101 protein-coding genes and 1 pseudogene (2 of these 102 cut by a window edge) are annotated in these 114,555 nt (G+C 70.5%); 40 read left to right on the top strand and 62 right to left on the bottom strand.

Features of this window, described 5'->3' with window-relative positions:
- Positions 1-328: the 5' portion of a hypothetical protein gene (locus WMF39_RS07985; RefSeq protein ID WP_437744954.1), read on the bottom strand. The gene continues 35 nt to the left of window position 1, outside the view; only the first 328 of its 363 coding nucleotides appear in the window; its start codon is at positions 326-328; its stop codon lies off the left edge, out of view.
- Here WMF39_RS07985 and WMF39_RS07980 point away from each other — a divergent pair.
- A complete protein-coding gene (locus WMF39_RS07980) occupies positions 321-1,223 on the top strand; it encodes a glycoside hydrolase family 5 protein (RefSeq protein ID WP_437744953.1) in 903 nt (300 codons plus the stop codon). The two genes, WMF39_RS07985 and WMF39_RS07980, sit on opposite strands and share 8 nt — an antisense overlap.
- A gap of 59 nt (positions 1,224-1,282) precedes the next feature.
- Here the strand turns inward: WMF39_RS07980 and WMF39_RS07975 are convergent, their stop codons facing one another.
- The 9 genes from WMF39_RS07975 to WMF39_RS07935 all read right to left on the bottom strand — a co-directional run bounded on the left by WMF39_RS07975 (position 1,283) and on the right by WMF39_RS07935 (position 10,151).
- On the bottom strand, positions 1,283-1,468 hold the full coding sequence (locus WMF39_RS07975) for a hypothetical protein (protein WP_437744952.1): 186 nt from the start codon (positions 1,466-1,468) through the stop codon (positions 1,283-1,285).
- Between the two features lie 341 nt (positions 1,469-1,809).
- Positions 1,810-3,483: an AMP-binding protein gene (locus tag WMF39_RS07970; protein WP_437744951.1), complete on the bottom strand. Its 1,674-nt coding sequence runs from the start codon at positions 3,481-3,483 to the stop codon at positions 1,810-1,812.
- On the bottom strand, positions 3,480-4,424 hold the full coding sequence (locus WMF39_RS07965; protein ID WP_437744950.1) for an SAM-dependent methyltransferase: 945 nt from the start codon (positions 4,422-4,424) through the stop codon (positions 3,480-3,482). Before WMF39_RS07965 ends, WMF39_RS07970 begins: the two co-directional genes overlap by 4 nt.
- Positions 4,421-4,747, bottom strand: a complete 327-nt coding sequence (locus tag WMF39_RS07960) for an acyl carrier protein (RefSeq protein ID WP_049876196.1) — start codon at positions 4,745-4,747, stop codon at positions 4,421-4,423. Before WMF39_RS07960 ends, WMF39_RS07965 begins: the two co-directional genes overlap by 4 nt.
- Positions 4,748-4,994: 247 nt before the next feature.
- On the bottom strand, positions 4,995-6,026 hold the full coding sequence (locus tag WMF39_RS07955) for a hypothetical protein (RefSeq protein WP_437744949.1): 1,032 nt from the start codon (positions 6,024-6,026) through the stop codon (positions 4,995-4,997).
- 156 nt (positions 6,027-6,182) lie between these two features.
- The gene (locus tag WMF39_RS07950; RefSeq protein WP_437744948.1) at positions 6,183-7,238 is read right to left on the bottom strand and encodes a polysaccharide deacetylase family protein; all 1,056 of its coding nucleotides are present in this window, start codon (positions 7,236-7,238) and stop codon (positions 6,183-6,185) included.
- Positions 7,231-8,079 carry a methyltransferase domain-containing protein gene (locus tag WMF39_RS07945; RefSeq protein ID WP_437744947.1) on the bottom strand — a complete coding sequence of 283 codons (849 nt, stop codon included), beginning with the start codon at positions 8,077-8,079 and terminating at the stop codon, positions 7,231-7,233. The genes WMF39_RS07950 and WMF39_RS07945 overlap by 8 nt, the downstream gene beginning before the upstream one ends.
- Positions 8,080-8,090: 11 nt before the next feature.
- Entirely contained in the window at positions 8,091-8,855 is a 765-nt protein-coding gene (locus WMF39_RS07940; protein WP_437744946.1) for a class I SAM-dependent methyltransferase, read from the bottom strand.
- Between the two features lie 306 nt (positions 8,856-9,161).
- On the bottom strand, positions 9,162-10,151 hold the full coding sequence (locus WMF39_RS07935) for a transaldolase (RefSeq protein ID WP_437744945.1): 990 nt from the start codon (positions 10,149-10,151) through the stop codon (positions 9,162-9,164).
- 113 nt (positions 10,152-10,264) lie between these two features.
- Here WMF39_RS07935 and WMF39_RS07930 point away from each other — a divergent pair, with 113 nt between their 5' ends.
- Together WMF39_RS07930 and blaOXA are read left to right on the top strand one after the other, a co-directional pair.
- Complete coding sequence (locus WMF39_RS07930; RefSeq protein WP_437744944.1) at positions 10,265-12,214, top strand: MutS family DNA mismatch repair protein; 1,950 nt, start codon at positions 10,265-10,267, stop codon at positions 12,212-12,214.
- Positions 12,215-12,279: 65 nt separating this feature from the next.
- Complete coding sequence (blaOXA, locus tag WMF39_RS07925; protein WP_437744943.1) at positions 12,280-13,242, top strand: class D beta-lactamase; 963 nt, start codon at positions 12,280-12,282, stop codon at positions 13,240-13,242.
- 33 nt (positions 13,243-13,275) lie between these two features.
- Here the strand turns inward: blaOXA and WMF39_RS07920 are convergent, their stop codons facing one another.
- On the bottom strand, positions 13,276-14,181 hold the full coding sequence (locus tag WMF39_RS07920; protein ID WP_437744942.1) for an alpha/beta fold hydrolase: 906 nt from the start codon (positions 14,179-14,181) through the stop codon (positions 13,276-13,278).
- A gap of 156 nt (positions 14,182-14,337) precedes the next feature.
- Here WMF39_RS07920 and WMF39_RS07915 point away from each other — a divergent pair, with 156 nt between their 5' ends.
- Positions 14,338-14,829: an LEA type 2 family protein gene (locus WMF39_RS07915; protein ID WP_437744941.1), complete on the top strand. Its 492-nt coding sequence runs from the start codon at positions 14,338-14,340 to the stop codon at positions 14,827-14,829.
- A gap of 84 nt (positions 14,830-14,913) precedes the next feature.
- Here the strand turns inward: WMF39_RS07915 and WMF39_RS07910 are convergent, their stop codons facing one another.
- Positions 14,914-15,681 carry a Uma2 family endonuclease gene (locus WMF39_RS07910; RefSeq protein ID WP_437744940.1) on the bottom strand — a complete coding sequence of 256 codons (768 nt, stop codon included), beginning with the start codon at positions 15,679-15,681 and terminating at the stop codon, positions 14,914-14,916.
- Between the two features lie 353 nt (positions 15,682-16,034).
- Between WMF39_RS07910 and WMF39_RS07905 the strand changes: the two genes are divergently transcribed.
- The 6 genes from WMF39_RS07905 to WMF39_RS07880 all read left to right on the top strand — a co-directional run bounded on the left by WMF39_RS07905 (position 16,035) and on the right by WMF39_RS07880 (position 20,926).
- Positions 16,035-16,325, top strand: coding sequence for a hypothetical protein (locus tag WMF39_RS07905; RefSeq protein WP_437744939.1), 291 nt, complete (start codon positions 16,035-16,037; stop codon positions 16,323-16,325).
- A gap of 16 nt (positions 16,326-16,341) precedes the next feature.
- Positions 16,342-17,223, top strand: coding sequence for a galactose mutarotase (locus WMF39_RS07900; protein ID WP_437744938.1), 882 nt, complete (start codon positions 16,342-16,344; stop codon positions 17,221-17,223).
- A 126-nt stretch (positions 17,224-17,349) separates the two neighbouring features.
- Positions 17,350-18,522 (top strand): polysaccharide lyase, encoded by a 1,173-nt coding sequence (locus tag WMF39_RS07895; protein ID WP_437744937.1) that lies wholly within the window; start codon positions 17,350-17,352, stop codon positions 18,520-18,522.
- A 157-nt stretch (positions 18,523-18,679) separates the two neighbouring features.
- Positions 18,680-19,045: a DUF2089 domain-containing protein gene (locus WMF39_RS07890; RefSeq protein ID WP_272101125.1), complete on the top strand. Its 366-nt coding sequence runs from the start codon at positions 18,680-18,682 to the stop codon at positions 19,043-19,045.
- 2 nt (positions 19,046-19,047) lie between these two features.
- Positions 19,048-19,695 (top strand): YIP1 family protein, encoded by a 648-nt coding sequence (locus WMF39_RS07885; protein ID WP_437744936.1) that lies wholly within the window; start codon positions 19,048-19,050, stop codon positions 19,693-19,695.
- A gap of 127 nt (positions 19,696-19,822) precedes the next feature.
- Positions 19,823-20,926, top strand: coding sequence for an alpha/beta hydrolase (locus WMF39_RS07880; protein WP_437744935.1), 1,104 nt, complete (start codon positions 19,823-19,825; stop codon positions 20,924-20,926).
- 53 nt (positions 20,927-20,979) lie between these two features.
- On the opposite strand, the gene WMF39_RS07875 is transcribed toward WMF39_RS07880, so the two are convergent.
- The 4 genes from WMF39_RS07875 to WMF39_RS07860 form a co-directional block, all read right to left on the bottom strand.
- A complete protein-coding gene (locus WMF39_RS07875) occupies positions 20,980-21,576 on the bottom strand; it encodes a carbonic anhydrase (RefSeq protein WP_437744934.1) in 597 nt (198 codons plus the stop codon).
- A gap of 196 nt (positions 21,577-21,772) precedes the next feature.
- Positions 21,773-22,240, bottom strand: a complete 468-nt coding sequence (locus WMF39_RS07870; protein WP_437744933.1) for a hypothetical protein — start codon at positions 22,238-22,240, stop codon at positions 21,773-21,775.
- Between the two features lie 7 nt (positions 22,241-22,247).
- On the bottom strand, positions 22,248-23,048 hold the full coding sequence (locus WMF39_RS07865) for a hypothetical protein (RefSeq protein WP_437744932.1): 801 nt from the start codon (positions 23,046-23,048) through the stop codon (positions 22,248-22,250).
- A 10-nt stretch (positions 23,049-23,058) separates the two neighbouring features.
- The gene (locus WMF39_RS07860) at positions 23,059-23,805 is read right to left on the bottom strand and encodes a hypothetical protein (RefSeq protein ID WP_437744931.1); all 747 of its coding nucleotides are present in this window, start codon (positions 23,803-23,805) and stop codon (positions 23,059-23,061) included.
- A gap of 515 nt (positions 23,806-24,320) precedes the next feature.
- On the opposite strand from WMF39_RS07860, the gene WMF39_RS07855 reads away from it, so the two are divergent.
- Complete coding sequence (locus tag WMF39_RS07855) at positions 24,321-24,848, top strand: hypothetical protein (RefSeq protein WP_437744930.1); 528 nt, start codon at positions 24,321-24,323, stop codon at positions 24,846-24,848.
- 3 nt (positions 24,849-24,851) lie between these two features.
- Here WMF39_RS07855 and WMF39_RS07850 read toward each other — a convergent pair whose 3' ends face one another.
- The 9 genes from WMF39_RS07850 to WMF39_RS07810 form a co-directional block, all read right to left on the bottom strand.
- Positions 24,852-26,084, bottom strand: a complete 1,233-nt coding sequence (locus WMF39_RS07850) for a styrene monooxygenase/indole monooxygenase family protein (RefSeq protein ID WP_437744929.1) — start codon at positions 26,082-26,084, stop codon at positions 24,852-24,854.
- 336 nt (positions 26,085-26,420) lie between these two features.
- Positions 26,421-27,431, bottom strand: a complete 1,011-nt coding sequence (locus WMF39_RS07845) for a P1 family peptidase (RefSeq protein ID WP_437744928.1) — start codon at positions 27,429-27,431, stop codon at positions 26,421-26,423.
- A gap of 133 nt (positions 27,432-27,564) precedes the next feature.
- On the bottom strand, positions 27,565-30,129 hold the full coding sequence (locus WMF39_RS07840) for a M1 family aminopeptidase (RefSeq protein WP_437744927.1): 2,565 nt from the start codon (positions 30,127-30,129) through the stop codon (positions 27,565-27,567).
- A gap of 155 nt (positions 30,130-30,284) precedes the next feature.
- Positions 30,285-31,970 (bottom strand): mechanosensitive ion channel family protein, encoded by a 1,686-nt coding sequence (locus WMF39_RS07835; protein ID WP_437744926.1) that lies wholly within the window; start codon positions 31,968-31,970, stop codon positions 30,285-30,287.
- 14 nt (positions 31,971-31,984) lie between these two features.
- The gene (locus WMF39_RS07830; RefSeq protein ID WP_437744925.1) at positions 31,985-33,385 is read right to left on the bottom strand and encodes a family 2B encapsulin nanocompartment shell protein; all 1,401 of its coding nucleotides are present in this window, start codon (positions 33,383-33,385) and stop codon (positions 31,985-31,987) included.
- A gap of 96 nt (positions 33,386-33,481) precedes the next feature.
- Positions 33,482-34,888 carry a family 2B encapsulin nanocompartment shell protein gene (locus WMF39_RS07825; protein ID WP_437744924.1) on the bottom strand — a complete coding sequence of 469 codons (1,407 nt, stop codon included), beginning with the start codon at positions 34,886-34,888 and terminating at the stop codon, positions 33,482-33,484.
- Between the two features lie 21 nt (positions 34,889-34,909).
- Positions 34,910-37,225 (bottom strand): family 2 encapsulin nanocompartment cargo protein terpene cyclase, encoded by a 2,316-nt coding sequence (locus WMF39_RS07820; protein ID WP_437744923.1) that lies wholly within the window; start codon positions 37,223-37,225, stop codon positions 34,910-34,912.
- A 529-nt stretch (positions 37,226-37,754) separates the two neighbouring features.
- Positions 37,755-38,999 (bottom strand): MFS transporter, encoded by a 1,245-nt coding sequence (locus WMF39_RS07815; protein WP_437744922.1) that lies wholly within the window; start codon positions 38,997-38,999, stop codon positions 37,755-37,757.
- Positions 39,000-39,055: 56 nt separating this feature from the next.
- Positions 39,056-39,934, bottom strand: a complete 879-nt coding sequence (locus tag WMF39_RS07810; RefSeq protein WP_437744921.1) for a phytanoyl-CoA dioxygenase family protein — start codon at positions 39,932-39,934, stop codon at positions 39,056-39,058.
- A 293-nt stretch (positions 39,935-40,227) separates the two neighbouring features.
- Between WMF39_RS07810 and nrfH the strand changes: the two genes are divergently transcribed.
- From nrfH to WMF39_RS07795, 3 genes are all read left to right on the top strand, one after another.
- The gene (gene nrfH, locus WMF39_RS07805; protein ID WP_437744920.1) at positions 40,228-40,746 is read left to right on the top strand and encodes a cytochrome c nitrite reductase small subunit; all 519 of its coding nucleotides are present in this window, start codon (positions 40,228-40,230) and stop codon (positions 40,744-40,746) included.
- A gap of 30 nt (positions 40,747-40,776) precedes the next feature.
- A complete protein-coding gene (locus WMF39_RS07800) occupies positions 40,777-42,204 on the top strand; it encodes an ammonia-forming cytochrome c nitrite reductase subunit c552 (RefSeq protein ID WP_437744919.1) in 1,428 nt (475 codons plus the stop codon).
- A 313-nt stretch (positions 42,205-42,517) separates the two neighbouring features.
- Positions 42,518-43,843 (top strand): M28 family metallopeptidase, encoded by a 1,326-nt coding sequence (locus WMF39_RS07795; RefSeq protein ID WP_437744918.1) that lies wholly within the window; start codon positions 42,518-42,520, stop codon positions 43,841-43,843.
- Positions 43,844-43,872: 29 nt separating this feature from the next.
- On the opposite strand, the gene WMF39_RS07790 is transcribed toward WMF39_RS07795, so the two are convergent.
- The 3 genes from WMF39_RS07790 to WMF39_RS07780 form a co-directional block, all read right to left on the bottom strand.
- Positions 43,873-46,023, bottom strand: coding sequence for a substrate-binding domain-containing protein (locus WMF39_RS07790; RefSeq protein ID WP_437744917.1), 2,151 nt, complete (start codon positions 46,021-46,023; stop codon positions 43,873-43,875).
- A gap of 229 nt (positions 46,024-46,252) precedes the next feature.
- Positions 46,253-46,945 (bottom strand): hypothetical protein, encoded by a 693-nt coding sequence (locus tag WMF39_RS07785; protein WP_437744916.1) that lies wholly within the window; start codon positions 46,943-46,945, stop codon positions 46,253-46,255.
- Positions 46,946-47,041: 96 nt separating this feature from the next.
- Positions 47,042-47,743 (bottom strand): hypothetical protein, encoded by a 702-nt coding sequence (locus WMF39_RS07780; protein ID WP_437744915.1) that lies wholly within the window; start codon positions 47,741-47,743, stop codon positions 47,042-47,044.
- A gap of 98 nt (positions 47,744-47,841) precedes the next feature.
- Between WMF39_RS07780 and WMF39_RS07775 the strand changes: the two genes are divergently transcribed.
- A complete protein-coding gene (locus WMF39_RS07775) occupies positions 47,842-52,869 on the top strand; it encodes a sigma 54-interacting transcriptional regulator (protein WP_437744914.1) in 5,028 nt (1,675 codons plus the stop codon).
- A 3-nt stretch (positions 52,870-52,872) separates the two neighbouring features.
- On the opposite strand, the gene WMF39_RS07770 is transcribed toward WMF39_RS07775, so the two are convergent.
- From WMF39_RS07770 to WMF39_RS07755, 4 genes are all read right to left on the bottom strand, one after another.
- Positions 52,873-53,667 (bottom strand): hypothetical protein, encoded by a 795-nt coding sequence (locus tag WMF39_RS07770; protein WP_437744913.1) that lies wholly within the window; start codon positions 53,665-53,667, stop codon positions 52,873-52,875.
- Positions 53,664-55,061, bottom strand: coding sequence for an AAA family ATPase (locus tag WMF39_RS07765; protein ID WP_437744912.1), 1,398 nt, complete (start codon positions 55,059-55,061; stop codon positions 53,664-53,666). The genes WMF39_RS07770 and WMF39_RS07765 overlap by 4 nt, the downstream gene beginning before the upstream one ends.
- Before the next feature lie 191 nt (positions 55,062-55,252).
- A complete protein-coding gene (locus WMF39_RS07760; RefSeq protein ID WP_437744911.1) occupies positions 55,253-56,938 on the bottom strand; it encodes a hypothetical protein in 1,686 nt (561 codons plus the stop codon).
- A 58-nt stretch (positions 56,939-56,996) separates the two neighbouring features.
- A complete protein-coding gene (locus WMF39_RS07755; RefSeq protein ID WP_437744910.1) occupies positions 56,997-58,475 on the bottom strand; it encodes a tetratricopeptide repeat protein in 1,479 nt (492 codons plus the stop codon).
- 150 nt (positions 58,476-58,625) lie between these two features.
- Here WMF39_RS07755 and WMF39_RS07750 point away from each other — a divergent pair, with 150 nt between their 5' ends.
- The 6 genes and pseudogenes from WMF39_RS07750 to WMF39_RS07725 all read left to right on the top strand — a co-directional run bounded on the left by WMF39_RS07750 (position 58,626) and on the right by WMF39_RS07725 (position 66,831).
- Positions 58,626-59,225 carry a hypothetical protein gene (locus tag WMF39_RS07750; RefSeq protein WP_437744909.1) on the top strand — a complete coding sequence of 200 codons (600 nt, stop codon included), beginning with the start codon at positions 58,626-58,628 and terminating at the stop codon, positions 59,223-59,225.
- A 515-nt stretch (positions 59,226-59,740) separates the two neighbouring features.
- The gene (locus WMF39_RS07745) at positions 59,741-61,909 is read left to right on the top strand and encodes a substrate-binding domain-containing protein (protein ID WP_437744908.1); all 2,169 of its coding nucleotides are present in this window, start codon (positions 59,741-59,743) and stop codon (positions 61,907-61,909) included.
- Positions 61,897-62,820 (top strand): annotated as a pseudogene (locus tag WMF39_RS07740) (efflux RND transporter permease subunit); the annotation flags it as partial. The gene WMF39_RS07745 and the pseudogene WMF39_RS07740, both read left to right, overlap by 13 nt.
- Positions 62,817-64,124 carry an efflux RND transporter periplasmic adaptor subunit gene (locus WMF39_RS07735; RefSeq protein WP_437744907.1) on the top strand — a complete coding sequence of 436 codons (1,308 nt, stop codon included), beginning with the start codon at positions 62,817-62,819 and terminating at the stop codon, positions 64,122-64,124. The pseudogene WMF39_RS07740 and the gene WMF39_RS07735, both read left to right, overlap by 4 nt.
- Before the next feature lie 584 nt (positions 64,125-64,708).
- On the top strand, positions 64,709-66,130 hold the full coding sequence (locus WMF39_RS07730; RefSeq protein WP_437744906.1) for a serine hydrolase domain-containing protein: 1,422 nt from the start codon (positions 64,709-64,711) through the stop codon (positions 66,128-66,130).
- 299 nt (positions 66,131-66,429) lie between these two features.
- Positions 66,430-66,831, top strand: coding sequence for a hypothetical protein (locus tag WMF39_RS07725; RefSeq protein ID WP_437744905.1), 402 nt, complete (start codon positions 66,430-66,432; stop codon positions 66,829-66,831).
- Positions 66,832-66,933: 102 nt separating this feature from the next.
- Here the strand turns inward: WMF39_RS07725 and WMF39_RS07720 are convergent, their stop codons facing one another.
- A complete protein-coding gene (locus WMF39_RS07720) occupies positions 66,934-68,973 on the bottom strand; it encodes a membrane dipeptidase (RefSeq protein WP_437744904.1) in 2,040 nt (679 codons plus the stop codon).
- Positions 68,974-69,112: 139 nt separating this feature from the next.
- Positions 69,113-70,471 (bottom strand): ATP-binding protein, encoded by a 1,359-nt coding sequence (locus WMF39_RS07715; protein WP_437744903.1) that lies wholly within the window; start codon positions 70,469-70,471, stop codon positions 69,113-69,115.
- A gap of 24 nt (positions 70,472-70,495) precedes the next feature.
- On the opposite strand from WMF39_RS07715, the gene WMF39_RS07710 reads away from it, so the two are divergent.
- Complete coding sequence (locus tag WMF39_RS07710; protein WP_437744902.1) at positions 70,496-71,041, top strand: response regulator; 546 nt, start codon at positions 70,496-70,498, stop codon at positions 71,039-71,041.
- Between the two features lie 95 nt (positions 71,042-71,136).
- Here WMF39_RS07710 and WMF39_RS07705 read toward each other — a convergent pair whose 3' ends face one another.
- From WMF39_RS07705 to WMF39_RS07695, 3 genes are all read right to left on the bottom strand, one after another.
- Positions 71,137-71,370: a hypothetical protein gene (locus WMF39_RS07705; RefSeq protein ID WP_437744901.1), complete on the bottom strand. Its 234-nt coding sequence runs from the start codon at positions 71,368-71,370 to the stop codon at positions 71,137-71,139.
- Between the two features lie 99 nt (positions 71,371-71,469).
- Positions 71,470-71,712, bottom strand: a complete 243-nt coding sequence (locus tag WMF39_RS07700; protein ID WP_437744900.1) for a hypothetical protein — start codon at positions 71,710-71,712, stop codon at positions 71,470-71,472.
- A gap of 22 nt (positions 71,713-71,734) precedes the next feature.
- Positions 71,735-72,919 carry an MFS transporter gene (locus WMF39_RS07695; RefSeq protein ID WP_437744899.1) on the bottom strand — a complete coding sequence of 395 codons (1,185 nt, stop codon included), beginning with the start codon at positions 72,917-72,919 and terminating at the stop codon, positions 71,735-71,737.
- A gap of 393 nt (positions 72,920-73,312) precedes the next feature.
- On the opposite strand from WMF39_RS07695, the gene WMF39_RS07690 reads away from it, so the two are divergent.
- The 3 genes from WMF39_RS07690 to WMF39_RS07680 all read left to right on the top strand — a co-directional run bounded on the left by WMF39_RS07690 (position 73,313) and on the right by WMF39_RS07680 (position 75,817).
- Entirely contained in the window at positions 73,313-73,789 is a 477-nt protein-coding gene (locus tag WMF39_RS07690; protein WP_437744898.1) for a hypothetical protein, read from the top strand.
- A 124-nt stretch (positions 73,790-73,913) separates the two neighbouring features.
- Positions 73,914-74,720 carry a trehalose-phosphatase gene (gene otsB / locus WMF39_RS07685; RefSeq protein ID WP_437744897.1) on the top strand — a complete coding sequence of 269 codons (807 nt, stop codon included), beginning with the start codon at positions 73,914-73,916 and terminating at the stop codon, positions 74,718-74,720.
- Positions 74,721-74,983: 263 nt separating this feature from the next.
- On the top strand, positions 74,984-75,817 hold the full coding sequence (locus WMF39_RS07680) for a hypothetical protein (RefSeq protein ID WP_437744896.1): 834 nt from the start codon (positions 74,984-74,986) through the stop codon (positions 75,815-75,817).
- Positions 75,818-75,854: 37 nt separating this feature from the next.
- Here the strand turns inward: WMF39_RS07680 and WMF39_RS07675 are convergent, their stop codons facing one another.
- A complete protein-coding gene (locus WMF39_RS07675; RefSeq protein WP_437744895.1) occupies positions 75,855-76,598 on the bottom strand; it encodes an SDR family oxidoreductase in 744 nt (247 codons plus the stop codon).
- Between the two features lie 73 nt (positions 76,599-76,671).
- On the opposite strand from WMF39_RS07675, the gene WMF39_RS07670 reads away from it, so the two are divergent.
- From WMF39_RS07670 to WMF39_RS07645, 6 genes are all read left to right on the top strand, one after another.
- Entirely contained in the window at positions 76,672-77,568 is an 897-nt protein-coding gene (locus WMF39_RS07670; protein ID WP_437744894.1) for a cupin domain-containing protein, read from the top strand.
- Positions 77,569-77,802: 234 nt separating this feature from the next.
- Positions 77,803-79,296 carry a serine/threonine protein kinase gene (locus WMF39_RS07665; RefSeq protein ID WP_437744893.1) on the top strand — a complete coding sequence of 498 codons (1,494 nt, stop codon included), beginning with the start codon at positions 77,803-77,805 and terminating at the stop codon, positions 79,294-79,296.
- Between the two features lie 58 nt (positions 79,297-79,354).
- Positions 79,355-80,374 (top strand): hypothetical protein, encoded by a 1,020-nt coding sequence (locus tag WMF39_RS07660; RefSeq protein WP_437744892.1) that lies wholly within the window; start codon positions 79,355-79,357, stop codon positions 80,372-80,374.
- A 1-nt stretch (position 80,375) separates the two neighbouring features.
- Positions 80,376-81,716, top strand: coding sequence for a hypothetical protein (locus WMF39_RS07655; protein WP_437744891.1), 1,341 nt, complete (start codon positions 80,376-80,378; stop codon positions 81,714-81,716).
- 442 nt (positions 81,717-82,158) lie between these two features.
- Complete coding sequence (locus WMF39_RS07650) at positions 82,159-82,443, top strand: hypothetical protein (protein WP_437744890.1); 285 nt, start codon at positions 82,159-82,161, stop codon at positions 82,441-82,443.
- Positions 82,444-82,695: 252 nt separating this feature from the next.
- Complete coding sequence (locus WMF39_RS07645; protein ID WP_437744889.1) at positions 82,696-83,646, top strand: acetyl-CoA carboxylase carboxyltransferase subunit alpha; 951 nt, start codon at positions 82,696-82,698, stop codon at positions 83,644-83,646.
- Positions 83,647-83,787: 141 nt separating this feature from the next.
- Here WMF39_RS07645 and WMF39_RS07640 read toward each other — a convergent pair whose 3' ends face one another.
- The 5 genes from WMF39_RS07640 to WMF39_RS07620 all read right to left on the bottom strand — a co-directional run bounded on the left by WMF39_RS07640 (position 83,788) and on the right by WMF39_RS07620 (position 87,157).
- A complete protein-coding gene (locus WMF39_RS07640) occupies positions 83,788-84,507 on the bottom strand; it encodes an SDR family NAD(P)-dependent oxidoreductase (RefSeq protein WP_437744888.1) in 720 nt (239 codons plus the stop codon).
- A gap of 135 nt (positions 84,508-84,642) precedes the next feature.
- Entirely contained in the window at positions 84,643-85,248 is a 606-nt protein-coding gene (locus WMF39_RS07635) for an antibiotic biosynthesis monooxygenase family protein (protein ID WP_437744887.1), read from the bottom strand.
- A 9-nt stretch (positions 85,249-85,257) separates the two neighbouring features.
- Positions 85,258-85,884, bottom strand: a complete 627-nt coding sequence (locus tag WMF39_RS07630) for a hypothetical protein (RefSeq protein WP_437744886.1) — start codon at positions 85,882-85,884, stop codon at positions 85,258-85,260.
- A 44-nt stretch (positions 85,885-85,928) separates the two neighbouring features.
- Complete coding sequence (locus WMF39_RS07625; RefSeq protein ID WP_437744885.1) at positions 85,929-86,534, bottom strand: antibiotic biosynthesis monooxygenase family protein; 606 nt, start codon at positions 86,532-86,534, stop codon at positions 85,929-85,931.
- Positions 86,531-87,157 (bottom strand): antibiotic biosynthesis monooxygenase family protein, encoded by a 627-nt coding sequence (locus WMF39_RS07620; RefSeq protein WP_437744884.1) that lies wholly within the window; start codon positions 87,155-87,157, stop codon positions 86,531-86,533. The genes WMF39_RS07625 and WMF39_RS07620 overlap by 4 nt, the downstream gene beginning before the upstream one ends.
- A gap of 354 nt (positions 87,158-87,511) precedes the next feature.
- Here WMF39_RS07620 and WMF39_RS07615 point away from each other — a divergent pair, with 354 nt between their 5' ends.
- Positions 87,512-87,970: a hypothetical protein gene (locus tag WMF39_RS07615; protein ID WP_437744883.1), complete on the top strand. Its 459-nt coding sequence runs from the start codon at positions 87,512-87,514 to the stop codon at positions 87,968-87,970.
- A 17-nt stretch (positions 87,971-87,987) separates the two neighbouring features.
- On the opposite strand, the gene WMF39_RS07610 is transcribed toward WMF39_RS07615, so the two are convergent.
- The 19 genes from WMF39_RS07610 to WMF39_RS07520 form a co-directional block, all read right to left on the bottom strand.
- Entirely contained in the window at positions 87,988-88,728 is a 741-nt protein-coding gene (locus WMF39_RS07610; protein WP_437744882.1) for a glucose 1-dehydrogenase, read from the bottom strand.
- A gap of 90 nt (positions 88,729-88,818) precedes the next feature.
- Complete coding sequence (locus WMF39_RS07605) at positions 88,819-89,289, bottom strand: hypothetical protein (RefSeq protein WP_437744881.1); 471 nt, start codon at positions 89,287-89,289, stop codon at positions 88,819-88,821.
- 46 nt (positions 89,290-89,335) lie between these two features.
- Positions 89,336-89,707, bottom strand: coding sequence for a holo-ACP synthase (locus WMF39_RS07600; RefSeq protein ID WP_437744880.1), 372 nt, complete (start codon positions 89,705-89,707; stop codon positions 89,336-89,338).
- A gap of 26 nt (positions 89,708-89,733) precedes the next feature.
- Positions 89,734-89,982, bottom strand: coding sequence for a phosphopantetheine-binding protein (locus WMF39_RS07595; RefSeq protein ID WP_437744879.1), 249 nt, complete (start codon positions 89,980-89,982; stop codon positions 89,734-89,736).
- A 59-nt stretch (positions 89,983-90,041) separates the two neighbouring features.
- Entirely contained in the window at positions 90,042-91,286 is a 1,245-nt protein-coding gene (locus WMF39_RS07590; protein WP_437744878.1) for a beta-ketoacyl-[acyl-carrier-protein] synthase family protein, read from the bottom strand.
- Positions 91,287-91,300: 14 nt separating this feature from the next.
- Positions 91,301-92,581: a beta-ketoacyl-[acyl-carrier-protein] synthase family protein gene (locus tag WMF39_RS07585; protein WP_437744877.1), complete on the bottom strand. Its 1,281-nt coding sequence runs from the start codon at positions 92,579-92,581 to the stop codon at positions 91,301-91,303.
- 49 nt (positions 92,582-92,630) lie between these two features.
- Positions 92,631-93,410 (bottom strand): SDR family NAD(P)-dependent oxidoreductase, encoded by a 780-nt coding sequence (locus WMF39_RS07580; RefSeq protein WP_437744876.1) that lies wholly within the window; start codon positions 93,408-93,410, stop codon positions 92,631-92,633.
- Positions 93,407-94,408 carry an aromatase/cyclase gene (locus tag WMF39_RS07575; RefSeq protein ID WP_437744875.1) on the bottom strand — a complete coding sequence of 334 codons (1,002 nt, stop codon included), beginning with the start codon at positions 94,406-94,408 and terminating at the stop codon, positions 93,407-93,409. The genes WMF39_RS07580 and WMF39_RS07575 overlap by 4 nt, the downstream gene beginning before the upstream one ends.
- 24 nt (positions 94,409-94,432) lie before the next feature.
- Entirely contained in the window at positions 94,433-94,894 is a 462-nt protein-coding gene (locus tag WMF39_RS07570; protein ID WP_437744874.1) for a hypothetical protein, read from the bottom strand.
- Positions 94,895-95,722: 828 nt separating this feature from the next.
- Positions 95,723-96,121 (bottom strand): SRPBCC family protein, encoded by a 399-nt coding sequence (locus WMF39_RS07565; protein WP_437744873.1) that lies wholly within the window; start codon positions 96,119-96,121, stop codon positions 95,723-95,725.
- Entirely contained in the window at positions 96,118-96,435 is a 318-nt protein-coding gene (locus WMF39_RS07560; protein WP_437744872.1) for an ArsR/SmtB family transcription factor, read from the bottom strand. The genes WMF39_RS07565 and WMF39_RS07560 overlap by 4 nt, the downstream gene beginning before the upstream one ends.
- Before the next feature lie 59 nt (positions 96,436-96,494).
- Positions 96,495-97,703, bottom strand: a complete 1,209-nt coding sequence (locus WMF39_RS07555) for a PAS domain S-box protein (RefSeq protein ID WP_437744871.1) — start codon at positions 97,701-97,703, stop codon at positions 96,495-96,497.
- A 238-nt stretch (positions 97,704-97,941) separates the two neighbouring features.
- Positions 97,942-99,048 (bottom strand): substrate-binding domain-containing protein, encoded by a 1,107-nt coding sequence (locus WMF39_RS07550; protein ID WP_437744870.1) that lies wholly within the window; start codon positions 99,046-99,048, stop codon positions 97,942-97,944.
- A gap of 124 nt (positions 99,049-99,172) precedes the next feature.
- Complete coding sequence (locus WMF39_RS07545; RefSeq protein WP_437744869.1) at positions 99,173-100,447, bottom strand: PAS domain-containing protein; 1,275 nt, start codon at positions 100,445-100,447, stop codon at positions 99,173-99,175.
- A gap of 405 nt (positions 100,448-100,852) precedes the next feature.
- On the bottom strand, positions 100,853-101,179 hold the full coding sequence (locus tag WMF39_RS07540; protein ID WP_437744868.1) for a hypothetical protein: 327 nt from the start codon (positions 101,177-101,179) through the stop codon (positions 100,853-100,855).
- On the bottom strand, positions 101,176-103,605 hold the full coding sequence (locus WMF39_RS07535) for a TonB-dependent receptor plug domain-containing protein (protein WP_437744867.1): 2,430 nt from the start codon (positions 103,603-103,605) through the stop codon (positions 101,176-101,178). The genes WMF39_RS07540 and WMF39_RS07535 overlap by 4 nt, the downstream gene beginning before the upstream one ends.
- The gene (locus WMF39_RS07530; protein ID WP_437744866.1) at positions 103,606-104,181 is read right to left on the bottom strand and encodes a YfiR family protein; all 576 of its coding nucleotides are present in this window, start codon (positions 104,179-104,181) and stop codon (positions 103,606-103,608) included.
- A complete protein-coding gene (locus WMF39_RS07525) occupies positions 104,178-104,588 on the bottom strand; it encodes a response regulator (protein WP_437744865.1) in 411 nt (136 codons plus the stop codon). Before WMF39_RS07525 ends, WMF39_RS07530 begins: the two co-directional genes overlap by 4 nt.
- A 4-nt stretch (positions 104,589-104,592) precedes the next feature.
- Positions 104,593-106,818: a HAMP domain-containing protein gene (locus WMF39_RS07520; RefSeq protein ID WP_437744864.1), complete on the bottom strand. Its 2,226-nt coding sequence runs from the start codon at positions 106,816-106,818 to the stop codon at positions 104,593-104,595.
- Positions 106,819-107,173: 355 nt separating this feature from the next.
- On the opposite strand from WMF39_RS07520, the gene WMF39_RS07515 reads away from it, so the two are divergent.
- The 8 genes from WMF39_RS07515 to WMF39_RS07480 all read left to right on the top strand — a co-directional run.
- The gene (locus WMF39_RS07515; protein WP_437744863.1) at positions 107,174-108,019 is read left to right on the top strand and encodes a PPK2 family polyphosphate kinase; all 846 of its coding nucleotides are present in this window, start codon (positions 107,174-107,176) and stop codon (positions 108,017-108,019) included.
- Entirely contained in the window at positions 108,000-108,734 is a 735-nt protein-coding gene (locus WMF39_RS07510; RefSeq protein ID WP_437744862.1) for a hypothetical protein, read from the top strand. Before WMF39_RS07515 ends, WMF39_RS07510 begins: the two co-directional genes overlap by 20 nt.
- Before the next feature lie 351 nt (positions 108,735-109,085).
- On the top strand, positions 109,086-109,673 hold the full coding sequence (locus WMF39_RS07505) for an RDD family protein (protein ID WP_437744861.1): 588 nt from the start codon (positions 109,086-109,088) through the stop codon (positions 109,671-109,673).
- Between the two features lie 16 nt (positions 109,674-109,689).
- The gene (locus tag WMF39_RS07500) at positions 109,690-110,550 is read left to right on the top strand and encodes an RDD family protein (RefSeq protein ID WP_437744860.1); all 861 of its coding nucleotides are present in this window, start codon (positions 109,690-109,692) and stop codon (positions 110,548-110,550) included.
- Positions 110,547-111,527 (top strand): stage II sporulation protein M, encoded by a 981-nt coding sequence (locus tag WMF39_RS07495; RefSeq protein WP_437744859.1) that lies wholly within the window; start codon positions 110,547-110,549, stop codon positions 111,525-111,527. The genes WMF39_RS07500 and WMF39_RS07495 overlap by 4 nt, the downstream gene beginning before the upstream one ends.
- Positions 111,524-112,321: a hypothetical protein gene (locus WMF39_RS07490; protein WP_437744858.1), complete on the top strand. Its 798-nt coding sequence runs from the start codon at positions 111,524-111,526 to the stop codon at positions 112,319-112,321. Before WMF39_RS07495 ends, WMF39_RS07490 begins: the two co-directional genes overlap by 4 nt.
- Positions 112,318-114,393, top strand: coding sequence for a DUF4350 domain-containing protein (locus tag WMF39_RS07485; RefSeq protein WP_437744857.1), 2,076 nt, complete (start codon positions 112,318-112,320; stop codon positions 114,391-114,393). Before WMF39_RS07490 ends, WMF39_RS07485 begins: the two co-directional genes overlap by 4 nt.
- Positions 114,390-114,555: the 5' end (the start) of an AAA family ATPase gene (locus WMF39_RS07480; RefSeq protein ID WP_437298446.1), read on the top strand. The gene runs 800 nt beyond the window's last position; only the first 166 of its 966 coding nucleotides appear in the window; the start codon lies at positions 114,390-114,392; its stop codon lies off the right edge, out of view. The genes WMF39_RS07485 and WMF39_RS07480 overlap by 4 nt, the downstream gene beginning before the upstream one ends.

Below are 114,555 nucleotides of genomic sequence, written 5' to 3'. Positions count from 1 at the left end.
ACATGATGAAAAGTGTTTTGCTTCGCGGTGTGCTTGGCAGGTCGAAGTGGTCATTCGGCCTTGCGGTGGTTGCGTTGCAAGCCACCGTGCTGATCGGCTGCGGTGACGCGGGGACGGACGACGGCGCGGGCGGCGCGGGCGGCGCGGGCGGCGGCGGGGCGACCTCCGCGAGCGCGACGACCTCGAGCGCCTCGACGACCTCCGCGGGCGCGACGACCTCGAGCGCCTCGACGACCTCCGCGAGCGCGACGACCTCGAGCGCGTCGACGACCTCGGCGACGACATCGGCCTCGTCCACGACGAGCGCGAGCACCGGGGGGGTGCCCACGGACGGCACGCCGGTCGAGCGTCATGGCCGGCTCCGGGTCATGAACGGCAACATCGTCGGCGAGCACGGGTCCCCGGTCCAGCTCAAGGGCATGAGCCTGTTCTGGAGCCAGTGGAGCAACTACTACAACGGCAATGTCGTCAACTCGATCGCGGACAACTGGGAGTCGACCGTCGTCCGCGCCGCCATGGGCATCGAGGGCGAAGACGGGTACCTCCAGGACGCGGGCGCCCAGAAGGCCAAGGCGAAGACCATCGCCGACGCGGCGATCGCGAAGGGCATCTACGTCATCCTCGACTGGCACGATCACAACGCGCACCAGCACCTGGACCTGGCGAAGAGCTACTTCCGCGAGGTGGCGCAGGCCTACAAGAACACGCCCAACGTCATCTTCGAGGTCTTCAACGAGCCCCTCAACACGAACACCTGGCCCGCGGTGAAGTCCTACGCCGAGGCGGTGATCTCGGAGATCCGGGGCCAGGGCGCGAACAACCTGGTCATCGTCGGCTCGCCGAACTGGTCGCAGGACGTCGACATCGCCGCGGACAATCCCCTCAGCGATCAGAACGTGGCGTACACCCTCCACTTCTACGCCAACACGCACAAGGGGTCGCTGCGCGAGAAGGCCCAGAAAGCCATCAACAAGAAGCTGGCGCTGTTCGTGACCGAGTGGGGGACCTGCTCCGCCGACGGCAACGGCCAGCTCAACCTCGGCGAGTCGCAGACCTGGCTCGACTTCCTGGACGCGCACAACATCAGCTGGGCCAACTGGTCGCTGGGCGACAAGGCCGAGGCGTGCTCCGCGCTCAGGCCCAACGCAAACCAGATGGGCAACTGGACCGACAACGACCTCACCGAGTCGGGCAAGTGGGTGAAGGGGAAGATCGCAGAGTGATCCCCGCGCGGGTCACCGACCGCTCGCGCCGGTGACCCGGCCCCGACCGAGGGCGCCGCTCACCCGTGCGCTCGTTTGCTCTCCACGGACAGGGGCCGCCCGGCACAGAAGGGGCATTGATCGTCCGAGCACCAGTCGTCGTCCTCGAGGCCGAGCGCCCGGAGCTGCTCCAGCTCCCACGCGCGCGCCTCGGGCGAAAGCGGAGCGGGACAGGTGGACTCGTGGTCTCGCAGGCTGCTCAACATGGACGGTCCCGTTCGGTTGTGCTCCGGAGAGCGATTCCGGGATCTATCGCGCACAGCCCTGCAGCGCCCGCGAAATCGGCCGAGCCGCGCCGCGTCTGTCCATGGTTGAGACGAACGGAAAAGACCTCTGGACGACGGTCCCCTGGCAGATCGTTAACCAAGCTTCCCGCCGCGTCCTCCTACATCCGAACGTTTACGTGGTCGTCGTCGTGGTCGTGGTCGTGGTCGTCAACGATAGGCCGTGAACGACCACGACCACGACCACGACCACGTTCACGACCACGTTCACGTTCACGTTCACGTTGGTGACGGATGGTGGGGTGGCGGGGCCGGCGCGCTCTTCAGCGAAGCGCCCCCGCGCGCAGCCGCTCGGCGACCTCCCGGCGTCGCAGCTTGCCGCTCGTCGTCTTGGGCAGCTCGCCCGGCGGAACCAGGACGACCTGGTCCACCGTGACGCCGTTCGCCCGCAGCGCCTCTCGCACGCGCTCCGCGAGGCCGGCTTGCTCGGACGCCTCGGCGCGCGTCTCGGCCACCACGTAGACCGACTCGGTCTGGCGCTCCTCGACGAACAGCCCGACCGCGACCACGCACCCGGCCCGGATCCCGTCGACCCGGGAGGCGATCTCCTCGATCACGGCGGGGATCATCGTGTGACCGCCCTTGATGATCACCTCCTTCTTCCGGCCGGTGACGAACAGCGTCCCGCGATCGATGAACCCGAGATCGCCCGTGCGCAGCCACCCGCCCACGAGCGCCTCGGCGGTCGCCTCGGGCTCGTTGAAATAGCCCTCCATCACCGTCTCCGAGCGCACCTCGATCTCCCCCACCGTGCGCTCCGGGACGGGGCCGCGCTGGGCGTCCACGATCCGGATCTCCGTGTGCGGGATCGGCCTGCCGACGCCGGCGAGCTCCAGCGAGAGGGGGCCAGGCGCGGCCTCCTCGACGCGGCCCTCGCGCTCCAGCAGGCCGCGATCCACCGTGAGGGCGCGCGGCTCGGCGTAGAGGTCGGGGAAGGTCACGGCGACCGTCGCCTCGGCCAGCCCGTAGACGGGGAAGAACGCCTCGACGCGGAAGCCGCAGGGCGCGAACGCCTCCGCGAAGCGGCGGAGCAAGGCAGGGGAGATCGGCTCGGCGCCGATCATCGCGCACCGCCACGCGCCGAGATCGAGGCCCGCCTCGACGGCGCGGCGGGCGAGGCCGATGCAGATGGAATAGGCGCTCGGCGGCCCGAGCGAGATGACGCCCCGGATGCTCGACATCTCCGCGAGCCACGAGAACGGCCGCGTCCGGAACTCGAGCGGCGAGAGCATGTGAACGGGGAAATCGTTGAAGAGCGGGAAGAGCAGCCCGCCGACGAGGCCCATGTCGTGGTGGAGCGGCAGCCACGAGACGCCCCCCGCGCCCTCGCCGCGCACCGTGAGCCGCTGGCTCATCGCGTCGAGGTGCAGCATCAGCCGCTCGTGCGGGATCACCACGCCGCGCGGGTGCCCGGTGCTGCCGCTCGTGAGCTGGATGAGCGCGGGCCCGGGCGCGCGCTCCGGATCGGGCAGCGAGCCCGCGAGGGGCGCGTCGAGCAGCGGCTCGGCGGCGAGCTGGAGGAGGCCGTCCGCCCCCTCCTCGCCCTGCGCGAAGCCGAGCAGCGCGGACGAGACCACGAGCGCGCGCGCGCCGACGCGGGCGGCCGTCCTCCGGAGCTCGCCGAGGAACGCCGCCACGTCCGTGAGCCGATAGGGCACCCCGACCTGGATCGGCACCGCGCCGAGCACCCAGACGCCGAAGAGGCACGGCACCGCCACCTCCACGTCCGTCACGAGCAGGAGCACCCGATCGCCCGGGCGCACCCCCGCCGCGAGCAGGCCCGACGCCGCCGCGCACGCGCGGCGCCAGTACTCCGCCCACGACCACCCGACGAACTCGCCCTGCTGCTTGTGATAGAACCCGAATCGATCCGGCGTCGCCTCGGCCCGCGCCCTGAGCAGGCCCGCGACCGTCCGCGCGGAGAGCCCGCGGCTCACGGCGCGCGCCCCGGCTCGGGCGAGGGCGCGACGCCGAGGCGCTCGCGGCCGCCGCCCTTCGTCGCCACGATCATGTACTCGAGCGCGGTGCGGCGCGCGAAGGAGAGCCGGCCCACGGTCATGTACGTCTGGAGCAGCCGCGAGAAGCCGGGCGCGCGGGCGTCGATCCGGGCGCGGTTCGTGCGCACGTTGTCGATCCACCGGGCGACCGTGTGCACGTAGGAGCTCGTGAGATCCTCGACGCGCCGGACATCGAGGCCGGCCTGCTCGATCATCCCGAGCTCCTCGGCCAGCGAGATCAGGCGGCAATAGCCGAGCGCCTCGACGAAGATGTACTGCGTCGCAGAGCTCTCCCGGTCCCCGCGGGCGCGCGCCGGGAAATAGCAGTCGGAGATGAGCAGCCTGCCGCCCGGGCGCAGCGCGGCGGCGATCTTCTGGTGGATCCGCTCGCGGTTGTGCATGTGCACGATGCTGCCCACGAAGAGCACGGCGTCGAGCGACTCGGGCGCGAGGTCGATGTCCTCGATATGAGCGAGGTCGATGCGGACCCGCGAGGCGACGCCCGCCCGGTCGGCGCGGCGGAGCGCCTCCTGCCGCTGCTTGTCGCTCAGCGTGACGCCCTGAAAGCTCCCGCCGGTGTGCTCGGCGAGATAGATGAGGTTCGAGCCCCAGCCGCACCCCACGTCGAGGACGCGCTCTCCGGGGTGGATGTCGAGCTCGCGGCGGACCCAGTCGTACTTCCGCTCTTGCGCCTTCTCGAGGCTCTCGGCGGGATCGAGGAAGATGCCCGTCGCGTAGGCCAGGCGGCTGTCGAGGACCATGGAGAATATCTCCGGGTCGTTCTGGTAATGAGCGGCGACCTCGCGCCGCTCGTGCTCCCGCTGCTCCTCGGGCGTCCGGACGGCGGCCTCGCGCTCGGCGCGCGTGCGCGGGGCGATCAAGGCGCCCCTCCCCGGCCGCCCCGGGCCGCGATCTGCGCCTCGACGAAGGCGATGACGTCACCGACCGTGCTGATCTGCGCCTGATCGGGCGCCGCGAAATCGGGCGCCACGATCTGGAATCGCTCCTCGAGCGCGACATTGACCTCGATGAGCGCCAGTGAATCCACGCCGAGGCCGCTCTCGAGCGACAGGTCCGGAGTCACGGCATCGACGCTCATCCCACATCGCTCTGCAATGATGGTACGGACCTCTCTGGCGATCTCCGGATCGCCCCCGCCCGCCACCTGCGGCTGCTTCCGAAGCGCCGCCTCGCTCTTGTTCATCGCGCTCTCCAGTCCAGGGTTCGGCGCGCGCGACCATCAACACGCCAGCGCGATAGATGTTCATGCCAGCGCCGGTCACGGCCGTAGCGCGGCGTACCATGATCGCCAGTCGTCGTCCATGGCCGGACGAGCCCGCTCGACCGCGAGGTCAGCGCGTCGCGGGCTGCGCGCCGGAACCTACGCGCGACAGACGCGCGAGGCCCTGCCGCGGCGCCTCGCCGCGGCCCGGCGCGCCGGCGCGAGCGGCTCAATCGCCGAAATCGCCGTCGAACCCGCCGCCGTCATCGACCCCACCGCCATCATCGACCCCGCCGCCGTCATCACCCCACGGATCGCCGTCATCCGCCCTGTCCCCCTCGTCGCCCGCCGAGAGGTCGTCGCCGCCGCGATCCGCGCCGTTCAAGAGGTCAGGATTCTCGGCGGCCTCCTGCGCCGTGCCGAGCATCGTGCCCGCGGGGTTCACGAAGAGGACGTGTGGGGGCGTGAGCATGTGCATGAACGAGGTGATGAGCATCACGTCCAGCATCATCCCCAGCGGGCTGGGCGGGTAATAGACGACGAACGGGTCATAACCCGGGTGCGTGGGGCCCACGGGAGGCCGCTCGGCGCCCGCGCCGTCGCCCGCGCCGTCGCCCGCCGGCGCGTGCACGACGCGCGCGTCGGCGTGGTGATGCTCCACGCGCGCCTCCGGCATCGTGGCCTTGAGGGCGCCCTCGACCCGCCCGACGAAGGACTCGAACTGCAGCCGCGCCGCCTCGAACAGCGCCGGATCCTTCGCCAGGGGCTCGACGCGGCGGCGGTAGTCCTCCGCGGACTCGCCGGCTCGCGGCTCGAGATCCCGCAGGCGCCCGCCGATGGAGACGAGCCCCGCCGGCTCGTCGTCGGCGTGCTCGGTGCGCGCCCGTGTCTCGATGACCAGGTGCAGCCCTGCTTCCTCGTGCTCGGCGGCGAACCTGAGCTCGCTGAACCCGCGCCCGAACACGGCGGAATGCTCGGACAGCGCGAGCACGAGATCGGGAAGATCGTCCGGCTTCCCGTCGGTGTCCTGGAAGATGACCGTGTCGTCGATCACGAGCGAGAGGGCGTTCGTGACCCCGAGCTGGACGAGCGCCCCCCGCACCTGATCGACCACGGCGGTGGCCTCGAGCTCGACGCGCACGCGATCGGTGTCGAGATCCACCGTGGCGCCGAAGCTGCGCTTCAGCTTCTCCCAGACGGTGGGGTTGCGCTGGATGATGCTGCCCTTGAGCGAAACGTGGATCTGTCCGATGAGCCGCATACGCGCTACTTAGCACCGCGGCGGGGCGCCATCGTCGACGACGTTCGCGAGCGTGGAGGGCAGCAGGGGCGCGGGGGCCGGGTGAACGGCGCGGGGGTCGGGTGAGCGATCCGCCGCGCGGCGGAGCAGGAGCCCGGCCGCCCCTGGCCGACGGAGCTAGCCGAACGTGAACCGCTGCGCCACGCGCTTGTACGCCTGCTCGACGACGCGGCGGGCGTGGTGGATCGCGTTGGAGTGGGGGAACTGCAGCGAGGGCGGCGCGCCCTCGTCGACACCGCGCGTGGAAGACGCCGCGTCCGAGAGCCGGCCCGCGAGGGCGCCCACGGTGTCGACCTCGAAGTCCTTCGAGTTCTCGTCGAGGAAGCGGCAGAGCCCGCGGAGCCGCTCGACGTTGAGCCGGTTCGGGAAGCCGCGGCGCGCCTCCGCCGAGTCGAGGAAATAGAACTCGAACGAGTGGGTCACCAGCGTGACCTCCTTCACCCCGAGGGCGCGGTAGCGGAGGAGACAGTGCTTGATCTCGTCGAGCGTCACCGCCGTGATCTGAAGGTGCCTGAAGCGCTTCGTGGGCTCGATGAAGTTCGTGACCGGCAGCTCGTACACCCCCGGCTCGGGCGTCTCGAAGAGGCCGAGCCGCGCGCCCGGATACTGCATCTTGCAGTTCTTGCTGAAGTAGCAGGGGTTGTAGTTGCTGCTCAGCACGAGCCCCGCCCGCTTCATCGCCCGCCAGGTGTCGTTGCTCGCGCCGAAATTGCCGGCGCGGTAGCCGAGCAGCTCGCTCGCCGGGACGCCCGCGCGCACGAGCAGGTCGCGCCCCTCGAGGAGGAGCCGCGTCTGCTCCTCGACCGGGTAGTCGGCGATGTCGTCGGAGACGCGGGGCTCGCCCCGGGTGTGCCAGTCCGCGCGCCGCTGCACGGGGTGCACGTGCAGCTGCACGTCGTGGCCGCGGCTGTGGAGCGCCTGGCACACGCTCGTCAGCCCGTCCATCCCGAAGCTGTACGAGCCGATGGCCTCGACGAAGAACGTCCCGCGCTGGCCGTACGCCTCGAGCTCGCGCATGATGAGCTCGATGCCGAGGGGCTCGCGCTGGTTGACGAAGCGGCCCCAGATGCGGAGGTCGTAGCCCATCGCGGGAGACTTGGTATCGCCCAGGATGCGCTCCTCGGCGCACTCGACGTCCACGGTGATGTATACCCGCGTCCTCCCGTCAGCCATCGCCAGCTCCTCCCTCACCGCGCTTCTGAAGAACCATCGTGATCGTCGGGGACACGAAGCCCACGTGCATCCCGAGCGGGCCGAGCAGCCGGTTCGCCGCCGAGTAGGCCATGAGCCGCGGCCCGGACAGCCCCATCTTGGCCTTCAGGTCGACGATCAGCCGGCCCCGATCCTGCTGCGAGATGTCGACATAGTCGCCGAACCCGCGCCGGAGCTCCCAGGGGAATACGCTGTAGATCGACCTGCCCGGGAACAGCGGGCGCAGCAGCCGAGGCACGTAGTTCATCAGGATACGGCGGCTGTGGCACTCGACCGGCCAGAGGCGGTTGCTCGTGCCCAGGATGACGATGAACCCCCACGGCCCGAGCACCCGATCGATCTCGCGCTGGACGGCCGGCAGGCGCTCGGGCGGGACGTACTCGAGCACGCTGTTGCAGGAGACGAGCTCGAACTCCCGGTCGGCGAACGGCATCGCGGTCGTGTCGGGGACGTGATGAACGCGGATCCGGTCCGACAGCCCGTGGCGCTCGGCGTTCAGCTGCGCCAGCTCGACGTACATGGGGTCGACGTCGAGCGCGGTCACCTCGGCGCCCAGGGTCGCGAGCACGACCGCCGTCCCGCCGAAGTGGCAGCCGAACTCGAGCACCTTCTTGCCGCGGACCGACGTGAAGAGGTCGTCGTAGGCGTGGCGGCTGCGGCGCCACTCCCACGTGGCATACCCCCCGACCCACGGATCGTCGGGATCCCAGCCGTGGCGCCGCGCGCTCTCGCGGAAGCGGTGATCGGCGTCTGCGTCGCGGACAGCCGGCGGGGTGGCGGCGCTCTGGCTCGGCTCGCTCATCGGGGAAAGGCTCAAGCGTCGGCTGTCCCTGCGGGCAGTAGGGGCGCCCGGTAGATGGCGAACAGGAAGGGCGAGAACCAGGGGTTCGTCTCGCCGGGGACCACCCGGCGCGCGATCGCCTTGAGGGGCGGGACGACCTTCCAGACGACACGCCGCGCCAGGAGCGGCGCCTCGTCGTCCAGCCAGAAATCGAAATGGCCGCCCGTGTAGCGGGCCTGGACGATCTCGGCGCCGTTGCGGCGGGCAGCGGCCTCCAGGAACGGCAGGTTCATGATGCGGGTGTTGTGGCCTTTCAGGTTCTTGCGATCGAGCAGCCAGTGGAGCGCCTTCTGCCCGCCGGCGAAGTTCGGCATGCCCACGACCACGGTGCCCCCCGGCTTCACCAGCTCGAAGTGCCGATCCATCACCGCCCCGGCGTCATCGAAGTGCTCGATGAACCCGAAGGAAGCAACGATATCGAACTTCTGCTGGGGCTTCCAGTTGAAGAAATCCCCCTTCTCGATCTTGCCGACCTTGATGCCGCGCTTCCGGATCTCCTGCTCGACGACCTCCGGGTCGCAGGCGTAATCCAGGCCGTACGCCGTGAACCCCAGGCGCCCACAGAAGTCGACAAGGATACGGCCTGGTGCGCAGCCGATCTCGAAGAACGACAACCCCTCCCCGCGCGGCAGGAACGGAGCGACGTCGTCGTAGATCTCGCAGCCGCCACCCAGATCGTCGGTGCCGACGTAGCCCTTCCAGTGGTTCTCCCAGTACTCCTGTGACGTGAGCTTCAACGTCGCCTCCTCGATGCCATCGCGAAAAGGGCAGCTCCATGAGGAGCCTCCCGGAGAACCGCAGTCGACCACGCGCAGCGCGGGCGATCGAATGCTGCCCGAAATTCGTCCAGTTTGACGAATCCTAGAGGACGGGGAGGCTCACATGCAAGCCAGCCCTCCGCCTTCTTCCCGCGCCTCCGTTCCTCAACGCAGGCGCACGCAGGCGCCCCTACGCGGCGCGGGGTCGCCGCGTAGGGGCGGCGCGCGGGGCGCGCGGGCCCGCTCCCCGGAGCTCCGCTGCGCGCGCGTCGCGCGTCGCCAGCGCTAGGAGGCGGCCCCCTGCTGGAGGCGCTCGCGGAGCAGGACCTCGAGCGAGGCGAGCGCCTTCGCGAAGCCGTCGATGCCCTCGCTCAGCTTGTCGCTGGCCATCCGGTCGGCGGCGTGCATCGCGCGGAACGCCGGCTCATCCATCGGGATCTTCGCGATTTGCAGGGCGCGCGCCGCGTCGGGGTCGAGCTTCCTCGGCAGGTCGCCGCGCGCGGAGGCGAGCTCCGAGAGCAGCTTCGGCGAGATCGTCAGGAGGTCGCAGCCGGCGAGCTCCTTGATCTCGTCGATGTTGCGGAAGCTCGCGCCCATCACCTCGGTCTTGTAGCCGTGCTTCTTGTAGTAGTTGTAGATCTTCGTGACCGAGACGACGCCGGGGTCCTCGGCCGGCGCGTAGCTCGTGCGGCCGGTGTCCTTCAGGTACCAGTCGAGGATGCGCCCGACGAACGGCGAGATGAGCGTCACGCCTGCCTCGGCGCACGCGATCGCCTGGTGCAGCCCGAAGAGCAGCGTGAGGTTGCAGTGGATGCCCTCCTTCTCGAGGACCTCCGCCGCGCGGATGCCCTCCCACGTCGAGGCGATCTTGATGAGGACGCGCTTGCGCGAGACGCCTGCCTCCTCGTAGAGGCGCACGATGCTCCGGCCCTTCTCGATGGTCGCCTGGGTGTCGAAGGAAAGGCGCGCGTCGACCTCGGTCGAGACGCGGCCGGGGATGATCTTCAGGATGCGCAGGCCGAAGTCGACGGCGAGCCGGTCGAACGCGAGGCTCACGACGTCGCCCGGCTCCTTGCCCCGGCCCGCCTCCTTCTGGCCCCAGGCGAGCGCGCCGCTCACGATGTCGGCGTACTCGGGCATCTGGGCCGCCGCCGTGATGAGCGACGGGTTCGTCGTCGCGTCCTGGGGGCGGAATTTCTCGATCGAGTTGATGTCGCCGGTGTCCGCGACGACGACGGTGTACGCCTTGAGGCGCTCCAGCAGGTTCTGGTCCATGGGCGGCATTGTACGAGCAGCCAGCCAGGACGCTTCAAAGCTTTCGTGTCCTTCGTGTGAGGACCCCCCTCCGGCTGGATGCACGGCCGGCGGTGGCCTATGGAGAGGGCCCCGTGGAGCCGCCCCCCAACGCCGTCGCGCAGCGCGTCCTGTCCGCCTACGATGATCGCCTCTCGGTCCTGCGCGCCGAGGCCAGCGCGCTCGATCGCCGCTCGAAGACGTTCTCGCTGCTGCGCGGGGTCTCGTTCCTGGCGGCGGCCGTGGCCGGAGGGTACGCGCTCTTCGGCGACGTGCCGCGGTGGGTCACGTACGCCGCCGGGGCGGTGACCGCGGTGTTCCTCGGGTTGCTCGTCGCGCACGCGCGCCTCGTGACCCGGATGACGGAGCTCGAGCAGCGCATCGGCCTCTACGTGCGCGGCAAGCGGCGGGTCGCCGGCGATTTCGCCGATTTCCCGGAGCGTGGCGACCGGTTCGCCGCGCCGGACCACGATTACGCGGGCGATCTCGACGTGTTCGGGCAGGCGTCGCTGTTCCAGCTGCTCAACGTGGCGCAGACGGGCGAGGGCGAGGCCACGCTCGCGGCCTTCCTCGCGGAGCCCGCCCCGGCGACCGCCGTGGCGGCGCGGCAGGAGGCGGTACGCGAGCTCGCCGGCCTCGGGGCGTTCCGGGAGGATCTCGCGGTGGTGGGCGTGCAGGCGGGGGCGCGCGGGCGCGAGGCCGGCCCGCTCATCGCGTGGGCCGAGGCGCCCCCGGCGCTGCTCGGCCCGGAGGCCCGCGCCGGCGGCCTGCCGGTGAGCGCGCTCCTGACCGCGGCGAAGGTGCTCGTGCCGTTGACGCTGGCGCTGCTCGCGGCGCCGCGGTTCATCCCCGCGGAGCAGCTCGGGCTGCTCCGCCACGCTTACCTCCTGCCGCTGGCCGCCCAGATCCTCGTGCTGGTCCTGCTGCGGCCCGCGGTCGAGCCGATCGTCGCCGCGGCCTCGTCGCGCGAGGCGCCGTTCGCCCGGTACCGGCCGATCCTCGCCCGCGTCGAGGAGCAGGCGTTCTCGTCGGCGCTGCTCCGCGAGCTCAAGGCCGAGCTCGCGGGGCCCTCGGGCGTGCTCGCCTCGCGGGAGATGACGGCGCTCGAGAGCCGGGTCGGCTACTCGGACCTGCGCCACAGCGGGCTCGTCCACATCGTCGCCAACCTCTTCCTGCTCTGGGACGTGTGGTGCGCGCTCGCGCTGGAGCGGTGGAAGCTGCGCGCGGGCCGGCACGTGAAGGCGTGGATGCGGACGCTCGGGCACATGGAGGCGCTCGCGAGCCTCGCGACGTTCGCGCACGAGAACCCCGACTACGCGTACCCCGACGTGAAGGACGGCGAGCCGCGCTTCACGGCGGCGGGGCTCGGCCACCCGCTCCTCCCGCGCGACCGGCGGGTGACGAACGAGGTCTCGCTGGAGGGCGCGGGCGCCGCGCTGCTCGTGACGGGGTCCAACATGTCGGGCAAGAGCACGCTGCTGCGCGCCGTCGGGGTGAACGCCGCCCTCGCCCTCGCGGGCGCGCCGGTCTGCGCGTCGTCGCTGTCGCTCTCGCCGGTCCGCGTGCGGACGAGCATGCGGATCAAGGACTCGCTCGAGCACGGCGTCTCGCACTTCTACGCCGAGCTGACCCGCCTGAAGCGCGTCGTCGACGGCGCGAACGGCGGCGAGCGGGTGCTGTTCCTGCTCGACGAGATCCTCCACGGCACGAACGCGCGGGAGCGCCAGATCGGGGCGAGGGCGGTCGTGCGGCACCTCGTCGCGCGGGGGGCCATCGGCGCGGTCTCGTCGCACGACATGGGGCTCGCCGTGCTGGAGCAGGAGACCGCGGGACGGGTGCGCAACATGCACTTCGAGGAGCTCGTGGTCGAGGACAGGATGACCTTCGACTACAAGCTGAAGCCCGGCGTGGTGACGAGCGCGAACGCGCTGCGGCTCATGAAGATCATCGGGATCGACGTCGACTTCTCGGAGGGCGAGCGGACGGCGACGGCGGCGACCGCGGCGGCGATGGCAGCGACGACCGCGGCGGCGGCGCGGGAATGAGCGGCGGCGACGACCGCGGCGATGGCTCGGGAATGCGCGCGGCCCCCGGCCGCGTTGAGGGCGCCATGCTTTCTCCGCTCCCCGGGTGCCTCTCGCGCCGCGCCCTAGCCTCGGCGCGTCCCTTGCTCTCCTGCGCGCTCCTCGCGATCGTCACGACAGCGAGCGCCTGCGCCACGGCGCCGCCGCCGCCGTCAGCTCCCCCGGCGGCGAGCGGCGGGGCGGCCCCGCCGGCCGCGGCGCCGGGCGCGAGCGCGCCGGGCGCAAGCGCGCCGGCCGCGGCGCGGACCGAGATCGACGAGGGCGGGGCGGCGCTCCTCCGCGCGGAGGGCGTGGACGGCGCGTTCGTCCTGTTCGACGCCGCGCGAGGCGTCACCCGCGTCGTGAACCCCGACCGCGCGGCGGCGCGGTACGTGCCCGCCTCGACCTTCAAGATCCCGAACACGATCATCGGCCTGGAGACCGGGGTCATCCCGGACGAGCGCTTCACGCTGCGGTGGGACGGGGTGCAGCGCCGCGTGCCCGACTGGAACCGCGATCACGATCTCGCGTCGGCGATGAAGCACTCGGTCGTCTGGTTCTACCAGGAGGTCGCGCGCCGGATCGGGCCCGAGCGCATGCAGGCGCACCTCGACGGGCTCGGCTACGGCAACCGCGACATCTCGGGGGGCATCGACCAGTTCTGGCTGACCGGGGGGCTCCGCATCTCCCCGCACGAGCAGATCGATTTCCTGCGGCGGCTCCGCGCCGGCGCGCTGCCCTGCTCCGCGCGGAGCATGGACATCGTGAAGCGGATCCTCGTGCTGGAGCAGACGCCGGCCTACACGCTGCGCGGCAAGACGGGGATGGAGATGGACGAGCGATCGAGCACCGGCTGGCTGGTCGGCTACGTCGAGCGCGGGGCAGACACCTACTTCTTCGCGACCGTGCTCCTCGGCGCAGGCAGCGACGGCGAGCGCATCATGCCGCTGCGCCGCAGCCTGACCCGCGCCCTGCTCAAGCGGCATGGCGCGCTCCCCGAGGACGCCTGACGCCGGCGCCTCTCCCGGCGCCGGCGCCGCCCCCTACGCCGCCGGCGCCGCGCTCGAGGGCGACGGCGCCGCGCCCGGCGACGCCGTCGAGCGCGCCGCCCACGCGAACGCGGCGATCCGCTCGGCGAAGCGGCGCGGGTCGTCGACCTGCGGGCAGTGCCCGATGCCCTCGGGCTCCTCGATCTCCGCGTGCGGAGGGAGGTGCCGCCGGTAGTACTCGAGGTTGCCGCTCGGCATCAGGCGGTCCGAGCGGCCCCAGATCAGCAGGATCGGCATCGAGAGCGCGCCCAGCTGCTCGGGCGTGAACGCGTGGTCGCACCGGGCCGAGCGCCTGAAGGAGAGGATGGTCTCGCGCGAGAACGTCCGCACGACGTCGCCGGCGATGAGCGGGGTGAACCACGGGACGCGGTGGTAGAGGCGCGCGAAGAACGCGTGGGCGTCGGCCCGCGACCGCAGGTTGAACACCGCGAGCAGCTCGGCGAGCTCGGCCTGCTCCATGCCGGCGCCGGCCGGCGACGCGAGCACCAGCGCGCGCACGCGGTCCGGCGAGCTCAGCGCGTAGCTCACCGCGACCGCGCCGCCGAGGGAGTTGCCGACGACGATCGCCGGCTCGTCGAGCTCGCGGTCGAGCAGCTCGTGCATGGCGGCGGCGAGGCACTCCGGCGTGAACGACGACGCCGGCGCCGCGCTCCACCCGTGCCCCGGCGACTCCGCGGCGATGACGCGGCGGGCGCGCCGCCGGAGTCGCTGCAGCACCGGCGCGTACGGGAGCGCCGAGGAGCCGATGCCGTGGAGCAGGACCACCGTCGGGAGCGGCCCCGTGCCCGGAGCATCGTAGAGGTGCAGCCTGCAGACCGACGTGTCGACCCAGCGGCTCTGCACCCCGGACCTGTTCAGCGCCTTCTTGGCGAGGCGTTCGGCGAGCGGGAGGATGCCCATGCGCCGGGCATAGCAGATCGACAGGGTTCCCGCGGGGGCGGAAGCGCAGGCCCGAGCGCGGGGGCTGTCGAGCGATCGGCGGGACGCGGACGAGGCCCGGTGGCGCGCGCCTGATTTCCGTTGAGCTCCATGGAGATCCGCGCCACATCTCCCGCCGTGCGATCGCCTCTCCTCGCCGCCGCCGTCACCCTGGTCGCGTGCTCGCGCCCCGAGCCGCCGACGCTCAAGCCCGAGCTCGCGACGGTGACCGCCGTCACCGTCCAGGGCATCGATCTGCGGGTCCAGATCCAGGCGTACAACCCGAACAGCATCGATCTCTCGACGCGCTCGATGAAGGCGAGCGTGCTGCTCGACGGCAAGTACGACGTCGGCACGGTCACCGCGCTCACGCCGCTCGAGCTGCCCGCGAAGAAGTGGACCCGGATCGAGGCGCCGATCTCGGTGAAGTGGCAGGACCTCACGAGCATCGCGGCGCTGGCGGCGCAGAGCCGCGGTATCCCGTACCAGGTGAGCGGCACCGTCGCGATCGGCGGAGAGACGCTCAACGTGGATGTGCCGTTCCGCCTCGCGGGGACGATCACGCACGAGCAGCTCGTCACGGCGATCGGCAACTCGCTCCCGGCCCTGCCCCTCCCCGGCCTGCGCTGAGGAGGGCTGCCGCGGCCTGCCCTGAGCGAGGCCCCGCGTGAGCCCCGAAGCCGCCTGATCGGACCGACGTCGCGTGAGTGGACCTCACGTGAGCGGTCCGAAGCGCTTCTCGTAAGCTGCAAGCTTCTCCGCGAGCGCCTGGGATCGCTCCTCCGCCGCTCGGGCCTGCTCCTCCGCCGCTCGGGCCTGCTCCTCCGCCGCTCGGGCCTGCTCCTCCGCCGCTCGGGCCTGCTCCTCCGCCGTCGGAAGCACGCGTCCCTCGGCGTCGAGCCAGCGGAGCCATCTCCCTTTGCTGCCCAGGTACAAGCCATCCCGCACACCGAGGCGCAGGCCGAGCTGCTGGCTTGCCAGCTCGCCCTCCGCGTTCAAGGCCATCGGCTCGTAGGCGCGAGAGGCCATGTCGAGCAGATATCCTTCCAGGGTGTTCTTCATCGGATCGAACAGAAAGTACTCCGGCACGCGCAGCACCTTCGCATAGATGCGCATCTTCTCGCCGCGGTCGATCGACTCCGTGCTCTCCGAGAGGAGCTCGATCACCACATCCGGCGTCCTGCCGTTCTCTTGCCACACGACCCAGGACTTCCTGTCTCGGCGTACCGTGTCGAGCACCACGAAGACGTCCGGCCCGCGGAAGTCGTTCTTCATGGTCTGGAGCTCGCTGAAATAGATCGCCATGTTGCCGCTGACGTAAACGTCGTCGCGATCCTTCCAGAAGAGGTCCAGCGACTCGATCAGCAGCAGCATTTGTTTGCGGTGGCGATCGCTCTCCATGGGCTCACCGTCGTCGTGGGGGAGTTCGTCCTCTCCGGGCGGCGGGATCGGGACGAGCGAGGTCTCGCTGGCGTACGGCATGGGCTTCCTCGGCGCAATCTTACCAGGTTCCTGGGAGGCCGCAGCCGTGAAGGCGGACAGCGCGCTCGCGCGCGGCGGACCGCAGCAGAGGGGCGCGCTCGGCTTGCGCGGCTCGCTCCTCGCTCGGTTTACGCGGCTCGCTCCTCGCTCGGTTTACGCGGGACGACGCGCCGCCGTGCCGGGATCGTGACGAGGGCCCGGCCCGCCCTGCGGTCTCCAGCGTTGTCTCGAGCCCACAAAGCTTGCAGAATCGCGGCGGAGGAGACGTCCGTGCCCGTCCACGAGGAGCCCCCCGTTCGCGCGCGCCCGCGGTCATCGACGCGCTCGTCTCCGCCGCCGGAGGGCGCAGCCCCATGTCCGGCGGCCTGATCTTCCACGACGGCGGCGGCGGGGCCGTCGCGCGCTGCACGCGCTGCGGCGCCGAGGCGGCGGGGCCGTGCGCGCGCTGCGGCGCGCCCGTGTGCGGCGACTACTGCGTGCTCACGGAGGGCGGCGCGCGCGTCTGGGCGATCTGCCTCGCGTGCGAGGATCGCGGCGGCCGCTCCCTCCGCCGCGGCTGGGCGACGGTCCTCGGGTGGATCGCGCTGCCCATCGCGGCGCTCGCGCTGATCGTCGGGCTGCTCGCGTGGCTGCAAAGCAACTGAAGAGACCGGAGGAGTCATGTTCAGCGTGAAGGAAGTCGAAGGCGCGATTCCCACCATCGAGCTCGCCGACAGCGACGCCGCGAGCCGCGCGGTGCTGGCCCCGGCCCGCGGCGGCATCCTGACCGAGCTGACCGTCGGCGGCCGCGCGCTGCTCTACCTCGATCGCGGCACGTTCGACGATCGCACCGCCAACGTGCGCGGCGGCAACCCGGTGCTCTTCCCCTCGCCCGGCAAGCTCGCCGGCGACGCCTGGTCCGCCGCCGGCGCGGCGGGCCAGATGCGCCAGCACGGCTTCGCCCGCACCCTGCCGTGGTCGCTCGACGACCATGGCACCCTCGAGTCGGGCGGCGCGTACGCCCGCCTCGTCCTCCGGTCGAGCGAGGCGACGCGCGCGCAGTACCCCTGGGATTTCCGCGCCGAGTTCACCTACACGCTGCGCGGCAGGGCGCTCCGCATCGATATGCGCATCACCAACGAGACCGGCGACGGCGCGCCGCCGATGCCGTTCGGGGCCGGGTTTCACCCCTACTTCGCCGTCTCCCAGGCGGACAAGGCCCGCGCCTCGATCGAGACGCGGGCGACGCGCGCGTTCGACAACACAACGAAGCGGGAAGCGCCGTTCTCCGGCTTCGACCTGACCCGGCCCGAGGTCGACCTCCACCTGCTCGACCACGGCTCCACCGAGAGCGCGCTCTCGATCGAGGGCGCCCCGGGGGTGCGCATCGCCGTCCGCGGCTCGCCCGAGTTCACCCACTGGGTCGTGTGGACCTTGCAGGGCAAGGAATTCGTCTGCCTCGAGCCCTGGACCTGCCCCGGCAACGCCCTCAACACCGGAGAGCGCCTCATCCACCTCCGGTCGCGCGAGACTCGGGCGCTCTGGATCGAGCTCTCCGCCTGAAGCGATGACGGCCGCGCGCGCGACGCGCTGGAGGACGCGCCCGAGCGCCCGAGGAGCCGCGCCGCGCCGGCGGCGACGCGCGGCTTCCCGGTTGACTGCCGGCCGGAAAACGCGTCGAATCCCGCCATGACTTCTACCGATCTCCTTACCGCACATCGATCCCTGCTCACCCCCGCCCGAGCGCTCCTCGCGCGGCGACCTCGCCGCTCGCTCTCCACCCTGGCCGCAGCCGCGCTGGCGACGACGCTCACCGCGGGCGCCTCCGCGGCGCCGGTCTGGACCGGAGACTTCGAGACGGGCAATCTGAACCAGTGGAACACGACCCTGAACGGCGAGCACATCTCCGTGGTGACGTCGCCTGTCCTCCAGGGCACGAGGGCCGGGAGGGTCCAGCTCACCAACGACGCGAGGTGGTCGAACGGTATCAAGCGCGTCGAGCTGAACCACAAGCCGGCCGCCGGGCGCACGGCCGAGGGCGCCCAGACCTACTTCGCCTGGAGCTTCTATCTCCCCGAGGCGCTCGCGGCCGACCCGCCGACGCAGATCGGATACTGGGAGTCCGAAAATAGCTACAACCAGATGATGTCGTTCGAGGTCGTTGGACAGCACATCAGCTTCGCCACCCGCAAGCCCGACAACAAGGTGCACTGGGAGGCGGACGGCGCGGTGACGCCCGGCGTGTGGCACCGCATCGCGCTGCACATCCGGTGGTCGACGAACCCGAACCAGGGCTCCGTCGACGTGTGGTTCGACGGCAAGCAGGTCGTCACCGGCGGAAAGGCGCAGACGCTCGCCGACAACAACGCGCACTTCACGCAGATCGGCCTGCTGCGCAACCCGTCCGAGTTCACGGACAGCCCCGTCATCGTCCTCGATGACGCCGTGGAGGGGGACACCCTCGAGGACGTCCGCCCCGCGCTGCCCTCCTCCGGGGAAGGCGGCGCCGGTGGCGCGGGCGGCTCCGGCGGCGCAGGCGGCGCGGGCGGTGCAGGCGGCGCGGACGGCTCCGGCGGGAGCGGGAGCACCGGGACCGCCGGCGGCGGCGCCACGGGCGGCAGCGACGGCGCGGGCGGCGACGTGGCGCCCGGCCCCAGCGCTTCGAGCTCCTCGTCCGCCGCTTCCGGCGCCGGCTCCACCGGCGCGGGGACCGGCGGCACGGACGAGGTGGAGGTGGCCGAGGGCGACGACGGCTGCAGCTGCCGCACCGCCGGCTCGCCCGCGGCCCCCGCGCCCATGGCCCTCGCCGGCCTCGGCCTCATCGCGGCGCTCGCGTCCGCGCGGCGTCGCGAGCGGCGCTGAACCGTCGCGAGCGGCGCGCGCCGCAGCGCCCCGGGCGGGCCGAAGCCGCGCCGAACGCATGACGAGGGCGGTTCTTAAACAAAATTGATTTTCGGATCAATTTTCATCACATCGACATTGACAATATTGACCTCGGTGAGGACAATCCACTCATCCCGTGGCAAGATTTGTCGTCCGATGTCCTAGCTGTGATGGGGAGCTGCGCGCGACGCGGCTCGGCTGCCAGAGCTGCGGAACCAACCTGGATGGTCAGTTCGAGATCCCCGCGCTGCTCCAGCTGTCGCCGGACGATCTCGCCTTCGTGACCGCGTTCGTGCGCTCTTCAGGCAGCCTGAAGGCGATGGCTCAGGTCCTTCAGATCAGCTACCCGACGGTGCGAAATCGCCTCGACGAGATCATTGGCCGGCTCGACGCGCTGGAGCAGGGCGTCGCGCGGCGCCGGCACGAGATCCTGGATGCGCTCGAGAAGGGAAGGCTCTCCGCGAAGGAGGCCGAGGAGGCTCTGCGCAAGGTGGGATTATGATGATGACCACGCCCGACGAGAGAGTGCGCGCGCTCGTGCGCGACAACGTCATCAAGCCCGCGGAAGGCGAGCGGCTGCTCGCCACGATGTCGCCGCGGCCTCCCCTGCGCGGATGGCGGCTCGCGCTGAATCCATTCGAGCGCTTCGGCGGGGGGCTCGCCGCCGCGGCGGGGCTCGCCGTCGCCGCGCTGAGCGTCGCCGTCACGAGGCTCGGCGTTCGCTTCGACGGCTTCCTCGACCTGCACGCGGCGCCTGCCGTCATCCCGTACCGGACGGCGCTCCTCGAGCAGGTCGTCGCGTGGCCGTTGCCCGCCCTGCTCTTCTGGACGTATGCGCGGCTCCTGCGGCGCCGCGTGCGGCTCATCGACTTTCTCGGTGTGATCGGGCTGTCGCGCGCGCCGCTCGCGCTCGCCGCCGTCGCGCTCGGCCTGCTTGCCCCGCGGCTGCCGGCGGGCGCGCCCGCGTTCACCCCCGAGCTGGCCGTCATCGCCGTCCTCGGAACGGTGTGTCTCGTATGGTCCTTGACGCTCCTCGTTCGGGGCTTCAGGAACGCCTCTGGCCTGCGGGGCGCGCCGCTGATCGCGGGGCTCATCGGCCTCGTGCTCCTGTCGGAGATCCTCTCGAAGGTCGCGCTCGCGCACCTCGGCTGAGTCATCGATCTCCCCGGCGCGCCGCCCCGCTCGCGCGGCGCGCTCTGCGGTGCTCGCGCGACCGCGAGGGCGCACCGGTGCGCCCCGGGCGGCGCTGCACCTCTCTCTCATCCTCGGAGGGCTCGTCATGTCATTGCGATCGGTTCTCGTGGTCCCGGCGCGCCGCGCCGCGCTCGCCGTCTCGTGCGCCGCCGCGCTCGCCTCGTCGCCCCTCTGCGCGGGCTGCGGCGCCGGTGAGCGCGCGTCGTCCGCTGGCGGGAGCGGCGCGCTCCCTGACGACACGGACGTGCCTGACACGGAGACGCCGACAACGCCGGACGCGCCGGGGTGTCCGGCGGCGTCCAGCGCCAGGACCACGGTCGAGAACGCGCGAGGCACGCTGGTTGGCAGGCTCGTGGTGCCGGCCGGGTGCGGGCCGTTCCCTGCGGTCGTGATCATCCCCGGGTCGGGGCCGACCGACCGGGACGGCAATCACGTCGCCGCGGGCGTCGAGCCGGACACGTACAAGCTCCTCGCGGAAGGGCTCCGGGACAGGGGCATCGCGTCGATTCGCTACGACAAGGCCGGCATCGGCGCGAGCGTCTCCGCGGCCCCCCGGACGGAGCAGGAGATGCTCTTCGAGATGGGCGCCGACGACGCCGGCCTGTGGGTGAAGAAGCTCCGGGCGGACGGGCGCTTCGCGACGATCACGGTGGTGGGGCACAGCGAGGGCTCGCTGCTCGGTATGCTTGTCGCCCGGGAGACCGAGATCGACGGGTTCGTCTCGATCGCCGGCGCGGGCCGGCCCATCGGCGATGTCCTGCGCGATCAGCTCAAAGGCCTCCCGGACGAGGATCGCGAGAAGGCAAACGCGATCCTCGACCAGCTCGAGGCCGGGGAGCTCGTCACGGACATCCCGCAAAGTCAGGTGTTCATGAGCCTGTTTCGGCCGAGCGTGCAGCCGTTCGTCATCTCCTGGATGAAGCACGACCCCGCGGTGGAGCTCGCGGCCGTGACGGCGCCGATCCTCCTCCTGCAAGGGACGACCGATCTCCAGACCAAGGTCGAGGACGCGGAGCGGCTCGCCGGCGCGCGGCCGGACGCGACGCTCGTCATCGTCGAGGGAATGAGCCACACGCTGAAGGAGGCGACGCTGTCGAACGCGTCGCAGACCGACGCGTACACCGATCCGAGCCTGCCTGTCGTGCCGCGCGTCTTCGAGGCGATCGAGGCGCTGATTCGGGAGGAGTGACGCGGATCCGGAGGACGAAGGCGGCGTCGGGCGCGCCGACCAGCGTCACGACCTCAGGCAGCGTCCACGGCGCCCGTCGCGAGCGAGTACTCGGCGCCGATGACGACGGCGTCGCCGCGCACGACCATCTCGGCCAGCTGCCCGCTCTGGCTGAGCTCCCGAACCGAGGCGCGCACGTTGGCGCGCGTGGCCGCGGCGAGGATCGCCGCGCGGTCGAGGCCGGGCTGCCTTGCCTCCTCGACCGCCGGCCTGATCCGCGCGAGGATCTCGTGGACAGCCCCGGAGGGCGGGGCGCCGCGCTCCGTCATCCAGTCCAGCGTCGCGGCGAGCGCGCCGCAGTGCGTGTGCCCCATGACGACCACCAGCGCCGTGCCGAACGCGGCGACCGCATACTCGACGCTGCCGACCAGCGTCGGGGCGACGACGTTACCGGCAACGCGCACCACGAACAGGTCCCCGAGCCCCTGATCGAACACGAGCTCGGCCGGGACGCGCGCGTCCGAGCACGACAGGACGATCGCGATCGGCGCCTGGGCTGCGACCAGCGCATTGCGTGCGGCCTGGCTGAGCATTGTGTCGACGCTCCGCACGTTCTGGACGAAGCGGCGATTGCCGTCTCGCAGCCTGCGCAGTGCTTCGCCGGCCGGCATCGGCTCACCGCGTGAGAGACTCGACGGCACGCGCGGACGATCTGAGGGCGTCATGGGTACTGCCTCTAGTACAACAGCCGCACGTCGGTGAGCGCCAAACGAGCTGGGCTCCACCAGTGTGCGGACAAGCCAAGCGTCACGATCGCCCGCCCGCCCATCGAAATCCGCGGAGATTCCGCGACGTGCGGCTGTGGTACTAAGGGACCTGCGTCGCTGCGGCGATGATCGCCTTGACCTCTCGCAGCATCTCGGTCGTCTCGGCGCGCTGCGCCCCCTCGGCGAAATACGCCGAAAGCTTCTCCGAGCCCGCCCGGATCGCGTCGCTCTCCTCGCGCACCACGACGCGGAAGATCGGCCGCTCGGCGGTGCCCGCGAGGTCGACGCTGCCGTCGGCGGGCAGCGCGTCGCTCCGGTAGATCGCGAGCCGCTCGTCCCGGAACAGCTCTCGAAGAGCCGAGATCTGCTCGGCGCTGAGCTCTCCGCGGAGCGCCGTCGTCCCCTGGTGCCCCTCGAACCTGCCGCTCAGCTCGATCCAGACGACGGTCTCCTCGCCTGCGCCGCGGTTCACCTCGAGCTGCGCCCAGGGCGCCGGCGGGATGTCCGAGCCGGGGTGCCCGGCGCACCCTGCGAGGCACAGCGCGCCCCACAGGAAGCCGCCGAGCACCCCCCTCCTAGCAGGTAATGATCTTGCTACCATTGCTCGTGATGTTGAAGCAGGGATTGACGTCGAACATCGTGTTCAGGATCCGGTTCGCCTCGTCCCTCGCGAAGGCCTTCATCGTCGACGAGCTGTGCTGCGCGTCGGCCTCGAAAGCGTACCACCACAGCCACAGGACCTGATAGCCGTCCGCGCCCCGCCCGCTGGGCGACCCGATCCCGGAGCACCCATCCAGGTACTTCTCGTCGCACGACTCGCTCTTCGCAGGGCACTTGTTGCTGCCGTCGTTGCCGCTGTGGCCGCACCAGTCCGAGTGCCGCGACTCGTGGATCAACGTCCCGGCGCGCTCCACGACGTTCTCGTTGTAGAAGAACGGGATGTAGAGCTCCGTGTAGTCGTCGAACCCGCCCCAGGTCGTGTACGCCCGCTTCGACCCGTCCCCGCACCGCGCGTCGAGCTCGTCGAACTCACGAATCGTGTAGTTGCCGCCCCAGCGCAGGATGTTTCCGTTGAAGTCGTTCGTCTGGTGCGGCTCGTTCGGCGACGCGTAGTTGAGGAGCTGGATCGCCTGGAACGTGCGCGCCAGCGGCCGCCTCCGGTCGCACGCGGCCTCCCAGCCGAAGCCGTTGTCCCAGTCCCCCTTGTCGAAGTCGTACGCGTCCCAGAAGAAGTCGATCCACGGCTGCGTGCACCAGAAGCTCGTCATCACGCCGGGATCGGTCCCCCTCACGGTGTCGCAGGTGTCGGCGCGGGCCTCGGAGGCGACGCCGAGGAGCAAACAAGACGCAAGAATGGCGCTGATCGTGGTTTTCATGATCGATCCCTCAACGAGTGATGGCAGGCGTGTCGGTCCGAGGAGCCACCTTGAATACCCGCGATCCGGGCTTCTCCGGCTGCGCCGGCCGACCGTTGTTCGGGTTGTAGTCCTTGATGTCGGCGATATCGTCCGCGAGCGCTTTGGGCGCGTCGATCAGCTGGATCCCGCCGACGTCGATCCCGAGGGCGTAGAGGCTCGCCGCCGCCGGGTTGCGCAGGAGGTCGCCGGCGGAGTAGATGGCCTTCAGCTCCCCCGCGGCGCCGAGCGCCTCGAGCCCGGCGATCGCGCGCAGGCGAACGCGGTATTCATCCGCGAAGAGCTGCTCGTCGGCCTCGGGCTCGGGGAGCTTCGTCGTGGCGATCTCGTTCAGCGGCTTGATGCCGTCGCGCGCGCCGAGCAGGCCAAGGAGGTGAGCCGCCCGCCAGCGCATCTCGCCGGGCCTCGCCGATTCGGCCTTGTCCGGCGGGACCGACACCGACCACGCCTTGTAGACCTCGGCGACCACGGGGACGGCCGCCGGGCCGATGGCCACGAGCTCCCTGAGCGCCCGCGTGAACTCCTCCTCGTTCCCGAACTCGCCCATCAGCGAGAGCTGCCTGTTCACCATCGCCAGGATGCACTCCTTGCTGCACTCGACGGCCTGCGACTCGACCGCCGTTTCCTCCGGCGCGTCCTTCTCGGCGGGCACGGCGCAGCCCGCGGCCGCGCCGATGAGAATGAAGATCATCGCTTTTTTGATGGAGACCGACGACATGGTTCACCTCGGGTTCGGTTCGTGTTCGGGCGCTCTCGCCCCCTCGACGGCACGCGCGGCCGCAGCGCCTCCGCGCCGGCAGGCCTGCGCGCTGGTCTCACGCGAGCGCGACGATAGGGATGCCGGGCAGGCGCTCTTCCCGTCCCTCGACGTCATGGTGGGAATCGCCTGACCGACCGTGCGACCGACGGATGAACGTAATAGCAATCGTCAGGCCATGCGCTGAAGGCACGGCTGGGGGCCATGCGCGGCACCGCCGGAGGCCGCGCGCCGGGCGGCATATCCCCACGCTCGCAGCGCTTGGTCGTGGAGCGAGCGGCGGCTCCGCGTGATGCCCGGGTGCCTGTTGGAATGGTCCGGGCCCCGCTCGGAGGCCATGCCCTGGAGGCCGAGGCCTCCAGGTGTGGAGGCTGGCCCCTCCAGCGCGACGCGCCAGGGCGCATAAGGGCGCCGCCCTGGCGCGGCCCCGCCATTTCGGTCCTCCCGCCGCCGAGGCGTGCTAGAAGGCGACGATCATGAGCAGGCTCTCCGAACGCGCGTTTGCCGAGATGGTCGAGGCGGGGTGTCCCGCGTGCGGGGGACAGAAGCTCAACCTGCGCTCGTATGTCGACGGGCTCGTGCCGCTCATGGAGGGCGAGCCCGTCGGGCCGGTCAAGTGGGTCTACAAGGGCGAGATGTTCGTCGACGGGCTGTACGAGATCACGTGCGGCGCGTGCCAGCACCTCGTGTTCACGGACGACCGCTGCCCGAGGTGCCACGCCGAAGGCGGCCTCGCGCGCGGGCTCACGACGACCAACACGTACGCGGTGCCGGAGCGGTGCTCGCGGTGCGAGCACATCGAGGTGCGTTATATCGCGTTCGTGCCAATGCGCGTGAAATACGAGGGAAAGCGCGCGGACAGGGCACAGACGAGCGTCGAGCTGCACGACCCCGGCTTCCACGGCTATCGCGTCGACTGCAAGGACTGCGGCAAGATCGCCGAGCGCGCGGACGCGTGCCCGATCTGCGAGAGCCCTGCGCCGATCCGGGCGCGCTTCAGCTGATCGTCAGGCGTGGCTCGCGATGAAGCTGGCGGTCGCCTCGGGCGATGAGAGGATCGCCCACTGGCGGTCCGGGTACGAGAAGTTCGTGACGAACGCGTCGGCCACCGGCTGGCTGCGCGCGGCCGCGGCGAGGAGGGCCAGCGCGTGGTCCGGGGGCGGCAGGAGGAAGGCGTTCGTCCACTCCGTGGCCGCCCGGAGCCCGTTCCAGAGGCGATCCTCCAGGTCCGCGCAGAACGCCTCGTCGAACGCGGCGCCGGCGGCCGCCTGCCCGGCGATCTGCTCGGCGGCGAGCGACGCCGCGAGCGTGGCCATGTTCGCGCCCTGGCCCGTGATCGGATCGTGGGTGATGTGGAGATCGCCCAGCGCGAGCGCGAACCTCTCGCCGCCGAGGGGCGCGTACGCGCGGCGCACCACCGGAGTCACGGCGCCCGTCAGGTAGTCGCGCGGGCCGGCCACGCCGAAGCTCGCCCGATCGACGCGCTCGGCCGTGAGCGGCGCGTGCGCGAGCACCGCGTCGAGCAGCGCCGCGTCGAAGCGCGCCGGATCGTCCTCGTAGCGCATCCGCGTGATCGGCTCGAGCGCGCCGCCGGGGATCGCCTCGATGAGCAGCGAGGGAACGATCCCGCCGAGCGTGATGTACTGGTTCTCGAAGATCTCGCCGTGCCCCGGGGAGAGCTGGAACATGAACTCCATCGGCCCGGGCGGCATGCGGAGCCCGCGGACGATGCCCGCGAAGAGCCGCCGCATCGGCGCGGCGTGCGGGCTTCGCTCGGGGACCCTCGGGAAGAGGTCCGTGAGGCCCGCCCGCCCCGTGGCGACGACCACGAGGTCGTGCGCCGCGGCGAGGCCGCGGACGCCGGCCGCGTCGAGCGAGGCCCTCACCACGCGGCCGCCCCGCGCGACGAAGTCCTCGAGCAGCTGGGGCAGATAGACGCGCATGTCGATGAAGAGCGCTTGATCCGCGAGGCGACCGACGAAGTCGATCGGCGGCTCGGCCGCCACGCGGATCCGGATGGTCCTCGTGGCATGTTCGGGCCCCTCCCAGTGCGCGACGCCGAGCGCCCGCTGGCGCTCCCGGGTCAGCAGGGAGAGCCCGACGGTGCTCGGCAGTCGCCCCGTCCGGATCTCGTCCGGCGTGCGCTCCTCGTAGAGGCTCACGTCGAGGCCCTCCTTCTGGAGGTGCAGCGCGAGATGCAGGCCGGCCACGCCGGCGCCGACGATCGCAATGGTGGGCATCCTTGTCCTCATCTCCTCTCAGCTGTGCGTGCGAGCTTCACGGCATGTGAGGTCCGCCGGGCTCTCGGCGCCCCCGACCACGGCGACATCACGGGAGCGGATCGCGGCGGCGAAGGCCCCTCACGCGGCGGCTCCGTCCGGCGGATCCATTGTCGCTACCGTCACCCCTCCGTGGTTCTGACCAGCGTAGTGGAAGTACGAGGACGAGTCGCGGCTTCCGTAGCGGAGGTACGAGCACGAGTCGCGGCTTCCCTAGCGGAAGTACGGGGAAGTACGAGCACGAGTCGCGGCTTCGAGCGCAGCACCGTGACTGGCTTCAGCGCGCGTCGACAGGCTTCATCCCAGGTCCCCCGCCGCCGGCAGGTGCGCAGCGCCGAGCGTCACGCCCTGCGCCGCGCGGATGGCGCGCACCACGGCCAGCGTGCAGACCTCGGCCGCCATGACGCACAGAGTCATCATGCCGGGCGTCGCGCCGGACGCGCCCGTGCCCAGCGCGAAGAGGGCATCGCCGTCGGAGAGCGTGTGCAGCGGGTTGATCGCGCGCGCCAGGCCGTCGTGCCCCACGGTGGCGAGGCGGCAGGCCTGGCTCTTGGTGAGCACGGCGTCGGTGGCGATCACGCCGATGGTTGTGTTGCTGCCCGCGAGCATGGGCCTGGGCGTGTCGCCCCGCAGCAGCGCGCGCCGCGTGTCCAGCAGGTGCGTGCCGCGCTCCGTGCGCGCGCCGGCGAGCACCTGGCCCGTCTCCGGGTCGACGACGTCGCCCAGCGCGTTGCAGGCGACGATGGCGCCCACGGTCACGCCGCCGACGCAGACGGAGGCGCCGCCGATGCCGCCCTTCATCGCGCGGTGGAAGCCGAAGATCTTGCCGACCACGGCGCCGGCCCCGGCCCCCACGTTGCCTTCGGCGGGCGGCGTGTTCGACGCGGCCTCGCAGGCGGCGTAGCCAGCGGCGGCGTCGGGACGGATACGCTGGTCGCCCAGCGCCAGGTCGAACAGCACGGCGCCGGGCACGATGGGCACCCGGGCGGGGCCGACGGTCATGCCCACGCCGCGCTCGTCCAGCCAGCGCATCACGCCGCAGGCCGCGTCCAGGCCCCAGGCGCTGCCGCCGGCCAGCAGGACGCCGTGGACGCGCTCGACCACGTTGGACGGCGAGAGCACGTCGGTCTCGCGCGTGCCCGGCGCGGCGCCGCGCACGTCCGCGCCGGCGACGGCGCCCTCGCGCGCCAGCACCACGGTGCAGCCCGTGGGGCGGCGGCTGTCGGTGAAATGGCCGACCTGGATGCCGGCGACGTCGGTGATCGCGCCGGGGCGCGGGGAGGCGGACGCGGGAGCGCCGGGAGGCATGCGCTGATTGTCCATGGCCCCGGGCAGCCGCGCCATGCGGCCGCGGCCGTCGCGGGGCACACGGCCGCGCAGCGCCGGCGGGCCTCGGCGCCTGCACGTGACGGATCGGATGGATCGAGGCGCGGCGTCGTCCTCAGCAGCTGGACGGATCCGCGAGCATCGAGGCGGCCTCGGCGGAGAGCTCCACGCCGTCGAGGCCCCCGACGAACTCGCTCCACGCCGCGGCGTCGCCCTGGGTCAGCTCGTGGGCGACGCACACCACCAGACCGTCGAGGGGCGTCGTCGACGCCGCGCGCAGCTGCTGGCGCAGCGCGGCCAGGGCCTCCGCGTTCTCCGTCGCGGTGGGCGCCTTCGTGCGACTCAGCCCGTCGAGCGCCTGGTAGAGGAGGTCGAACACCTCCGTGGACGGGACGATCTCGGCGAAGAAGGCGCGGAGGGCGGGGACGTGCTCCGGCCGAGCGCGATCGATGTCGAGGCGGATCCTTGTCATGGCGAGCGAGCGCGCGCGCAGCGAGCTGGACTGCCTGGCGACGTTCGCCCACGCCGATACCACCGTCTCGAGCGGCAGCTCGAAGTTGTACAGGAACAGCAGGTGCGCGTCGGAGAGGTCACCGGCCGGAGGCCCCGCCGCGAGCGCCGACCACTCGTCCGCGTAGAGCGCCAGCGCGTCGACGACCTCGCCGCACGCCCCGTACTCCAGCCACGGCGTGAACTCGGTCCAGCGCGCGAAGGGCGGCCCCGCGAGCAGCGGCGCGAGCGCGCTCGACCACGCCGCGCGCAGCGCTGGATCCAGCGCCGGATCCGCGGCCCTGACGCACGCCGCCGCGACCGCCATGCCCTTGGCGTCCTCGGCGTCGAGACCGTCGAGGAAGGCCGCGAACGCGCCCGGGGCCAGGGTCTCCGGCAAGCCGACATGGAGGGCGGCCGTCTGGTGGACGCCGCCGGCCTCGAGGAGGTTCGCGACCTGCGAGGGGCTCGTGGGAAGGCGAAACGAGGAGAAGCGCGCCGCGTGGCCCTGCGGATCCAGGCTGGAGTCGTCGACCAGGTAGAACCAGGGGATGTGGCGGTCGAGCGGATCGAAGATCAGCAGCTCGCCCTCCTGCTGCGGGGCGACGTCCGCGCCCTGATCGAGCTCGAGCACCTGCGAGCGCGTCGTTCCGTCGTCCGCGATCCAGAGGAGCTCGAGCGGCGCGACGAGCGCGCCGTCCGGATCGCGCAGCGTCACGAGCACGCCGCCGGAGGGCGACCGCCCGAGATCGAGGTGCGGGAGCGCGCTGGCCCGGAGCGCCCGCCGCGCGCGGGCGGTCGCGTCGGGGCCGAGGTGCCGCGCGAAGGCGCCGAGGAACTCGTCCGTACCGATGGCGCCGAAGCGGTGGTCGTTGAGGACGTCGCGCAGCGTGCCCCAGAAAGACTCCTCCCCGATGAGGCTCCGGATCTGGGTGAGCAGCCACGCGGCGCGGTCGTAAGGTCCGCTCGTGTACTTGTCGTCGGGATCGCGGTCCGGATCCACGATGAGGGAGTCCACGACGGCCGCGAAGGAGTCGCCGTTCAGCGTCCCCTCGCCGCTCTCATCCAGGTAGAGGCGCGCGCCCTCCTCTGCGAGCAACGTCGCCATGCCCTCCTTGATCCACAGATCGTCCCAGGTCTTGACGGTCACGAGGTCTCCAAACCACTGGTGGCCGAGCTCGTGGATCGTGAGCCTCAGGTCGCCAGAGCTGGTCGGAGCGGTGCTCCGGGACTCCCCCTGGAAGGTGATGCCGAGGTTCTCGAGGCCGCCGCCGTACTCCGGTACGAGCACCAGCGCGTACTTCTCGAAGGGATACGGCACGAGCAGCTCCTCGAAGAGGCCGATCGAGCGGACCACCTCGTCGAGCAGACGGTCGTAATCGCCCGGGACGCCGCGCCGGTGCCAGACAGAGACGGGGAGGCTCCCCTTCATCGTGCCCTCGACCTCGAAGTCGCCGATCGCGAAGGCCATGAGGTAGATGGGCACCGTGTAGTCCGTCGCGTACTTCATGCGGCGGCCGGACGCGCCCTGCTCGTCGGAGACGAGGTTGCCGTTCGCGATCATCATCTCCTGCGCGCCCATCCCGAGGTCGATGGAGAAGACGGCGCGGTCCTCGGGCGTGTTGTGGCACGGCATCCAGAGCGCGGCGTTGAGCGGCTCCGAGAGCGTGTAGACAGCGCGCGACGCGGCGGGGTCCCCCCGGCGGGCGGGGATCGCGTGGAGGGCGTCGCTCTCGGCGGCCTCGTAGTCGATCTCCAGCGTGATCGCCTGGTCCGCCGCGATGTCAGGCACGCGCGAGACGTCGATGAGGAGCGCCCGGAGCTCGGCGTCGACCGTATAAGGCAGATCCGTGCCCCCGGCCAGCCGGACCGCCTTGACCTCGGCGACCGCGCTGTCGAGGCGCAGCGAGCGCAGGCCGTCGTCGCCTGGCAGGAACGTCACCGCGACCGTCGCGACCAGCCGCCCCCGGCTCCAGTCGAACTCTCCCGTCACCTCGTAGCGCTGGACGTCGATCGGCGCGCCTGGCGGCGGCTCGGGCTCGGTCGGAGGCTCTGGCTGCAGCTCCGTGTCGTCGGGCGGCGATTGCCCTGGAGCGGTGGGATCGGCGCCCGAGCACGCGGCCACGGACGACGCCAGGAAGACGGCAACGAGCCACGTTCCCGGGCGGACAAGAGATCTGGCAAGGTCCATTCGAACTCCTCGATGGACGAAGGGACGCCCTGGACCTCCGTTGATTGGCTCCTCTTCCCGCCGGTTTTGTGCTCCTGGCACGGAGGGACCTGATCGAGGACACGGCGCGCCTCGCGCTGTCGGGGCCTGAGCACGGCCGCGAGGCGAGCCGCTCGTCAGTCGTCGTTCGTGGGCGAGAAAGGCATGACGGGCGCGGATTCCTCGATCTCTCGCCTGGGCGGGTTCTTGACGGAGAGCTGGCTGTCGATGAGGACGGCTCGACGCGGGCGCGGCGCGCTGACCTGCGCTTTGCAAAGCTCCTCGACGACGCGGCCGCGCAGCGCATCGTTCACTTCCTTGTTCTTGCCGGGCGGCACGCGCGCGCTGATACGCAGGACGATCGAACCCTCGTTGAGCTCCTCCACGCCGACGTCCACCTGCCCCGGAGCGCCCGTCTGCAGCTCGACCTCTTTTTCGGCGACCCTCGCGAGGAGCTCACGCACCCGCTGCACGTCCTCCTCGTAAGGCACGTGCACGTCGACCACCGCGTTCACGTAGGATCGCGAATGGTTCGCGACCTTGCGCACCTCGCCATTCGGGATCGAATGGAGCACGCCGATCTCGTCGCGGATCTTCGTGATACGAACGCCGATCTCCTCCACGCGCCCCTGGATGCCGCCGATCTCCACGAGATCCCCGACGAGGAGCAGGTTCTCGAAGAGGATGAAGAAGCCGGCCACGATGTCCCCCACGAACGTCTGCGCGCCGAAGCCGATGGCCACGCCGATGACGCCGGCGCCGGCGAGCAGCGGCGTGGGATCGATGGAAGCCTCGCGCAGGCCCATCACGAGAGCCGAGAAGTAGATCGCGTACCGCACGAAGCCCATGGCCACGGGGACCAGGGTCTTTCGTTGCTGGAGCGTCTGGGGGTTCTCCTCCGCCACCTTCCCGAGGAAGAGGTCGTTGATGAGGAGCACGCAGATCTCGACGAGGACCCGGCTCGCATAGACGATCGCGATGATCCGGAGCCCGACCCGCCCCGCCTGCGAGAGCCACGTGTCGGGCGTGAGCGCGTCGGCGACCCACGTCGCCGCCGTGATGTACACGCAATAATCGACGACGCGCTTCGTGATCCCGAGCAGGTGCGACAGGTTCCCGAGGTACCTGAGAGGGCTCTCGAGACGGGCGAGCCTCGTGGAGTTGTCGAAGAGGACGTCGAGGAGGAGGTATCCGATCCCCGTCGCGAGGCGGCTCACGTAAAACGCGCCCAGCGTGTAGCTGGCGAGCAATACGGCGCGCTGGGTCCCCGGCGCGAGCGCGAGCTTCTCGGTGAGGAGGACCGCGGCGGCGCCGAGGACGACCACGCGGAGCGCCTTGCGCAGGCGTATCGTGACCTCTGCGACCGGCTCGCGCCGCTTCTCCAGCCAGTCCGAGCGCGCGACCGCCTTTCCCAGCGCGTCGGCGAGCCCCCGGGCGAGGGCGTCGACGAAGAGCGCGCCGACGGCGATCCCGAGCGCGCTCAGCAACCGCATCCTGGCGAGCGCGGGATCGTCTCCCGCGAGCCCGACGAGCGCGCTCTTCACCACGTCGAGGGCGCGAATTCCGCGAACCACGGCGAACGCCGCGCCGCCCATGAGCACGGCGCCGACGAGCGCGACCCACACGAGCACGCGGCGACGGACGCGACGCCGGAACGACTTGCGCTCGTCGGCCGTGACGTGCTCCAGCGCCGGCGAGCGCAAGGCGAAGGCGTAGCCCCGATGGATGAGCCTGACCACGAGCTCCGAGAGGAGGAGGAGCGCCACGATCGCGATGCACAGCGCGACGAGGTTGTGGAGGAGCAGGTCGAGATGCAGAGTCATCGGTGCCGTGGAGACTACCGCCCGATCTGGACGTTCTCAAGGACGCCGAGCGCGTCGGGCACCAGCACCGCGGCGGAGTAATAGGTGCTCACGAGGTACGAGGTAATGGCCTTTCCGTCGGTCTCCATCCTGCGGGCCGAGACACCGGGCTCGATCTCCTCGGGGAGGCCCGTGCGGCGGAGGCCGATGACGCCCTGATGCTCCTGCCCCGTGCGCATGACGAGGATGGAGCTCGTCTTGTCCTCGTTGATGGGGATCTTGTCGCAAGGCAGGATCGGGACGCCGCGCCACGCCGCGACCTGCGTGCCGGAGAGCTCGACGGTGGTCGGGTAGATGCCCCGGCGACTGCACTCCCGGTGGAAGGCGGCGATCGTGCGCGGGTGCGCCAGGAAGAACTGCGACTTGCGGCGCCGGCAGAGGATCTCGTCCATGTCGTCGGGCGTCGGGGGGCCGCTCCGGGGATGGAGGCGCTGCTTCAGGTCGGCGTTGTGCAGGAGGCCGAAGTCACGGTTGTTGATGAGCTCGTGCTCCTGCCGCTCGCGCAGGGCCTGGACGGTCAGGCGGAGCTGCTCCTGGAGCTGATCCATCGGATCATTGAAGAGATCCGAGACACGCGTGTGGAGCCGGAGGATCGCCTGCGCGACGCTGAGCTCGTATTCACGCGGCGCGGTCTCGTAATCGACGAACGTCCCCGGGAGCGCGCGCTCGCCCTTGTGACCGGCGGTGAGGGCGATCGCCGCCTGTCCGAGCTTGTCCTGCGGCTTCTTCAGCCGCTCCTTGAGCGACTCGACGTGCGCGTGGAGCGCCGGGGATCGCGAGATCAGCTCCTCGAAGACGCGCTGCGGGAGCTCGAGCACGATGCACGGCGTGACGGCCCTGACCGAATAGGTCCATACGTCGTTCGATTCGATGACGGACTGATCCCCGAAATGGTCCCCGTCCGCGAGGACGTCGAGGATCGTGTCGGCGCCGTACTTGCCTACGCCGAGCTTCTGGGCCTTTCCGTGCGCGAGCAGGAAGATCGTCTCCGCGGGTCTTCCGCGCTCGGCGATCAGCGCGCCGGGCTTGTACTCTCGCTGGATGAACCGGCTCGCCAGGGTGTCGAGCACGGCGTCGTCCGAGAAGCCTTGCAAGAGCGGTAATTCGCAGAGCTCCTGCGGGATCACCTGCACCTTCGCCCCGACGTTGCCGAAGCTCAACCGCCCGTCGCCGACGGCATAACTCAGGCGGCGGTTCACGCGATACGTGCCGCCCGTGACCTCGATCCAGGGCAAGACCCGCAAGAGCCACCGGGACGTGATCCCCTGCATCTGCGGATGCGACTTGGTCGTCGTCGCGAGCTTTCGCGCCCCCGGTGTCCCGAGGCTCGAACGCTCTACATCGTTCCCGATCCCAGGTATTTCGGCGTTTGCCATGATGTACCTTTCCTTCTGCGCGCTTCGGAGAGCAGAGCGCTCCGCGTATCCCCCGCGTTTGCACGGGGCACACGCGGAGCGCCTACCGCTCGCGGTTCATTCGTGGGCGCGTCCGATCTCGACGCTCTCCAGGACGCCGAGCGCGTCGGGGACCAGCACGGCCGTCGAGTAATAGAGGCTGACGAGGTACGACATGATGGCCTTGTCGTTGATCCCCATGAAGCGCACGTTGAGGCTCGGCTCGACCTCGTCCGGAATGCCGGCGTGGTGCAGGCCGATGACGCCCTGGTTCTTCTCGCCCGCGCGCACGAGCAGGATCGAGGTCGTCCGCGTCTCCGAGACCGGGATCTTGTTGCACGGGAAGATCGGCACTCCGCGCCACGCCGGGACGCGGTGGCCGTTCACCTCGATGCTCTGCGGATAGACGCCGACGCGGCTGCACTCCTGGCCGAACGCCGCGATGGCCCGCGGGGGCGCGAGGAAGAACGACGGCTCCCTCCAGACCGTGGCGAGGAGCTCGTCCATGTCGTCCGGCGTCGGAGGGCCGCTGTGGGTGTGGATGCGCTGCTTCAGGTCGGCGTTGTGCAGGAGGCCGAACTCGCGGTTGTTGATGAGCTCGTGCTCCTGGGTCTCCTTCAGGGCCTCGATGGTCAGGCGCAGCTGCTGCTCCGTCTGGTTCATCGGCTCGTTGAACAGATCCGCGACGCGCGTGTGGATGTGGAGCACGGTCTGCGCCACGCTGAGCTCGTACTCGCGGGGCGAGGTCTCGTAATCGACGAACGTGCCGGGGAGGACGGGCTCGCCGGAGTGGCCCGCCGCGATCTCGATCGCCGCCTCGCCCGTGTTGTCCTGCTTCTTCGCGGCGAGCGCCTTGAAGCTGTCGAGGTGCTTCTTCAGCGACGGGTGCTGGGCGACGAGCTCCTCGAAGGCGTTCTGCTGGAGCGTCAGCACCGTGACCGTCGTGACGGCCTTGGCCGTGAACGTCCAGTAATCCTGCGCCTCCAGGAGCGCCTGGTAGCTGTAATGGTCGCCGTCCGCGAGGACCGCGAGGACCGTCTCATCGCCGTACTTGCCCGCGCCGATCTTGTTGACCTTGCCGTGCGCGATGAGGCAGATGTGATCGGCCTCCTTGCCGCGCTCGGTGATGACGTCGCCGGGCTTGTATTCACGCTGCACGAAGCGGTTCGCCAGCGCGGTGAGGACCTCGACGTCATCGTAACCGCGGAGGAGCGGCAGCTCGCAGAGCTCCTGCGGGATGACCTGGATCTTCGCGCCGGTGTTCGTGAACGTCACCCGCCCGTCGCCCACCGCATAGCTCAGGCGGCGGTTCACGCGGTACACGCCGTTGACGTGCACCCACGGCAGGAGCTTGACCAGCCACCGCGACGAGATGCCCTGCATCTGCGGCGCCGACTTGGTCGTCGTCGCGAGCTGCCTCGCGGCCGCCGTCGCGAGGCTGGTCTGGTGCTGATCGATCGAACCCAGATTACCTGTGATAGACATGAGTCCCTCTTTCCCGGACGGCTAGGGCCGCCCCTGCTTCACCGGCACGGACCGCGCCGTACCCATTGAAAGATCCGCCTTCGCAGCAGGAGCCGCGGCGCCGGCTCTTCCGGCGCCGAAGAAGCTGCTGATACGCGCCGCAGAGGCGCCAAACCCACGCGCGCCATCGATCGCCCGTTCGATCGGCTGGCGCTCGAGCTCCGCGTCCACGTACCGGCTCGTCACGACGTGCCAGTTGAGGACGCCAGCCATGTACAATCGCTGCTTCTCGACGTATCCGAGCACGGCCTCGCGGGCCGCCTTGTCGAGGTCGAATTCGTCGAGGATGCGGGGCAGCTCGGTCGCGACGATGTGCTCGAACTCCAGCACGCGCGCCGTCATCAGGTCATTGACGACCTCCTTGGCCCGCTGCGCGTCGCATTCGAGGAACCGCTCGGCGACCAGCACGAGGTTGCTGAGCTCGCCCTCGAACTCGATCTCCTTGCGGTACGAGTAGAGATCGTTGATCCACCCGCCCACGTCGGCCGTTGTGTTGTCGAGCCCTCGCATCGTCCGCGTCCGGAAGACCGCGGCCGGGACCACATCGCCGAGCGTGAGCTTGGACAGGCTCATCGTGAGATCGGCGCCGAACGTCTTGCGGCGCATCTCGACGTAATCGACCGGATCCGGGATCCGGTTCTGGGTCTGGTTCAGGAGCTCCCAGAGCCAGCTCCCGGTCATGGTCTCGACGCTGCGGCGGAGCCATTGCCGCGAATTCATCGACATGGGGGAAGCCGTACGGATCCAGAGATCCAGCAGGCCGCTCTCCACCGGGTTCTCGGGCGCCGGGGCGCCCGCGCAGTCGAGGGGCATGAACATCGAGAGCCGGGCGTTGAACCGCTTCGCGCCCGCCATGTCCCGCGCCGCGCCGAACACGAGCGGGAAATAATCGTCGCCGTACGTCCCCCACGTCAGCCAGGCCGAGGTCAGGTCGAGCTCGTGCGGGGACGCGTCCGGGTGAATGCCCGCGGCGCAGATGGGGAAATCGAAGCCGATGAGCCTGCGCTCGTCCCAGATCCCGGACCCGAAGACGCCCGGCACCACGTCGAGCATCGCGAACTTTCGGGCCCACTCGACGGTGCTCCGGCGCGCTGCGGCCAGATGCGGGCTCAAGCGGAGCTTGAACGGCATGTAGATCTTCGGGAGCGGCGTCCTGCCCACAGGCCGGAACGGGGCGTGGGTGAGGGTCTTGATCCGCTGCAAACCCAGGGCGGCGGGCGTGAGCCTGATCCGGAACGCCGAGGTGCCGAGCCCCGTCGGCGTCCCGGGGAAATCGGGGACGCCCGCGGATTTGTCCGCGTTTTCGTTCATGTAGCGGCTCGACCGCATGTGCCATTCGTGGCCGCCAGACTGCCAATCCTGCAGCCCCTTCACGTACCTGGCGACGTCGACGGCTTGCGCCGGCGTCAGCCCGTGCTCCACGCAGAGCGCCGGCACCTCGACGAGCGCCGTGTTCTCGAATTGCTGGAGCCGCGACGTCAGGATCTCGTTCGTCAGATCGGCCGCCTTTTGCGTGGGGACGCCGAGGAAACGCTCGAGGACGAGCACGCAGTTGGCGTTCTCCCCTTCGTCCTCGACCTCCCGCTGGTACGAGAACAGGTCATTGCGCAGGTGGACGCCGTCCGCGAACGTGTCGCGCAGGACCTCGAGGGGGCGCGTCGCGGCGACGGCGGCCGGGACCTCGGCGCCCACGGCGATCTCGACGAGGCCCGCGGACCAGGGTGCGCCGCCGACCTTGCGGCGCATCTCGATGTATTCGACCGGGTTCGCGACGCGGTTCTCCTGGATATTGGCGAGCTCCCACATGCATTCGAGCATCAGGTTCTTCGTCGCCTCGAGGAAGCGCTCGCGCCAGTGCACCGAGGTGAGCGGGACGGTCCGCGCCCAGAGGTCCGCGAGCGCGCGCTCGACCACGTTCGTCGGCTCCGGCGGCGTCCCCGTGGGCACGACGGGCATGAAGAGCGGCAGGCGGTCGAGGTACGCCTTGGCGCCGCGCATGTCCTTGGTGCGCTTGAAAATCTCGAGGAAATGGTCGTCGAAGAAGAACACCCAGACATACCAATCCGTGATCAGATTGAGCTCGGGCGCGGGCGCGTCGGGGTGGGTGTACGCGCAGAGCAGCGCGTAGTCGTGCGCGTCGAGGTCGCGCTCGGTCCAGATGGGTTTTCCCTGCGGGTTCTCCTCCAGGATACCCATCTCGTAGGACCAGGCCTTGGTATGCGCGCGAGCACCTTCGAGGTGCGGATTGAGGCGCGCCGGATGCGGCATGTAGAAGTCGGGCAGCGTGAAAGGTTGCATATTCGCTGACTTCTCGCGCGCGACGTCGATAGGGGCGACGTGGCGACCTGAATGTCTTGGCGGTCTGCATTCCGGACGCACCTCGGCCGCTCGCACGCAGACGTGCGACGACGCGTTGATAGGGCTCTTCCGTACAGACCGATCGGGATCGTTCGGACGGGGCGGATCTAGACCAGCCCAGCGCTCCCACCAAATTAATTGATGACGAGCTCCAGACCGCAGGAACTCGACACCTGTTGCTTGGTGCGGAACCGCTCGGGCGCCGCGGCGACCGCTTGAGCCTCGCGGGCGGGCTCAGTCATGTCACGCTCACCAGCCGGGTCGGCTCGGCAGCCTGTGAGCCTCCGACAGCAACCACATTTCAGCCCGCTCGTTCGCGCTCACCGCCCGGTGGTGTGGTGCTTACCCCAGCCTACCAGGATGCTGGAGACCGCCAAGGCGCCACAAGACGCCAAGATTTTTGTGGTCTTCTTGACGTCTTGTAGCGTGTCGGCAATCCTTGGCCGGATTTCTGACACACGAAGCTGGGCTATACCCGCGCCGTCTCCTCGAGCTCCTTGCCGCGCGTCTCCGGGAGGAGCCACAGGATGAGCGCGAGCGCGACCAGCGGGAAGAGCGCCGTCGCGGACACCGCCGGTCCCCAACCGATCTCCTCCGCGGCGAAGCCGACGGCGATCGGAGAGAGCATGTAGCCGATCCGGCCGAGCAGGTTGTTCGACCAGGCGATCGCGTCGCTCCGGAGGTGCGTGGGGAAGAGCTCGGTCATGTAGGCGTTCAGCACGGGGAGCACCCCGCTCGCGCCGAAGATGGCGAAGACCAGCGCGGCCGTGAGCCCGCCCCGCGAGCCCAGCGAGTAAGCGCCGAGCACGCCGGCGGCCGCCAGCACATAGATGATCACCGCGCCCTTGCGGCGGCCCACCACGTCGAGCAGCTTGCCCGAGGCGAAGATGAGCGGCATCGAGACGAGCGCGGCGAACGTGATGCTGCCGCCCACCTCGCCGTCGCTGAGCCCGCGCTCCCGGAGCGCGAACGTCTTCCAGAACGTCACCGCGTTCTGGGTGCAAACGTACGTGAGCCCCCAGATCAAGGCGAGCTGCAGCATCCGCCCGCGGTGCGGCGTGCGCAGGATGCGCGTGAACGGCGGCGTCCCCTCCCCCGCCCGCTCGGCCGCCGCCTGCTCGAACCGCGCTGTCTCGCGCAGGCCGCGCCGCGCGACCGCGATGAGCACGAGCGGGATGCCGCCGACGAGGTACACGCTGCGCCACCCGTACGGCGTCGCGAGGAGCAGCGGCACGACGCCCGCGCACACGATGGATCCGAGGCTCGAGAAGGCCTGGATGACGCCGATCACCATCCCGCGCCGATCGCTCGGGTACTCCTCGGCCGCATACACCATGCTGACCGCCCACTCCCCGAGGAGGAAGATGCGCGCGAGGAGCTGCAAGACGGCAAAGACATAGACGTTCGGCGAGAACGCCGTCAGCACGGAGAAGATCGTATACCCCGCGATGGTGACCGAGAGCACCCGCCGCCGCCCCCACTGGTCGGCCTTGCGCACGAGCAGATACGCGATCATCGTGCCCGAGTTGATGACCCCGACGAGGAGCCCCTCGTGGCGGGGCAAGAGGCCCATCTGCGCGCCGAAGTTGGGCAATATCTGCGTGAGCGCCAGGAAGTCGTAGCCCTCGAAGAACGAGGCCACGCTCAGGAACCAGAACAGCCGCCGCTGGTACGGCGTGAACGGCGTCTTCTGGTGCGGGGCAGCTGTCGTCATATCACCTGTTCCTTCCGAGCGGGCGCTCGTAGACGCGATAACGCCGTTCGAGGCGCTCAGTACCCTGCGAGCCGCTTCAGCCGGAAATAGAGGGGCGTGGGGCTGCCCTCGTGCTTCTCTTTGAGCGGTCCGCTCATGAGCGGCAGGTACATCACGCGCCGCTGGCTGGCGTCGCCCGTGGCCGTGGCCTGCGCGACGCGGTGCCAGATGCGGCCGTCGTGGATCGTGAGGTCCCCCGCCGCGGCCTCGAGCGCGAACTCGTCCGGATCGGGCCGGTGGTCGAGGAAATAGGCCTTGCGGGTCATCATCTCGAAGAGGCCTTGTCGGTGAGAGGACGGGATCAGCCGCACGCCGCCCTTCGAGAGGGGCGAGTCGTCGAGATAGAAGCCGACGTTCAGGTAACGGCGCGGCTTCTCGAGATAGAAGAGGTCGCGCAGGCTGTCGGTGTGCCAGCCGAGGCGCCGGTGCGTCGACCCCTCCTCGTTGCGGTAATGGTTGATCACGAGCCCGTCGCGCTCCCGCGCGCCGATCCGGTACCCCGGCCCGGCCACATCGAGGATGGCGCCGAAGCGAGGGTCGCGCAGGAAGGCGCGGAGGCGCTCGCCGAAGAGCGACGCGAACACCATGCGCTGGATGTAACGGGAGCCGTCCTTCCGCGTGCCGAAGAGGAGCGGGACGCCGTTGATGTGCGCCCTGCCCTCCCCGACGAGCCGCCGGTCCACGGCCTCGACCTCCTCGACGAGCGAGCGCACCGCGCCGCGACCTTCGAACCCGCGGAAGCGGATGAACCCGTGCTCGTCGAGGAAGCCCCGCTGCTCGGCCGTGAGCGCGCCGCCGAGCTCGAAATCCGGCAGCCGGATACGGTGGTTCGCCGGAGGCAGGCCGGCGCTCGCGGGCGTGGCGGCAGCTGGCTGCGTGTCGCGCGGGGCGGTCACGTGACGTCTCCTGGCCAGCTCCCTAGCGCAGACGGGCCGCGGCGGGAACAGCGGCCGCAGGGAGCGCGCCCGCCAGCGCGGAATCTGCACCGCTGCGCACGCCTTGCGGCCGCGTGGGCCGGGCCGCAAGGCGTCCCGCGTCGCCCTTCGCGCCGAGTGGGCTCGTCCCCGCCGCCGGGCCGTCGATCGTCGCTCCGGCCGAGACGTAGCGGCACCTGCTTTGCAAAGCGGCGGGTCGAGGATCGAGAGTCGATGAACCGGTCCGGCGATAGATGACCCACGAGCAAGATTCCATGACGGAAGGGCAACGGCGAGATGAACCGCCGGAGCCGCCGGCGCGCGAGCGAGCGCGCGGCGGGCCCGGCTCCACGGGGGCCTTGCTCCTCGCGCTCTGCGTCGCGCTCGGCGTGGCCGCCGGGCTCGGCGGGTACACCTTCGTTTATGCGAAGGGGGCCTCGTACCTGGGGAGCGATCCGTCGGCGTGCGCCAACTGCCACATCATGAACGAGCAGTTCGCCGGGTGGCAGCGCTCCAGCCACCGGGCCGTGGCAGGGTGCAACGACTGTCACGCGCCGCACACGTTCCTGGGGAAATATACCACGAAGGCGTCGAACGGGTTCTGGCACTCGTTCGCCTTCACCTCGGGCCGCTTCCCGGACCCGATCCGGATCAAGCCCAGCAATCTACGCATCACGGAGGAGGCCTGTCGCGGGTGCCACGGCGACGTCGTGGATGCGATCGACAGCGAGCACCACGGCGCCGCGAGGCTCTCGTGCGTGCGCTGCCATGAATCGGTGGGCCACCTGCACTGAGGGGCGCCCGCTGCACGAGGGATGGAATCGATGACGGAGCCGAAGGACGAAGGATCCACGCAGAAGAGCGAGCGCACCGGCAAGCGGCCGGCGCGCTGGCGCTACCTGCCGCTCGCGGCGCTCGCCGCGGCGGCGGCGACCGCCGGGATCGCCGCGCTGCTGGTGAACATCTTCGAGCACAAGCAGGAGGCGAAGAGCCCGTTCTATCGCGTCGTCGAGCTTGACGACACGATAGACGACCCGGCCGTCTGGGGGAAGAACTTCCCCCTCCAGTACGACGGCTACCGGCGCACGGTCGACCAGAAGCGCACGCGCTTCGGCGGGAGCGAGGCGGTGCCGCGCACGCCGACGGACGCCGATCCGCGCAGCGTGGTCGCGCAATCGAAGCTCGAGGAGGACGGGCGGCTGAAGACGATGTGGGCCGGCTACGCCTTCGCGCGGGACTTCCGGGAGGAGCGCGGGCACGCCCACATGCTCGAGGATCAGGTGTACACCGAGCGGCAGATCGCGGCGAAGCAGCCGGGCACCTGCATTCACTGCCATGCGTCCGTGTACGTGCCGTACAAGAAGCTCGGCGGCGGCGACCTGATGCGGGGGTGGGAGGCGATGAACCAGATGCCCTTCCCCGAGGCGCGCAAGCTGGTGACGCACCCGGTCTCGTGCATCGATTGCCATGACCCGGAGTCGATGCAGCTCCGGGTGACGCGGCCGGGGTTCATCGAGGGGATCCGCGCGCTCAAGGCGTCGATGGGTGAGGCCGATTACGACGTCAACACGATGGCCACGCGCCAGGAGATGCGCTCGTACGTCTGCGGCCAGTGCCACGTGGAGTACTACTTCAAGGGCCCGGAGAAGCGGCTCGTGTACCCGTGGGCGAAGGGCCTCAAGGTCGACGAGATCTACGCCTACTACGAGGAGAGCGGCCACTCGGACTGGACGCACGCGGAGTCGGGCGCGAAGGTGCTGAAGGCGCAGCACCCGGAGTTCGAGATGTGGAATCAGGGCGTCCACGCGCGCTCCGGCGTGGCCTGCGCCGACTGCCACATGCCCTACCAGCGGGTCGGCGCGACGAAGATCAGCGATCACCACGTGCAGAGCCCGCTCCTCAACGTGAACCGCGCGTGCCAGACGTGCCACAAGTGGCCCGAGGACGAGCTCCGGCAGCGCGTGGAGACGATCCAGTCGCGCCATTTCGAGGCGCGCAACCGGGCGATGGACGCGGTGACCGCGCTCATCAGCGACATCCGCCGGGCGAAGGAGGCCGGGATGGCCGAAGAGGCGCTCGCGGGGCCTCGCGCGGCGCAGCGGAAATGTCAGTTCTTCGTCGACTTCGCCGAGGCGGAGAACTCGTCCGGCTTCCACGCGCCGCAGGAGGCGATGCGCATCCTCGCGTCCGCCATCGATACCTGCCGGCGAGGGCAGCTCTCGCTGCGAGACGGAACCCCGCCCGAAGAGTAACCCGAGCCAACGTTCACGTTTACGTAAACGTAAACGTAAACGTCCACGACCACATAAACGTTGGGATATAGGAGAACGCGGCGCGAAGATTGGAGTGCCGGACAGCGGACCGCGCGTCTGCGCGAACAGGCCGAGCGGCCTCGTCATCACTCACGGACTGACGAGCTGGACCATGACTCCAGAGCTCCGATGGAGCGGTCATGTGTCCCTCATTGCATTTGACGCGGCTCGATCCAAAGCTCGACTCATCGCGAGATAGTGCTTGGATAATTCGTTTGAGATCCGTACGGTGTCGCCGAAAGGGGAAGACGCCATGACAACCTGCCGCAATCGTTCGAGCGCCGTCGCCGCGCTGTGTGCCGCCTTTGCGCTCGTCTCGACGTCGTGCGCGTCCGGAGATCCGGGCGCGCCGGCGGCCGGAGAGATCCACGTTTCGCACGTGGGCAAGGATACGGTCAGCACGTTCCTGAACCGGCTCGCGACAGAGACTGGCCAGGTCGTCGTGACCCGCGCCAGCGTCGATGACGCCTGGCAGAGCGTCACTCTGAGAGAAGAGCGCGGGGCCTCGCTCTACCTCGTGGAGGGGCCGCTGCCCAGCGCGGCGCTCCCGGGCGAGCGCGCGCGCGTCGGCGGGATCGCCGCCGTCGCCGTCCCGACGGGCCGCGACCCCCATGACTGGCTCGGCTCGCACCGCCTTCACGCGGAGCCGATCGGGGCGCACGAGGTGGCCCTGTCGCGCGCTCCGGGAGCACAGGGGACCCGCGCTCCGGCCGGGACGCGCGCGCGGCTCGACGGCGACGCCGCCGAGCTGCCCGAGCTCCACATCGACGCCGCGTTCCTCGAGGCGCGGCTCAAGGAGCTCTCCGGCGCCGCGCCCGTGACCGTCGGCGGCCGCTCGACGGTCATCCGCGAGCGCGGCTCCGAGGACGGACGCGCGCTCGCCCGCGGCTGGATGCGCCAGCAATTCGAGGCGATCGGGTTCACCGTCGAGGAGCACGCCTATCAGAGCGGCTGGAGCCGGGGCGTCAACCTGACGGCGGACAGGCCCGGCGCCGATCCGTCGCGCGTCCTCATCCTCTCGGCGCACTACGACTCCATGAGCAACGCCGGCGCCGACGACGACGGCTCAGGCATCGTGTCGTCGCTCGCCATCGCCCGCGCGCTGAAGGACGCGAAGCTGAGCATCGGGCTCCGCGTCGTCGCCTTCGATCAAGAGGAGGACGGCCTCCTCGGCTCACGGGCCTACGCGAGCAAGCTCTACCGGAACGGGCAGATGGATCAGGTGGTCGGCGTCCTGGATCTGGAGATGACAGGCTACGACTCCAACGACGACGGGCACTATCACGTCATCCACTGCAACGAGAACACGTCGTCCGATCTGGCCGCGCTGGTCGAGGAGGCCGCGTCGCACGGCGAGCTCGGGCTGACCCGGGTGGACGCCTGCACGAACCGCAGCGATCACTCGGCGTTCTGGCGCTACGGGGCGCCGGCCGTGGCCATATCGCAGGACTTCTTCGGCGACGACGGCAACCCCTGTTACCACCAGCGCTGCGACCGCGTCGATCAGCTCAACTGGGACTACATGCGGCGGCTGACCGAGGCCGCCGGGCGCGCGGCGGTGAAGCTCCTGATGAAGTGATTCGAGCGATCTCGGCGCGCCCTGCGGCGCTACTCTGCCCGCCTCGCCTTCGTCTTCTTCTCTGGCCTGGTCAGCTCGCTGATGGCGGCGGCCAGCGACTGGAAGATCGAGATGTCGTGCAGCTCGATCCCGAGGCCGACCATGCCCTGCGCCATCCTGGGCCCGACGCCGACGAGGCTCACGCGCGCGCCGAGCAGCCGGGTCGCCTGCGCCGTCTGCACCAGCGCCGCCGCGGTCGCCTCGTCGACATACGGCACGCCGGTGACGTCGAGCAGCACCCACCGCGCCCCCTCCCGCGCGACGCCAGAGAGCGCGGCCTCCATGATCTGCTGCGCCCTCGTGGCGTCGATCGCGCCTATCAGCGAGACGAGCAGAACCCCGGGCAGCAGCGGGATGACGGGACAGCCGAGCTCCCGCACCGTGCTCGCCAGCGCGCGCTCGCGCTCGTAGGCGGCCGCCAGCATGTCGCGCTCCGCGTGCAGCGTGGCCTCCATGTCATGGTGCTCGAACGCGGCGATCAGGAGCGACACCCACATGGCCAGCGGATGGAGGTTGTCCACGAAGCTCTCCAGGTGCAGCCCTCCCAGCACCAGAGTCCCCCAGTCGCGCGTCGCGCTCACGAGCGGGATCAGCAGGAGATAGCCGCCCGGCTCGTCCGGCAAGGCAGCCGCGCGCAGGGCGGGCGGCGGAAAGTGGGGGGCCGGATAACGGTGCCCCACGAGCGCGGTCAAGGCCGTATCGCTCGGGTACACGGAGTGGACGAGGAACTCCGGCTCGGCCGAGCCCGACGCATCCGCCCAGAGCGCGACGCACCCGACGCCGACGGAGGTCTGCGCCAGCCACTCCAGGCGCTCCTCGGTCCAGGCGTGCTTCGAGGCGAGGAGCCTGCTCATGTGCACCTTGGCGCGGACCAGCCGCTCGAGGCTCCTCACGTTCCGCCGCTCCCACGCAGCGAGGGCCCGCTGCTGCGCGAGCCGCACGCGGTCGAGGAACGTCTCCAGCCGGCGCGCGGCCTCCGGCTCCGGCGCGCCGGCGAGCCGCCGCGCGGCGGTCTGCTCGACGAGCTTCACCACCGCGAGCAGGACCTCGATCTTGTCGTTTTGCGTGACCCCGGCGGCGAAAGCGCGCTGGAGCGTCCCCACGTCCAGCGGCTCCTCCCCGGCGAGCGCCGCGCCGAGGCCCTGCGCGATCACCTCCGCCTCGGGCCAGCCGAGGGGCGCGTCGCCGGACGGCGAGCGCCCCGACCCATCCAGGAGGAGGCTCATCTGCCGGGAAAGCGCGTGCTGCCAGCCGCCCTCCGGCGCCTCGATCGCTGGCGCGACCGGCGCGGCGTTCCACGCGGCGTGGCCGCTTCCGCACGAGCGACGCACCACCAGCTCGGTCGGGCCGCGGGTCACGGGCTCACGAGGGGGGAGGCCGTCGAGCAAGTCGATGAGCCGCTCGACGGCCGTGCTCCCGAGGAGCGCCGGGTCCTGCCGAACCGTGGTGAGCGGCGGATCGCAGTGCTGGGCGGCGTTGATGTCGTCGAACCCCACCACGGCGATGTCCTCGGGCACGCGGTAGCCGTTTGCCCGGATCGCGTTGATGGCGCCAATCGCCATCTCGTCGTTGCCCGCCACGAGCGCGGTACAGAACTTGCCATTGCGCGCGAGCAGCTCGTGGAAGCGCTGCTCGGTATACAAGATCGCACACTCGTGAAACTCGGAGAGCAGGTTGAGGTCGGCCTCGAGCCCGCGCGCGCGCATCGCCTGATCGAATGCCCTGCCCCGCTCGTGGAAATCGTCCGACCCCGTCATGCCGATGTAAGCGATCCGACGATGTCCGAGCCGGATGAGGTGATCGACGAGCACGTGAATCGAATCGTGGTTCTCCGCACGGACGACCGGGCAGCGCGTCCCGAGCGGGGGCGCGCAGAAGATGACACCCGGCTTCCCATCGGAGAGCAGCTCCTCCAGGCCGTCGATGTTGTACATCGCGATCCAGCCGGCCACCTGGCGAAGCGCCACGCCGCGCTCGAAGACGCGCCGAGGCGTCGCGTAGATGAGGAGGAGCTCGTAGCCCCGGGCTCGCGCGGCGCGGTGCATGCCTCGAAAGGCCGTGGCGTTGAAGGAATTGTCGAGGAAGACCGACGCGACGCCGATCACCTTCGATGTGCGCTGATCGACAGGCCCAGTCTTCATCCCGGTCGCGTTCGCCCCCTCATCCCCCGGGCGAGCCTATCACCGTCCTCGCTGAAACGACTCAAGAACTTCGCGCGTGGGCCAGCCGCCGCTCGATCCTGTGTGATGCGATGGGTGCGCGCATGTAAACAATCCTGAGCGGCTGCTTCCGCCGAGGTTCACGCGCGGCGCCGGTCGCGCAGGACGGCCGGGCGAGCACCTTTCTCAGGGCGGCAGACCGCGGGCGCGGTCAGTTGCCTTGAGCGCGCCCGACGGGGAGCGCCGGGCCGACGCAGCCGCAGCCGCACGCGTCGGAGAATTGCTCCTCTCCCGGCGCGCAGATGAAGTCGACGAGGTGGCAGTACTCCGGATCGTGAGAGACGTAGCGGACGTCCGGATCCGCGGCGTCAGGGCAGGTCTCCGGCGCGGGGCCGACGCAGCCACAGCCGCACTCGCTGGAGAAGAGCTTCTCGGGCGGTGAGCAATCGAAGTCGATGCGGGCGCACTCGTTCGGATCGTGAGAGACGTAACGGACGCCTGGATCGCCCTCGTTCGGGCACGTGGGCTCCCCGTCGATGCAGCCGCAGCCGCACCCTGGTTGGGTCATCAGCCGCTGTCCCTCCGCGCAGACGAAGTCGATGAGCGCGCACTCGTCCGGATCTTGAGAGACGTAGTGGACGCCCGGATCGCTCGGATCCGGGCACGCGGGGGGCGGCTCCTCGTCGATGCAGCCGCAGCCGCACCCGGGCTCGGTCATCAGCCGCTGTCCCTCCGCGCAGACGAAGTCGATGAGCGCGCACTCGTCCGGATCTTGAGAGACGTAGTGGACGCCCGGATCGCTCGGATCCGGGCACGCCCCGCCGCCGCCGCCCGTGGGAGGGTCACAGCCGAGCAGTCCGACGATCGAAGAGGCCGCAAGAAGCAACAAGGCACAGACTCGCATGTTGGTCTCCGTATCTTTCTCGTGTGGGTTGGGAGATGCACCTCCCCCTCGAGGCCCGTCTCGAGCCTCCCGGAGGAGCAGAGAGCTGGAATCGACTCAGGGAGCGCCGGGCACGAAGAGCGTCACCGCCCGCCGGAAGACCTCCGGTGAAGACACCTCGATCAGCGCCACTTCCTCGCGCGCGGCGGCGCCGGTCGGCCGGTACACCACGCGGAGCTCTCCGGCGCTCCCCGCCTCGAGGACGACGGGAGCCGCCGTTCCCTCGAGGCTGTACTCGGGCGCCGGGGCGCGCAGCGCGATCCTGTCGATCGCGAGCGGCGCGCCGCAGGCGTGCGCGAGCGCGACGGCGCTGCTGGACGTCGCGCCGGCGGCCGCCTCGGGCAGGGCGAGCTCGCGCTCGACCTCGAAGCAGTCCGCGAGCGGGCGAGGCGACGGCTCGAGGGCGCCGGCCCCGGCGATGAGGTCCGCCGGCTCGGAGCGCAGCGCGCCGCGCCGCGCCTGGAGGCGCAGCTCGTTCCCGCGGAGGCCGTCGATGTCGAGCGCGAAGCTGCCGTCGCCCGCGACAGGCGCGACGACCGGGGGCGCGGTCCCGTCGAGGTTCACCGCCCAGACCACGTCGGCGTCGGTCACGCTCCCGGGCGCGCCGGTGAGCTTTAGCGGGGCGCCGTCGCACTCGTCGCACACCGCGCCGACGACGTCGCCGGCGAGCGCCGGCGGCCGCTCGAAGGGCGGCTCCGGGATGGGGTTCACCCCGCACCCGGCGGCGCAAGCGACGAGAAGGACCGCAAGCCAGCGCATCACGCCGCCCCTCTGTTCAAGAGTCGCGCCAATGCGATCCGCTGCTTTCCGCGGAGATCGCGGCCCCCTTTTGTACCATTCTGTACCATATTGTACCGATGGTACACCACGGCATTGCGCCAGGGGCCGTGGTCGATGGCCGCTACGAGGTCGTGCGCGCGCTCGGGCGCGGCGGGCTCGCCTCGGTCTACGAGGCGCGCGACCGGCTCTTCGATCGCGACGTCGCGATGAAATCGCTGAGCTTCGGCTCCGCGGGCGCGCTCGAGGCGTTCCGGCGGGAGTTCTCGCTGCTCTCGGCCTGCGCTCACCCGCGCCTCCCGCGGGCGTACGACTTCGCCCGGACGACGTCCGGCGGCGCGCCGGGCCAGCCGCTCACGTATGGCACGACGGAGCTCATCCGCGGCCGGACGCTGGCCGAGCACGCGCGGGGGCGCGCCTTCCGCGCGGCCCTGCCCGTCCTGCTCGACGCGCTCGACGCGCTCGGGTGGCTCCACGGCGCCGGCATCGTCCACGGCGACTTCAAGCCCGAGAACGTCCTCGTGCGGGACGACGGCGCGGGCGTGCTCATCGACCTCAGCGCGGCGCGGAGGATGCGCGCGGACGCGGGGGACCTCTCGGGGACGGCGCGGTTCTTCGCGCCAGAGCTCCTCCGGGGGGCCCCGCCGAGCGCGCGCTCCGATCTCTTCGCGGTGGGGCGGACGCTCGAGGCCCTGTTCCCGCTCCTCTCCGGGGCGCCGCCCGCCGCCGTTCGCCGCCTCGCGGAGCGGCTCACGGCCGAGGATCCGGCGAGCCGCCCCTCCGGGGTCGAGGAGGTCCTCGAGGCCCTCTCCGCCGGCGGCCTGCCGCGGCGCGCGCCCGCCGTCGTGAGCGAGCCGGGCGAGATCGTCGGCCGGGAGCGCGAGGTCGAGGCGTTCGGCGCGGCGCTCGAGGCGCTGCTCCGCGGCGAGCGCGGGCCGCGCGCGGTGATCGTCACGGGCGAGGAAGGCGCGGGCAAATCGCGGCTGTTCCGCGAGCTCAAGTGGCGCGCGCAGCTCCGCGCGCAGGTCGTCGAGGGCGCGCCCCGCGGCGACGATCCGCTGCGCGCGCTGCTGGTCCGGGCGCTCGGCGGCGCGAAGCTCCCGGCCGGCGTCGACGCGCTGCTCGGGGCCCGCGGCGAGCTCGCGGGGGCGCGCGGGCGCGAGGGCGAGGCGGCGCGCGGCCCGGGGGATTCGCGCGATCTGCGGGATTCGCGTGATTCGTACGGATTGCCCGCGCCGCACCGGCCGCGCGTGCTCGCGATCGACGACGCCCACAGGCTGGGCGCGCACGACCGGGCGCTGCTCGAGGCGCTCGTGCGATCGACCGAGCCGACCGACGCCGTCCTCTGGCTGATCGCCTCCGCGGAGCGGCTCGACGTGGGCGGCGGCGCGGTCGTCGAGCTGCCGCTGGGCCCGCTCGGCGAGGACGCGGTCCGGGTCTGGACCGCGCCCCTCGCCACGGCGGCGCGCACGTCGGACCTCCTGCGCGCGAGCGGCGGCCGGCCGCGCGCGCTCAAGGAGCTCTGCGCCGCGCTGGCGCAGCGCAGCCTGAGCGAGGCGGAGCTCGACAGGTTCGTCCACACGACGGGCACCCCGGAGCTCTGGCGGCGGCGCGTGGCGGCGCTCGACCGCGGCGAGGCGCGCGCCCTCGCGGCGCTCGCGGTCGCGGACCCGCTCGGGCCCGAGGCCGCCGCCGCGCTCGGCGTGGGGCGCGCGGCGCTCGACGCGCTCGAGGCCGCGGGGCTCGCGCGGCTCGACGGCGAGGGGTTCCGCCTCGGCCAGCCCGGGCAAGCCAGGGCGCTCCTGCCCTGGCTCGACGCGGGCGTCGTGCGCGAGATCGCGGCCGCGATGGCGGCCCAGCTCGCCGGCGCCGACGAGGCGGCCCTCGGCCCGGCGCTCCGCAGCCAGCGCGCGGCGGACCGGGCGAGGGCGCTCGTGCTCGCGGGCGACCACGAGGCGGCGCGGCGGGCGCTCGCCGCGTCCGGGCCGATGCTCGAGTGGGCGCCGCGCGCCTGGGTGCGCGCGGCGGACGCCGCCTGCGAGGTCCTGCCGGCGCCGCGGACGCTCGTGGCCGCGGCGTCCGCGATCGAGGCGGCCGGCGACCCGCGGCGCGCGCTCTCGCTGCTCGCGCGGGCGAGGCGCGCGGGGCCGCCCGCCGACGTCGGCGCGGAGCTCTCGTACCGGGCGGCGCGCTGCTACGAGAAGCTCGGCAAGGTCGAGCGGGCGCTCTGGCAGCTCGGGCGCGCGCGGGCCCTCTCGCCCGGGCCCTGGGGCGGGCGGCTCGCGAGCCTCTCCGCGCGCTGCCTGCTGCGCCTCGGCCGCTACGACGAGGCCCGGCGCGAAGCGGAGGGGGCGCTCGCGGCGGTCGGATCACGCGAGGTCGAGGGCGCGCCCGCGAGCGGCGAGGCGCGCGAGGCCGACGGCGCCCTCGCGAGCGGCGAGGCGCGCGAGGCCGACGGCGCCCTCGCGAGCGGCGAGGCGCGCGAGGCCGCCGCGGAGCTGGCCGAGACGCTGGGCCTCGCGCTCGGGTACCTGAGCGACCAGGCCGGGGCGCTCCAGAGCCTGGCGCGCGCCGTCGCGCTGCGGCCTGCGTCGGGCTCGCCCCGCGCCCGCGCCCGCACGCTCAGCTACCACGCGCTCCACGCCTACCGCGCCGGCGACGCGGCCCTGGCGGCGCGCGGGTTCCAGGAGGCGCTCGACCTGGCCGAGGCCGAGGGCCTCGGCGACCTGCTCGCGACGGCCGCGCTCAACCTGGGGACGGCGAGGCACCAGCTCGGCGACTGGGGCGCGGCGCTGCGCTGCTACGAGCGCGGGCTCCGGGCGGCGATCGCCTTCGCCAAGGAGCGGACCGAGGCGACCCTGCGCTTCAACCTCGCCAAGATCCACGCGGACGTCGGCCTGCTCGAGCGCGCCGAGCTCGCCGTCGCGCGGATGCGAGCGCCCGAGGGCCCGAGGGCCCCCGAGGAGATCGCCGTGGCGGCGCTCGGGCTCGCGGCGGAGATCGCCGCCGCGCGCGGCGCGCTCGGCGAGGCGGCGCGGCTGCTCGAGGAGGCCCGCGCCGGCCACGCGGCGCGCGGCTCGAAGCGCGAGGCGTGCGAGGCGGTGATCCACGCAGTGGAGGTCGCGCTCGCGGCGCGGGACAGGGCCGCGGCGGGCGCGCGGCTGGCCGAGGCCGCGGCGCTGCTCCGGGAGGCCGACGCGGCGGACCTCGCGCTGCGCCACGCGACGGCGGGCGCGGAGCTCGCGCTGGCCCGCGGCGACACGGGCGCGGCCCTCGCGGAGGTGCAGCGGGGCGCGGGCCTCGTGGCGAGGGTCTCGCAGCTCGAGCTCCACGCGAAGCACGAGGAGGTGTCCGCCGAGGTGCTCCGCCTCCGGTCGGCGGCGGCGCTGGCGGAGCGGCACCGCACGGCCGCGCTCGAGTGCTGGGAGCGCATCGGGAGCACGCTCCCCGCCGAGCTCGCCGAGGTCTTCTGGCGGCACCCCCGGCGGGCCGCGCTCCGCGGCGGGCCCGCGCCGCCGGGGGCCCGCATGGAGCTCGTGCTGAAGCTGCTCGAGGTGAACCGGCGCCTGAGCTCGACGCTCGACGCGGAGGAGGTGCTCCGCCTCGCCATGGACGCGGCCATCGAGCTGACCGGCGCCGAGCGGGGGTTCGTGATTCTCGCGTCGCCGTCGCCGTCGCCGGAACCGGGAGGCCACGCGAAGGGCAGGCTCGAGGTCGCTGTCGCGCGGAACCTCGATCGCGAGCGCGTCGGCAAGAGCCAGCTCAAGTTCAGCCACGGGATCGCGAAGCGGGTGGTCGAGCGCGGGGAGGCGGTGCTCACGGTCGACGCGCTGGCCGACGAGCGGTTCCACGGGAACGCGTCCGTGCACGGCCTGCGGCTCCGGTCGATCGTGTGCGTGCCGATCCGCGCGCACGGCGCGGTGCTCGGCGCCGTCTACCTCGACAACCGGTTCCAGCGCGGCAAGTTCGCGGAGGGCGACGCGGATCTGCTCGGCGCGTTCGCGGACCAGATCGCGGTCGCGCTGCACAACGGCAGGTTGATGGCCGAGCTCCGGGACCGCACGCGGGCCCTGGAGGAGGAGCAGCGGCGGGTCGCGGAGCTCATGCGCTCGCAGGCCGACGAGATCGAGCGGCTCTCGCACGAGCTCGAGCGGACCCGGGCGGACGCGCGCCGCGACTTCCCGGAGATCGCCGGGAGGAGCGCGCCGATGCGCGCGGTGCTCGCGCTCTGCGAGCGCGTCGCGGAGAGCGACGTGACCGTGACGGTGACCGGCGAGAGCGGCACCGGCAAGGAGCTCGTCGCGCGCGCGATCCACGCGGGCGGGCCCCGGCGGGACGGGCCGTTCGTGGCGGTCAACTGCGCCGCGCTGCCCGAGGCGCTGCTCGAGTCGGAGCTCTTCGGCCACGTGAAGGGCGCGTTCACCGGCGCGGTCCGCGATCACGGCGGGCTGTTCGTCTCGGCGCGGGGCGGGACGCTGTTCCTCGACGAGCTCGGGGAGGTGCCGCTCGGCGTGCAGGTGAAGCTGCTCCGCGCGCTCCAGGAGCGCTCGATCCGCCCGGTGGGGTCGGACCGGAGCGTCTCGGTGGCCGACGTGCGGGTCGTCTGCGCGACGAACCGGGATCTGCGGGAGGAGGTCGCCCGGGGGCGCTTTCGCGAGGACCTCTACTACCGGGTCAGCGTCATCGAGATCCGCTTGCCGCCGCTGCGCGACCGGCCGGACGACATCCCGGCGATCGCGCAGGCGATCGTCGAGAAGCTCGCGGCGCGCCAGGGCCGCCCGGCGTTCCGGCTGTCCCGGGGCGCGCTCCGGCGGCTCTCGTCGTACGGCTGGCCCGGCAACGTGAGGCAGCTCGAGAACGTGCTCTCGCGCGCGTGCGTGCTCTCGCCGGGCCCGGAGATCGGCGCCGCCGACATCCAGCTGCCGGCGGCGGCGCCCGCGCCGCGGGGCCGGTCGCGCGCCGAGCACCAGGGCGCCGAGGAGGAGCGGATCCGCGCCGCGCTCGAGCTCTCCCGCTGGAACGTGAGCGAGGTATCGAGGAGCCTCGGGATCCCGAGGATGACGCTGTACCGGAAGCTCGCCCGCTACGGGCTCTTGCGGGAGGAGTGAGGGTCAGCGCGCAAGCGGGGAGGCGTCCCGGCGAGGTGAGGGCGAGCGGAGCGCGGCTCGACTCATGGCCGCGTACTCGGCGTCGTCCGCGACGCTGCGATCGAGCCACGCGCGGGCCTGCGCCCGCACGGCAGGCTCGACCTCTGGCTGGCCCGCGATCACCTGCATGAGGCGGATTCTCGCGAGGTGATCGCGCCTGCGCTCCAGGAGAGATGGCCGCTCGTTGAGCTGCAGCACCTCGTCGATCGTGGCTTCGGCGCGCGGATCCCCCTCGATGGCATAGGCGTACTCGTCGCGAAAGCCGATGCTCTGCTCGGGATCCTCCTGCGCGGGATGAACGAGGAGCGGCGCCTCCGCGGCCAGCTTGGCGCGCGCCGAGCGGGCGCGCTTCCGGGGATCACGCAACGGGAACAGGTTCCTCTTGTGCTTCTCGTTGCAGAGCACGCACGAGAAGAGGAGATTGTCCCACGCGTACGCCAGCCAGTAGTACCCCGGGCGCTCGACGGGCGCCGTCCGCGCCTGCTGCACCGCGGCCTTGGGCCGATAATGCTCCACGTCCCCGTGAGCGACGTGCTTCACCTTCGACTCGCAGTAGCAGCACTTGCCGTGGTGAGCCGTCTCCAGCGCCATCTTCACGGCGGGGTGGGCATAGACGGCAACCTCGAAGTCGAGCGTGGCCGCGCCGCGCTGGATCGACGCGCGCGCGCCGCGGTACGAAGCGCAGACGGCCGCGCGCGCCGCGGGCGCCTTGTCTCGCAGCTTCCTGGGCGCCTGCTCCGGCTTCTTGACCCGGATCATCTGGACGCGCCGCCACCGGCCTTCTTCAGCGAGCGCGCTGCCTGCTGGATGATGTCCATGGCCTCCATCTGCTCGGGCGTCTCGCCGGTCGGCAGCTCGCCGATCTCTCGCTCGACGCGCTCGAGCGCGCGTCGATCCGCCGTCGAGAGGCGGGGCTTGATCAGGATCTCCCGGCGTTCGGCGAGGAGCGCGTCGAGCACAGGCGGCCGCGCGCTCGGCAGCCCGAACAGGTCGCTGGTCAGGATCTGGTCGACACGCCAGTTTCGGACCGCCGCGCCGCTGTTGTCGATGACCACGTGGTCGCCCTCACGACGCAGGACGACGATGTTGGCGTTCTCCGCCGCCTGGACCACGAGCGGGCTGTGCGCGGTGACGATGAACTGGACGTTGGGGAAGCGCTCCGAGAGATAGCTGAGCAGCTTCCGCTGCCAGGCCGGATGCAGGTGCAGATCGATCTCGTCGACGAGGACCACCGCCGGTTCCGCGAGGGGGTTCTCGCTGTCGGGGTAACGCTCGTAGAGGCGGCTGGCGAAGTCGACCATCCACGCGAGCAGGGTCTTGTAGCCGAGGCTCAGGCCCTGGAGGGGCACCCGGCCATAGGGCGTATCGAGCAGGATACCGGGGCGGGGGCGTGCAGGGTTATCGTCCAGATCGGCGAGGATCTGGATGTCCTCGACCTCGGGCAGCAGCTCGATGAGCATCGACCGGACCGCGTCCCGGCGGGCGCGAGCCTGCGCCTGGTGCGGCGAGGGCTTGTTCGCGGCGTAGTCGGCCTGGAGGAGCCACTCCTCGGCGTTGCGCAGGGGCACGTGATCGTGGAAGAGGGTGGCGATCGGATCGTCGTCACGGGGATCCGTCAAGGCGCTCGCGCCCATGCGACGGGAGGCTCCGTAGGCAACACAGAACAGATCGGCCAACTCGACCCGCTTCGCGATATTGCCACGACCTCGGAAATGTTCGACCTTGGCACGCAGTGTCTCCGCGCGAAACTTGGATTCAGGTGCAGAGATCAAGCCGCCGAACGAAATACGGCTCTCGAGGATTGCAGTTCGTGCCGAGGAACGTAGCAGTTCTTCATTGTTGATGAGAAACTTCGATGGCGAAATGATGTGACAGATAACGTACTCGGGCGCTTCGTCAGCCAACACCGGCCGGCTGGCGACGAGCGCCTTCAACAGCGTCGTCTTCCCGACCCCGTTGTTCCCCAGGATCACGGTCCACTGCCGCGGCTTCCCCTCGCCGTTCGACAGGTCGAGCGTCTGCGCCGGCCCGAAGCAGCGCACGTTCTCCAGCGTGAGCGATAAGAAGTAGACGCCACGGGCGCCCTTGCTCGGCCCCAGCTTCCGCGCGACCCGGCGCTTGGCCCCGCCCGCCGCTGCCTTCCTCGTCGTCATCTCGCCTCCCTATCGCCCATCAACCCGGCCAGGGCAAGCCCGGCCGGCGAGGGCATGCCCGGGGAGCCAGGGGGTCCTGGTAGCTCCGCCTGCGCGCGCCAGCAGCCCCTCCCCCCGGCTGGCGCCGGTACACCCTGGTCGCTGGGTCGTCGAACTGTCGGGGTCACGGTGCAGGCGGGCACGAACAGCGCCTAATCCCAGATGCGCACGACCATGAGCCCGAGGTTCGACCGCTTCCCCGCGGCCACGATGCGGCCGTCGCGCTGGACGGTGACGGCGTAGAGGTAGTTCTGGTCCGGATGGTCGTCGAGCACGACGGCGCCCGAGGCGCCGAACCCGGCGTCGCTGGAGCCGTCCGGCAGGAGCCGCAGGATCGAGGCCGTGATGCCCGAGTTCACGGTGCCGCCCGCGACCGCGCCGAGGATCTTGCCGTCGGCCTGGAGGGCGACACCGTAGCCCCGCACATAGGGCTTCTCTTCGCCGCTCGCGTTCACCATGCCAGTCCCGCCGAACGTCGTGTCCGCCGAGCCGTCCGCGTTGAAGCGCGCGAATGCATGGTGATTCACGCCGTCGAGCGCGTATCCCACGAGGACCGGCTTACCGTCGCTTCCGAGGGCGAGGTCGGAATCGTTGTAGGGCGTCTGCGAGAGGTAGGCGATGCCGCCCGTTCCGAAGCCAGGATCGAGAACCCCGTCGCGATCGAGCCGCGCCGCAAGGAAGGTGGGGCCCGCGTCCCGCTCGGTCCCTCCGGCGACGATGTGATCGTCCTCCCCGAGCGCGACGGAGTGCAGCGGCCGCTCATCCATCGAGAAGAGGCCCGAACCGCCGAAGTCGCGATCGAGGTCGCCCGTCGAGGAGAACCGCGCGACGATGCCGCGGCTGCCGGGGCCGACACCGACGGCGATGATCGCGCCATCGCTCTGGACGGCGACGTCGAAGCCCTCCGAATCACTGATCGTGGCCGGATCGAGCTTCGCGATCCCGCTGGCGCCAAAGGCCTGATCGATCCCGCCGTTCCCGTGGAACCGGACGACCGCGAGCTGGTGATCGCGCGTCCCCACCGCCAGGATGCGCCCGTCGGGCTGCAGGGCCAGCGACTCGACCGTCCCTTTCTGGCCGACGACGAGGCCGCCTGTGCCGAACTCCGGATCGAGCACGCCGCTCGGCAGGAAGCGCGCGAGCCCCCAGGTGTCCCCGTCGACCCCTGCGACGAGGATCCTGTCGTCCTCCTGGACGACGATGGCGCGCGCCTCGTGGGGCGTGCCGCTGGTGGCGATGCCCTCGCCGTCGAACGATGCATCGAGCGTCCCCGGCGGATCGGCGACGAGCAGCGAGACCGGCAGCTCCCGATCCTCCAGCCCGGGCGCGCTGGCCACGAGCGAGGGCGCGGCACCGCCGACCGCCGCGAGCGGCTCCGCGGTCAGCGTGAGCACGCCGGTAACCTCGCCGCCCGGGACCACGACCGGGCTCGCCGTGACGCCGCTCGGCAGGCCCGACAGCGAGAGCGCGACGTCGCCCACGAAGTCGTCCGAGCGGGTGACGGCGACGGTGAGCGACGTCGAGCCGCCGCGCACCACGCGCGCCGCCGCCGGGTCGAGCGCGATCGAGAAGCCCGCCTGCGGCGCCCCGCCGCCGCTGCCGTGCGCGGACAGGTCGCCGCCGCCTCCGCCCGACGCGGCGGCGCCACCGGCGCCAGCGCCGCCGTCACCGCCGGCTCCGTCGCGCGAGACGTCGTGAATGCCGAGGATGCCCTGGCAGCCGAGCGCGAGGGAGGCCGCGGCCGCCCCGGCGAGGAAGGCCGCGCGCGCGAGCCGGACACCCCGGGCTGGCCGGGGCAGCGCGCTCCTCTGCGCGAGCGGCGCGAGCGGGAGGATCATGCCGGCAGGCTACCACGTCGGCCCCCCGCCGGACGCAGCGCCCCGACGGCGCCGGGGGTCACGCGCTCGGAGACGACGCGCTCTCCACCTGCTGGGCGAGCTCATTCCACTGGGAGTACGCAAACCGGTACGGCTCGACAGACAGGCGCTTCAGGAACCGGAGGACCGACCGCGCCATGACGTCCACGTCGTGGCGCGGCGCCATCGGGTGAGAGCGCCATGCATGGAACCGCTGGACCACCTCCCGAGGTTCGAACGGAAGACAGCGCGAGTTCGGGCTTGGATCGGGATCCGGATAGGAGGTCAGCACCTCGATCTCCTGCCGCAGGAGGTCGAGCGCCCCGCAAGGATCGGCCTGCTGCAGGAGGCGCGCGTACTCCCGGTACGGGGTGTGGTGCGACGGGCTCAGCCGCAGGGCCTCCTCGTAGTAGAACCGCGCCCGATCCGGATTGCCCAGCCGATCGCGGTACAGGTTCCCGAGCCTGCCGTACGCCTCGACCGTCCCCGGATAGAACCGCTTCACGTCGTAGTAATCCGGGTGGGAGGCGTACGAGTTCCTCGGGGAGAAATCGGGCTCGAGCTCGGCGAAGCGCGCGTAGTGCCGCGCGGCCTGCTCATGAGCGCCCCGACGCTCGTAGAGCTCTCCGAGGTAGAAATGATTGACCGTGTAGAGGCGCGGGTCATGGTAGCAACGCGACACGCTGTCCTGATACCGCTCCTTCAGGGGCGCGCGAGGCATGACCTGAGCCGCTCCGCCCTGCCCCCTCGCCATGAGCGTCTCCGCCAGGTGGAAGGAGCGGAGGAGATGGCGCTCCGCCTGATCCGATTCGTGATAATGCCACAGGAACTGGCTGCTGATGATGTAGGCCCCCAGCGGGTGAATGCTGTCCTCGTCCATGAACGGATCCGCGTGTTGATAGGGGGCCTCGGACTGGAACGAAGGCGCGATCTCGTCCCACCAGCGCTCGAGCTGGCGGAGCGACGCGAGCGCGCGCTCCAGCGACATGGTCAGGCTCCGCTCGGAGTACCAATGGTAGATATCGTACGGCATGCGCAGGAAGTCGACGGCCTGCTTGAGCGCCGTGAGCTCCTCGCTGGACAGCGCTCGCCGCCTGGTCACGTCGTACTCGACGCGAGCGAGCCCCCGGTGCGCCCACCGGATCTGCTCCTCTTCCTCCTCCCGGAGCTCGGTCTGCAGAAGCTCGATCACGGTATCGATGTTCTCCCGGTTCGGCTCGTCGTCCTCGGCCTCGCGGGCGGCTTGCAGGACGGGGATGAACCGGGCCCAGCAAGCTCTGGTGTCGTAGACGCACCAGGCCGCATGGAACCTGACCAGCGGAGACGGAGACCGCAGCGCGCGCTCGTAGAGCGACGCGATCCGGTCGTCGAGCGCGGCTTCACGGCGCGACGCCTCCGCGAGGAACACGAGCGGTTCCGCCGTGCGGGCCAGCTCGCGGTCAGCCAGGTCGATCAGCTCATCGCGGGTGTACTGCGAGAGCGCCTCCCTGCCGAGCCGCGTGACCGCATCCTGAGCCATGAACCTGGGATTCAATCACAATGGACACGGCAGACACAGGCGTTTCCTTGGTCCGCCATGCCAGGACGTCCGCCACTCCCGGACGGTCCGCCGCGCCGCGAGAACCAGGGACAACTGTACATCCGTTCAATGATCTGCTAGCCGATCGACATGCGCCACCGCAAGGCCGCCGCCGCCGTCGTCGTCGTCGAGGAGCTGCCGCCCGCCGAGGAACCCATCGACGCATTCCCGCCCGACGACACCGCGGCGGACGAGCCGACCTCCGCCATCCGGGAGCCGCTCGCGCTCGAGCGGATCTGCATCGACTGCGGCAGCAGCGGCGGCGCCCACGACGGCTGCGCGCACCGCGAGCGCGCCCGCTTCCACGCGCCGCCGCGGGCAGCGCTGGAGCTCGTCGCGCGCCTGCGCCGGGCAGCCGCCGAGCACCGCGCCGCCGCCCGCGCCCTCCGCGCCCTGGTCACCGCCGAGCACGCGCGCGGTCGCGCCGAGATCGAGCGGGCGGATCCGGTCGAACCGCCGCAGCCCGAGGCGGCGCCGGAGCCCCCCTCGCCGCCCCGGCTCGAGATCGCGGCGCCGGAGCCGCCCGCGCCGCCCGCCGTCTGCCCGCGCTGCGCCGAGCAGACCGAGGGCGAGCCGACGGAGTCCGGGGCGCCGCCGCGCCGGCCCAAGCGCAAGGGGCGGGTGGCCCTCGAGCAGCAGGCGTTTCTCTTTTCGAGCGATTCCGAGCAACGCTCGCCGCACGGGACCTGAGCCGCGACCAAGGCGCTGCGGGGTGTCGATGCGCTCGCCATGGAGGCGCCCCCAAGGCCACGTCTTCGATCTCATGCGCCGAGCCGATCAGAAATGGCAACGACACTCGCCCAGTACTTCTTGGGTCTGCGCACAAACAACGTGTGCTCGTTCGAGTGACGAGAGTTGCGCGTCGGAGACCGGACAGGAAAGACCATGACATCGCCCAGCACGGCTCCGAGCCCCTGAGGCCGCCCGCCGCGGCGCCCTTCCGGCGCGCGACAATCGGAGCTGACAAGCATCGCCGTCCATCCGATACTCGCGCCGCTTGCCGCACAGCACGGCCATCAGCAGGCGACCGGGAGCCGGACGTGGGGACGCGGGAACGCTGGAGCTCGCGACGACGAGCGCCCGCTCCCGCCGCGAGCGCGCCGCAGAGCGGCATGGCCACACGGGTGTCGCGTGCTACCAGGTTGCGTTTGTGATCGCGTCACGACGGGACGCGGGCGCTGAGGACCACCGAGGATGCTGCCACCATGTCGCTCGATAGAGCCATCGGCATCATGTGCCCCGACATCTGGGGCAGCTATGTTTGCGAGCTTCTCGGCGGTATCCAGTCGGCCGCCGCGCGCGCCGGATATCGGGTGATCGCCATCAGGGCGTCCCCGCGAGACGTCCACAGGCTGCGGCTCGCGCGAGACCAGGTCGACGGGTGGATCGCGCTCATCGACGCGGCGGAACTCGAGCCCTTCCTCGACGACGGCCGGCCCGTCGTGACGCTCAGCGCGCGCGCAAACGAGGACGCGCGCTGTCCCTACGTCCTGCCCGACAACCACGGTGGCGCCCTCTCGGCCGTACGCCACCTGCTCGACCACGGCCACGAGCGGATCGTCTTCGCGGGCCACATGGCGCACGAGGACATCCGGCAGCGCTTCCAGGCCTACCGGGACGCGCTCGAGGAGCGCGGCATCTCGTTCGACCCCGACCTCGTCTTCGATCTTCCGAACAACGAGCGGGCGAGCGGGCGGCTCGCCGTGCGGCGCCTGCTGGAAGAGGGCGTCACCTGCACCGCGATGTTCATGTCGGCCGACAAGGAGGCGCTCGGGGTCCTCGACGCGTTCGCCGAGGCAGGCATCCGCGTCCCCGAGGACATCGCGCTCGTCGGGTTCGACGACATCGAGGCGGCCCGGTACGCCTCGCCGCCGCTGACGACGGTCCGCCAGCGGTTCGACCGGCTCGGCGGGACGGCCGCCGAGCTGCTCATCGACCTCCTCGCCGGACGGGAGCTCCCCTGCGCGGGGCACATCGCGCCGACGACCCTGGTCCTGCGCCGCTCCTGCGGCTGCTCGCCCGCCCCGGCGCTGCGCGACGCGCCCCCGTCGTCCCGCAGCGCCGCGGCGCCGGCCAGCGCGCCCGCGTCGGCCCGCAGCGCCGCTGCGCGGGCCGGCGCGCTCGCGCGGGAGCTCGCCGCGCTCGCGAGCGCCTCGACGGCGCTCGATCCGAGCTCGCCGCCGGAAGAGGCCTGGCCCGGGGCGACGGAGGTGGTCCTCGGGCTCGAGGCGGCCGTCTGGGGCAGGCCCGGCCCCGCTGCCGCGGCGCTGGAGAGGGCCTGGCGAGAGGCCGCGGAGCAGATGCCCGACATCGACCAGCTCCTCGAGATGGTCGACCGGCTGGAGCGGGCCGGCCAGACGATGCTCCGCGGCGCGGGGGACGCCGCCGCCGAGCGGCGCGTCGCGGCGTACATCCGGGCGGCCCGGCGCGCCATGATGGAGGGCCGGGTCGCGATCGAGGCGGCCCGCGCCGACTACCTGAACGGCCTGCTCGACATCAACCTCGTCATCCGGGAGACGCTCCTGGCGGACGCGGGCGGCAGCGGGAGCAAGCTGAGCTGGCTCTCCGCGGTGCAGATGAGCTGGGGCTGCCTCGCCGTGTGGGAGGCGCCCGAGGACACGGGTCCCCTGCTGCGGGTCGTCGAGAGCTGCTCCCCCGGAGCGGCGGCCGCCACGCCGGAAGCGGGCGCGCGCGTCGCGGCCGAGGCGTTCCCGCGCGGCGACTGGCTGCCTGCCGCCGCCCGGCGGAGCGACCACGTCCTCCGGCTCATCCCGCTCCGCAGCGAGGGTGAGGATCGCGGCATCCTCGCCGTCTGCGCCCCGGTGAGCAGCCCGCTCGGGCTGGATCACCGGGACATGGAGATGTGGGTGGCGATGCTCACCGCGGCGTTCGAGCGCGCGTCGCTGATCGAGTCGCTGGTCGCGCAGGAGCAGCAGGCGCGCGCCGCCTACGAGCGCGAGCGCGCCCTCGCGGACGACGTGCGCCGGCTCGGGTGCCCGGTCATCCCGCTCGACCAGGGCGTGCTGCTCGTGCCGCTCGTCGGCGCCATCGATCTGGAGCGCGCGCGCCACGTGCTCGAGGTGGTGCTCGCGGAGCTCAGCCGCCAGGAAGCCGAGGTGCTGTTGATGGACATCACCGGCGTGCCCTTCGCCGACATGCAGGTCGCGGCGTCGCTGATGAAGACGACCCGCGCCGCCCTCCTGCTCGGCGCCGAGGTCATCGTCGTGGGGATGCGGCCCCAGGTCGCGCAGGGGTTCATCCGCCTCGGCATCGACCTCCAGGGGATGACGCTCCACCAGACCCTCGGCAGCGCGCTCTCGGCGCTGCGCCGCAAACGGCAGCCGCTCGACGCGCCGCGGGTCCCCCGGGCCTGAGCCGTCGGCGCGCGCCGCGCCTCGGCTCCGCTATCCCGCTGCGTCTGGCCTACTGGCTGGACAAGCGCGGCGTGCAGTACCTCGTCGCCGTGCAGACGCCCCAGTACGCGATGGGGTCCATCGACGACGTGAACGCCACGCCGCTGTCGACCGGCGACGGCCGCCCCCAGCTCCTGTCCAACGTCGCGTCGATGTCGCGCGCGACCGGACCGGCGAACATCACCCATTACAACGTCGCGAGGACGTTCGACGTCCAGGCGAACGTCGACGGCACCGACCTCGGCTCGGTCGCGGGCGCCGTCTCGCGCGTCGTCGACGAGCTCAGGCCCGAGCTGCCGCGCGGGACGAAGGTGACCATCAAGGGGCAGGCGGAGAGCATGGACACCTCGTTCACGGGGCTCGGCTACGGGCTCCTCTTCGCGGTCGTGCTCGTCTACCTGCTGATGGTCGTGAACTTCCAGTCGTGGCTCGACCCGCTCATCATCCTGATGGCGCTCCCGGGCGCGGTGGCGGGCATCGCGTGGGTGCTGTTCGTGACGCACACGACGCTGAGCGTGCCCGCGCTCATGGGCTCGATCATGTGCGTCGGCGTCGCCACGGCGAACAGCATCCTCGTCGTGACGTTCGCGAACGACCAGCGCAAGCTGGGCCGCGACGCGGGCACAGCGGCCCTCGCCGCGGGCATGACGCGCCTCAGGCCGGTGCTCATGACGGCGCTCGCGATGATCTTCGGCATGCTGCCCATGTCGCTCGGCCTGGGCGAGGGCGGCGAGCAGAACGCCCCGCTGGGGCGCGCGGTCATCGGCGGTCTCCTCGTCGCGACGCTGAGCACGCTCTTCTTCGTGCCCGTGATGTACAGCCTCCTCAGGAACAAGGCCCCGGCCAGAGACCTGCTCGCAGAGGACCTATGAGCTCCCCCGCCCGCCGATCCGCTGCCCCCCCGACCTCCGCTCCCCCGCCCCCGGGCAGCCCCGCCGACGACCTCGGGTTCGATCTGCCGCCGCCCGCCGTGCTGACGAGGACCCGCGGCCTCGCCCTCGGCGTGGGGTTCGTCGTCGTGCTCGGGGCGGCGTTCGCCGCGGCCTACCTGCCCCGCCGGAACGCCCGCGCCGCGCTCGAGCAGGGCGCGCGGGCCGCCGAGGGCGCGGCCCCGCGCGTGGGGGTCGTCGCGCCGCAGCCGGCGTCGAGCGACCGGGCGCTCGTCCTGCCCGGCAGCATCCAGCCCCTCGCGGAGACGGTCGTCTACCCGCGCGTGAGCGGCTACGTGCGGAGGTGGACCGCGGACATCGGCGACAAGGTCGAGGAGGGGCAGATCCTCGCCGAGATCGACACGCCCGAGCTCGATCAGGAGCTCGCGCAGGCCCGCGCGCAGCTGGTGCAGGCGAGCGCCGGCCTCGTGCAGGCCGAGGCCAACCGCGACCTGTCGAGGTCGAGCGTGAAGCGCTACGAGCAGCTCGTCCCCGCGGGCGTGGCGCCGCAGGAGGAGCTCGAGCAGCGGCAGGGGCAGGCGCACGTCGCCGAGGCGAGCGTCACCGTGGCGCGCGCGGCGATCACCGCGCAGCAGGCGAACGTCCAGCGCATCCTGGATCAGAAGAAGTTCGCGAAGGTCGCCGCGCCGTTCGCGGGGACGGTCACCTCGCGCACGACCGAGCGCGGGGCGCTGGTCACGGCGGGCAACGGGACGCCGCTCTTCACCGTCGCGGCGACCGACCCCGTGCGCGTCTTCGTGGGCGTCCCGCAGGACGTGGCGCCCAGCGTGCGGGTCGACGCGCCGGCGAAGGTCACGGTGCGCGAGTTCGCGGGGCAGCCGTTCCAGGGCACGATCGCGCGCACGGCCGGCGCGCTCGACGCGGCGACCCGGACGATGAACACGGAGGTGCGGGTGCCGAACCCCGACGGCCGGCTCCTCGCCGGCATGTACGCGGAGGTCGCGCTGACCTTGCCCACGCCGCACCGCGTGCTCGAGATCCCGGCGACGGCGCTCTACAACGACGCCAAGGGGCTCCGCGTGGCCGTCATCGACCCCGGGAGCAGGATCCGCTTCGCGCCGATCGTCGTCGAGCGCGACACGGGCGCGACGATCCAGGTGTCGACCGGGCTCGACGGGAGCGAGCGGGTCGTGAAGCTCGCGAGCGCGGAGCTGAGCGAGGGGATGGCGGTCGAGATCCTCCCTGAAGGGCCGCCGCCGCCGCCTCCGGGCGGGCCTAACCGCTGAAGCCAGCCTCGCTCGCGTCGAGCTCCTGGGCAAGCAGCGCCCTGAAGAACGCCGGGTGGTGGGGGACTTACCCCACCTTGCCGGAATGATGGGGTCGCCAAGACGCCATACGACGCCAAGATTTGGATGTCACGCTGTGACAATGTCACGATGTCACGCCGTGACAACGTCACGATGTCACGCTCCGCGAGCGTGCCTTCGTGCGGCGCAGCAGCGCGCCGAGCCTCTCCCCTCCCCCTCGCGACCGGCGCGGCGCCAGGCGGGGGCGGCGCCCGGCGCGGCGCTACCGGGGGCGTCATGATCCTCGCAAGCTGTTGATATAAAACGCATTTTCGCGGACTGCAGGCGGCGCCACGGCCGCTCCCGAGGGGCGCCCGGCCGTCGTCGCGGCCACCACGGCGCGCGCGCCGCGCGGGGTGCGCTGCTCGCCAGAGCGCCGTGCGGCCCGCTGGCACGAAGGGTGGATACGCCCCTGACGGGGCGCGGGCGAAGAGGCGCTCCGAGACCGCAGCGGATGACCCCGATAGCCCTTCGCCCCGCCCCGCGTTGAGGCTGCAGTACCCTTCCAGGAAGGAATCGCGAACATGAGAGCCAGTAGCTTGATCTTCTGTGGAGCCGCGGCCGCCGCCATCGTCGGCATGGCGCCGTCGGCGCACGCCCAGGACACGTACCCTCTGGAGCCGGCGATCAGGTACTCCGTCCGCCCGGGCACACCGGAATCGGTGGGTCTGTCCAGCGCCCTCCTCGACCAGGCGGTCAACGAGCTGGAGGATGCGGTGGACGACGGGGATATCAATGGCGCGGTCCTCCTGGTCGCCCGCCGGGGCCGGGTCGTGCTCCACACCGCCGTGGGGACGAGAGACGGCCTGAACGAGGACGATCCGAGCATGCCCTCGGTGCCGATGCCGCTCGATGGGATCTTCGATCTCCAGTCCATGACCAAGCCGTTCACCGTCTTTCTCGCGATGAGAATGCAAGAGTCCGGGGATTACCCGGGGTTCAACATCAACAACACGGTCGCGACGTATTTCTCGGAGTTCGCCGTCTCCTCGGTCAACAACAAGAGCTCTGTCACGATCAGGGATCTGATGAGCTACGTATCGGGGGAGGATATCGACTACTTCGACGACAGCAACCCGAACGGCCTCTTCGACGACGCCGACCCCTGGCACTCGATGCTCGACGCGCCGCTGGCCCACCCGCGGGGGACGAAGGTCGTCTACAGCGATCTCGGCTTTCGGATCCTGGGCCACGTGCTGGAGACGGTCGGCGGCGACTCGCTCCAGAACCTGATGAAGACCTACATCTTCGACCCGCTGCAAATGAATGACACGGGCTTTCAGCCGTGGCTCAACATGCCGGAGAAGGAGGACCGCTTCGTCGGCACGGCGTGGTCCGCGGCGCGCGAGCGCTATCTCCGGGGCGAGGTGCAGGACGAGACCGACTACTTCCTCGAAGGGGACGGCCCGGACCCGGCCGAGCACCTCACCGGGTGCGACGGCCTGTTCTCGACCGCGAGCGATCTGGCCAGGTTCGCCCAGATGTTGTTGAACCGGGGCAAGCACGCCTACAGCTGCAACCAGTGGCCTCTCAACATGTGCATAGCCACCCTGCTCCCTGCCCAGGCCGTGCTCGACATGACCACGACCCAGACAGGCTCGCTCCACCTCAACAGGTCGGCCTGGACGTACTCCGAGAACCTGATCTACTCGCGCAAGGGGTACGGCTGGGAGATGTGGGACGCAGGCATGTGGCCCGGCGGGGAGTCGACATCGACCGTCGCCTACAGCAAGACAGGCGCCGCAGGGACGCTCATCGTGGTCGATCCCGAGCCGAGCCGCGAGATGTTCACGATCCTGCTCACGAACCACGGGCTGCCGAAGTACGACCATTTCACCGTCGACCCGGCGACGGGCAAGATCTCCTGGGAGGAGTTCGACTGGATGCTCGGTGACATCCGGGCCAACGAGGTCATGACCAAGGTCCACGGCTCCCTCACCTGGTGACCCGGCCCGCGGAGACGAGGCGCGAGCCGGACCATTGCCAGGTGGGGCAAGAACGTTTGCCCTTATCGCGTCTCTGACCGTGCGGTACCACCTCCATACCAGATCACGGTGCTCGTACGAGCTCCGCAACGCGACGGCCACCCCGCTGGAGCGACGGACACCGAAAGCATGAATGGAGGCAGAGCATGACACACGACATCAAGAGCGCACAAGGCACACTCCTCGAAGGCCAGGACGGCTGCACCATGGCCCGACCCAAGGATGACCGACGAGCTCGGTCGAGCGGAAAGGGCCGGGGCATGAGGTTTCTCACGAAGCTCAGCGGGATGATCGCCGTCCTCGCCTCCATGGCGCTCGCGGGCTGCATCGCGCAGGAGGGCGATGAGGCCCTGAGCGAGGAGGACCTGAGCGAGGAGACCGTGGAAGAGGCGGAGCAGGCGCTCCAGATCGGCCTCACGTCGGTGACCTGCAACAGCGGCTGGCCTGGTACGCGGGGCTGCTTCAAGAAGATCACGAGCGCGACGGACATCGTCGCCGGCACGATCACCGTGCAGATCGATGGCCACAACGGCGCCGTCGGGTTCAGCGCGTCCCAGACCGGGCCCCGGACCATCGAGTTCTCGGCGAGCATCCGCGAGGGCGACGCGTTCAACCCGGGGGCGAACACGACCAAGTTCCTCGTGGCGTGGATGCGCCAGTAACAGCGGGACGAAGACCCGACCCAGGTCGGCGGCGCGGCGCAGCTTTGCCGCGCAGGGCCAACCCGGGTCGGGTCCCACAACCCCGGGACGGACGTGCGCGGATCAGGGGACGGAGCGGCCGACCGTCTCGGCCTTCGCCCACATCTGCGCGAAGCCTTCGGCTCCGCCGTAGAGCCGGTCGATGAGCTGCTCTCCGCCCGGAAGCGCCTCGACGTGCTTGAGGAAATCCGGGAAGAGCCCGATGTGAACGACCCCCTCCTCGTTGTAATCCCACGAGCGGCTCCCCATCCGGGCCCTGGGGAAGCTCGAGTAATCGACGCACGCCTCGGCCGCCGGATCGACGCACCGGTACACGATCTCCATGGCCTGCGTACAGAACGCGCGCGTCGCGGCCTGGACGCCGGCGCGGCTGTATTCGTCCGGAGTCGGCGCCTTGTAAGAGCAGGACGTCTTGTCATTGCAGGCGCGGCCGACGAGGCCCGTCAGGTTTCCGCTGGTCTGGATGTCGAGACAGCCGATGCGCGCGGAGCGCACGTCGATCTCGGCCCCTGTGCACCGGAGCTGCGCGGACGGGTGGTTCCAGGCGTCGCCTGGCACCGTCACCACCTGGTCCCGGGGCGCCTGGCACTCGGGAGAGCGCGGCATGACGACCATCCCGTTGATGTCCGAGCCGAGGGTGATCTGAAGCGGCTTGCCGCCTGACGTGATCGCCGCCACGGCGGCCGCGTTCCGCAGGAAGGTCCGTGCATCGGAGTCGCCGAAGCCGACGCCCGCGAGCCCGCCGCGCGCGGCGAGCTCCGTGTACTGGGCGTTCGTCCGGCCGTTCTCGTTGCCGCTCGAGCCGCGGAGCCCGTTGTGCCCCGAGACGAGCGGATACGCGCCGCCGGGCGTCGTTCGGGTGAATGCGAGCACGTCGCTCACCATCCGCTGCGACATGTGATCGATGTCGATGACCATCCCGAGCCTCATCATCTCGTTGAGGGCGACGCGGCCCATGGGCAGGAGCCCCAGCCGGTTCTTGTGGCCTTCCCCCGGCTGGCAGCTCGGGAGCGGGATGTGACCGCCGGCGTCGCCGAGCTTCATCAGCTTGAAGAGGTCGTTCCCCGACTGGATCTGCTTCGTGATGCCCTCTCCGCGGGAGCACTCGAGGTCCCACCATTTCCCCGTCTGGAAGCGGTTGGCGCGCGCTACCTCGTCCTCGTAGGCGGCGGTCCCGCCGAACAGGTTGTCGGTGAGGTGGACCGGGAACACGTAGCGCACGCCGAGGACGTGGAGGCGCTTGATCTCCGCGCGGATCTGGGCCTCCGTGGGCGACGCCTTGTTCCACACGAAGTTGCCGATGTCGTCCAGCTCGACACCGACGATCACCGCGAGCTTGTTCTTCTCCACGATGCGCCGGAGATCGGCGGATGAACGCGCGATCTCCATCCACGCGTCGTGCTTGCCGACGAAGCGGACGAGCTCTTCGATCTGGAGATTGCCCGACGCCCTGTCGTCGACGGGCGGGTTTGCCTCGATGCCGTGGGCGAGCGTGCGGCTGTTGACGGCCAGCGCGACCATCACCCGGAGGCCACCCTCCTTCGCGCGGCGGATCCAGTCGACCCACATCTGCTGGTGCAGGATATCGTTATGCGCCGGGAAGTGCGCGAACGTCGGATAGCCCACGGGGCGCTCGACCTCGAACGAGCGGATGCCGTGGGATCTCGCCATTTCCCCGAGCACGATCTGGCGGACATGATTCCCGCACTTGTTCGTTAGGAAATCGTGACCCCGGTGGGTGCTGTAGCTGGTTCCCAGCGCCTCCGCGACGCTGGCGGCGCGCCGCGCCGACGCATTGCACGTGGCGCCTGACACGCCTTGACCGCTGGGATCGTAGATGGTCCCCGGCGCCATGAGCACGTCGACGTCGGGAGCGCCGTGGAGCACGTGCCCGCCGAAGCCGAGGTGCGCCATCGGGTGGGTGTGGAGATCGGCGAACCCGCGCAGCGGTCGGCCGGGAGCGTTCAGCGCGGAATCGAAGATCGGCGAACGCCGCGCCTGCGCGCTCACGGGGCCGGGGGCCGCGGACGTCACCGCGGCCGCGGCGATCGCAATCCAGGTTGGAGCAAGCGCAGGACCTGTCAATGGGCTTGTTTTCTTCATGCCAAGTTATCCTTCCGAGGTTTGCGAGCGACGGAGTCCATGCGAGTACCCACTTCGCCACCGAGTGGTACCGCATGGCCAGTGGCGCGATGAGGGCAAATTTTCTTGCCACCCTGTCCGCGCGCCGCGCGCTCCGTCGTCACACAGGCGCTTCGAGCAGCTCGATCGTGACCTTGGCGCCGCCTTCCGGGAGGTTGGCGCGCAGGACGAGCCCACCGCTCGATTCCACCATGCCGGCCACGAAGCCGAGCCCCTGTCCGGACCCGCCCGGCTTCAGGCTCGGCGCGTCGTGGAACCCGGGGCCGTCGTCCTTCACCTCGATGGCCACCCGTCCGCCGCCCAGCGGGCGCGCGTCCAGCGTCACGCTGGACGCCCCGCGCTCGCCCGTCCCCTCGCACGCGTTGACGAGGAGGTTGAGGAGCACTCGCTCCAGCACGTCGTGCCCCCCAGCGAACAGGACCGCGGTGCGCTCCGCGCGATCGGTGACGTCGACCTTCACCGCCTGGTAGCGCCGCCGGACGACCCGGAGCGCGCCGCGGGTCGCCTCGCCGATCTCGGCGGGGGCCGTCGCGCGCAGCGCGTCGAGCTCGCGTATCGTCCGATCGCGGATGTGCCCCATGGTCGAGGCGACATCCTCGACGCTCTCGCGGAGCTGCTCCAGCTTCCGCAACATGCGCTCGGCGCTCGCGGACTCGACCCGAAGGAGCTCGCGCCGGAGGAGATCGGTGTCGATGAGGGCGGCCGAGAGCGAGGTCTTCACGTCGTGGTGTTCGTGCAGCATGACGCTCAGGTTCCGCTGCGCGCGCTCGGCGCGCAGCGTGGAGCGCGCCCCGAGCTCGACGACGCGGACCGTGCGCATCGTGGCGAGGAGCGCCGCGCTGGCCGCCGTCAGGAGCAGGAGGAAGAACAGCGACGCCGGCGCCCAGAAGGCGTCGTGTTGGCCGCCGTTCAGCGCGCGGTCGAGCGCGATGAGCACGAGCGCGGAGAGCGCGTTCGCCGCCGTCGCGAGGAGCACCGCCCGGCGGACGAGCCGGAACGCGCTCACGGACACCGTGATCAGGAGCCCGGCCATATCGGGCAGGTGCAAGATTCCCGGGTAGCCGTCCCAGGGCCAGAGCACGTTCGGCAGCAGCGCCAGAAAGCACAGGAGCGCGTCGAGGCCGACCGAGACGAGGATCAGGTGAGGAGGGGCATCGGTCCTCCGGCTCCGCCACCACACGTACAGCGAGGCGGCAACCGCGCCGAGGAGCAGCGGAACCTCGATGAGCGAGCGCGCGTGAGAGCCTGACGGCGTCAACCCTCCGACGGCGAGGAACCGCGCGAGGAGGGCCGCGCAGAAGACGCTCCGCGCGATCGAGGCGGTGCGCTCACCCCGCAGCGCCTCGCGCGTGATGAGGGCGTCGAGCTGCGCGCGAGTCGGCACCGCCGACGGCGCCGACAGCGCCGACAGCGCCGGGAGGCTGGCCAGCTCCGCCCGCTTGAGACTATGCGCCCCCATGACCCGGGGGCATGCTACCACACGATGCTACGCTGGCTGGTCGTGGAGGATGACGCGAGGCTCAGGCGCGCGCTGCGCGAGGCGCTCGAGGCGCGCGGCGCCGAGGTCGTCGCGTGCGCGTCGGTGGCCGAGGCGCACAGCGCGCTCGCAGGCGGGGCGTTTCAAGGGATCATCGCCGACGTGATGCTCCCGGACGGGAACGCCGTCGACGTCGTGGAGCGGGCCATGACCTGCGCTGTCGCGCCGACGATCGTGGCCATCAGCGGCTCGGCGAGCCCGGCCGTCTCGTTCCGGCTCGCCCAGATGGGCGTGCGCTCGTTCCTGGCGAAGCCGCTGCGCCTCGAGGAGCTGGAGCGCACGATCGACGACGCGCTGAGCCGGCCGCCCGATCTCCGGCCGCAGGTGCGCGCGGCGGTGGGGCGGGCGTCGATCCAGGACGTCGAGGAGCAGGTGCGCACCGTCATGGTCGACGAGGCGCTCGCGCGCGCCGGAGGAAACCGCCGGAAGGCGGCAAAGCTCCTGAACGTCTCGCGCCAGCTGCTCCAGCACATCCTCCGGCGGCGATCGTAGGGGAGGCCAGCGCCACCGCGCACGGGCCGTGAACCACGGGAAATTCCTCCTCTACAGCAAGCGGTGGCGAGCGGGACGCGCCGGGGCCGGCGCCGTCACTTCCCCTGTGTCGCCGCGAACGGATTGAGCTCGTTCGTGAACAGGTCCTCGGCCTTGATCTGCCCGGCCTTGAGGTCGCCGTCCTTCACCAGCCAGTCGATCCAGATCTGGTATTCCCCGGCCGACAGGAGCCCGCCTTTGCCGGCGACGCCCAGGCTGGTCCAGTACTTCACCAGCGACGCGTCCTCGTTGCGGCCCCGCCGCTCGATGATGCGCTGCAAGCGGGCCACCACCTCCTCGCGCGGCGTGCTCCGGGCCCACTCGATGGCGCGCCGCGGCCTCCACGAACTTGCGGGCGCTGTTCGGGCTCTCCTTCAAGAATCGCTTGCTCAGCACGTAGCTGCCGGCGGTGAGCTCGCCGGGTACCCCAGATCCTCCGCCAGCTCGGGCACCGAGACCATGCCCGAGAACCCCTGATAGCGCAGCTCCTGCACCTCGTAGTCGCCGGAGGCGCCGTCGCCGTTGCCGGGGCCTCCCTTCGAGCAGGCCGCGAGCGCGAGCGCGGCGCAGAGGGCCGCCGCGAGCCTGCGGCGTGTCGCGGCGATCGAAGATGGCTTGTCGAGCTCTCGCATGGTGGTTGTCTCTCCTCGGCCGTTACTCGGCGGCGGCGGGCTCGGCGGGCGCGGGGCTCGCCGCCGCCGCCGCGCTGGACGTCCTGCGCGCCACGGCGAGGAGCAGGCCGAAGAACACGGACAGGAGCAGGAACATCGTTTGGAGCCCCAGGCTCCGGCCCAGGAGGCCGCCCACGGTGCTGCCGAACAGGCCACCGGACGGCCCCACGAGCGCCTGCAAGCCGGCCACCTTGCCCCGCCCCGCCCGCGCGCCGATCCGGGCGATGCGGGTGAGGTTCGCGATCTGGAGGATGCCGAGCCCGAGGCCGAGCAGCAGGCCGCCGGCCCGCAGCGGCATGAGATCGCGCGAGAGGCCGAGCAAGAGGAGCGCGCTCGGGACGAGGACCAGGCTCGCGAGGTAGACGCGCTCGTGCCCCACCCGGCCCACGAGGCCCCCCAGCGCGAACAGCGCGAAGATGAACGTCACGCCCTGCCAGGCCAGGAGCCCCGACGCCTCGGCCGCCGTCAGGTGGGCGACGGTGACGCCGATGGGGATGATGAAGAACATGAAGAACGAGTTGATCGACTGGGCCGCAAACTCGATCAGGCACACGCTGCGCAGCTCGACGTCCTGCGCGAGCAGGGCGAGGTCGGAGCGGACGCCGGAGAGGCGGAGCGCTCGAGGGTGCGCAGACCGCGCCGTGTAAGGGCCGAAGACGATCGGCGACATGAGCACGGTGATCAGGAACGAGAGCCCGATGAGCCGGTACGTGCCCGAGAAGCCGAGCGCCTTCGTGAGGCTGGCCGCGAGCATGGGGCCGAGCAGGAACATGCCGACCCTATGCGTGCCGCGGTACCAGCCGGCCTTGCCCTCGCCCACCGTCTCGAGCTGCTGCATGAACACGGTGCTCAGCGAGACGAAGCGCATCGGCATGAAGAAGCTGATCGCCGTCGTGAAGGCCAGCAGGAACACCGGAGACGGGACCGCCGGCAAGGCCATGTAGAGGGACCCGGCCACGAGGCTCCCCAGCACGAACAGCCGCGAGGGCCCGAGGTGATCCACGAGGAGCCCGATGGGGATGCTCATCAGGAGCACCCCGACGCTCTGCGATCCGGAGATCAGCCCGAGCAGCGCCTCGTTCGCCCCGAGCTCCAGCGCATACAGCGTCGTGCTCACCTTGGCCACGCCGACGCTGAGGCCCATGACCGAGGACAGCGCCGCGAACACCAGCAGGAAGCGGTTCTTGTCGATGAAGGAGCGCAGTTGGACCTCGGTGCACGGCGCGGATCAAGCCTGTTGATCCGCGCCGGCGAACACCCGCGGTCAGCAACCCCCATGCCGCGCCGGAGCGGGCCGGAACGCGGGGCCGGGAGCTCCCTCGCTGCTGCCGTGGCAGCAGCGGGTGGTGATCCGGTGCCCCGGCGCGAGCAGGCGCGCGCTCGAGCGACCACGCAACGCTGGACCGCTACGACGGCGCGACGCGATCAACCGGCCAAGCGACCAACCGACCAACCGACCAACCGACCAGGCACGCGCGCGCCGCCGATAGCAGGTTTTGCACGGAACCGCCCGCGCTTTGTTGTTGCCCTCGTCATTTCGAGGGTGGTACTGGTGCAAGGCATGAAATTCTCTGCGATTCATGCATTGATCACCGCGTGCGCGCTCTGTTCCACGGCCGCGTGCTCGTGGCAGCCGTATGGCGAGGTCCGCGTCGTGAGGCGGACGAAGGTCGGCGGCGAGCTCGCGATCCTGGGCGATCGCGAGGTGGCCATGCAGAAGGCGAGCCAGACGATGGCCACGACCTGCGGCGGACCCGAGAGCTACGAGATCGTCGAAGAGGGCGAGACCGTGGTCGGGGAAGAGTCCGTGTCGGAGTCCAGCGAGCGCCGCGAGAAGGATTTCTTCGGGCCGAAGAAGCGGAAGCAGGAGAGCACGCAGACGGTGCAGAAGACCGAGTGGCGCGTGAAGTACGAGTGCAAGACGGACGAGCCGGCAGCCGCCGCGGAGGGGTCGCCCGCGGGCGACGCCGCGCCCGCGGAGGCCACCGAGGGCAAGACCGAGGGGCGCCGCGTCCACGAGGTGATCATCCGGTTCTGACGCGCGCGGCGCGCGGCGGCGACCTGTCCGTCGTGGAGCAGCAAAGCCGGCCACCGGGTCGCTCCCGGTCGCGCCGGCTTTGCCATCGTGCTCCCGGCCTGCCCAGTGGTAGATCTGGTGCAGCATGGACGTTCTTGAATTGGTCGAGCGCGCGGCGGCCGCGCCATCATTGCTGCTCGCGACGGACTTCGACGGGACCATCTCCGAGATCACCGCGGTCTCGGGCGGGGCGGTGGCGGCGCCGGGCGCCCTCGGGGCGCTGGAAGCGCTCTCGCGGGCGCCGGGCACGACCGTGGCGATCGTCACGGGGAGGACGATCCAGGACGTCGCGGCGCGCACCGCGGCGGTCGGCGCGGCGTGGCGCGTGGGCGAGCACGGGGCGGAGATCGCGACGCCGGACGGGGAGCTCGTGTACCGGGCGGAGTCGCCGACCGAGGCGCTCAACGCGCTGGAGCGCGAGGCGGACGAGGCGGTGCGGCGGGTCCCTGCGCTGTGGGTCGAGCGCAAGCGCTGCTCGATCGCGCTCCACTGGCGGCTCGTCCCGGCGGAGGCCCGGCCGGCGGCGTTCGACGCGCTCGGGGCGTGGGCGGCCGCGGCGGCGCGGCGGGGGTTCGTGGTCATGAGGGGGCGCAGCATCCACGAGGCCCGGGACGCCGCGCACGACAAGGGCCGCGCCCTCGCGTTCCTGCTGGCGCGGCTGCCGCCGGGGACGCTGGTGGTCTATGCGGGCGACGACACGACCGACGAGCCGGCGATCGCCCATGCCCGGGCGATCGGCGGCGTGGGCGTCTACATCGCCTCGTCCGAGCGGCCGGACACCGCGGTCGAGCCCGACCTGACGCTCGATGGGCCCGGGGCGTGGATCGCGCTCCTCGAGGCGCTCGCGGCGCGGCGCGGCGGCGAGATCGGCGAGGCGCCGCGCCTCGTCTGAGGGCCGTACTCAAGTTCTCCGTTCTTGTACGTCAGAGAGAAGATCAGGAGAAGCGGTGTTGCGTGCGCGGCGCGCGCGACACGGGTGTACGGCGGGCAGATGCGGTGGGGTGGTGAGCCGGACGGCGGTGACGCGCCTCGAACGGAGCGGAATCCCAGCTGCGAGCTCCGCCGCCAGCAAACCGAGCGCGCCGTTCGTCCATGGCCGCTCGAAGGAAGAAGTCTGATTAGCGGGTGAGCTGGACCGACAGTAGAGTTCGGCGCATGTGGACATTTCACATCTCAGCACTTCCGCTCCGCCGCACGAGCCGCGTGCAGGCGACATCGGTGCCGCTGTGCCTCGTCGTCGCGCTGGCGGGCTGTTCGCCCAAGGCCCGCAGCTTCCAGGGGTCCGGCGGCGCGGGCGCCGGCAGCGGCGGGGATCACGGGGTCGGGGCGGGTGACCCCGGCGCTGGCTGGGACGGAGAGGCCCCTGCGTGCGCGGCCGAGACGCAGGCGACCGACTGCGACGATGACAATCCATGCACCGCGGACGCGTGCACCGCAGGCGCGTGCGTCAACGTCCCGCTCGACGGCGTGCCGGCCCTGCCGTCCGGGCAGATCGCGGGCGACTGCCAGATCCTCACCTGCGCTGCGGGACAGCCGTATCCTGCGCCGGACGGCGCCGACGCGGAAGACGACGGCGACCCATGCACGAGCGACGGGTGTCAACGCGGGGTCGCCACGCACGTCGTGGCTGCAGGCTCGCCGTGCGGCCAGGGCCGCGCCTGCGACGCAGCGGGCGCGTGCAGGGGCGCGAACGGCCGGGCGTGCGGCGGGCCGAGGGATTGCGCGAGCTGGAAATGCGTCGACGGCGTCTGCTGCGACACCGCTTGCGACGAGACCTGCATGGCCTGCAACGTCGAGCGGTCGATCGGCACGTGCTCGCCCCTCGGCCCCGGAGTCGAGGACGAGCCGGACTGCGAGCTGGACGACAAGGTCTGCGATGGCGCGGGCGCTTGCAAGCTGGCGCCCGGCCGGCGGTGTCATCGACACGAGAGCTGCGCGAGCGGCGTCTGCCGCGGGAGCGGCCGCTGCGGCGAGTTCACGAACGAATGAACCGCGGGCGACCAGCCCCAGTGCCCCATGGCGTCGCTCATCTGGCCAGGGCCAGCGCCACCGCGTCGGGACCGGCCGGGAAACGGAGCTGCCCCGATACGTCGTTCGCGGCGCGCCACACCCCTTCGGCCACGTCGGACTCGCTCGTCACCAGGGCCGGCTGCCCGAAGGAGGCGAAGATACGCTGCGCGAGAGGCGCGTAGGCGTCGGGAATCAGGCCTTCCATGCGGGGTCCCCCGTTGCTCGTGAAGCGCGTCGTCGGGCCGTAGCCCGGCTCGACGAGCTTCACGCGCACGCCGAAGGCCTCGAGCTCGAACGCGAGCGACGCGGTGAACCCTTCGATGGCCATCTTGCTCGCGGTGTAGACGGCGACCAGCGGCATCGGCGCGAGCGTCGCGCTCGACGTCACGTTCACCACCACGCCCGATCGCCGCGCGCGGAGCTGGGGCAGCACGGCCTGCGTCATCGCCATCACGCCAAACGTGTTGGTCTCGAACACCTCGCGCACCGTGCTCATCGGCGTGGCCTCGAAGGCGCCCATGAGCCCGATGCCAGCGTTGTTGACGAGAACGTCGATGGGCCCGCTCGCCTCGAGCGCAGCCGCGATGCTCTCGGGCTTCGTCACGTCGAGCGCGACCACGCGCAGCCGGTCCGACCGAGGCAGCACGTCCTCGCGCGGCGTTCTCATGGTGGCGACGACGTTCCAGCCCTGCGCGTGGAAGTGGCGCGCGGTTTCGAGTCCATATCCCGAGGAGCAACCCGTGATGAGCACAGTGTTCATGAAGGGAAGATAGCGGCGGCGCGCTGGACTATCTATCATTGGTAGTCCACGTTTCGTTTGCTAGAGTCCGGACATGAACGACCCGCTCTCGGAGGTCATCGCGCTGCTCCAGCCGCGCGCCGTGTTCTCGAAGCGCATCAGCGGCGCCGGTCGCTGGGGGGTCCGCTACGCGGACTTCGGCCAGCCGAGCTTCTGCGCCGTGCTGGAGGGCAGCTGTCGTCTCGCCGTCGACGGCGAGCGTGCCCTGACGCTCGAGGCGGGCGACTTCGTGCTCCTGCCGGCGACGCCGGGGTTCACCCTGTCGGGCTTCGAGCCGGTGAGGCCAGAGCGCATCGACCCGAAGGTGACGCCCGCGCCGACGGGTGAAGTCCGCCACGGGACGCGCGGTGGACGCCCGGACGTGCGGCTGCTCGGCGGCTACTTCCTCTTCGACTCGCCTGACGCGGCGCTGTTCGTGTCGCTGCTGCCAGCGCTGCTGCACGTGCGCGGCGTCGAGCGCCTCTCCGTGCTGGTGCGGCTCGTGGGCGACGAATCCAACGAGCAGCGATCGGGGCGCGATCTCGTGCTCACGCGGCTCGTGGAGGTGCTGCTCATCGAAGCGCTGAGGTCGACCTCGGCTGAGGACGCGCCTCCGGGGCTCCTGCGCGGGCTGGCCGATCCGAGGCTCGCGCCGGCGATACGGCAGATGCACGGTCAGCTCGCGCGCTCGTGGACGGTCGCCCAGCTCGCCAAGACCGCGGCCCTTTCGCGCTCGGCGTTCTTCGAGCGCTTCACCCGCACCGTGGGCATGCCGCCCATGGAATACCTGCTCGCCTGGCGCATGGCCGTCGCGAGGGATCTGCTCCGCCGGCACGATCTCGGGATCGCCGAGGTCGCCGAGCGCGTCGGCTACGGCTCGGCGAGCACCTTCAGCACCGCGTTCAGCCGCCACGTGGGCCAGCCTCCGGGTCGCTACGCGCGCGCGGGGTAGTCGGTGAGGGCAGTGAGCTTCGCCGAAGGATCTCCTGTCTCCTCACGGGCCAGAGCGTCCGGGCGATTTCATTTCACGACGAGCTTCCCAGCGGACGTGACACGGGCTCAGGCGGCCGGCGCTGGACCTACCGGGAGTCGCCAGCGAGCTTTATAGGGATAGCGCGGCGGCACGCGCGCGAGCCCATCAAGCGACGCTTGACCTCCCGGAGCCGCTGAGACCACATGGCAAGCCATGATCAACGCCCCGGTCCGGCCCGGCGACGTCGTGGCGGGCAAGTACCGCGTGGAGCGTCTGCTCGGCGCGGGGGCCGTGGGGGTCGTCGTTGCGGCGGTCCACGTCGAGCTCGGCCAGCGCGTCGCCGTCAAATTCATGCGCTCGGCCCACCACGTCTCCGCCGACGCGCGCGCGCGCTTCTTGCGCGAGGCGCGCGCGGCGGTACGGCTGCGCAGCCAGCACGTCGCCCGCGTGTTCGACGTCGGCACGCTCGAAAGCGGCGCGCCGTACATCGTCATGGAATTCCTCGAAGGGCGTGATCTCGCCGCGTCGCTCAAGGAGAGTGGGTGTCTCTCGCTCGACGACGCCGTGGAGTACGTTCTCCAGACGTGTGAAGCCGTCGGCGAGGCGCACGCCGCCGGGATTGTGCACCGCGACCTGAAGCCGGCGAACCTCTTCGTCACGGAGGACGTCAGCGGCGCGCCGTGCATCAAGGTCCTCGACTTCGGGATCTCGAAGATCAGCGGGGCGGAGCTCGCCCTCACAGAAGACGACGAGCAGCTCGGCACCCCCTACTACATGTCGCCCGAGCAGATGAGCTCGCCGAAGGATGTCGACGCGCGCAGCGACCTCTGGGCGCTCGGCGTCCTCTTGTATGAGCTCATCGCCGGGCAGACGCCGTTTCACGCGGAGACCTTGGCGGAGTTCTATGGGCGCATGCTCGCGGCGAAGCCTACGCCGCTCCACGAGCGCCGGAGCGACGTGCCCCCGGAGATCGACGCGGTGATCCAGCGGTGCATGATGCACGAGCGCGAGCAGCGCTGGAACGACGTGGCAGCGTTCGCCGGCGCCCTCGCGCCTCACGCGCCCCTGCGAGCGCGGGGCTATCCGGAGCGGGTTTGGCGGGTGCTCAACATGTCGCGGTCGTCTTCGCCGGGAGCCAGAGACGCGCCGGAGCCGCGGCGCGCGGCGGCCTCCTCGCCGCCGGCCAGCGCCGGGGCAGCAGGGTCGATCGCGCCGCGCCCGCCGGATGCCATGGCGGACACAGCGCCCACCGCGTCCTGGCGCTATGGAGCCCTATCGGCCTTCGAGGTGCTGCTGTCGAAGCCGCGCTATTGGGCTCCCCTTCTCCTCGGCGGTGCGTTCTTCGCGGGCGCTGCGCTGGCGGTGATCGCCTGGGGGGGGCGGCAGGAGGGGGGGCGGCAGGAGGGGGGGCGGCAGGAGGGGGGGCGGCAGGAGGGGGCGCGATCCCCGGCACCGACAGGCCCGCCGGCGGCCTCCTTCGGGGCGTTGAACGCGGCCCCGTCTGCGCCCGTCGAACCTCAAGCTCCCCGCTCCGCGCCCGCCTCTCCCGACGCGAGCGCGAAAGCGCAGGCGGAGCCCACCTCGCCTTCGCCGGCGGCGACGGCCACGCTGAAGGCGACGAAGCCCTCCCTGCGGGCGAAGCCCCCGGCCAAGGACCTTCTCACCCCGAAGCCCGAGCCGGCGTTCTCGTACGACGAGCGTCGCTAACCCTGGGACAACGGCGCGGGGTGCCAATATACTGGGATCGGTGCGTGGCCCAGGACCGATGCGTGTGAAGCGCAGTGTCACCGCTGCGGGTGCGCTGATCCTGTCGTTATCGCTCGCGCCGCGCGTCCTCGCGGACCCGACCGCCGAGGACCGGGCGGCCGCCGATGTGCTCTTCCGCGAGGGGCGCGCGCTCGTCAAGCAGGGCAGCTACGCCCTGGGGTGCGCGAAGCTCGCCGCCAGCCAGAAGCTGGACCCGATGGCCGGGACGCTGCTCGCCCTGGCGGATTGCTACGAGCTCAATGGCGCGACGGCGAGCGCCTGGGCGACCTTCAACGACGCCGAAGCGATGGCGCGCAAAGCGGGCGACGGGCGGCGCTCGAAGGAAGCGGGGCGGCGTGCGGGCCTCCTCGAGCCGCAGCTCTCGAAGCTCGTCATCGAGGTGGCGCCGGAGGCCCGGGTCGAGGGGCTCGAGGTGCGGCGCAACGCGAAGCCGCTCGATGCGGCGATGTTCGGCTCGGCGATCCCGGTCGATCCGGGCGAGCATGCAATCGCGGCGGTGGCGCCTGGCAAGAAGGCATGGAGCGCGAAGGTGGTCGTCGAGCCGAAGCCAGGGCAGAGGACGGTGCGCGTCCCTCTGCTCGAGGACGCGCCCGCGCCAGGGCGGGGAGCGCCCGCGCCCGCGGCCACGAGCGCCGCGCCCGCGGCGAGCTCGTGGAGCGCGCAGCGGACCGTTGGGCTCGTGCTGGGCGGGGTGAGCTTGGCGGGGATCGCGGTAGGCGCTGTGTTCGGTGTCGAGACGCTCTCGAAGGTGAGCGAGGCGCGCAGCCAGCACGGGTGTACCAACGACGACCCTCCCCGTTGTGACGCCGAGGGGGTCAAGCTCCATCAGGACGCCAACACGACCGCCAACATCTCCAACGTGGCGTTCGCGGCGGGAGGCGCGGCGCTCATCACGGGCCTGGTCGTGTTCCTGACCGCGCCGTCGAGCGACGCCGTGCCGTCGACGGTGCTGGAGGTGCGCCTGGAGCCTCCGGTCCGGGCGGGAGCAGCGGGGCTGTCGCTGCGAGGTAGCTTCTGAGATGCGCCCGACGCGACCATGGGGGCTCGTCATCGTCGGGGGCGCATTGCTCGTCGCCGGCTGCCAGATCATCGCGGGTGTGCGCGCCGACGCGGAGCTGAACCAAGTAGGCAGCGGCGACGAAGCGTGCAGCGTTGCTTCCGAGTGCCAGAGCGGCGTCTGTCAGGACGGCATCTGCAAGCCGGCCGAGGCGAAGTGCGCGCTCGATCTCGAGCCGTTCGACATCCTCACCTCCGAAGACCTCGGCGGCCATGAGGTCGACACCTCCTCGCTCGTGCTGGCAAGCGGACCCGATCGCGTATTTGTCTCGGTCGTCGACAAGATTGCCAGCCGGCTCGTGATCGGGACGGTGCACGAGATCGGAGAGCCAGCCGGGTCGAAGACGGAGTTCCCCTTCACCGACGGCGCGGCCTTCGTCACCGGCCGCGAATCGGGAGGGCAAGTCATCCTTCAGGGCAGGGTGGGGTACGAGATCGGGCAGCTCGTCTTCCCCACGACCGCCGACGGCGTCTCGTCCGAGGGGACGTTCCAGCGGTTTCCCGCGCTCGCACCGGAGTGCGCGAGCCCCAACGTGGCAACGTCGATGGCGTTCGTCCAGGCGGGCGACAACACCCTTTACGCCGCGACCTGCGCGGCGCCGGGCGGCTCGACGCGAGCGCTCGTCGTCGGTGGATCGGCCGAGCCTGCGCCGACCCTGGTGGCCCAGGGCCCACGTACCGATGCCTCGCTCAACGTTCACTACTACACCGTCACGAACGGCCAGCACCTCCTCTTGTTGGATGACAACGCGACCGGAGAGGCGTTCTTCAGAACGGGCGCCTCGCGCGCCGATCTCGGCGTGGCGCACCAGATCCAGTTCAGCCCGTCTCCTGACGAGGTGGAGTCTTTCTTCGGGGCGTTCCCGCTGCCCGAGGGCGATGGCGTCACGCTCTTGATCGTGCACCTCGTTCCTCCGCCGAGGCTCGCCCTCTCGGCGGAGGTAGGCGTCGTGAAGGACTTCTTGTCGCTCGGACAGGTTCCCCCGCCCGGCTTTACCCCTGTCTTCAAGCTCCAGAATGTAAACCAGTACAACCCCCCGGGTCCCGTCGCGAGCGACGGCGAAAACGTGTATTTGACGTTGGTGCCGCCGCCTGGAAAGAGCGTGAACCTGGGCTGGTTCACGCGAACAGGCGAGAGCGTGCTCCCCCACCAGCTCATCTTTTCCCTTCCGGACGGCAGCAGCGCGCAGATCCTCGGCTCGACCGTCGCGCAGCTCGGCGTCAAGCTGCTCGTCGCCTGGATCGAGCAACGCGACGGTGCCTACTCCGTGCGCGGTCAGCGGCTCATCTGCACGCTGCAATGACGGGCCAACCGGCGCGGCCAGCTCGAGCGACCCGTTGGTCGGCGGGAGCTCCTCGGGAGCGCACGTCCTTTCGCGACCCGTCCACGATTCTCACCTGGCTCGCCATCGTCACAGCACGTGGAGGTGCCCAGCCGAGGCTCAGAGCGTCGTTCCGAGCCTCTCCAGGTTGGTGGATACCGCACTGCGTGGCACCGTTTGCAGCATCTTGCTTGATCGAGCAAGCCACCATGGTGGCGAGCGCCGCGCGCGGCGCTCGCCTATGCGCCCGGCGCAGGCAATCGCGCGGAGACGGCGGCCCGCGGCCGCAGGCGCGCCGGGCACGGAGACTGCTAATGCCACGAAGAGGCCCGCACAGAGGTCCGAGGAGTCAGGTGCCGGTGAGTGAGCGATGGCCCGAGAGACCAGCCCGACCCCGGCGTGCACACGAATGCAGGAGAGCACCATGTCAAACACGAAAGACATCGAGCTCGAGCCATCGCAGACAGCGACTGGCCGAGATCACGCCATCGGCGGGGCGCCGGGCCCCGAGGACACCGCGCGTGCGACCAAGATCGTGGCAAAGTCGCTCGTTCGCGAGCTGCTCGCTCAAGGACATCAGGCGTCGCGCCTCGTCTTGCTCGCGGCCGCGCTGGTCGAGGCCGTCACGTTGGAGCTGCAGCGCGCCGCGTCCGGCCCGATGGCACCGGACGGCCCGGATGGCACGGCGTCCATGACCGCGCGCCCGTGACCAGGCTGGGCGCCTGGAGCTCCGGGTGCCCGCGTTCGCCAGCCGGACCGCCCCCGCCTTGCACCCGGGCGTGAACGCCCTCCTCGTTCTCCGTCCCATCCCTGCCTCCTTGTGCCATCAGGGGTGTCCACCGACGCGAAGGAGGACTAGGTAGCGAGTTGGGTGCGTTGTTCTCAGGCGACGTCCGGCGCTCCGACACCGCGGGTGTGACGCCGCGACCGGCTGCGCGCCAGAGCTACCGGGGAGATCTTCATGGCCGATGTCGTCCTGCCGTTCGAGAAGCCGGTCGCGGAGCTCATCGCCAGGGTCCGGGAGCTGCGCGCGCTCGTCGCGTCCGATCGGAGCCTCGTGGCGGAGCTCGCCGAGCTCGAGGAGAGGATGAACCGGCTCGCGCGCGAGGTCTTCGCTGCGCTGACGCCGATGCAGAAGGTGCAGCTCTCGCGGCACGCGAACCGTCCTCACACGCTCGATTACGTGCAACGGATGTTCACCGATTGGTGCGAGCTGAAGGGGGATCGCCGCTTCGCCGACGACTGCGCGGTCGTCGCCGGGCTCGCGGGGTATCACGGCCGCAGCGTGGTGGTGGTGGGGCACCAGAAAGGGCGCGATGCGAAGGAGAACGTGAAGCGCAACTTCGGCATGCCGCACCCGGAGGGGTACCGGAAAGCCGTGCGGCTCTACGAGCTGGCGGAGAGGTTCCGGCTGCCGATCCTCACGTTCATCGACACCCCCGGCGCTTACCCGGGCCTCGGCGCCGAGGAGCGCGGGCAGAGCGAGGCGATCGGCGCGGCGCTCGCCGTGATGGCGCGGGTGCAGGTGCCGATCGTGGCGACCATCATCGGCGAAGGAGGCTCCGGCGGCGCGCTGGCGCTCGGGCTCGCCAACCGCGTGCTGGTGCTCGAGTTCGGCTGCTACTCGGTCATCTCGCCCGAGGGCTGCGCGGCGATCCTCTGGCACGACCCCGCGCGCGTCGGCGACGCGGCTGCGCAGCTCAAGATCACCGCGCCGGACCTGCTGCGGCTCGGGGTCGTGGACGCGATCGTCGAGGAGCCCACCGGGGGCGCCCATCAGGATTACGACGGCGCCGCGGCGTTGCTCGATCAGGCCCTCTGGACGACGCTCGCTTCGCTCGACGAGCTCGGGACGGAGGCGATCGTCGACGATCGGTACCGGAGGTTCCGCGGGCTCGGGTCGTTCAGCTGACGCTCTAACCTGGAGCTGTCGACCGCGAGCCCGGCAGGGCGACGAGGGGCCGTGGCGCGACCTCCCTCCCCACGCGCCCCCGGTCGAGCCACGACCGACCTCCAGCGTCACGAAAGCGAACGCCCTGAAGCGCTCCACGAGTCACGCCTCCGTGCGCGCGCTGCCCGCGACAGGCTTGCTTCCGATCACCAGGACATCGACGAGCGCCGCATTGGATAGCGACAGAACGAACTCGATCGCCCGGCTGATGTCCGTCGTGGCGAGCATCTGCTCCGCCAGGAGGCCCGACCCGGCCGCCATGTCGGTGTCGACCACATCCGGGCACAACGTCGTCACCTTGATCCCCTTGGGCAACAGCTCCCGTGCCAGAGACCGGCCGTAGCCGACCAGCGCGTGTTTGCTGGCCGCATAACCGCCGACGACGGCGAACGGCTCGACGCCCGTGACGGACGCGATGTTGAAGATGTGGGCCGACCCAGCCTCGGCCAGCGAGCCCAGGCAGGCGACGCACAGGTTGTGTACCGCCTTCACGTTGGTCGTCAGCATCGCGTCGAGATCTTCCATCGCCATGCTGCTGGTACCGAAGCGGAATATGCCGGCCGAATTCACGAGGACGTCGAGGCGCCCCCAGCGGCTGAGCTCCGCCTGAACGGCGCCGCGCGCGGCGTCGAAATCGCACAGATCCACCGCGACGGCGCTCACCGTCCTTCCATATTCCCGGCGCAGAGCCTCCGCGCGTTCTGCCAGCGATGCACGTCCACGGGCCACGAGGATGAGATCGAAGCCACGGCTGGCGAACCAGCGCCCGATCTCTCGTCCGATCCCGCGGCTCGCGCCCGTCACGAGCGCCACTTGAGACATGGTCCTCTCCTTGTCGATCACGAGCAACGCAGCCGCCGCGCTGCGGTCTCTGCCACACAGATGGGGGCGGCTGGTCGCATCGAGCCTGACGAGCCGCCAGCCAACACACCGCCAACACACCATTAACCGCGCGGATCACCCATCGAAGCCGATACTTTGGACCTGCGCGCACAACGAGGGATGGAGCCGATATGTCATCGACCTCTCTCGATGGCGGTCATACGCTCTATCACGCAGAGACTCCTTGAAGTCCTCGGCGCTACGCCATTGCGAGACGTTGAACAGGCGGTACCTGGCCGACGGGGCGGCGGAGCGGAACAGCCGGGCGTTCAGGAAGCCCGGGTGCGCTGCCATGTGGTCCTTGGCCCTGTCCCACATCGCGAGGACGTCCGGGATCTCGGCCTCGCTGATCTCAAAAGGATTGATCAGCCACGCGTGGCCAGGGAGCCCCCGGGACAGCTCCGACAACATGACACCCAGTCGGCACTTCGTGCCTTGGACGAGGCCAGCCGATGCACCGCGGGGCGACACACCACCCAGCGCCGCCTCGCCGACATCGGTGTCATCGAACGCGTAGACGGAGAGCAGCGTGTAATTCACGTCGCGGATCGGCTCGAACACGTGGAACAACTCTGCAGTTCGCAGGCCGCACCGCTTCCGCAGGGCCAGCGCGTGGTCCTGCCAGCGCTCGGCATAGCTCGGCGCGGCCACGGCGTCGACGACGTCTATCCAGTAGATCATGTCCAGACCTCAGCGCGGCGCCGTGTAGAGCGCGACGCGGCGGCTCAGATGGAGAGCAAAATCGCTCTTGAATGGCTCGACGATCGACACGAAGCGGTCGCCGTGGACCCCAGCGAAGAAGCGCTCGGCGCTGTCCCATTCCGCCACGTTGATGAACTTGACCTCGTCAGCCAGGTTCCTGGTCCGGTACAGGCTGGAGTTGACGTACCCGGCGAGCTGGCTCATCGTCTGCGCCGCCTCGGCCCACATGGCGGCATAAGCTGCCATGCGCTCCTCGGGCAGGAACATGAGGTCGACCAGCACCAACTTGCCGGAGGGCGGGCGGAAGCGGTATTCGGAGCCGTCGACGAGATCCATCTTGAAACCGGTGAATTTGGTGCCGGCCGCGCCCAGCACCGAGACAAGCTCTGCGTTCTGTCTCACCGCGGCGCGGGCCCGCTCCCAGTCCTCCGCCGAGCTCCACCGGCAGACGCTCACCATCTCCCAGCCGGTGCGTGGCCTGAGCGTCTGGAAGATCTCGAGCAGCTGCCCCCCCTCAAAGCCTGGTTGCTCGGAGAGGAAGGAGCACACGGCGCGCCATGCATCCGCCGCGACGGGGCGGTTTCTTGTCTCAAGAAGATCGATGACCATAACCATGGATCAAATTCTTTCACTGTGGATGGGTGTCAGCGGCGAGGGCTTCATCCGCCCCTCGCGATTTCATCGACGACGTGTGACAGGCATATCTGAAATGCACCTTCGAACGGGGCAACGAGATTCTTGTAGTCCTTGCCGGCGAGCTGCTTCATGAACGCGTCTTCGCTCTCCCACTCGGCGCGACTGATGAAGTAGTACGTGTCGTGCTCCGGGTGGTAGCTCTGAAAGAGCTCTGCGGAGATGAACCCATCCCGTCCGGCCATGAGGGCCCTCGTCGCGCCCCACATCATCGCGTTCTCCGCCGCCTGTGGCTGCCGGATGCGGTAAGGATTGGTGATGACGAGGTGCGATCCTCGCGCCGGCTGCTCCACGAATTCGCTCCGATCGACGAGCCCGTAGAGGTTGATGCCGCGATCGGCCTCCAGCGGCCGCTCCAGGCCGGCCGCCCGGACAGCATAGTGAGCGTTGATGTCGGTCCATCGAACAACGCTGATCAGGTCGTATCCGCGCGCGTTGAAGCGCTTGAAGACGACGTGAAGCTGGGCATTGAGGAACCCGGGGCACGCGGCCAGCTCACGGGCTGCTCCAACCCACGACCGCCGAAGCGCGTCGGTTCTGTCGGTCTCTACGATGTCTATTTGTGCGATCATGTGAATGCCAATCTGGTCAATGATGCGGGCAGGTGGGCTAGCATGATCTGGCTCTTCGGCTGGAAGCCGCCGCTGATGATCGCCTTGAACGCGGGGCTCGCGAACGCAGCCTGGAACGCGGAGACGCTGGTCCAGCGCGCGACGTTCACGAAGCAGCCCGCGCGCTCGCCGGGCACAGCCTCGAACAGGCGGCTCATGACAAACCCTGCCTGGGTTACCATATAGGCAGTCGCGCGGTCGAACTGCCGCAGGAAGCGCGCGCGATCCTGCAGCGCCAGCGCGCACAGCGTGATCAGCAGGACGCCAGCCGAGGAGCTCGCTCGGGTGATCGCGATCCCGTCACGACGACCGCGAGCGCGGACAACCATGCGAGCGTCGAGCCTGAGCGACGGCTGCGGCGACGAGGCGTCCATGGGGTCATCTCGAGAGAGTCGATCCGGTGTCGTCGAGACCGTCATGAGAACGTACGGTGCCGTGCCATAGCCATCGCGATCCAGGTCATCTTGCTCGATGGCAACGGAGAAGCCGGCGCGTCCACACCCCCGGCGCAGGAGCTGCTCGCCTGCCCTCGCGGGGTGAGCGCTCGCCGAGGACAGGGTAAAAAAATCGAAACGGGTGACCATGATCCTCACTCCCAGCACTGGCCGCCTGACGGCGGCCTCAGCGCAAACTCGTTTCAGGATGGAACCTCGACGCCCCCAGGAAGCCGGGCGTGGTCGCCCTCCTCTTTATCCATGCCATCCCTGCCTTCCCGCCCCCTCGGGGTTGCCCGCGGAATCGGGGGATCATCCTGCCCACCGCTTCTCGTTCGTCCCGGTGCTCAAAGCCAGGCATCGCTCGATGCCGCCCGGGCGCACCGCTGCTACAATGACGACGCGTGGCAGAGCCGGCCGCGGAGCTCCCACGCCGGCGTGCCGGTCCCAGGCATGCGCCATGAGCACGGAAGCATGTGCGATGGGCGCGGGGAGGGTCATAGGATGGCACGAGCACTCGAGGTCGCTTCCGTTGTGTTCACCAGCGCGTTCGCCGGCGGCAGCCTGCTGGTGTCGACCGCCGTGGCTTCCAGTTTTTCATCCATGCGTCCGAGCGAGTTCCTGGACTGGTTCGCGGTCCATGGACCGCGCATGGGCATGACGCTCTTCCCCTTGAACGTCGGGGGAACGGTGGCGTGTGGATACAATCTGTTCAGCGCCATCAAGCGGAAGCAGCACCCGTTGCCGTGGGGGCTGGCCACCGCGTGCATGGCCGGCACGCTCGTCTTGTTGCCTCTCTACTTCGCACGCGCGAACGAGGCTCTGATCGGGAAGACGATCGACGTCCGGGAGGTGCCCGAGGTCATCACGTCGTGGTCCAAGTGGCAGTGGGGACGAACGGGCCTCAGCGTCATGGCAGCGCTCTTCGCTGGAGTTGGAGCGCGCAGGGCGACCTCCGGGTGACTCCCCGCCAGGTGCGCTCACCTCATCAACACGCCGCCGTTCACGTGGAGGACCTGGCCCGTGATCCATCGGCTGTCGTCGGACGCGATGAAGGCCACGACGTCGGCCACGTCCTCGGGCGTCCCGACCCTGCCGAGCGGCGTCATCGAGGCAACCCCCTGGATCCTCTCGTCGGTCATCTGCGTGCGCAGCGCGTCGGTGTCGATGATACCCGGCGCGATCGCGTTCACCGTGATCCCACGCGGCCCGAGCTCCGCGGCGTGGACGCGCGTGAACGCCTCGATCGCCGCCTTGGCACCGGCGTACAGCGACGTCCCCGGCATGGCCATGCACGAGAGATCCGAGGAGATGTTGATGATCCTCCCGGAGTTGCCCATGAGGCGCGCTGCCTCCTCGGAGGCGAAGAGCACCGAGCGCGCGTTCAGATCGAAGATGTTGCTGAACGCAGCCCGGCTCACGTCCTGCAGGGCGCACGCCTCGAACACGGCGGCGTTGTTCACGAGGACGTCCACCCGCTCGAACGCCGCGGCGGCGCGCTCGAAGAGCACCTTGATCTCCTCGACCCTGGAGACGTCGGCGCGCACCGCGGTCGCGCGCCGTCCCATGCCCCTGATGTCCTCGACCACGCGCGCTGCAGCCACCTCGTTCGCTGTGTAATTGACAATCACGTCCGCGCCGTCGCGCGCGAGCCGTCTCGCAACGGCAGCCCCGATCCCGCGTGACGCCCCCGTCACCACCGCAACCTTGCTCTGTCTCATCGCTCTACACCCGTTCTCTTCACGCCCTCGCGGGCGCGTTACATGATTCGCCCTGTTGGCTGGTCGGCCATGGTTCCGCTCCGACCGGCGCTACGCGATCGGCTCCACGAAGCCGACGCCCTGCGCGTGACCCGCGTCCTGAGTCCTCTGCTCGACGACCGCTCGGAGCGTGTCCTCGAAATCCTCGCGACGGACGAACGGGACCAGGAGGCCCCGCTCCCTGAGGCTCGCGAGCGAGACGCCCATCGCCGCGAACCTGGACCGGACGAGGACATTGATGCAATGGACGCGTGGCCTGTTCCGCTTGATCCACATCACCATCCCGGTGCGGTACTCGCGGTCGAAGTCCGTGAGGCGCTCGGCGTCCACGAAGAGGTCCGCCGGGTGGCCGGACGCGGCGAGCGCCTCGAACAGGCTGACCAGCGGGGGGACGAAGGCGGCCTCCCCGTGGCCGCTGCAGCGCACCACGAGCACGCCTGGAGCAGGGTGCTCCAGCCGGACCTCGCCCCGGTCCGTGCTGATCCTGTCATCGCCGATCTGCGATACAAAAAACGCTGGCATCAACGTCTCCTCTCGCCGGGCATCCCAGGCGTGCTCGCCCTCACCGTCACCGTTCTGCCACGACAGTGGCGACCGCGAAGTTCGCCTGATGGGAAATGGTCAGATGTATCTTCTCGACGCCGAGCTCCCTCGCGATCTTCAGCGACGCGCCGGAGAGCTCGAGCGTCGGCCGTCCGCCCTCGGCGCGGATGACCTCGAGCTCGTGCCATGCCAGCCCCGCCGGCGCGCCGAGGGCCTTGACGCAGGCTTCCTTGGCGGCGAACCGGCCAGCGAAATGCTGAGCAGGGGAGCCCCGCATGCGGCAATAGGCGCGCTCCGTCGCGGTAAACAGCCGCTCCTCGAAGCGGCCCTCGTGCCTCTCGATCGCCGCCGCGATGCGATCGATCACGCAAAAATCAACGCCGACACCGATGATCATCCCGTGAGCCCTCTCCCCCGCTGGGTTCACGAACGCTTCGCGCGGTCGACGGCGCCGTGGATGTCCGCCACCGTCTTGAGCGCCTTCTCCGCGCCGTCCCCGAGCCTGACCTGGAAGGCCCGCTCCACCGCGCACACGATCTCGATCATCTCTGTCGAGTCCACGTCCAGGTCGTCCTGGAGCAAGGCGTCGTCCGAGAGGTCCTTCATGGGTCTCCCGAGGAACTCGGCGAGGATCTTCTTCACCTGCATATCGACGGTCTGAGCACTCTGCATCGCTTGCCTCTGCATTGTTAAATCACGTTGCTTGACGTTCTTGTGCGGTTCGAATTTCGTTATCTCCGGTCCTGGCCGATGATCATCGACGCGTTCATGCCGCCGGAGCCGCGGCTGTTGATCTGGGCGAAGCGAAGCTCGCCGTCCTTGATCGCGTCCGTGGTCACCGCGAGGTCGCAGCTCGCGTCGAGCGCGTCGACGTTGGTCGTCGGCGGGACGGTTTGAGAGAAGAGACCCATGGCCGCGAGGGCGGCGTCCATCGCGCCGCCGGCGCCGTACAGGTGTCCAAACATCGATTTAGGCGCCGTCACCTTGACCTTGCTGCCGAGCGCGCCGAACACCTTGTGGATGGCGGCGGCCTCCTGCGCATCTCCGTCGATCGTGGCCATGCCGTCCGCCATGATGAAGGAGACGTCGCTCGGCTCGATCCCGGCTTCGTCGATCGCCTTGCGCATCGCGATGCTCAGGCCGCGCTCCTCCCTCGGCAGCGGCGCGGGGTGGCATGCGTCGCTGGACAGGCCGAAGCCCCTGATTTCACCGTAGATCCTGGCGCGCCGACGGATGGCGTGAGCCCGGTCCTCCAGCACGAGGAACGCCGCCCCCTCGCCCGGGACGAGCCCGTGGCGACCGGCGTCGAACGGGCGATACGCCGCCTCGGGTGGCGTGTCCCGGTCCTGGTTCAGGATGCCTTCCGTGAGGCACGCAGAGTAGGGAAGCGGCGACATGACCGCCTCCGTACCGCCGGCGAGGATGATGTCGCAGTGGCCCTGCGCGATGCTCCGCGCAGCGTATCCGACGCTGGCCAGGCCGCTGGCGCGATCGCACACGATGGTCTTGCTGTGCCCGCGGAGCCCGAACAGGATCGAGACCTGCCCCTGCGGCGCGGCAGGGAACCAGGCGGTGGCCTGGTGGGGGCTCACGTCCCGCACCCCTTTTGTGTACAGGTGCCGCAGCTCGCGATCGGTCACCGTCCAGCCGCCGAAGCAGTTGCCCACGTAAACGCCGAACTGCTGCCTATCGACCTTCTCGAGGTCCACCTCGGCGTCCTTGAGCGCCATCGCGCAGGCGGCGATCGCGTACTGCGTGTACGGGTCCAGCTTGCGGGCCAGGCGGGACGGCATGAAATCGATGGGTTCGAAGCCGGTCACCTCGCCGCCGAAGACGGCCGGGAAGCGGCTGGTGTCGAACTTCGTCACCCTGCGCACGGCGCCGTTCCGGTTCAGCGTGTTGGACCAGACCGTTCGACTACCGACTCCGTTCGGGGCGAGGAGCCCAATTCCGGTGATTACTACCTGACGATTCACTGTTGTGCTCCTGCTCAGCTCGGGGCGCGAAACACCAGCGCGCTGTGGATTCCTGAGAAGCCGCTCGCCGCCTTCAGGACGACGTCCACTCTCCGCTGGATACCTTCGTTGGGGACGTAGTTCAGATCACAGGACATGTCCTTGTTCTCGTAGTTGATGGTGGGGAAGATCTCGGATTTGAGGATGGAGAGGACCGAGGCGACGCTCTCGAGCGCGTTGGCCGCGGCCAGGGGGTGCCCCACCATCGACTTCAGCGAGCTCACCGGCACCTTGTAGGCGTGATCTCCGAGCGTCAGCTTGAGCGCCGCCGTCTCGTTCGTGTCGTTCTGCTTCGTCGAGCTGCCGTGCGCGCACGCATAATCGACCTTGTTCGGCGCGATGTCCGCGTCGAGGAGCGCAAGCCTCATCGCGCGGGACAGATCGATCCCGTCCGAGGACAGGTCGGTCATGTGGTACGCGTTGTTGCACGAAGCGAAGCCGCCCAGCTCGGCGTAGATCGTGGCCCCGCGCCGCAGTGCGTGCTCCCGCTCTTCGAGGATCAGGACCCCGGCGCCCTCGCCCAGCACGAAGCCGTCGCGCTGATCGTCGAACGGCCGCGAGGCGCGCTGCGGGGAGTCGTTGCGCCTGCTCGAGAGGGCACCCAGGATGTCGAACGCGGCCAGCGCGATCGGCGTGATGGGCGCCTCCGACGCGCCGCAGATCATCACGTCTGCATCGCCCGTGCGGATGGTGTCGAGCGCCAGCCCGATGGCGTCCAGGCCGCCCGTGCAACCGGTGCTGAGCGTGCAGCAGGGCCCGCGGGCTCCATAGAGGCCGGCGACCTCCGCCGAGGCCACGTTGAACGTGGACGCCTGATAGAGCGAGCGCTGTACCCACGTCGGATCGTACGGCGCGGTGCCGCGCTCCGTCAGGGCCAGGAACTCCTCTTCCATGAACCTCGTACCGGCGATCGCGTTGCCGATGCAGACGCCGAACCGGTCGGGGTCAGGGACGCCGCCGGCGAAGGCCGCGTCATCCATCGCCATCTTGCTCGCCGCGACGGCAAACTGCGCATATCGGTCCAGCCGCCGAAGCTGATCTTCCCTGAGGCCGTGCGCCCTCGGGTCGAATCCCTGGACCTGACCGGCGATCTTCGATTTGAACCCGTCCACCGGGTAGCTCTCGATCGCGCGGACCCCGGACCGGCCGGCCATCGCGCCAGCCCAGAACTGCTCGACGCCAATGCCGTTAGGAGCGATGATCCCGAGTCCGGTGATGACTGCCCTACGACGATTACCCTTCTGAACGAACTTCACGATATCTAACCCTCTCGCCAGCCATGTGTCTGCCCGACACCGGCCATCATCAATAATTTCCAAGCCCACCGCAGATATTCATCGCCTGTCCGGTGATCCCGCGGGCGCGGTCCGACGCCAGGTAAGCCACCATCTCCGCGACCTCGTCGGGGTCGATGTAGCGACCGATCGGGACGCGCTGCTCGATGCGCCTCTTCGCGTCGTCGACGCTCACGCCCCAGATCTTTGCGTAATTCCCGCGCGCCTTCTCCGCGAGCTCGGTCTCCACGAACCCCGGGCAAACGGCGTTCACCGTGATGCCTTTAGGCGCGAGCTCGAGGGCGAGCGACTTGGTGAAGCCGATGATCCCGTGCTTCGACGCGCTGTACGCCGCGGCGTGGATCACGCCCTGCTTACCGCCGGTCGACGCGACGCTGAGGATCGTCTTCAACGTGCCCTCGGGGGTGTGGTTGAGGACCGACCTGGTGACGTAGAATACGCTGTTCAGGTTCGTGTCGATGATCTCCCGCCACAGCTCGACGTTCATGTCGGCAGTGATCCCTCCGCCGCCCCGTCCCGCGTTGTTGAGCAGGACGCTGATGTGCCCGAGCTCCCGGACGGCAGCCTGGACGGCCGCATCGACCTCCTGCGGCGAGGTGACGTCGCAGATCCCGATCGTCGCAACGCTCCCCGCGGCGCGGACCTCGGCGCTGGTCGCCTCCAGCTGCTGCCTCGAACGCGCGAGGAGAGCGACGCTGAATCCGTCCCTCGCGAGCCTCACGGCCGCCGCCTTGCCGATCCCGCGGCTCGCACCCGTGATGAGAGCGACCTTCCGACCCTGATTCGTCACGACGATCTCCCCTGTGCTTGCTCCGCGGTGCGTCCCTTGATCGCGAGCATCGTACCGCGGCTGTTGTCGTTGATCGCCTTGGTCACTCGCGCCAAGGCGTCGCCGGGGCTGATATCGCCCCAGACCTGCTTCATCCCGTCCGGCCTCAGCTCGACGGCGTGCCATGACACGACGCGGACCCCGCCTGGCACGCGCTCGATGAGCCATTTCCCGCTGTGTCGGCGCAGCGCCGGCGGCGGCTCCGGCTGGAAGTAACTGATGCTCGCGTGCGGCGTGCAGCGTCGGATCGACCGGATTTGCTCCATCTGCCCCTTCACGTCCACGGTCATGATGAACTCCTGGTGCTGACCGTCGTCGTATCGCATCTCGACGTCGTGGCAGTGCGAGAGCACCTGCGGCCAGTCCTGTGCGCGCGCAAGGAGCGAGTACACAGCCTCGGGCGAGGCCGCGATCACCATCTCTTCCTGGAACTCGCCGTAGAGCTCGCTCTGCAGGCCCTGGAACGTCCTCGACTCGAGCGCTTGCTTGATCGCCAGAAGCTCGCGCTTGCTGTTCGTGTCCGTCGATTTCGACATGAAGCTCAGCGCCTCCTCGGGCGTCGACACGCCGTCGACGAGCCCACGAACGTCCGGTTTGATCTCGAACCGGTGCTCCAGGACGATGAGCGTCCCGGTCTGCACCGGGAAGAATCGCCAGGACCCTTCCATGGACCTGAGGAGCGGCGACGGCTGCACCTGGCGGAACGAGATCGCGCGCTGCTCGGGGAAGAGCTCCCTGGTCGAGCGCCAGGTCATGAGCTTGCCATTTGCGAGCGCCGTGATCTCGACGAGCTGCGAGCTATCGGTCCGCTCGATGACCCTCACCCCCTTGCAGGGCGGGAAGATCTGAGGCCACGCCTCCACCTCGGCCGACAGCGCGTAGGCGTCGTTGACATCAGCGGCGACCTCGATCGTGTGCTGGTAGAAGTTCATCTGCAGGTTCCTGTCCCTTGTGTTCATTGACATCAATCCTCGTGTCGCGACTCAGCTCTCTCTGCTGCTCGCCCTGGCAGGGGCCAGGCGGCCGCTCAGCCTGAAGCCGTCGCGCATCATCTTGCTGAGCAAGTAGATGTTCGTCGCCCCAGCCATCAGCTCGGCGGCCTGGAGTCCCACGAACAGCGGCCCGAAATTCCCCCGGCTCGCGAGCCGGTAGAGGACGAAGGCGCACGGCACCAGGACGAGGAGGCCGTTCATGGCGATGAACTTCATGCGCCTCTGCTTGCCGTCCACGATCCTGCCCCCGCGAGAGCGGGCCAGGAAGTTGCCGCTGCCCCCCGCCGCCGCGATGCTCGGGATCAGCAGCGCGAGCCCGTAGAGGATGCCGCGCTTGACCGTGACGATGGTCTCGACGTTCCCCGAGAGCTCCGCGAGCATCGTGGACAGGAAGAAGGTCGAGACGAGGCAGAGCGCGAGTGTCCCAGCGATGCCGTGCACAGTTCTTTTCATATCGCTCTCCGGTGGATAGCCCGCTCGCCGGGAGGTGTGCTCGCGGCGCGGGCGACCGGGTGGAAGCCCAATCACATCCCATGCCACTCCGTCCTCACCCGAACGCGCGCTCCGCGATGCCCGGCGCGGAGCGTTCTGCGAGGCCCGTTGTGCCAGGCTCCGCCGGGCCGGCCGGTCATCTCCGTTGCTCGATCGCGCAACAGGATGCTTCCCGGGAGCGACGGCTTGCCCTGTCTGCGCTCGGCGGCTTCGGTCCGCAGCAGGCGCGCTCTACGGCCGGCGCACGGCGACTGCCGGGGTTCGCTGGCAGCGGCGCTGGACGCGGCGCGCTTCATGTCCGCGGGTCGGGAAGCGTGCTTGAGGATCAGCGCCGCGCAGCTCGCCGGTCCGGCTGCGCATCCGTTCGAGCGTCAGTGCATGGGCAGAAAGAGAGAAAGAAAGCAAACAGCGGCTCGGAGCTTCCCGCGCGTGTCCTTGAGCGTGAGCTGCACCAATCGCGCGAGCCGAACCGTGTGTCAGGTGATCGCGGAGGCGCTGTCCGAGGCGGAGCGCCTGCGGCTCCAGCGGAGCCTGCCGGACTGGGCGCCCACAAGCGGGTTAGGCGCCGTGATAGGCACGACGACACCGAGTGTCTCCCCCGGCCTGACCGGCCAGCGAGAAGACAGACGATGAGCACTCCGTTCCACGGCAAGGAGTTCCCGTTCAACCAACCCGACGGGGCCTCGTTGCGGGTCCGCAGCTTCGGCGATCAGCACTTTGCGAGCTTCGAGACGCTTGACGGGTACACCATCGTCGAGGGTCCGGTGTCCGGCTTCGCTCGGCGGTCGCTCAGAGCGTCGCTCCGAGCCTCTCCAGCACCTTGGGCCACCCGGGCTTCATGCCTTCGAACGCGCTCCTGCCGCTCGCCGAGTCGAGGTTGAAGCCCTCGTGCGTGAGCGTGAGGAGCGTGCCCGTCCCTTCCGGCGTGAGGCGCCACGTGATGAGGGTGTCGAGCTTGCCGATGGCGAAGCGGTACGAGAGGAGCCGCTCCGCTTCGACGGCGAGCACCTCACAGGCCTGCTTGCCCCAGGACCCCATGTCGAGCTCGAAGCGGTGTCCAACCACGGCTTTGACGTCGCCCGGAGCCCACCAGCGCGCGTGCAGCTCCGGATCCGTGAGCGCCCGCCAGACGGCGGACGGAGGCGCTGAGTAACGATGTTCGAGGTGGATGACTGCAGGGGCGTTCATTTTTTTCCTTCTTCGTTAAGGAGCTCTTCGAGGGCGGCGAGGCGCGTCTTCCAGTACTGAGTGAACGTGTCGAGCCACTCGTCGACCTCGCTCAGCGGGCGCGGATCGAGGTGGTAGTAGCGCTCGCGTCCGCGCGGCTCCTCGCGCACGAGGCGCGCTTTGCGGAGCACCTGGAGGTGCTCGGACACCGCGGGGCGGCCCAGGTCGAAGCTACGCGCGAGGTCGTTCACGGCGCGAGGTCCCATGCGGAGCTGCATCAGGATCTCGCGCCGCACCGGGTTGGCGAGCGCCGAGAACACGTCGACTTCAGCCATGTCCTCAATATGTCGGAAATCTCCGACGCGTCAACAAAATCCGACGCGTCGGCCGGCTTTCACGTTCGCTTCAGCGCGTACGCGATGCCGCTCCGCAGCGTCCCCGCCGTGACCAGGCCCCGCAGGTCGACGTCGAGCTCGATGAGCGTCTGCGCGATCGCCGGCTGGATGCCGGTGAGCACCACCTGCGCGCCGAGCAGCCCGACCGCGCGCGCGGCGTGCACGAGCATCTCGGCCACCTGGACGTCCACCGCCTTGACCCCGGTGATATCGATGATCGCGATGCGGGCCGAGTGCCTCTCCACCCCCTGCAGCAGCGTCTCGATGATCCGGCTCGCCCGCGCGCCGTCGAAGAACCCGATGAGCGGCATCACAAGCACCCCCTCGGCGATCGGCAACAGCGGCGTCACGAGCTCACGTATCGTGTCCTGCTGCGCCGCGATCAGCTCGTCCCGCGCCGCCTCCCGCTCGCGCTCCGCCGCCTTGACCCGCGTGATGTCGACAGAGATACCGGCGACCGCGCCCTCCGGGATGCCCTCACCCCAGACAGGGAACTTGATCGAGTAGAACGTCTTCTCGCCTCGGGCGTCAGGGACGGGATCCTCGGCCTCGAGCGGGGCGCCGTTCCTCCGCACCAGGTCATCGACGTCTTTGTAAATAGACGCAACTTCCGATGGAAAGAAGTCGCTATCGGTCTTTCCAAGCATGCTGCCCGGGGTCGCCCCGACGAGCTCTTCCACCGAGCGGCTCACCAGGAGAAAGGCTCCTTCCCCGTCCTTTGCGTACATGAGGACCGGCGCGTGATCACAGAACGTCGCGAGCAGCGCCTCGCTCCTGTGGAGATGCTGCTCGCGGCGCTTTCGCGCTGTCACGTCCTCCGCCGACAGGAAGATCTCGCGCGCGGATCCATCCTCGCTTCGCGCGAAGACCTCCGCGCGCACCGCGAAGATACGCTCGTCTCCCTCGCGGCCTCGCGCCCGGAGCTCGCCCTCGATCACCTCGCCGTCCCGCGCCCGCTTCAGCCGCTCCGCGCTCGCGGCGAGGCCGGCGATGTCGTCCGGGTGGATCCGATCCGAGAGCGCCTCGACGCCGCGTGTCGAGAGCTCTTCGCCCGTACAGCCGAGCGAGCGGGCGAGGGCGGCGTTATGTGCGATGAGCCGCCGCTCGTCGAGGCCCATGACACACAGGATCGTCGGCGCCGCGTCGAGCATCCTCCGGGCTCTCGCGCTGAGCGCGTCCTGCTGCTCCCTGGCCCTGGTCTCGTTCATCGCGGCAGGCCTCTCCTCATGGCGGCTCCTTCCAAGCCCGGCGGCGGACGCGCGGACCAGAGCTCGACCCATGATAGCCACGGCGCGCGCGCGGCGAAACCGAAGACGCTGCGCCGCCTCGCTGTCGCGGCCGGCCGGCCGGCCGGGCGGCGCGGCGCCGTAGCCTGGCCTACCCGCGCAAGCGACGATCGCGGCGCGCGTCACGCAATGCGGCCTGCCGTGCCGAGCAACGCGAGGCTCAGGGGAGCAAGCTGCACTTCGACAGGGGCGTCCGGTAGTCCATCGCCTGGGTGTTGCGCTCGAACTCCTCCAGGTTGTTCGGACAGACGACGTACCAGCCAGCGTCGGTGAAGGCGCTCACTTGCCGGTCGGTGGTGGCCAGATCGTACGCGAGCATGACGGTATCGTAGCCCCAGCCGAACAGCTTCTGGCCGAGGAGCACGTCCACGTACCCCGCGCGCATGCGATCCATGTACTCCGGCAGCGTGTCGAACGCCACCGAGTGAATGGTCTTCTCCTTCGCTCTCGCGGTGAGCGTCTTCGCATTCGCCGCGAGGTCGGGCTCGCCGAGGAGCTTGCTGTAGGAGAAGAAGAAGCCCGTGATCTCCGGGTCGTTCTCCAGGGCCTCCTCCGCGGTCCCCGCGCAGAAAGGGATCGCGTAATCGCAGCACACGCAAGGGAGGCTCACGACGTTCGTCATGTCCGGGTACTTCTTCAGCGCCTCGGAGAAGCCGGCGAGCCGGTCGATGAACGTCCCCGCGGGGGTGGGGGTGTAGACTCCGTTACCGTCGTCATCCATCATCGTCTGCAAGGCGATCTTGCCGGTCTTCCCGTTGATGGTCGCGAGCGCATCCATGAGGAAGGCAGCAGCGGCCTTGTTGTCCATGCCGTAGTAGGTGTGGCGCTTGCTGGCCGGAGCGTCGCCGCCGTACGTGACGACCTTGATGCCGGCGTCCACCGCCTGGTTGACGAGATCGTTCTCGCAGACACCGTCGAAGACATCGACGGATATCGCATCCACCTTCAGGTCGATGACCTCTTGCAGCACCTTCATCTGCGGCCGGGAAAGGTAACAGGCGTCGTCGGGGTCCAGCGGCTTGCCGTCTTCCGTGAGCTCCGGACATTCAGGGTCCAGGATCATCACGTTGACCGGCCGCGTGCTCGTCGTCGACAGCTCGCGCTGCGCCTGCGCGGCGCCCGCGCGACCCAGATCGTGGAACCGATTGCACTTGTTGTGGGTGATGTAAGCGATGGTCAGCGGCGCTTCCGCCGTGCTTTCGCCCGAGCTGCAGGCAAGCGCGCTGGTCGCCAGAAAGATGCCCCCAGAGATGGCGCGATGAACCATGAATCCCCTCCTTTTCTCGATATCGTTCGACCCGTTTCACCGTCCCCTGACGGTTCAGCGCGGCTGTGCGCGCGCCGACATCCGGGACCCCCCTGCGATGGCGCGGGCTACGCGCGCCTCGCTCTCATTCGCGGCGCAAGTGGCGCGGCTCCTGTCCACCGCGGGCTTGCCCGACCGGAACCGCATACGCGATGCCGCTCCGCAGCGTCCCCGCCGTGACCAGGCCCCGCAGATCGACGTCGAGCTCGATGAGCGTCTGCGCGATCGCCGGTTGGATGCCCGTGAGCACCACCTGGGCCCCGAGCAGCCCGGCGGCGCGCGCGGACTGCACGAGCATCTCGGCGACCTGGACGTCCACCGCCTTGACCCCGGTGATATCGATGATCGCGATGCGAGCCGAGTGCCTCTCCACGCCCTCGAGCAGCGTCTCGATGATCCGGCTCGCCCGCGCGCTGTCGAAGAAGCCGATGAGCGGCATCACGAGCACCCCCTCGGCGATCGGCAAGAGCGGCGTCACCAGCTCCCGTATCGTGTCCTGCTGCGCCGCGATCAGCTCGTCCCGCGCCGCCTCTCGCTCGCGCTCCGCCGCCTTGACCCGCGTGATGTCGACGGAGATCCCGGCGACCGCGCCCTCCGGGACGCCCTCGCCGCGGAGGGGGAACTTGATCGTGTACAGGGTCCGATCGCCCTCGGCCTGCGGGACGATCTCCTCGGCCTCGAACGGGGCGCCGGTCCTCCGCACCAGGTCATCGACGTCCTTGTAAATAGACGCAACTTCCGCCGGACAGAAGTCCCTATCGGTCTTTCCGAGCATGTTGCCCGGGGTCGCCCCGACGAGCTCCTCGGTCGAGCGGCTCGCCAGGAGGAAGGCGCCGTCACGGTCTTTCGCGTACATGAAGACAGGGGCGCGGTCGCAGAGCGCCGCGAACACCGCGTCCCTCCTTCGGCCGCCCTGCTCGCGGCGCTTTCGCGCAGTCACGTCCTCTGCGAAGAGGACGACCTCGCGCACGGCGCCGTCGTCCCCTCGCGTGAAGACCTCCGCGCGCACGGCGAAGACGCGCTCGCGCTGCCCTCCCTCGATGCTGCGCGCCCGCAGCTCGCCTTCGACGACCCCGCCGTCGCGCGCCGCGGCGAGCTCGGCCGCGCGCGCGGCGAGGCCGGCGAGATCGTCGGGGTGAATTCGCGCCGAGAGCGCCTCGACGCCCCGCGAAAGGAGCTCTTCTTCCGTGCAGCCGAGCGCCCGGACGAGCGCGGCGTTATGCCCCGTGAGCCGCGGTCCCGCGAGGTCCAGAACACACACGATCACCGGCAAGGCGTCGAGTATCCGCTGGGCTCGCGAGATCGTCGCGCCCTGCATCCGGCTGGCCTCGGTCTCGTTCATCGCGGGCATCGCGGGCATCGCGGGGACTTCTCTCGAGAGCTCCCTGCCCGGTCAGGGCAGGAGATCACACTTCGTTTCTCGTGGTACATCGATGAGGACGGCGCTCGCCTTCATGTCGATGGCTCCCTGATGCGCGTCGGCAGGAGAAGACCGCCAGAGAAATTTCGGTCGTGCACGCTCCCCCTTCACGACAGGGACACGGAGGTCCAGCCGAGTTGCATCATTACGACTATGGCAAACAGGATCGACTGTCAACGCCTTTTGCGTCCTCGTTCCAACGATGCCGACCATGCGAGTTCCAGCCGGAGAGCATGCCAATCGACAGTAGGGTACCGTCGGAGATGACTCCACGGTGGACGATTCGGCCCCTCATGGGGCGATAGGTTGACGCAATCCACCGTGATGAGGCGATAGCCGGCGCGCTCACAGCCCGGCTCCGCCTGAGCCGCCCGAGCCGCCCGAGCCCGCAGAGCCGCCGTCACCGCCTGCGCCGCCCCCGCCATCAGCGCTCCCGCCTGCGCCGCCTCCGCCATCGGCGCTCGCGCCGCCTCCGCCAGCCCCGCCGGCCCCGGTGGTCCCGCTCGCCTGAGAAGAGCTCGCGGAGACGCCCGTGTCGAAGCAGTTCGGGTTGTCGTCCTCGACGAAGCAGCCCACCTCGATGGGGTGGCCGACCTCGACGCAGCCCCCCGCCAGGAGGCCTGTCATGGCCGACAGGCGGATGAGGAGCGCGGGAAAACGTGTGCTCTTCACGGTGAAGCTCCGTGGCTCGCGCGCCCGACGGTCGCGATGGAGGAGGGCCTGGCCGCCGCGGCCGGGCTGCCTGCGGCGTCGTCGTCGTCGAGGTGAAGCTCGATTCCGGCGAAGAGCGTGAGGCGGTTCCTCAACGCGAAATCCGCGGTGGGGCCGCTCTCGACGAGGTAGCGCGGCTGCCCCTGGCTCGGCCCGACGACGTAGGGCTCATGGGCGGAGAACGCGTACTGCCCGCCGAGCGTGTACCCGGCGCCCTTCACCCCGGGTATCGCGCCCGTCACCGCCGCGCGGAGCTCGAGCTGCGGCGGCACCTCGGGGCGAGGGGTGATGTTCGACGGATCGCCGCCATAGTACGCCTGGTCGGCGATCCGCCGGCCCATGTAGGCGGCCGCCAGGGACACGGCGCCAGAGCCGACCTCGTACGATACGCGGGCGTTGCCGTACACCTGCGGCGCGACCGTGATGGGGACGTCGTCGCCGGTGCCGAACCGCGCGTTCCGGGTGATCTGCTCGGCGGACATGCGGCGTCGCGTCGCGGCGAACGTGGAGTTCACGCCGACGCGCAGCTTCCGCTCGAGGAAGCTCGTCTCGAAGCCGAGGTTCGCGCCGTAGTTCTCGATGCCTGGCACGTTGTTGTACCTCGAGACGCTGGGCGCCTTCGCCCTCAGGAGCTGGAGCTCGATGACGTCCCGCCAGTCCGAGTAGAAGCCGCCGGCCGTGAAGGAGTACGCGCCGCTCCGGAACGACGAGACCGCCTCCAGGGAGGAGACCTTCTCCGGCTTGAGGCCGTCCGGGTTCGGCAGGAGCCTGCCGCTCACCGTGTAGAGCTCGACGAAGCTGGGGGCGCGGAACGCGCTCGAATAGATGAGCTTGAGCGACACGCGCTCGTCCGGCGTGAGGATCAGCGCGGCGCGCGGCGAGATCGCGTTCGCCACGTACTCGAGCGGGATACGCGAGTCGAGGTCGACCCGGATCCCGGCGTTGAGCGAGAGGGGCCGGAACAGGCGGAGCGTCTGCTGCACATAGGCCCCGAGCGCGGCCTCGTCCTCGAGACGGTGTCCGCCGCCGTGCCAGCGCGTGCGCGCCGGGTCGGAGCCATAACTCTTCCCCGTGAGCTCGTCGAACGCGACGAACTCGTAGGCCGACGTGCGGAGGCGCCCATCGAGGCCCGCCATGGTCGTGAAGGCGCCGTCGCCTGCCCAGTCGTACCGCGCCTGGAGCTCCAGCCCGACCCAGCGGGAGAGGAACAGCGCGTCCTTCCGGCAGGGACCGGACGGGCCGCGCGGGCACTGCTCCGGATCGAGCACGTCGATCGGGACGTGCGGCACCAGCGGGTCGTGGCCCACCACGTAGCGCGAGCGCTCGATCCGGCTGAACCCGAAGTAGCCGCGCGCCACGCCCTCGAGCCGCTCGCTCAGACGGGCGCGATAACGCACGCTGGTCAGGAGGAGCGTCTGCGTGTTGTCGTTGCGCGCGTCGTCATAGGCCCCGACGCGGTTCTCGTGGAGATCCATGAATGGCGCGGCCCACGACGAGCGCGTCGCCTGCGCGACGGCGCTCAGGTCGCCGACGTCGAGGCGCACGAAGGCGCCTGCCTTGCGGCGAAACCACTGCTCTTCCACCGTGCCGCCCCAGGAGCCGGGCTCGGCGTGCGAGCCGAGATCCATGACGGACACGCCGTCCGCCAGGACCGGGAGCCGCTGCTTCGGGAAGCTCACCTCGGGCCCCTCGAAGCGGTGCATGTCGACCGCCGCCACCACGCCCGCGGGCTGCCCGAGCAGCGTAAAGCGGCGCCCGAAGCCGAGCGCCGCCGTGCCCTCGCCCCCGACGCCCTCGACCTCCGGCGCCCGGATGTCGCCCGATTCGTCGAGCGGCGGCGACGCCCCGAGCGTCAGGGAGGCGCGGATGCCCTGGTGATCGGCGGCCTTCTTCGTGACGACGTTGATGACCCCCAGCATGGCCTGCGCGCCGTAGAGCACGGAGCCAGGGCCCAGGACCACCTCGATGTGGTCGACGATCTCGATCGGGATATCGTGCAGGAAGACGGCGCCGCCGCCCTGCTCGTTCACGACCATGCCGTCGAGCACGATCAGCACGTGGCTGTTCGAGTCCCGGGTCAGGGCGACCCCGCGCGCGCCGACCTCCGGGACCGACATGCGGTCGTGCGCGAAGACGCCGCTCGCGAGGAAGGTGAGCGCGTCGGCGAGGCGCCGTATGCCGAAGAGCTTGAGCTGCGCGCCCGTGATCACCGACGACATGGCGGGCGCGTCGCTCTCGCGCTCCGCGGAGCGCGAGGCGCCGGACACGACGTTCTCTTCGAGGATCTCGAGGAGCGAGCTGACGTCCTCGGCCCGCGCCTCGCGCGGGGCAGCGGTCGACCACGCGAGCGACGCGGCGCAGATCAGTGCGAGACGGGTCGAGCTCACTCAGTAAATCCTTGCCAGTTTGAGGATGGGAGCGGGGAAGTCGATGTGCTGGGCCCGGGCCTGCGCGAGGTTGATGCTCATGCGCGGCTTGCCGTCCGCGACGTCGACGCCGAGCACGGCCCCCTGCGAGACATAGGGCTCCACGGCCGCGAAGCTCAGGATGCCCGTGTCCGTGAGCGCGCCGCGTATCGAGGCGACCTCCCTGCCGAGCCCCGAGGAGATGTACACGACGTTGATGTCGCGCGCGCGGCACGTCGCGGCGAGCTCGGACGCGCTCGAGTACTCGGCGCTCTCCACGCGGATCGGCCTGTCACGCACCTTGCCGATGTCGTTCAGCGCCCTCCTCATCTGGAGCGCGGCGCTCAGCGAGTCCGCGTCGCCCGCCCGAGAGAGCAGCAGGAAAGAGACCTGTCCCTTCACCCGCTCTGGAAAGCCCCTGTCGTACGGCAGGATGCGCGTGACGATCTCCGCTTGCACGGCGAAGGGCGCCGTCGCCGGCTCCGCCATGACATGGAATGGGACGAGGGCGGCCGCGACGAAGAGGCCGAGCACGAGGGCGCGCCGGCGAGGCGTCATGTCTTGCGTTCCTTGCCGCGCGACAGGCCGGCGAGCTTGCGGATGCGGAGCGCCGCTTGCACCTGCGGGGTGAGGGCGAGGAGATCGCCTTTCCTGCTGAAGACGCCGTCGAAGCCGAGCTCCGCGTACCGCGATCCGGCCTCGGCGTCCGTGGTGTAGAGGTAGAAGAGCGGCGCCCTCTCGCCCTCGGGCACCGCGGCCTTGAGCGAGCGGAGGACGGCGGCGCCGTCGAGGCCCGGCATGAAGAAGTCGACGATGACGAGATCGCAGCCGCGCAGGTGACGGGCCGTGCCCACGAGCTGCGTCGTCGTGACCACCTCGTAGCCCGCGCTCGACAGCTCGACGCGGATCCGCATCAGCACGATCTCGCTGTCATCGATCACCAGGATGCGTCCGCCGTGTGACATCGAGTCATTCTCCGTTGCTGAGAGGGACAGCCTGGGGGCGGATCACGAACGCCGTGCCGGTCTGGCGCGACGCGTCCACCTCGATGAGCCAGCCGACCGAGAGGAGATCGGCGCGGACCGCGGAGAGGCCGATGCCGCGGCCCGCGAGGTCGCTCACGTCGCCCTTCGTGCTCACGCCGGGGGTGAACAGGAGCTCGCGCGTCCGGCGCAGATCCTTCGGATCGACGCCGGCGCTCGTCGCGAGGGCGTCGAAGTCGATGCCCTGACCGTCGTCCTCGACGAGGAGGGTGGGCAGCGGCCGCTCCTCGATGCAGCTGGCGCGGATCACGCCGACCTCGGGCTTGCCCATCCGGCTGCGCGCGTCGGGGGGCTCGATTCCATGGGCGATCGCGTTCCGCACGAGGTGGAGGAACACGCCCGGCAGCAAGCGGGCGAGATCCGAAGGAATGGAGGCCTCGCGGCCGTCGATCTCGAGGCGGGCGCGCTTGCCCTCCCGCTCGGCCCAGCGGGGGACGCGCTCGAGGAGCGGCGCGAGCACCTCGCCGAACGGCCGGGCCGCGAGGCGGCGGACGATCTCGGCGGCCTCGCCGCCCTGCGGGCCGACGAGCTCGCCGAGCCGGGTGACGTCCGTGCGGCGGACCGTGATCTGGTCGAGGATCGCGCTGCCCACGGGCGAGGCGTCGACGAACGTCTCCTGCGCGCGCGTGAGCTCGTCCGCGACGCGGGTGAGCCGCGAGCGCCACGACGCCGAGTGCCCCTCGACCGAGGGCCTGTCCTCCGAGCGCGAGCGCGCCTGGACCCTGGAGAGCTCGTCCTCGAGCGTCATGATCTCGTCCGCGAGGCGCTCCAGGTCGAACGACCGGGCCTCGCCCTTCATGGTGTGCAGCTGCTGCAAGAGCTCGTCGATGTCCGCGGGGCCGAGCTCCCCGCCGGGCCTCAGGATCTCGCTGCACCGGTCAACTCGCTCGCGCGAGATCTCGATGAAGCGGACGAAGACCTGGCCGCCGCCGGCGATGAGGCGGCGCATGGCGGCGATCTGGCGCGCGTGCTCCTCGTCCTTGGTCTTGACGCTCTCCGTGAGGCGCCTGAGCTCGGTCTGGTCGGTCGCGAGCAGCATGATGCGCGCGATCTTCTGGCCGGAGACGATGGGGCAGAGCTCGATCCGCAAAAACCTCCGGTCGCCCGGCGCGCGCTCGAACCACACCTCGCGCGGGGCGAGCTCGGCGACCTCCGGGAAGGCGTCGACCTCGGCGTCGAACGCCGCGTCGACCCATTGCCGGAGCGCCTGGCTCTCGACGCAGAGCGGCCCGCCGCGGTAGAGGAGCTCCGCGACGTGGTTGCCCTCCGCGGCGCGGTCGCCGAAGATCTGCCTGGCTTCTTTCGAGGCCTCGCTGCCCAGCCGGCCGTCGGGGCCGAAGGCGACGATGGCCTCACGCATGTTGTCGAAGAGCTCGCGGAGGCTCTCCGTGGCCATCTCGAGCCTGCCCTCGCGCTCGAGGATGGCAGAGCTCATCGCGTTGAAGACGTCGGCGAGCCGGCCGAGCTCGTCGTTCGTGCGGACGTTCACGCGGACGGCGCGGTCCCCTTCCCCGACGCGCCGCGCGGCGTCGACGAGCCTCGAGAGCGGACGCACGATCTGCCACCTTGCGAACGCGAGGAGCAGGAAGGCCGTCATCGCGCCGACGATGCCCGCGAACTCGAGGATGTTGCGGCGGGCCGCGGCGAACGCGGCGTTCTCGGGCTCGAGGGAGAAGACGAGGACGAGCGTCCCGAGGCGCCGCCCGTCGTCGCGCACGATCGGGCGGGCGACGCGTATCTCGCGCTCCAGGACCTGGTTCTCGGCGCCGCGCGCGGTGAACGCCGACAGACCGCCTTCCGGCTGACCGACCTTGGCGACGGGCTCGGCGTCGCTGCCCCACGCGACCGCGGCGATGAGCGCGCGGTTCGACCGGAGCTGGTCGAGATCGCCCTGCGCCGTGTCCCGATCGCCGAAATCGAGCGGCGCGGTCAGGGAGCCCGAGAGCAGATCCGCCATCATCGACGCGGCGTTCGCCTTCGCCGACACGAGGTCATCTCGTGTCTTCTGGATCACCTGATTGGCGACCAGCACGGTGACGCTGGTGAGGACCACCACGGTCGCTGCGGCGAGCTTGACGCCGATGCCGAGCTGAACGCCGGTGCGCCGCCGGTGAGCCGCTGGGGGCCGGGAGACAGGGGCAGAGACCAACATCACGCGTTCGGCGCGGCAGGCCGTATCCGAGCCAAGAAATGGTCGAATCCAAGAGCGTGCGTCATCCGCGCCCCCCTCCACGGCAGAAGCTTCGCCAGGCGCACCATCGGAAGCACCCGAGGGACGAGGACAGGCGCATGGCGATGCCCTTCCGACCTCGACGGTACGTAGTTCATTTCATTTCTGCAACAGGATTTTCCTCGCGCGCCGCCGACGTGGCTGTCCGCTCGTCGCGTCAACGGCAACGGGTCCATGCGTCAACAGGTCCACGCGTTGCTCGCCGCCGCCGCGGCGCCGTGACGTCGCGCGTCACTCCGGCGATGGCGACGCTGCGGGTTCGTGTAGGCTCGCGGACATGCCCATCACGCGACTCACGAAGCCTGATTCGAAGTTTCGCCTCGATGACGTCTCGACCGATCCGGCTCGGGACGCGACGAAGCAGGAGGCAGCGGAGCGGCTCAAGGAGCTCGGCGAAGAGCTGCTCGAGCTGCAGGAGCTCATGTGGGGAGCGAGGACGCACAGCATCCTCATCGTCCTTCAGGGCCGCGACGCGGCCGGCAAGGACGGGGCGATCAAGAACGTCGTCGGCGCGCTGAACCCGCGCGGCGTCACGGTGAGCTCGTTCGGCGTGCCCACGAAGGAGGAGCGAGAGCACGACTTCTTGTGGCGTATCCACCGGCAGGCGCCGCGCGCGGGGGAGTTCGCCATCTTCAACCGCTCTCACTACGAGGATGTGCTCGTCGTGCGCGTGCACGACCTCGCGCCCAAGTCGCTGTGGGGGGAGCGCTACGGTCACATCAACGACTTCGAGGAGCTGCTCTCCGAGCACGGGACCATCGTGATCAAGTTCTTCCTGCACATCAGCAAGAAGGAGCAGGAGAAACGGCTGCTGGAGCGCGAGGAGAACCCGTCGACCGCGTGGAAGCTCAACGTGAACGACTGGAAAGAGCGGGAGCACTGGGACGAGTACACCGAGGCTTACGACGAGGTCTTCCGGCGCTGCTCGTCCAAGCACGCGCCCTGGTGCATCGTGCCGGCCGACGCGAAGTGGTACCGCAACCTCGTCGTCGCCGAGACCGTGGCGGAGACGATGCGGGAATACCGCGACGGCTGGCTGAAGACGCTCGAGCGGAACGGGAAGGCAGGCCGCGAGGAGCTCGACGAGTACCGGAGGTCGCGGGGTGGGCGGAACAAGGGGTGAGCGGACAGGAGATGCGGCGCTGAGCGGCGCGCGCAGGCGGGCGGCAAGCCAGGTCGGGGCGGCCGGCCTCGTGGCATCGCAGCTCCTTGCCTGTCCGTCGTCGCCCGAGCGGGACCGCACGACCGCAGAACCGGCGTCGTCCGCTCCGGCGGCCGCGCCGCCCGCCTCGCCCGCGCGCGCCCCCGCGCCGTCCCAGCCCCTCGCCTCGGCGCTGCCGAAGGTCGAAGCGCCTTCTGCCCCGAGCGCCGAGCCGGGCGCCGCTCTGCAAAGGCGCGGATCGCGCATCGGCGGCGACGGCCGCATCGAGATCGAGCAGGGCGGGAGCGTGCGTCGACTCGAGGGTCCGTGCCAGTTCACCTACGAGGTGGCGGATCCCATGCCCGGGCCCTACGCGGAGGTCCTCGATCCCGACGCGAAGGCGCCGCGGCTCATCCTCGATTCGTGCGGCGCAGGAGGCACGTACTTCGATATCGTCGCCACCGGCCTCAAGCTGCCGGGAGAGCTCGAGGTGATCCGGGTGCGCTTCCTGGATCCGAAGACAGGGTCGGAGTGGACCTCGGACACCGCGAAGCTCAGGGTCACCGAGTTCACCAGCGTCGGAGCGCCTGTGAAGGGCACCTTCGAGGCGACCATGAGCGCGCGTTTGAACCGCCCGGCCGAGCGGATCCGCGGTACCTTCTCGCTCCCCCGGGCGCCCGACCGATATCCGCCCTAGCAGGCGCAGAGCGCAAATCGCACGCTGCGACCTGCGTGAGCCCCTGATGCCATGGCACGGAGTCCACGCGAAGGATTCCGTGGTTGCATGAACAGTCGATTTCCCCCCAGCCGGCGGGGCCGAGCGACGACCTTTGTACTCGTCGACGACTCGACACGTGACTTCACGCGGTGCAGTCAGGAGGTCGTCCACGGTGGCCGCCGGGGGGACGGCCCTTGGCTCGCCGACGTGCTCGTCTTTCAGGGAGCCCGTGGCCGGGCGCCGCCGCGCGTGCGCCGTGTGGGGCCGAGCGGCTCGGCCGATTGACGCGCTGCCGCTCGGGTGATGCAATTCCGACGAGGAGGAGGGGGCATGCAGCTCGACGATCCCAGGCACGAGTACAACCCGTACGCCGCACCGACGACCGACGACGCGCGCTCCTATGGCGAGGACGAGCCGGACGAGCACATCCTCGCCGAACGCGGCACGCGGCTCGGCGCGCGGATCCTCGACAACCTGCTGCTCGTCGGCTCCGTGATCCCCGCCGTGATCCTCCTCGTCGCCACCGGCGCGATGGATGGCGTCGCGACCGACGAGGGGACGCCCTACCCCGAAGGGAAGCTCTACCTGATGATCGGCGTCGGCGCGCTCCTCGGCCCGCTCCCGCTCGTCATCTACCAGTGGTACCTCATCGCCACGCGCGGGCAGACGCTCGGGAAGAAGTGGACGAAGATCAAGATCACCAAGGCGGACGGCTCGCGCGTCGACTTCGTGTCCGGCGTCATCGTCCGCAACTGGCTCATCGCGCTCCCCGGCCTCATCCCAGCCGTCGGCCAGGCGCTCAGCTCGATCGTCAACCTGGTCGACGGCCTCATGATCTTCAGCGATGACCGCCGCTGCCTGCACGATCGCATCGCCGGCACCAAGGTCGTCCTCGCCCCGCCCAGGGCGGGATCCTGATCGCCCTCCTCGCCGCATGATCCACCGCGAGACGCTCCGCGAGCCGCTCGACACGAGCGCCGAGATCGAGACGCCGGAGCACGTGCGGTTCCGCCACCAGATCGCGGGCCCGGCGCGGCGCGCGCTCGCGTACCTCATCGATCTGGTGGTGCGCGGCATCATCGTCTTCGCGGTCGGGATGCTCGCCGCGATCGGCGGCGTCGCCGTGGGGCCAGCGCTGCGCGGCGCGTCGACGGGCTTCGTGCTGCTGGTCCTCTTCGCGATCGAGTGGGGGTATTATGTCTTCTTCGAGACCCTCTGGAGCGGCTGCACGCCCGGCAAGCGCGCCCTCTCGCTGCGCGTCGTCACCGACGGCGGCCAGCCGCTCCGCTTCGGGGACAGCCTGCTGCGCAACCTGCTGCGCGCCGCGGATCTCCTCCCCCCGTTCATCGATCCGCTCTCGTTCCTCGGCACGTACGCGGTCGGCCTCGCCGTCATGGGCCGAGATCCGCGCTTCCGCCGCCTCGGCGATCTCGTGGGCGGCACCCTCGTGATCGTCGAGGCGCGCCACACGGTCGCCGGCCCGCTCGTCCTCCGACCGCCGCCGAGCCCCGCGGAGCTCTCGAGCCTGCCCGCGCGCCTCCCGCTCTCCGGCGAGGAGCTCGACGCCATCGAGCTCTTCCTCCGCCGCCTCGATCGCCTCTCGCCCGCGCGCGCGAGCGAGCTCGCGGAGATGACCGCGCCCGTGTTCGCGCAGCGCATGGGCGTCCGCTACAAGGACGCCACGCGCTTCCTCGGCGTCCTCCACCACCGCGCGCACGCGCACCGCGGCGGCCAGGAGGGGGCCGCGAGCGGCCCAAAGCCCCGCCGCAAGCGCAAGAAGGAGGTGAGCGCGTGATCGGCGCCCGCTCCCAGGACGAGTTCGTCGCGGCCCGCAGGCCGGACTGGCAGGAGCTCGATGGCCTCCTCCTCCACGACAGCGGCTCGCTCGCGAAGAAGGACGGCGCCGCCATCTCGCGCCTCGCCGCGCTCTACCGCTCGCTCTGCACCGATCTGATGCGCGCGCGCGCGGCGCGCTACACGCCCGATCTCACCGCGTACCTCGACGCGCTCGCCGCGCGCGCGCACGCGACGCTCTACGGCGCGGAGCCCTTCCGCCTCCCCGACATCGTCACCTTCTTCACCCGCGATTTCCCGCGCGCATTGCGCGCGAACGGCCGCTTCTTCGCGATCGCCTGCGCGCTCTTCTTCCTCCCCTCGCTCGTCGGCATCGCGGGCGCGCTCGCCTCCGACGAGTTCGCCACCCACGTGCTCCCGAGCCCGGTGCTCCAGGGCATGGCCCAGATGTACAGCGAGGGCCCGAGCGGGCGCGACGCGGGCACCGACACGGGCATGGCGGGGTTCTACGTCTTCAACAACGTCGGCATCGCCTTCCGCTGCTTCGCCACCGGCGTGCTCTTCGGCGCGGGCAGCATCTTCTTCCTCATCTACAACGGCCTCTTCACCGGCACCGTCGTCGGCCACGTGATGAGCGTGGGCCACGGCGGCAACATCTGGACGTTCATGTGCAGCCACGCGCCCTTCGAGCTCACCGCGATCGTGATCGCCGGCGGCGCGGGGCTCGAGATGGGCTACGCGCTCGTCGAGACGCGCGGCCGCACGCGCGTCGGCTCGCTGCGCCGCGCGGCGCCGTCGATCGTGCGCCAGATCCTCGGCGCGGCGGCGATGCTGCTGATCGCCGCGGGGATCGAGGGCTTCTGGTCCCCCTCGGGGCTCCCCCCGCCGGTGAAGTGGGCGGCCTCGGGCGTCTTCTCGCTGCTCATCGTCCTCTACCTGGCGCTCGCGGGCCGCCCCGCGAAGGAGGCCTCGCGATGAACCTCGGCGCCTCCGCGATCGTGCTGCGCCCGCGCCCGCTCTCCGAGATCCTCGATCTCGCCTGCCGCCTCTGCATGTCGCGCGCGCTCGGCCTCTACGCGCGGCTCTCGGCGATCCTCTTCCTTCCGATGCTCGCCGGCTGCCTCGCGCTGCGGCATGCGGCGGGCTGGTCGTGGCTCGGGGTGTGGGGCGTCGCGATCGCGCTCGGCGGCGTCGCGCAAGGCGTGTTCACCGTCGCGGTGGGGCGCCTGCTCTTCTCGGAGGAGCTCAGCGCGGGCCAGGTGCTCCGCCTGTTCAGGGCGCGCCTCTCGTCGTACCTGTGGGTGCTCTTCTTGAGCCGCCTCCTGCTCGCCGCGGCGGCGCTCCCGATGTTCCTCGGCCTCCCCCTCGCCTGGCCGCGCCTCGTCTTCGTGCACGAGGCCAGCTTGCTCGAGGCCGCGCACGCCGGCGACGCCATCCAGCGCAGCAGCCGCTTCGTCACCGGCCGCGTCGCCGCGGTCCTGGGCGCGCTGCTCGCGCTGCTCCTCGCGCAGGCCGGCGTCGCGCTCACGGTGGAGCTGCTCGGCCAGTCGCTCGTCGACGCGATCCTCCAGCTCGGCAAGCCGTTCGGCGCGCTCCTCGACGACGGCGGCTCGCCCTTCGCGCTCGCGGGCTTCTTCGCCGGCATCCCGTACGTCGCGACGGCGCGCTTCCTCCACTACATCGACGCGCGCACGCGCGCCGACGGCTGGGACATCCAGCTCCGCTTCCTCGCGATCGCCGCGCGCGAAGGCGAGAAGAGGGCCGCCGCGTGAGCCGCCGCGCGCGCCTCTTCGCCGCCCTCTTCGCGCTCTCCGCGGGCGCGCCGCTCGCGCGAGACGCCCGGGCGGAGGACGCGGAAAAGAATGTTCACTGGAGCGTGCGCGACGTCCTCGAGGACGATCGCTACCGCTTCTGCCACGAGGACGACTACCCGCTCACCCCCGAGGAGCACGCGTGGTGCCCGATCATCGCCGGATCGAGCGACGTGTGCCCGGAGCTGCCCGCCGCGTGCAAGCTGCCCCCGGTCGAGCTCTCGCGATCGGCCGTGTCCGGCCGCGGCGGCCGCGGCGCGTCCGGCAAACATCGCGCGGGCGGCGCGCCGACCGATCGCGGCCCGAACGAGGACGAGCGCCGCCGCCCCGGGCCCGAGATGCGCGTCGATCTCTCGGGGATGAGCCTCTTCGCGTCGGTGCTCTTCATCGGCCTGCTCGTGGTCTTCTTCGGGGGGGTGATCCACGCGCTGATGAAGAACCTGCTCCGCGATCGCGCGCCCGCCGACGAGGCCAAGGAGGAGAAGGCGCCCGCGCGCGGCCCCACGCCCGAGGAGACGGCGAGGCGCGAGGTCGAGACCGACGTGCAGCGCCTGCTCGCGCGCGCGCGCAGCCACGCGTCCCGCGGCGACCACGCGCGCGCGATCGACGACGCGTACGCCGCGCTCCTGCGCCGCCTCGACGGGGATGGTCTCATCGAGATCCACCCCTCTCGCACCAACGGCGACTACGTGCGCAGCCTGCGCGAGCGGCCCGATCTCAACGGCGCGATGAGATCGATCGTGCGCGACGTGGAGGGCGTGCAGTTCGGCGTCACGCCGCCCTCCGAGCCGATCTTCCGCGCGGTGATGGACCGCGTCGTCCCGCTCGTCAGCCGGGCTCTCGCGCTCGCATTCGTCGCCTTCGGCCTCTCCGCCGCGCTCTCCTGCATCTCCTGCACGCCGCACGCCGGCGGCGACGAGGGCGGCGGCGATCGGTCGCCCTCGGGCACCCAGGCGGTGCTCGAGGTGCTCGACGAGCAGGGCTTCAAGGCGCGGCGCCGCGGCGAGGCGCTCGCGGCGCCCGAGCGCGCGCTCGCGCTGGTGGTGCTGCCGGGCGCGACGATCGACGACGCGACGTGGAAGGACCTGTTCGCGTGGGTGAGCGACAAGGGCGGCACGCTCTTCCTCGCCGGGCTCCCGCGCCTGCCCGACGAGGTCGAGCTCGGCCTGCGCGTGGCCCAGGACGCCGAGACGTCGACGGCGCTCGCCGCGGACTGGTCGCGCGGGCTCCGCGCCTCGCTCCCGCCCGGCAAGCGCCTCGTCGAGGCGAACGGCGACGAGCCCGAAGACCTCTACATGATCTTCCGGGGTGAATCGTCCTCGACCGCGGGCGTCGTCCGCCGCCTCGGCGAGGGCAAGGTCGTCGTCGTCGCGGACGATCGCCTCGTGTCGAACGTCTCGCTCGCGGCCCCCGACAACGCGCAGCTCTTCCTCGATCTGCTCCGGTTCGCGCCGTACGCGACCGAGGTCGAGATCGTCGACGAGTGGACCGGCGTCGGCGCCGAGACGCCCTTCGCGGCCGTGCGCGAGGCGAACCTCTGGCCCGTGATCGCGCAGCTCTTCCTGCTCCTCGCGCTGCTCTACCTCTGGAAGGGCAGCGCCTTCTCGCGCCTCCGCGATCCGCCCGCCGCGGGCCGGCGCGCCTTCGCCGATCACGCCCGCGCGCTCGGCCTCGCCTACCGGCGCGCGCGCGCCTCGCGCCACGCCGCGGGCCTCTACGCGAGCTGGGCGCTCGATCGCCTGCGCGAGCGCGTGCACCGCTCCGGCCGGCGGGGCCTCATCCCGCTCGCCGAGGCGATCGCCGCGCGCACCGGCCGCCCCGAGGCCGAGGTGATGCGCGTGCTGGTCGAGGCCTCCGGCGCCCGCGAGGACGCCGCGCCCGCCTCGTCGCTCCGCGCGCCCGAGAGCGCGCGCGGCGCGCGGCCCTCGCCTCGCTCGCGCGACGGCGCCGCCGCCGATCTCGAGCTCGTGCGCGAGCTCCAGGCCTTCCTCGACGCGACCGGTCAGCGAACCTCCGATCGAAAGACGACATGAACCCGATTGAATTCCGCGATCGCTTCGATCTCCTCCGCCGCGAGGCCGGCAAGGTGCTCCTCGGCCAGGACGATCTCATCCTGCACACGCTCGTCGCCGTCCTCGCCGGCGGTCACGTGCTCATCGAGGGCGTGCCCGGCCTCGGCAAGACGCTGCTCGTGC

Origin of the sequence: Sorangium sp. So ce1504 (genome assembly GCF_051521635.1) — a bacterium.
In the GTDB taxonomy this organism is placed as follows: domain Bacteria; phylum Myxococcota_A; class Polyangia; order Polyangiales; family Polyangiaceae; genus Sorangium; species Sorangium cellulosum_B.
The sequence above is the reverse complement of the archived record's forward strand: the minus strand, read 5'-3'. Positions and strand labels throughout refer to the sequence as shown.

Coding starts and splice junctions, on each gene's coding strand:
- WMF39_RS07975 (WP_437744952.1), bottom strand. CDS start 1,468: ATGTTGAGCAGCCTGCGAGACCACGAGTCCACCTGTCCCGCTCCGCTT.
- WMF39_RS07960 (WP_049876196.1), bottom strand. CDS start 4,747: ATGAACAAGAGCGAGGCGGCGCTTCGGAAGCAGCCGCAGGTGGCGGGC.
- WMF39_RS07955 (WP_437744949.1), bottom strand. CDS start 6,026: ATGCGGCTCATCGGACAGATCCACGTTTCGCTCAAGGGCAGCATCATC.
- WMF39_RS07950 (WP_437744948.1), bottom strand. CDS start 7,238: ATGGCTGACGGGAGGACGCGGGTATACATCACCGTGGACGTCGAGTGC.
- WMF39_RS07945 (WP_437744947.1), bottom strand. CDS start 8,079: ATGAGCGAGCCGAGCCAGAGCGCCGCCACCCCGCCGGCTGTCCGCGAC.
- WMF39_RS07935 (WP_437744945.1), bottom strand. CDS start 10,151: ATGGACCAGAACCTGCTGGAGCGCCTCAAGGCGTACACCGTCGTCGTC.
- blaOXA (WP_437744943.1), top strand. CDS start 12,280: ATGCTTTCTCCGCTCCCCGGGTGCCTCTCGCGCCGCGCCCTAGCCTCG.
- WMF39_RS07920 (WP_437744942.1), bottom strand. CDS start 14,181: ATGGGCATCCTCCCGCTCGCCGAACGCCTCGCCAAGAAGGCGCTGAAC.
- WMF39_RS07910 (WP_437744940.1), bottom strand. CDS start 15,681: ATGCCGTACGCCAGCGAGACCTCGCTCGTCCCGATCCCGCCGCCCGGA.
- WMF39_RS07905 (WP_437744939.1), top strand. CDS start 16,035: ATGTCCGGCGGCCTGATCTTCCACGACGGCGGCGGCGGGGCCGTCGCG.
- WMF39_RS07900 (WP_437744938.1), top strand. CDS start 16,342: ATGTTCAGCGTGAAGGAAGTCGAAGGCGCGATTCCCACCATCGAGCTC.
- WMF39_RS07895 (WP_437744937.1), top strand. CDS start 17,350: ATGACTTCTACCGATCTCCTTACCGCACATCGATCCCTGCTCACCCCC.
- WMF39_RS07885 (WP_437744936.1), top strand. CDS start 19,048: ATGACCACGCCCGACGAGAGAGTGCGCGCGCTCGTGCGCGACAACGTC.
- WMF39_RS07880 (WP_437744935.1), top strand. CDS start 19,823: ATGTCATTGCGATCGGTTCTCGTGGTCCCGGCGCGCCGCGCCGCGCTC.
- WMF39_RS07875 (WP_437744934.1), bottom strand. CDS start 21,576: ATGCCGGCCGGCGAAGCACTGCGCAGGCTGCGAGACGGCAATCGCCGC.
- WMF39_RS07865 (WP_437744932.1), bottom strand. CDS start 23,048: ATGAAAACCACGATCAGCGCCATTCTTGCGTCTTGTTTGCTCCTCGGC.
- WMF39_RS07860 (WP_437744931.1), bottom strand. CDS start 23,805: ATGTCGTCGGTCTCCATCAAAAAAGCGATGATCTTCATTCTCATCGGC.
- WMF39_RS07855 (WP_437744930.1), top strand. CDS start 24,321: ATGAGCAGGCTCTCCGAACGCGCGTTTGCCGAGATGGTCGAGGCGGGG.
- WMF39_RS07850 (WP_437744929.1), bottom strand. CDS start 26,084: ATGCCCACCATTGCGATCGTCGGCGCCGGCGTGGCCGGCCTGCATCTC.
- WMF39_RS07845 (WP_437744928.1), bottom strand. CDS start 27,431: ATGCCTCCCGGCGCTCCCGCGTCCGCCTCCCCGCGCCCCGGCGCGATC.
- WMF39_RS07840 (WP_437744927.1), bottom strand. CDS start 30,129: ATGGACCTTGCCAGATCTCTTGTCCGCCCGGGAACGTGGCTCGTTGCC.
- WMF39_RS07835 (WP_437744926.1), bottom strand. CDS start 31,970: ATGACTCTGCATCTCGACCTGCTCCTCCACAACCTCGTCGCGCTGTGC.
- WMF39_RS07830 (WP_437744925.1), bottom strand. CDS start 33,385: ATGGCAAACGCCGAAATACCTGGGATCGGGAACGATGTAGAGCGTTCG.
- WMF39_RS07825 (WP_437744924.1), bottom strand. CDS start 34,888: ATGTCTATCACAGGTAATCTGGGTTCGATCGATCAGCACCAGACCAGC.
- WMF39_RS07820 (WP_437744923.1), bottom strand. CDS start 37,225: ATGCAACCTTTCACGCTGCCCGACTTCTACATGCCGCATCCGGCGCGC.
- WMF39_RS07815 (WP_437744922.1), bottom strand. CDS start 38,999: ATGACGACAGCTGCCCCGCACCAGAAGACGCCGTTCACGCCGTACCAG.
- nrfH (WP_437744920.1), top strand. CDS start 40,228: ATGACGGAAGGGCAACGGCGAGATGAACCGCCGGAGCCGCCGGCGCGC.
- WMF39_RS07800 (WP_437744919.1), top strand. CDS start 40,777: ATGACGGAGCCGAAGGACGAAGGATCCACGCAGAAGAGCGAGCGCACC.
- WMF39_RS07795 (WP_437744918.1), top strand. CDS start 42,518: ATGACAACCTGCCGCAATCGTTCGAGCGCCGTCGCCGCGCTGTGTGCC.
- WMF39_RS07790 (WP_437744917.1), bottom strand. CDS start 46,023: ATGAAGACTGGGCCTGTCGATCAGCGCACATCGAAGGTGATCGGCGTC.
- WMF39_RS07785 (WP_437744916.1), bottom strand. CDS start 46,945: ATGCGAGTCTGTGCCTTGTTGCTTCTTGCGGCCTCTTCGATCGTCGGA.
- WMF39_RS07780 (WP_437744915.1), bottom strand. CDS start 47,743: ATGCGCTGGCTTGCGGTCCTTCTCGTCGCTTGCGCCGCCGGGTGCGGG.
- WMF39_RS07775 (WP_437744914.1), top strand. CDS start 47,842: ATGGTACACCACGGCATTGCGCCAGGGGCCGTGGTCGATGGCCGCTAC.
- WMF39_RS07770 (WP_437744913.1), bottom strand. CDS start 53,667: ATGATCCGGGTCAAGAAGCCGGAGCAGGCGCCCAGGAAGCTGCGAGAC.
- WMF39_RS07765 (WP_437744912.1), bottom strand. CDS start 55,061: ATGACGACGAGGAAGGCAGCGGCGGGCGGGGCCAAGCGCCGGGTCGCG.
- WMF39_RS07760 (WP_437744911.1), bottom strand. CDS start 56,938: ATGATCCTCCCGCTCGCGCCGCTCGCGCAGAGGAGCGCGCTGCCCCGG.
- WMF39_RS07755 (WP_437744910.1), bottom strand. CDS start 58,475: ATGGCTCAGGATGCGGTCACGCGGCTCGGCAGGGAGGCGCTCTCGCAG.
- WMF39_RS07750 (WP_437744909.1), top strand. CDS start 58,626: ATGCGCCACCGCAAGGCCGCCGCCGCCGTCGTCGTCGTCGAGGAGCTG.
- WMF39_RS07745 (WP_437744908.1), top strand. CDS start 59,741: ATGTCGCTCGATAGAGCCATCGGCATCATGTGCCCCGACATCTGGGGC.
- WMF39_RS07735 (WP_437744907.1), top strand. CDS start 62,817: ATGAGCTCCCCCGCCCGCCGATCCGCTGCCCCCCCGACCTCCGCTCCC.
- WMF39_RS07730 (WP_437744906.1), top strand. CDS start 64,709: ATGAGAGCCAGTAGCTTGATCTTCTGTGGAGCCGCGGCCGCCGCCATC.
- WMF39_RS07725 (WP_437744905.1), top strand. CDS start 66,430: ATGAGGTTTCTCACGAAGCTCAGCGGGATGATCGCCGTCCTCGCCTCC.
- WMF39_RS07720 (WP_437744904.1), bottom strand. CDS start 68,973: ATGAAGAAAACAAGCCCATTGACAGGTCCTGCGCTTGCTCCAACCTGG.
- WMF39_RS07715 (WP_437744903.1), bottom strand. CDS start 70,471: ATGGGGGCGCATAGTCTCAAGCGGGCGGAGCTGGCCAGCCTCCCGGCG.
- WMF39_RS07710 (WP_437744902.1), top strand. CDS start 70,496: ATGCTACGCTGGCTGGTCGTGGAGGATGACGCGAGGCTCAGGCGCGCG.
- WMF39_RS07700 (WP_437744900.1), bottom strand. CDS start 71,712: ATGCGAGAGCTCGACAAGCCATCTTCGATCGCCGCGACACGCCGCAGG.
- WMF39_RS07690 (WP_437744898.1), top strand. CDS start 73,313: ATGAAATTCTCTGCGATTCATGCATTGATCACCGCGTGCGCGCTCTGT.
- otsB (WP_437744897.1), top strand. CDS start 73,914: ATGGACGTTCTTGAATTGGTCGAGCGCGCGGCGGCCGCGCCATCATTG.
- WMF39_RS07680 (WP_437744896.1), top strand. CDS start 74,984: ATGTGGACATTTCACATCTCAGCACTTCCGCTCCGCCGCACGAGCCGC.
- WMF39_RS07675 (WP_437744895.1), bottom strand. CDS start 76,598: ATGAACACTGTGCTCATCACGGGTTGCTCCTCGGGATATGGACTCGAA.
- WMF39_RS07670 (WP_437744894.1), top strand. CDS start 76,672: ATGAACGACCCGCTCTCGGAGGTCATCGCGCTGCTCCAGCCGCGCGCC.
- WMF39_RS07665 (WP_437744893.1), top strand. CDS start 77,803: ATGATCAACGCCCCGGTCCGGCCCGGCGACGTCGTGGCGGGCAAGTAC.
- WMF39_RS07660 (WP_437744892.1), top strand. CDS start 79,355: ATGCGTGTGAAGCGCAGTGTCACCGCTGCGGGTGCGCTGATCCTGTCG.
- WMF39_RS07655 (WP_437744891.1), top strand. CDS start 80,376: ATGCGCCCGACGCGACCATGGGGGCTCGTCATCGTCGGGGGCGCATTG.
- WMF39_RS07650 (WP_437744890.1), top strand. CDS start 82,159: ATGTCAAACACGAAAGACATCGAGCTCGAGCCATCGCAGACAGCGACT.
- WMF39_RS07645 (WP_437744889.1), top strand. CDS start 82,696: ATGGCCGATGTCGTCCTGCCGTTCGAGAAGCCGGTCGCGGAGCTCATC.
- WMF39_RS07640 (WP_437744888.1), bottom strand. CDS start 84,507: ATGTCTCAAGTGGCGCTCGTGACGGGCGCGAGCCGCGGGATCGGACGA.
- WMF39_RS07635 (WP_437744887.1), bottom strand. CDS start 85,248: ATGATCTACTGGATAGACGTCGTCGACGCCGTGGCCGCGCCGAGCTAT.
- WMF39_RS07630 (WP_437744886.1), bottom strand. CDS start 85,884: ATGGTTATGGTCATCGATCTTCTTGAGACAAGAAACCGCCCCGTCGCG.
- WMF39_RS07625 (WP_437744885.1), bottom strand. CDS start 86,534: ATGATCGCACAAATAGACATCGTAGAGACCGACAGAACCGACGCGCTT.
- WMF39_RS07620 (WP_437744884.1), bottom strand. CDS start 87,157: ATGGTCACCCGTTTCGATTTTTTTACCCTGTCCTCGGCGAGCGCTCAC.
- WMF39_RS07615 (WP_437744883.1), top strand. CDS start 87,512: ATGGCACGAGCACTCGAGGTCGCTTCCGTTGTGTTCACCAGCGCGTTC.
- WMF39_RS07610 (WP_437744882.1), bottom strand. CDS start 88,728: ATGAGACAGAGCAAGGTTGCGGTGGTGACGGGGGCGTCACGCGGGATC.
- WMF39_RS07605 (WP_437744881.1), bottom strand. CDS start 89,289: ATGCCAGCGTTTTTTGTATCGCAGATCGGCGATGACAGGATCAGCACG.
- WMF39_RS07600 (WP_437744880.1), bottom strand. CDS start 89,707: ATGATCATCGGTGTCGGCGTTGATTTTTGCGTGATCGATCGCATCGCG.
- WMF39_RS07595 (WP_437744879.1), bottom strand. CDS start 89,982: ATGCAGAGTGCTCAGACCGTCGATATGCAGGTGAAGAAGATCCTCGCC.
- WMF39_RS07575 (WP_437744875.1), bottom strand. CDS start 94,408: ATGAACACAAGGGACAGGAACCTGCAGATGAACTTCTACCAGCACACG.
- WMF39_RS07570 (WP_437744874.1), bottom strand. CDS start 94,894: ATGAAAAGAACTGTGCACGGCATCGCTGGGACACTCGCGCTCTGCCTC.
- WMF39_RS07565 (WP_437744873.1), bottom strand. CDS start 96,121: ATGAACGCCCCTGCAGTCATCCACCTCGAACATCGTTACTCAGCGCCT.
- WMF39_RS07560 (WP_437744872.1), bottom strand. CDS start 96,435: ATGGCTGAAGTCGACGTGTTCTCGGCGCTCGCCAACCCGGTGCGGCGC.
- WMF39_RS07555 (WP_437744871.1), bottom strand. CDS start 97,703: ATGAACGAGACCAGGGCCAGGGAGCAGCAGGACGCGCTCAGCGCGAGA.
- WMF39_RS07550 (WP_437744870.1), bottom strand. CDS start 99,048: ATGGTTCATCGCGCCATCTCTGGGGGCATCTTTCTGGCGACCAGCGCG.
- WMF39_RS07545 (WP_437744869.1), bottom strand. CDS start 100,447: ATGCCCGCGATGCCCGCGATGAACGAGACCGAGGCCAGCCGGATGCAG.
- WMF39_RS07530 (WP_437744866.1), bottom strand. CDS start 104,181: ATGACGCCTCGCCGGCGCGCCCTCGTGCTCGGCCTCTTCGTCGCGGCC.
- WMF39_RS07525 (WP_437744865.1), bottom strand. CDS start 104,588: ATGTCACACGGCGGACGCATCCTGGTGATCGATGACAGCGAGATCGTG.
- WMF39_RS07520 (WP_437744864.1), bottom strand. CDS start 106,818: ATGTTGGTCTCTGCCCCTGTCTCCCGGCCCCCAGCGGCTCACCGGCGG.
- WMF39_RS07515 (WP_437744863.1), top strand. CDS start 107,174: ATGCCCATCACGCGACTCACGAAGCCTGATTCGAAGTTTCGCCTCGAT.
- WMF39_RS07505 (WP_437744861.1), top strand. CDS start 109,086: ATGCAGCTCGACGATCCCAGGCACGAGTACAACCCGTACGCCGCACCG.
- WMF39_RS07500 (WP_437744860.1), top strand. CDS start 109,690: ATGATCCACCGCGAGACGCTCCGCGAGCCGCTCGACACGAGCGCCGAG.
- WMF39_RS07490 (WP_437744858.1), top strand. CDS start 111,524: ATGAACCTCGGCGCCTCCGCGATCGTGCTGCGCCCGCGCCCGCTCTCC.